The organism is Glaciimonas sp. CA11.2 (genome assembly GCF_034314045.1).
Classification (GTDB): Bacteria; Pseudomonadota; Gammaproteobacteria; order Burkholderiales; family Burkholderiaceae_D; genus Glaciimonas.
In genome coordinates, this window is record NZ_JAVIWL010000001.1 from 4,207,230 (window position 1) to 4,322,572 (window position 115,343).

General features: G+C 46.8%; 99 protein-coding genes, 1 tRNA gene and 10 pseudogenes (2 of these 110 cut by a window edge). 54 read left to right on the forward strand and 56 right to left on the reverse strand.

Features of this window, described 5'->3' with window-relative positions:
* On the reverse strand, positions 1-85 hold the start of the coding sequence (gene lexA / locus RGU75_RS18240; protein ID WP_322238387.1) for a transcriptional repressor LexA. It extends 590 nt beyond the left edge of the window; only the first 85 of its 675 coding nucleotides appear in the window; its start codon is at positions 83-85; its stop codon lies beyond the left edge, outside the window.
* 275 nt (positions 86-360) lie between these two features.
* Between lexA and rpsF the strand changes: the two genes are divergently transcribed.
* The 7 genes from rpsF (at position 361) to RGU75_RS18275 (ending at position 5,316) form a co-directional block, all read left to right on the forward strand.
* On the forward strand, positions 361-753 hold the full coding sequence (rpsF, locus tag RGU75_RS18245) for a 30S ribosomal protein S6 (protein ID WP_322238389.1): 393 nt from the start codon (positions 361-363) through the stop codon (positions 751-753).
* Positions 754-805: 52 nt separating this feature from the next.
* The gene (priB, locus tag RGU75_RS18250; RefSeq protein WP_322238391.1) at positions 806-1,120 is read left to right on the forward strand and encodes a primosomal replication protein N; all 315 of its coding nucleotides are present in this window, start codon (positions 806-808) and stop codon (positions 1,118-1,120) included.
* Between the two features lie 21 nt (positions 1,121-1,141).
* Positions 1,142-1,426 (forward strand): 30S ribosomal protein S18, encoded by a 285-nt coding sequence (rpsR, locus tag RGU75_RS18255; protein WP_108439014.1) that lies wholly within the window; start codon positions 1,142-1,144, stop codon positions 1,424-1,426.
* Positions 1,427-1,452: 26 nt separating this feature from the next.
* Positions 1,453-1,905: a 50S ribosomal protein L9 gene (gene rplI / locus RGU75_RS18260; protein ID WP_322238395.1), complete on the forward strand. Its 453-nt coding sequence runs from the start codon at positions 1,453-1,455 to the stop codon at positions 1,903-1,905.
* A gap of 125 nt (positions 1,906-2,030) precedes the next feature.
* The gene (locus RGU75_RS18265) at positions 2,031-3,416 is read left to right on the forward strand and encodes a replicative DNA helicase (protein WP_322238397.1); all 1,386 of its coding nucleotides are present in this window, start codon (positions 2,031-2,033) and stop codon (positions 3,414-3,416) included.
* A gap of 130 nt (positions 3,417-3,546) precedes the next feature.
* The gene (locus RGU75_RS18270) at positions 3,547-4,173 is read left to right on the forward strand and encodes a DUF47 domain-containing protein (protein ID WP_322238399.1); all 627 of its coding nucleotides are present in this window, start codon (positions 3,547-3,549) and stop codon (positions 4,171-4,173) included.
* Positions 4,174-4,305: 132 nt separating this feature from the next.
* Positions 4,306-5,316, forward strand: a complete 1,011-nt coding sequence (locus tag RGU75_RS18275; RefSeq protein ID WP_322238401.1) for an inorganic phosphate transporter — start codon at positions 4,306-4,308, stop codon at positions 5,314-5,316.
* 289 nt (positions 5,317-5,605) lie between these two features.
* Here the strand turns inward: RGU75_RS18275 and RGU75_RS18280 are convergent, their stop codons facing one another.
* Positions 5,606-6,061 (reverse strand): tautomerase family protein, encoded by a 456-nt coding sequence (locus tag RGU75_RS18280; RefSeq protein WP_322238403.1) that lies wholly within the window; start codon positions 6,059-6,061, stop codon positions 5,606-5,608.
* Positions 6,062-6,559: 498 nt separating this feature from the next.
* On the opposite strand from RGU75_RS18280, the gene RGU75_RS18285 reads away from it, so the two are divergent.
* Entirely contained in the window at positions 6,560-7,582 is a 1,023-nt protein-coding gene (locus RGU75_RS18285; RefSeq protein WP_322238405.1) for an aldo/keto reductase, read from the forward strand.
* 242 nt (positions 7,583-7,824) lie between these two features.
* Here RGU75_RS18285 and RGU75_RS18290 read toward each other — a convergent pair whose 3' ends face one another.
* The 4 genes from RGU75_RS18290 to RGU75_RS18305 form a co-directional block, all read right to left on the reverse strand.
* Entirely contained in the window at positions 7,825-9,393 is a 1,569-nt protein-coding gene (locus tag RGU75_RS18290; protein WP_322238407.1) for a DHA2 family efflux MFS transporter permease subunit, read from the reverse strand.
* A gap of 105 nt (positions 9,394-9,498) precedes the next feature.
* The gene (locus tag RGU75_RS18295) at positions 9,499-10,746 is read right to left on the reverse strand and encodes an HlyD family efflux transporter periplasmic adaptor subunit (protein ID WP_322238409.1); all 1,248 of its coding nucleotides are present in this window, start codon (positions 10,744-10,746) and stop codon (positions 9,499-9,501) included.
* Complete coding sequence (locus RGU75_RS18300; protein ID WP_322238411.1) at positions 10,743-12,296, reverse strand: efflux transporter outer membrane subunit; 1,554 nt, start codon at positions 12,294-12,296, stop codon at positions 10,743-10,745. Before RGU75_RS18300 ends, RGU75_RS18295 begins: the two co-directional genes overlap by 4 nt.
* Before the next feature lie 95 nt (positions 12,297-12,391).
* Entirely contained in the window at positions 12,392-12,880 is a 489-nt protein-coding gene (locus tag RGU75_RS18305) for a MarR family transcriptional regulator (protein WP_322238413.1), read from the reverse strand.
* Between the two features lie 562 nt (positions 12,881-13,442).
* On the opposite strand from RGU75_RS18305, the gene RGU75_RS18310 reads away from it, so the two are divergent.
* A complete protein-coding gene (locus RGU75_RS18310; protein WP_322238415.1) occupies positions 13,443-14,540 on the forward strand; it encodes a sigma-54 dependent transcriptional regulator in 1,098 nt (365 codons plus the stop codon).
* Between the two features lie 182 nt (positions 14,541-14,722).
* Here the strand turns inward: RGU75_RS18310 and RGU75_RS18315 are convergent, their stop codons facing one another.
* The 10 genes from RGU75_RS18315 to RGU75_RS18360 form a co-directional block, all read right to left on the reverse strand.
* The gene (locus RGU75_RS18315) at positions 14,723-16,450 is read right to left on the reverse strand and encodes a PhoH family protein (protein WP_322238417.1); all 1,728 of its coding nucleotides are present in this window, start codon (positions 16,448-16,450) and stop codon (positions 14,723-14,725) included.
* A gap of 234 nt (positions 16,451-16,684) precedes the next feature.
* On the reverse strand, positions 16,685-17,161 hold the full coding sequence (locus tag RGU75_RS18320; RefSeq protein WP_322238419.1) for a peroxiredoxin: 477 nt from the start codon (positions 17,159-17,161) through the stop codon (positions 16,685-16,687).
* A 69-nt stretch (positions 17,162-17,230) separates the two neighbouring features.
* On the reverse strand, positions 17,231-18,175 hold the full coding sequence (locus tag RGU75_RS18325) for a polysaccharide deacetylase family protein (protein WP_322238421.1): 945 nt from the start codon (positions 18,173-18,175) through the stop codon (positions 17,231-17,233).
* Positions 18,176-18,343: 168 nt separating this feature from the next.
* Positions 18,344-19,399: a bifunctional UDP-4-keto-pentose/UDP-xylose synthase gene (locus tag RGU75_RS18330; RefSeq protein ID WP_322238423.1), complete on the reverse strand. Its 1,056-nt coding sequence runs from the start codon at positions 19,397-19,399 to the stop codon at positions 18,344-18,346.
* A 159-nt stretch (positions 19,400-19,558) separates the two neighbouring features.
* Positions 19,559-20,452 (reverse strand): formyltransferase, encoded by an 894-nt coding sequence (locus tag RGU75_RS18335; protein WP_322238425.1) that lies wholly within the window; start codon positions 20,450-20,452, stop codon positions 19,559-19,561.
* On the reverse strand, positions 20,449-21,405 hold the full coding sequence (locus tag RGU75_RS18340) for a glycosyltransferase (RefSeq protein ID WP_322238427.1): 957 nt from the start codon (positions 21,403-21,405) through the stop codon (positions 20,449-20,451). Before RGU75_RS18340 ends, RGU75_RS18335 begins: the two co-directional genes overlap by 4 nt.
* Positions 21,406-21,420: 15 nt before the next feature.
* A complete protein-coding gene (locus tag RGU75_RS18345; RefSeq protein WP_322238429.1) occupies positions 21,421-22,557 on the reverse strand; it encodes a DegT/DnrJ/EryC1/StrS aminotransferase family protein in 1,137 nt (378 codons plus the stop codon).
* 160 nt (positions 22,558-22,717) lie between these two features.
* The gene (locus tag RGU75_RS18350; protein WP_322238431.1) at positions 22,718-23,089 is read right to left on the reverse strand and encodes an EamA family transporter; all 372 of its coding nucleotides are present in this window, start codon (positions 23,087-23,089) and stop codon (positions 22,718-22,720) included.
* Positions 23,090-23,094: 5 nt separating this feature from the next.
* Positions 23,095-24,888, reverse strand: a complete 1,794-nt coding sequence (locus RGU75_RS18355) for a glycosyltransferase family 39 protein (protein WP_322238433.1) — start codon at positions 24,886-24,888, stop codon at positions 23,095-23,097.
* Positions 24,881-25,297 carry an Mth938-like domain-containing protein gene (locus RGU75_RS18360; RefSeq protein WP_322238436.1) on the reverse strand — a complete coding sequence of 139 codons (417 nt, stop codon included), beginning with the start codon at positions 25,295-25,297 and terminating at the stop codon, positions 24,881-24,883. The genes RGU75_RS18355 and RGU75_RS18360 overlap by 8 nt, the downstream gene beginning before the upstream one ends.
* A 318-nt stretch (positions 25,298-25,615) precedes the next feature.
* On the opposite strand from RGU75_RS18360, the gene RGU75_RS18365 reads away from it, so the two are divergent.
* From RGU75_RS18365 to RGU75_RS18375, 3 genes are all read left to right on the forward strand, one after another.
* Positions 25,616-26,845: a pyridoxal phosphate-dependent aminotransferase gene (locus RGU75_RS18365; RefSeq protein WP_322238438.1), complete on the forward strand. Its 1,230-nt coding sequence runs from the start codon at positions 25,616-25,618 to the stop codon at positions 26,843-26,845.
* Positions 26,846-26,991: 146 nt separating this feature from the next.
* Positions 26,992-28,302 (forward strand): homoserine dehydrogenase, encoded by a 1,311-nt coding sequence (locus RGU75_RS18370; protein WP_322238440.1) that lies wholly within the window; start codon positions 26,992-26,994, stop codon positions 28,300-28,302.
* 315 nt (positions 28,303-28,617) lie between these two features.
* Entirely contained in the window at positions 28,618-29,013 is a 396-nt protein-coding gene (locus RGU75_RS18375) for a lysozyme inhibitor LprI family protein (protein ID WP_322238442.1), read from the forward strand.
* 124 nt (positions 29,014-29,137) lie between these two features.
* Here RGU75_RS18375 and RGU75_RS18380 read toward each other — a convergent pair whose 3' ends face one another.
* Positions 29,138-30,043, reverse strand: a complete 906-nt coding sequence (locus tag RGU75_RS18380; RefSeq protein ID WP_322240653.1) for a YicC/YloC family endoribonuclease — start codon at positions 30,041-30,043, stop codon at positions 29,138-29,140.
* Positions 30,044-30,170: 127 nt separating this feature from the next.
* Here RGU75_RS18380 and RGU75_RS18385 point away from each other — a divergent pair, with 127 nt between their 5' ends.
* The 6 genes from RGU75_RS18385 to RGU75_RS18410 all read left to right on the forward strand — a co-directional run bounded on the left by RGU75_RS18385 (position 30,171) and on the right by RGU75_RS18410 (position 35,950).
* Positions 30,171-31,187, forward strand: coding sequence for a serine/threonine-protein kinase (locus RGU75_RS18385; protein ID WP_322238443.1), 1,017 nt, complete (start codon positions 30,171-30,173; stop codon positions 31,185-31,187).
* A gap of 305 nt (positions 31,188-31,492) precedes the next feature.
* Positions 31,493-32,239 carry a ribonuclease PH gene (rph, locus tag RGU75_RS18390; RefSeq protein WP_322238445.1) on the forward strand — a complete coding sequence of 249 codons (747 nt, stop codon included), beginning with the start codon at positions 31,493-31,495 and terminating at the stop codon, positions 32,237-32,239.
* Positions 32,240-32,458: 219 nt separating this feature from the next.
* Entirely contained in the window at positions 32,459-33,043 is a 585-nt protein-coding gene (rdgB, locus tag RGU75_RS18395) for an RdgB/HAM1 family non-canonical purine NTP pyrophosphatase (protein WP_322238447.1), read from the forward strand.
* Complete coding sequence (hemW, locus tag RGU75_RS18400; RefSeq protein ID WP_322238449.1) at positions 33,040-34,311, forward strand: radical SAM family heme chaperone HemW; 1,272 nt, start codon at positions 33,040-33,042, stop codon at positions 34,309-34,311. Before rdgB ends, hemW begins: the two co-directional genes overlap by 4 nt.
* Before the next feature lie 111 nt (positions 34,312-34,422).
* Positions 34,423-34,512, forward strand: a tRNA-Ser gene (locus RGU75_RS18405).
* Positions 34,513-34,618: 106 nt separating this feature from the next.
* Positions 34,619-35,950 (forward strand): IS4 family transposase, encoded by a 1,332-nt coding sequence (locus RGU75_RS18410; RefSeq protein ID WP_322240655.1) that lies wholly within the window; start codon positions 34,619-34,621, stop codon positions 35,948-35,950.
* Positions 35,951-36,328: 378 nt separating this feature from the next.
* On the opposite strand, the pseudogene RGU75_RS18415 reads toward RGU75_RS18410, so the two are convergent.
* From RGU75_RS18415 to RGU75_RS18430, 4 genes and pseudogenes are all read right to left on the reverse strand, one after another.
* A pseudogene (locus RGU75_RS18415) lies at positions 36,329-36,451 on the reverse strand (IS6 family transposase); the annotation flags it as partial.
* 6 nt (positions 36,452-36,457) lie between these two features.
* Complete coding sequence (locus RGU75_RS18420) at positions 36,458-38,242, reverse strand: bifunctional diguanylate cyclase/phosphodiesterase (RefSeq protein WP_322238451.1); 1,785 nt, start codon at positions 38,240-38,242, stop codon at positions 36,458-36,460.
* Entirely contained in the window at positions 38,229-38,786 is a 558-nt protein-coding gene (locus tag RGU75_RS18425) for a heme NO-binding domain-containing protein (protein WP_322238453.1), read from the reverse strand. Before RGU75_RS18425 ends, RGU75_RS18420 begins: the two co-directional genes overlap by 14 nt.
* A gap of 228 nt (positions 38,787-39,014) precedes the next feature.
* Positions 39,015-39,233 (reverse strand): annotated as a pseudogene (locus tag RGU75_RS18430) (IS30 family transposase); the annotation flags it as partial.
* Between the two features lie 45 nt (positions 39,234-39,278).
* On the opposite strand from RGU75_RS18430, the pseudogene RGU75_RS18435 reads away from it, so the two are divergent.
* Together RGU75_RS18435 and RGU75_RS18440 are read left to right on the forward strand one after the other, a co-directional pair.
* Positions 39,279-39,926 (forward strand): annotated as a pseudogene (locus RGU75_RS18435) (IS6 family transposase); the annotation flags it as partial.
* Between the two features lie 206 nt (positions 39,927-40,132).
* On the forward strand, positions 40,133-41,098 hold the full coding sequence (locus RGU75_RS18440; RefSeq protein WP_322238455.1) for a phytanoyl-CoA dioxygenase family protein: 966 nt from the start codon (positions 40,133-40,135) through the stop codon (positions 41,096-41,098).
* Positions 41,099-41,211: 113 nt separating this feature from the next.
* Here the strand turns inward: RGU75_RS18440 and RGU75_RS18445 are convergent.
* The 3 genes and pseudogenes from RGU75_RS18445 to RGU75_RS18455 form a co-directional block, all read right to left on the reverse strand.
* Positions 41,212-41,859, reverse strand: a pseudogene (locus RGU75_RS18445) (IS6 family transposase); the annotation flags it as partial.
* 58 nt (positions 41,860-41,917) lie between these two features.
* A complete protein-coding gene (locus tag RGU75_RS18450; RefSeq protein ID WP_322238457.1) occupies positions 41,918-42,199 on the reverse strand; it encodes a hypothetical protein in 282 nt (93 codons plus the stop codon).
* Entirely contained in the window at positions 42,190-42,558 is a 369-nt protein-coding gene (locus RGU75_RS18455) for a hypothetical protein (protein ID WP_322238459.1), read from the reverse strand. The genes RGU75_RS18450 and RGU75_RS18455 overlap by 10 nt, the downstream gene beginning before the upstream one ends.
* Positions 42,559-42,986: 428 nt before the next feature.
* Here RGU75_RS18455 and RGU75_RS18460 point away from each other — a divergent pair.
* Positions 42,987-43,079: pseudogene (locus RGU75_RS18460) on the forward strand (DDE-type integrase/transposase/recombinase); the annotation flags it as partial.
* Between the two features lie 189 nt (positions 43,080-43,268).
* A pseudogene (locus RGU75_RS18465) lies at positions 43,269-43,535 on the forward strand (IS110 family transposase); the annotation flags it as partial.
* Positions 43,536-43,577: 42 nt separating this feature from the next.
* Here the strand turns inward: RGU75_RS18465 and RGU75_RS18470 are convergent.
* The 4 genes and pseudogenes from RGU75_RS18470 to RGU75_RS18485 all read right to left on the reverse strand — a co-directional run.
* A pseudogene (locus RGU75_RS18470) lies at positions 43,578-44,114 on the reverse strand (IS66 family transposase); the annotation flags it as partial.
* Positions 44,115-44,343: 229 nt separating this feature from the next.
* On the reverse strand, positions 44,344-45,960 hold the full coding sequence (locus tag RGU75_RS18475) for a sensor domain-containing diguanylate cyclase (protein ID WP_322238461.1): 1,617 nt from the start codon (positions 45,958-45,960) through the stop codon (positions 44,344-44,346).
* A gap of 279 nt (positions 45,961-46,239) precedes the next feature.
* Complete coding sequence (locus RGU75_RS18480; protein WP_322240657.1) at positions 46,240-46,962, reverse strand: IS6 family transposase; 723 nt, start codon at positions 46,960-46,962, stop codon at positions 46,240-46,242.
* Positions 46,963-47,347: 385 nt separating this feature from the next.
* Entirely contained in the window at positions 47,348-49,852 is a 2,505-nt protein-coding gene (locus RGU75_RS18485) for an EAL domain-containing protein (RefSeq protein WP_322238463.1), read from the reverse strand.
* A 428-nt stretch (positions 49,853-50,280) separates the two neighbouring features.
* Here RGU75_RS18485 and RGU75_RS18490 point away from each other — a divergent pair.
* Positions 50,281-50,774: pseudogene (locus tag RGU75_RS18490) on the forward strand (IS110 family transposase); the annotation flags it as partial.
* A gap of 397 nt (positions 50,775-51,171) precedes the next feature.
* Here the strand turns inward: RGU75_RS18490 and tnpC are convergent.
* From tnpC to RGU75_RS18525, 7 genes are all read right to left on the reverse strand, one after another.
* The gene (gene tnpC / locus RGU75_RS18495) at positions 51,172-52,737 is read right to left on the reverse strand and encodes an IS66 family transposase (RefSeq protein ID WP_322238465.1); all 1,566 of its coding nucleotides are present in this window, start codon (positions 52,735-52,737) and stop codon (positions 51,172-51,174) included.
* A gap of 29 nt (positions 52,738-52,766) precedes the next feature.
* Positions 52,767-53,114 (reverse strand): IS66 family insertion sequence element accessory protein TnpB, encoded by a 348-nt coding sequence (tnpB, locus tag RGU75_RS18500; RefSeq protein WP_322238467.1) that lies wholly within the window; start codon positions 53,112-53,114, stop codon positions 52,767-52,769.
* Positions 53,111-53,491 (reverse strand): IS66-like element accessory protein TnpA, encoded by a 381-nt coding sequence (gene tnpA, locus RGU75_RS18505; RefSeq protein ID WP_322238469.1) that lies wholly within the window; start codon positions 53,489-53,491, stop codon positions 53,111-53,113. The genes tnpB and tnpA overlap by 4 nt, the downstream gene beginning before the upstream one ends.
* Positions 53,492-53,720: 229 nt before the next feature.
* Complete coding sequence (locus RGU75_RS18510; RefSeq protein WP_322238471.1) at positions 53,721-54,110, reverse strand: hypothetical protein; 390 nt, start codon at positions 54,108-54,110, stop codon at positions 53,721-53,723.
* Between the two features lie 138 nt (positions 54,111-54,248).
* Positions 54,249-54,848, reverse strand: a complete 600-nt coding sequence (locus RGU75_RS18515; protein WP_322238473.1) for a LysE family translocator — start codon at positions 54,846-54,848, stop codon at positions 54,249-54,251.
* Between the two features lie 192 nt (positions 54,849-55,040).
* A complete protein-coding gene (locus RGU75_RS18520) occupies positions 55,041-55,853 on the reverse strand; it encodes a hypothetical protein (protein ID WP_322238475.1) in 813 nt (270 codons plus the stop codon).
* A gap of 848 nt (positions 55,854-56,701) precedes the next feature.
* Complete coding sequence (locus tag RGU75_RS18525; RefSeq protein WP_322238477.1) at positions 56,702-56,848, reverse strand: hypothetical protein; 147 nt, start codon at positions 56,846-56,848, stop codon at positions 56,702-56,704.
* On the opposite strand from RGU75_RS18525, the gene RGU75_RS18530 reads away from it, so the two are divergent.
* The 3 genes from RGU75_RS18530 to RGU75_RS18540 all read left to right on the forward strand — a co-directional run bounded on the left by RGU75_RS18530 (position 56,847) and on the right by RGU75_RS18540 (position 59,713).
* Positions 56,847-57,494, forward strand: a complete 648-nt coding sequence (locus tag RGU75_RS18530) for a DUF6084 family protein (RefSeq protein WP_322238479.1) — start codon at positions 56,847-56,849, stop codon at positions 57,492-57,494. The two genes, RGU75_RS18525 and RGU75_RS18530, sit on opposite strands and share 2 nt — an antisense overlap.
* Positions 57,491-58,348 carry a hypothetical protein gene (locus RGU75_RS18535; RefSeq protein WP_322238481.1) on the forward strand — a complete coding sequence of 286 codons (858 nt, stop codon included), beginning with the start codon at positions 57,491-57,493 and terminating at the stop codon, positions 58,346-58,348. Before RGU75_RS18530 ends, RGU75_RS18535 begins: the two co-directional genes overlap by 4 nt.
* 720 nt (positions 58,349-59,068) lie before the next feature.
* Positions 59,069-59,713, forward strand: coding sequence for an SAM-dependent methyltransferase (locus RGU75_RS18540; RefSeq protein WP_322238483.1), 645 nt, complete (start codon positions 59,069-59,071; stop codon positions 59,711-59,713).
* Between the two features lie 113 nt (positions 59,714-59,826).
* Here the strand turns inward: RGU75_RS18540 and RGU75_RS18545 are convergent, their stop codons facing one another.
* Complete coding sequence (locus RGU75_RS18545) at positions 59,827-60,117, reverse strand: putative quinol monooxygenase (RefSeq protein ID WP_322238485.1); 291 nt, start codon at positions 60,115-60,117, stop codon at positions 59,827-59,829.
* A gap of 105 nt (positions 60,118-60,222) precedes the next feature.
* Here RGU75_RS18545 and RGU75_RS18550 point away from each other — a divergent pair, with 105 nt between their 5' ends.
* Complete coding sequence (locus tag RGU75_RS18550) at positions 60,223-60,777, forward strand: hypothetical protein (RefSeq protein ID WP_322238487.1); 555 nt, start codon at positions 60,223-60,225, stop codon at positions 60,775-60,777.
* Between the two features lie 90 nt (positions 60,778-60,867).
* Here the strand turns inward: RGU75_RS18550 and RGU75_RS18555 are convergent, their stop codons facing one another.
* Both RGU75_RS18555 and RGU75_RS18560 read right to left on the reverse strand, forming a co-directional pair.
* A complete protein-coding gene (locus RGU75_RS18555; RefSeq protein WP_322238489.1) occupies positions 60,868-61,566 on the reverse strand; it encodes an HAD family hydrolase in 699 nt (232 codons plus the stop codon).
* A gap of 329 nt (positions 61,567-61,895) precedes the next feature.
* Positions 61,896-62,123 (reverse strand): H-NS histone family protein, encoded by a 228-nt coding sequence (locus RGU75_RS18560; RefSeq protein ID WP_322238491.1) that lies wholly within the window; start codon positions 62,121-62,123, stop codon positions 61,896-61,898.
* Positions 62,124-62,444: 321 nt separating this feature from the next.
* Between RGU75_RS18560 and RGU75_RS18565 the strand changes: the two genes are divergently transcribed.
* Together RGU75_RS18565 and RGU75_RS18570 are read left to right on the forward strand one after the other, a co-directional pair.
* Complete coding sequence (locus RGU75_RS18565; protein WP_322238493.1) at positions 62,445-63,665, forward strand: patatin-like phospholipase family protein; 1,221 nt, start codon at positions 62,445-62,447, stop codon at positions 63,663-63,665.
* 366 nt (positions 63,666-64,031) lie between these two features.
* A complete protein-coding gene (locus RGU75_RS18570; RefSeq protein ID WP_322238495.1) occupies positions 64,032-64,709 on the forward strand; it encodes a hypothetical protein in 678 nt (225 codons plus the stop codon).
* A gap of 127 nt (positions 64,710-64,836) precedes the next feature.
* Here RGU75_RS18570 and RGU75_RS18575 read toward each other — a convergent pair whose 3' ends face one another.
* From RGU75_RS18575 to RGU75_RS18620, 10 genes are all read right to left on the reverse strand, one after another.
* Positions 64,837-65,616: a peptidylprolyl isomerase gene (locus tag RGU75_RS18575; protein ID WP_322238497.1), complete on the reverse strand. Its 780-nt coding sequence runs from the start codon at positions 65,614-65,616 to the stop codon at positions 64,837-64,839.
* Positions 65,617-65,737: 121 nt separating this feature from the next.
* A complete protein-coding gene (locus RGU75_RS18580) occupies positions 65,738-66,016 on the reverse strand; it encodes a BolA family protein (RefSeq protein WP_322238499.1) in 279 nt (92 codons plus the stop codon).
* A complete protein-coding gene (locus RGU75_RS18585) occupies positions 66,013-66,633 on the reverse strand; it encodes a septation protein A (RefSeq protein WP_322238501.1) in 621 nt (206 codons plus the stop codon). The genes RGU75_RS18580 and RGU75_RS18585 overlap by 4 nt, the downstream gene beginning before the upstream one ends.
* A gap of 105 nt (positions 66,634-66,738) precedes the next feature.
* Positions 66,739-67,137 carry a peptide-methionine (R)-S-oxide reductase MsrB gene (msrB, locus tag RGU75_RS18590; RefSeq protein WP_322238503.1) on the reverse strand — a complete coding sequence of 133 codons (399 nt, stop codon included), beginning with the start codon at positions 67,135-67,137 and terminating at the stop codon, positions 66,739-66,741.
* A 110-nt stretch (positions 67,138-67,247) separates the two neighbouring features.
* Entirely contained in the window at positions 67,248-68,747 is a 1,500-nt protein-coding gene (locus tag RGU75_RS18595; RefSeq protein WP_322238504.1) for a protein adenylyltransferase SelO, read from the reverse strand.
* 272 nt (positions 68,748-69,019) lie between these two features.
* Complete coding sequence (locus RGU75_RS18600; protein WP_322238506.1) at positions 69,020-69,829, reverse strand: ferredoxin--NADP reductase; 810 nt, start codon at positions 69,827-69,829, stop codon at positions 69,020-69,022.
* Positions 69,830-70,160: 331 nt separating this feature from the next.
* Positions 70,161-71,489 carry a diguanylate cyclase gene (locus RGU75_RS18605; protein ID WP_322238508.1) on the reverse strand — a complete coding sequence of 443 codons (1,329 nt, stop codon included), beginning with the start codon at positions 71,487-71,489 and terminating at the stop codon, positions 70,161-70,163.
* On the reverse strand, positions 71,486-71,878 hold the full coding sequence (locus RGU75_RS18610; protein WP_322238510.1) for a phosphonate transporter: 393 nt from the start codon (positions 71,876-71,878) through the stop codon (positions 71,486-71,488). The genes RGU75_RS18605 and RGU75_RS18610 overlap by 4 nt, the downstream gene beginning before the upstream one ends.
* 619 nt (positions 71,879-72,497) lie before the next feature.
* Complete coding sequence (gene cls / locus RGU75_RS18615; RefSeq protein ID WP_322238512.1) at positions 72,498-73,937, reverse strand: cardiolipin synthase; 1,440 nt, start codon at positions 73,935-73,937, stop codon at positions 72,498-72,500.
* A 701-nt stretch (positions 73,938-74,638) separates the two neighbouring features.
* Positions 74,639-76,993, reverse strand: coding sequence for a site-specific recombinase (locus RGU75_RS18620; protein ID WP_322238514.1), 2,355 nt, complete (start codon positions 76,991-76,993; stop codon positions 74,639-74,641).
* A gap of 302 nt (positions 76,994-77,295) precedes the next feature.
* Here RGU75_RS18620 and aroQ point away from each other — a divergent pair, with 302 nt between their 5' ends.
* From aroQ to RGU75_RS18645, 5 genes are all read left to right on the forward strand, one after another.
* Positions 77,296-77,892 carry a gamma subclass chorismate mutase AroQ gene (gene aroQ, locus RGU75_RS18625; RefSeq protein ID WP_322238516.1) on the forward strand — a complete coding sequence of 199 codons (597 nt, stop codon included), beginning with the start codon at positions 77,296-77,298 and terminating at the stop codon, positions 77,890-77,892.
* A 195-nt stretch (positions 77,893-78,087) separates the two neighbouring features.
* Positions 78,088-78,879: a DeoR/GlpR family DNA-binding transcription regulator gene (locus RGU75_RS18630; RefSeq protein WP_322238518.1), complete on the forward strand. Its 792-nt coding sequence runs from the start codon at positions 78,088-78,090 to the stop codon at positions 78,877-78,879.
* Positions 78,880-79,095: 216 nt separating this feature from the next.
* Positions 79,096-80,085 (forward strand): glycosyltransferase family 8 protein, encoded by a 990-nt coding sequence (locus RGU75_RS18635; protein ID WP_322238520.1) that lies wholly within the window; start codon positions 79,096-79,098, stop codon positions 80,083-80,085.
* 107 nt (positions 80,086-80,192) lie between these two features.
* Complete coding sequence (locus RGU75_RS18640) at positions 80,193-81,470, forward strand: O-antigen ligase family protein (protein WP_322238522.1); 1,278 nt, start codon at positions 80,193-80,195, stop codon at positions 81,468-81,470.
* 634 nt (positions 81,471-82,104) lie between these two features.
* Positions 82,105-83,217 (forward strand): porin, encoded by a 1,113-nt coding sequence (locus RGU75_RS18645; RefSeq protein WP_322238524.1) that lies wholly within the window; start codon positions 82,105-82,107, stop codon positions 83,215-83,217.
* A 455-nt stretch (positions 83,218-83,672) separates the two neighbouring features.
* On the opposite strand, the gene RGU75_RS18650 is transcribed toward RGU75_RS18645, so the two are convergent.
* Entirely contained in the window at positions 83,673-84,734 is a 1,062-nt protein-coding gene (locus RGU75_RS18650) for a DNA-binding protein (protein WP_322238526.1), read from the reverse strand.
* Between the two features lie 328 nt (positions 84,735-85,062).
* Here RGU75_RS18650 and RGU75_RS18655 point away from each other — a divergent pair, with 328 nt between their 5' ends.
* The 8 genes from RGU75_RS18655 (at position 85,063) to RGU75_RS18690 (ending at position 95,995) form a co-directional block, all read left to right on the forward strand.
* A complete protein-coding gene (locus RGU75_RS18655) occupies positions 85,063-86,040 on the forward strand; it encodes a tyrosine-type recombinase/integrase (RefSeq protein ID WP_322238528.1) in 978 nt (325 codons plus the stop codon).
* A 468-nt stretch (positions 86,041-86,508) separates the two neighbouring features.
* Positions 86,509-86,931, forward strand: a complete 423-nt coding sequence (locus RGU75_RS18660; protein ID WP_322238531.1) for a PRC-barrel domain-containing protein — start codon at positions 86,509-86,511, stop codon at positions 86,929-86,931.
* A 113-nt stretch (positions 86,932-87,044) separates the two neighbouring features.
* Positions 87,045-87,959, forward strand: a complete 915-nt coding sequence (locus RGU75_RS18665) for a Ku protein (RefSeq protein ID WP_322238533.1) — start codon at positions 87,045-87,047, stop codon at positions 87,957-87,959.
* Positions 87,960-87,978: 19 nt separating this feature from the next.
* Entirely contained in the window at positions 87,979-90,657 is a 2,679-nt protein-coding gene (gene ligD, locus RGU75_RS18670) for a DNA ligase D (RefSeq protein WP_322238535.1), read from the forward strand.
* A gap of 259 nt (positions 90,658-90,916) precedes the next feature.
* Positions 90,917-91,141: a hypothetical protein gene (locus RGU75_RS18675; RefSeq protein WP_322238537.1), complete on the forward strand. Its 225-nt coding sequence runs from the start codon at positions 90,917-90,919 to the stop codon at positions 91,139-91,141.
* 144 nt (positions 91,142-91,285) lie between these two features.
* On the forward strand, positions 91,286-92,983 hold the full coding sequence (locus RGU75_RS18680; RefSeq protein ID WP_322238539.1) for a VRR-NUC domain-containing protein: 1,698 nt from the start codon (positions 91,286-91,288) through the stop codon (positions 92,981-92,983).
* A 4-nt stretch (positions 92,984-92,987) separates the two neighbouring features.
* Positions 92,988-95,261 carry an ATP-dependent DNA helicase gene (locus tag RGU75_RS18685; RefSeq protein ID WP_416186829.1) on the forward strand — a complete coding sequence of 758 codons (2,274 nt, stop codon included), beginning with the start codon at positions 92,988-92,990 and terminating at the stop codon, positions 95,259-95,261.
* Positions 95,262-95,533: 272 nt separating this feature from the next.
* Positions 95,534-95,995, forward strand: coding sequence for a divalent metal cation transporter (locus RGU75_RS18690; RefSeq protein WP_322238544.1), 462 nt, complete (start codon positions 95,534-95,536; stop codon positions 95,993-95,995).
* Positions 95,996-96,122: 127 nt separating this feature from the next.
* On the opposite strand, the gene RGU75_RS18695 is transcribed toward RGU75_RS18690, so the two are convergent.
* Positions 96,123-96,599 carry a hemerythrin domain-containing protein gene (locus RGU75_RS18695; protein ID WP_322238546.1) on the reverse strand — a complete coding sequence of 159 codons (477 nt, stop codon included), beginning with the start codon at positions 96,597-96,599 and terminating at the stop codon, positions 96,123-96,125.
* Positions 96,600-97,168: 569 nt separating this feature from the next.
* Here RGU75_RS18695 and RGU75_RS18700 point away from each other — a divergent pair.
* A complete protein-coding gene (locus RGU75_RS18700; protein WP_322238548.1) occupies positions 97,169-98,155 on the forward strand; it encodes a hypothetical protein in 987 nt (328 codons plus the stop codon).
* A 395-nt stretch (positions 98,156-98,550) separates the two neighbouring features.
* Positions 98,551-98,754 (forward strand): cold-shock protein, encoded by a 204-nt coding sequence (locus RGU75_RS18705; RefSeq protein WP_168057001.1) that lies wholly within the window; start codon positions 98,551-98,553, stop codon positions 98,752-98,754.
* A gap of 861 nt (positions 98,755-99,615) precedes the next feature.
* On the opposite strand, the gene RGU75_RS18710 is transcribed toward RGU75_RS18705, so the two are convergent.
* Positions 99,616-101,133, reverse strand: a complete 1,518-nt coding sequence (locus RGU75_RS18710; RefSeq protein WP_322238552.1) for a CHASE3 domain-containing protein — start codon at positions 101,131-101,133, stop codon at positions 99,616-99,618.
* Between the two features lie 323 nt (positions 101,134-101,456).
* Between RGU75_RS18710 and RGU75_RS18715 the strand changes: the two genes are divergently transcribed.
* Together RGU75_RS18715 and RGU75_RS18720 are read left to right on the forward strand one after the other, a co-directional pair.
* Positions 101,457-102,881 carry an MFS transporter gene (locus RGU75_RS18715; protein ID WP_322238555.1) on the forward strand — a complete coding sequence of 475 codons (1,425 nt, stop codon included), beginning with the start codon at positions 101,457-101,459 and terminating at the stop codon, positions 102,879-102,881.
* Positions 102,882-103,209: 328 nt separating this feature from the next.
* Positions 103,210-103,635 (forward strand): RcnB family protein, encoded by a 426-nt coding sequence (locus tag RGU75_RS18720; protein WP_322238557.1) that lies wholly within the window; start codon positions 103,210-103,212, stop codon positions 103,633-103,635.
* A 245-nt stretch (positions 103,636-103,880) separates the two neighbouring features.
* Here RGU75_RS18720 and RGU75_RS23985 read toward each other — a convergent pair.
* The 3 genes and pseudogenes from RGU75_RS23985 to RGU75_RS18730 form a co-directional block, all read right to left on the reverse strand.
* Positions 103,881-104,115: pseudogene (locus tag RGU75_RS23985) on the reverse strand (xanthine dehydrogenase family protein molybdopterin-binding subunit); the annotation flags it as partial.
* Between the two features lie 75 nt (positions 104,116-104,190).
* Positions 104,191-104,322 (reverse strand): annotated as a pseudogene (locus tag RGU75_RS23990) (molybdopterin cofactor-binding domain-containing protein); the annotation flags it as partial.
* 564 nt (positions 104,323-104,886) lie between these two features.
* The gene (locus RGU75_RS18730; RefSeq protein WP_322238561.1) at positions 104,887-105,363 is read right to left on the reverse strand and encodes a hypothetical protein; all 477 of its coding nucleotides are present in this window, start codon (positions 105,361-105,363) and stop codon (positions 104,887-104,889) included.
* A 120-nt stretch (positions 105,364-105,483) separates the two neighbouring features.
* On the opposite strand from RGU75_RS18730, the gene RGU75_RS18735 reads away from it, so the two are divergent.
* The gene (locus tag RGU75_RS18735; RefSeq protein ID WP_322238563.1) at positions 105,484-105,765 is read left to right on the forward strand and encodes a hypothetical protein; all 282 of its coding nucleotides are present in this window, start codon (positions 105,484-105,486) and stop codon (positions 105,763-105,765) included.
* A 558-nt stretch (positions 105,766-106,323) separates the two neighbouring features.
* On the opposite strand, the gene RGU75_RS18740 is transcribed toward RGU75_RS18735, so the two are convergent.
* A complete protein-coding gene (locus tag RGU75_RS18740) occupies positions 106,324-107,673 on the reverse strand; it encodes an MFS transporter (RefSeq protein ID WP_322238565.1) in 1,350 nt (449 codons plus the stop codon).
* A 143-nt stretch (positions 107,674-107,816) separates the two neighbouring features.
* Between RGU75_RS18740 and cyoA the strand changes: the two genes are divergently transcribed.
* The 7 genes from cyoA (at position 107,817) to RGU75_RS18775 (ending at position 114,702) form a co-directional block, all read left to right on the forward strand.
* Positions 107,817-108,746: a ubiquinol oxidase subunit II gene (gene cyoA, locus RGU75_RS18745; RefSeq protein WP_322238567.1), complete on the forward strand. Its 930-nt coding sequence runs from the start codon at positions 107,817-107,819 to the stop codon at positions 108,744-108,746.
* A 102-nt stretch (positions 108,747-108,848) separates the two neighbouring features.
* On the forward strand, positions 108,849-110,852 hold the full coding sequence (gene cyoB, locus RGU75_RS18750) for a cytochrome o ubiquinol oxidase subunit I (RefSeq protein WP_322238569.1): 2,004 nt from the start codon (positions 108,849-108,851) through the stop codon (positions 110,850-110,852).
* Positions 110,845-111,480, forward strand: coding sequence for a cytochrome o ubiquinol oxidase subunit III (gene cyoC, locus RGU75_RS18755; protein WP_322238571.1), 636 nt, complete (start codon positions 110,845-110,847; stop codon positions 111,478-111,480). Before cyoB ends, cyoC begins: the two co-directional genes overlap by 8 nt.
* The gene (gene cyoD, locus RGU75_RS18760; protein ID WP_322238573.1) at positions 111,477-111,947 is read left to right on the forward strand and encodes a cytochrome o ubiquinol oxidase subunit IV; all 471 of its coding nucleotides are present in this window, start codon (positions 111,477-111,479) and stop codon (positions 111,945-111,947) included. Before cyoC ends, cyoD begins: the two co-directional genes overlap by 4 nt.
* Positions 111,944-112,843 carry an SURF1 family protein gene (locus RGU75_RS18765; protein WP_322238575.1) on the forward strand — a complete coding sequence of 300 codons (900 nt, stop codon included), beginning with the start codon at positions 111,944-111,946 and terminating at the stop codon, positions 112,841-112,843. The genes cyoD and RGU75_RS18765 overlap by 4 nt, the downstream gene beginning before the upstream one ends.
* Positions 112,791-114,176 carry an ATP-binding protein gene (locus RGU75_RS18770; protein ID WP_322238577.1) on the forward strand — a complete coding sequence of 462 codons (1,386 nt, stop codon included), beginning with the start codon at positions 112,791-112,793 and terminating at the stop codon, positions 114,174-114,176. Before RGU75_RS18765 ends, RGU75_RS18770 begins: the two co-directional genes overlap by 53 nt.
* Positions 114,166-114,702, forward strand: coding sequence for a response regulator transcription factor (locus tag RGU75_RS18775; RefSeq protein ID WP_322238579.1), 537 nt, complete (start codon positions 114,166-114,168; stop codon positions 114,700-114,702). Before RGU75_RS18770 ends, RGU75_RS18775 begins: the two co-directional genes overlap by 11 nt.
* Before the next feature lie 15 nt (positions 114,703-114,717).
* Here the strand turns inward: RGU75_RS18775 and RGU75_RS18780 are convergent, their stop codons facing one another.
* Positions 114,718-115,343: the 3' portion of an SDR family NAD(P)-dependent oxidoreductase gene (locus RGU75_RS18780; RefSeq protein ID WP_322240659.1), read on the reverse strand. 70 nt of this gene lie beyond the right edge of the window; the window shows 626 of its 696 coding nt (coding positions 71-696); its start codon lies off the right edge, out of view — the gene reads right to left on this strand; the stop codon is at positions 114,718-114,720.

A 115,343-nucleotide genomic window follows, 5' to 3' on the forward strand; every position in this document is an offset into this window, starting at 1 on the left:
CGCGAGTCGGAGGGAAACCCGTGTTCTCAATAGCATCCCTGATGAGATCAAGTATTTGTTGTTGGCGTGCAGTTAATTTGATCATATTGATAGCGGTTGTCGAATAAGGGCTGGTGCGAGAATATGGCGTTCATGCTGCGATTTATGCCACCGGCGAACTGTGTATATAAACAGTCTGTATTTTTGTACAGTATTCAGTTGAATGCAAGTAAATTTGACAATCTATTTGTCTGTATGACGATCATGTGTATTGAGCATTGAGTTTTGAAGGATTTCACTGTATAGTTATCGACTTTCCTCTTCCCACACTCGTCTTGACGCCGGGGTGGGCTATTTTCAACAGTCCAAAAAGGAGCTTACATGCGTCATTATGAAATCGTGTTTATCGTCCATCCGGATCAAAGCGAGCAAGTGCCTGCAATGATCGAACGCTATAAGGGTATTGTCACTACACGTGGCGGTATCGTTCATCGCGTTGAAGATTGGGGTCGCCGTCAATTGGCTTACCTGATCCAAAAATTGGCAAAAGCACACTATGTTTGCTTGAACATCGAATGCGACAGCGAAACACTGACCGAAATCGAAACTGGCTTTAAGTTCAATGATGCTGTTTTGCGTCACCTGACGGTCAAGCTGAAAAAAGCTGAAACTGGCCCATCGCCAATGATGAAGGCTGTGCAAAAGGAAGATGCTGCTAAAAGCCATCGTACTGAAGCACCAGCTGCGCCAGCATCAGCCCCGGCAGCCGCCTAATTTTGCCGATTAACTTGCATTCATTGCGTCACCATTTTCCAAATAGACCGGAGTGAATCAACTCAACAACGCGCTTCAATTGGTTGCCGAAATCGCAGAGCGCGAAGTATTGCGTTATACGCCAGCGGGTATCCCGATCGTTTCAGCAATATTGCTGAGTCGTTCGTCACCACATGAAGCGGGTATCCAACGTCAGGTTGAGTTCGAAATTGCCGCTCTTGCCATAGGCGAGATATCGGGGCGATTCAATCAGACGGTATTGGGTGGTCAGTACTGGTTCACAGGATTTTTGGCACGCAAGAGTCGCAACGGTAAAAGTCTGGTATTTCACATCACTGAATTTGCTGCAGCTGAAACTGCGGCCTAATTATTTATACAGGAGCCTCAAATGGCATTCGGTAAAAAGTTCGATAAAAGCAAACTGAAAAACAAGCGTCAACAACAAAACCCGCTGTTCAAGCGTAAAAAGTTTTGTCGTTTCACAGCAGCACACGTTGCTAGCGTTGATTACAAAGACGTCGATACGTTGAAAGATTTTGTTCAGGAAAATGGCAAAATTATGCCAGCACGCCTGACAGGTACTAAGGCAATTTACCAACGTCAAGTTGACACCGCGATCAAACGCGCGCGTTTCCTTGCGTTGTTGCCTTACACCGATCTGCACAACGTTTAATTGACGACTTGAAATAGGAGAAAAACATGCAAATTATTCTGTTAGAAAAAGTCGTTAATGTCGGCAATCTTGGTGAAGTCGTTCGTGTAAAAGATGGTTATGCACGTAACTTTCTAATTCCACAACGTCTTGCTCGCCGTGCTACAACTTCAGCAATTGCTGAATTTGAAGTTAAACGCGCAGAGCTGGAAAAAACTGCAGCTGCTAAATTGGCAGCCGCCCAAGCGCAAGGCGAAAAATTGAACGGTTTGACGGTGAAGATTTCGCAAAAATCAGGTGTTGATGGCCGTTTGTTCGGTTCTGTTACCAATGCTGATATCGCTGAGGCGTTGACCAAGCAAGGTTTTGCTGTTGAAAAATCGCAAGTGCGTTTGCCAGTCGGTCCTTTGAAGATCGTTGGCGACCACGCCGTTGCTGTATCTTTGCACACTGACGTCCTGGTTGACGTGACTGTTGCTGTGATCGGCGAGCACGCTTAATTTGATTGAGTGCGCTACGAGTATTTGTTGAAATGTTAAAAAGCCGGGTTCTCCCGGCTTTTTTATTGTCCTTTTTTTGGTTTACTGCAACAGAGCTAAACTTGTAAGCAGGTATAATTCGCGCCATGCCACCTTCAGATCCACAGTTAGATTCACTACGCGTACCACCCCATTCAATCGAAGCGGAGCAATCCGTTTTGGGCGGGTTGCTTCTCGATAATGCCGCTTGGGATAGAATCGCCGATTTCGTTCGTGCAGACGACTTCTATCGGTACGACCATCGCATTATTTTTCAACATATCGTCAAGTTGATCAATAACTCCAGACCAGCGGATGTCATTACCGTATTTGAGTCGCTTGGTAGTACCGGCAAGGCAGAGGAGGTCGGCGGTTTGACTTATCTCAATGCGCTGGCTCAAAATACGCCCTCGGCCGCTAATATTCGCCGCTATGCCGAAATTGTGCGCGACCGTGGCATCTTGCGTAAGTTGATTACAGTGGCAGATGAAATATCGGGCCAGGCTTTCAGTCCGCAGGGCAAAGAAGTGAAGCAGATGCTGGATGAGGCTGAGTCGAAGATTTTTGCTATTGCCGAAGAGGGTTCGCGTGGCGCACAAGGTTTTCAAGAAATCCAACCTTTATTGACTCAGGTTGTCGAGCGCATTGACGAACTATATAGCCGCGACAATCAAAGCGAAATTACCGGGGTACCAACCGGCTTTGCTGATCTTGATAAAATGACATCTGGCTTGCAGCCTGGCGACCTTATTATTGTTGCTGGCCGCCCATCGATGGGAAAAACGGCGTTTTCTATCAATATTGGTGAGACTGTCGCTATAGAGAGTGGACTGCCAGTTGCCGTGTTCTCTATGGAAATGGGCGGCACGCAATTAGCGATGCGTATGCTGGGCTCTGTTGGTCGACTTGATCAGCATCGTCTGCGTACGGGACGACTGAATGATGAGGATTGGCCACGCTTGACGCATGCAATCCAAAAAATGAATGATGCACAGCTATATATTGATGAAACGCCAGCCTTAAGCTCAATGGAACTTCGGGCGCGTGCGCGCCGGTTATCTCGACAGTGCGGTAAGTTAGGATTGATCATCATCGATTACTTGCAGTTGATGTCAGGGAATACGGCAGGTGAAAATCGTGCTACTGAAATTTCTGAAATATCACGAAATTTAAAAGGCTTGGCGAAAGAATTACAGTGCCCGGTGATCGCGTTATCTCAGTTGAATCGCTCCTTGGAGCAACGTCCAAATAAACGTCCGATCATGTCAGACTTGCGTGAATCAGGTGCGATTGAACAGGATGCTGATGTTATTTTGTTTATTTATCGTGATGAAGTGTACAACCCTGACTCTCAGGAAAAAGGTACAGCGGAAATCATTGTTGGTAAACAACGTAATGGACCAATTGGTAGCTTGAGACTGACGTTTCTTGGACAATACACAAAATTTGAGAACTATGCCGGTGGCCTTGCCGCTCCGCAGGGTGGAGACTAATGCCTTGGCATAACGTTGTAATGTTTATTGATGCATCATTTTTGCTGCCAGGTAACAGGCATTAGATTGACGAGTTCCTTGTATTACAGCACAGATTTAATCCAGATTTAATGAAGAAGAGAGAGAAAATATGTTTGCACGATTGATGCCCACCGAGGGCAAATTCTTTGAGCTCTTTAACCAACATGCCGAGTTGTGCGTAAAGGGTGCGAAAGAAATGGTGGCATTGATGACCAATTTCGACGATCTGGAAATTCGGGTCCACGCCATTGAAAGCATCGAAAAACAAGCCGACAAGATTACTTATGCAGCGATTGATATGCTGCACAAGACGTTCATTACGCCAATTGATCGTGACGATATCCATAAACTGATCACGCGTATGGATGACATCCTTGATTTATTAGAGGATGCAGCACAGACGATCTCGCTTTACGATATTAAGGCAATTACGCCCGAGGCAAAGCGCCTGGCAGAATTATGTTTAGCTTGTGCAGAAAAAGTAAAGTCAGCGGTAGCTTTACTACACAACATGGACAACTCGACAAAAATTCTGGAAATTTGTGCAGAGATTGATCGTCTCGAGTCAGATGCGGATCATGTCATGCGTGCCGCGATGTCAAAGCTTTTCCGCGACGAACCGGATGTACGTACGTTGATTAAATTAAAAGCAATTTATGAAATTTTGGAAACAGTGACGGATCGTTGTGAAGACGTCGCCAACATCATTGAAGGCATCATCGTAGAAAACGCCTAAGGTTTTTCGCCACAGCACGGTTGAAATAACGTGCTGAGCCATGGTGGGGCAGCTAACTCAGCTGCCGTCTACGATAATAAGTGTCAATACTTATCGTGCCACCTCGATGTATTTAAAACGACTCAATTTTCCATGCAAACTCTTCATATCAGTATTTACGTTCTTGCTTTCCTTGTTGCGCTGGCGTTAGTGTTCGACTTTATGAACGGCTTTCATGACGCCGCGAATGCTATCGCCACGGTGGTCTCCACAGGTGTTTTGAAGCCGCAACAGGCTGTCGCAATGGCCGCAGTGTTTAACTTTGTAGCGATCGCGGTTTTCCAGCTACATGTCGCTGCCACGGTCGGAAAGGGCACCATTCACGCTGAAGTGGTCGACCATTACGTTGTGTTCGGCGCACTGATCGGCGCTATTTGTTGGAATATTTTAACTTGGTACTATGGAATTCCCTCGTCGTCGTCGCACGCGCTGATTGGTGGTTTGGTTGGTGCGGCAGTAGCTAAAGCGGGTACGGGCGCGTTGATTTCTTCTGGCCTCATTAAAACTATCGCTTTTATTGTTCTGTCACCGTTGCTTGGATTTGTTTTCGGCTCGATTATGATGGTGCTGGTGTCCTGGATTTTTGTACGCTCAACGCCACGCAAGGTCGATAAGTGGTTCCGTCGTTTGCAATTGGTGTCCGCTTCTATGTATAGCCTCGGTCACGGCGGTAATGACGCACAAAAAACTATCGGTGTCATTTGGATGCTATTGATCGCGGCTGGTGTTTCAAACGGCTCTGATTCATTGCCGCCTTGGTGGGTGATTTTATCTTGTTATAGCGCTATTAGTCTCGGAACACTTTTCGGTGGCTGGCGTATTGTTAAAACGATGGGACAAAAAATCACCAAGCTGAAGCCGGTTGGTGGGTTTTGTGCCGAAACAGGCGGTGCTATTACTCTGTTTATGGCGACCATTTTGGGTGTGCCGGTATCTACTACTCACACAATTACCGGTGCGATTGTCGGCGTTGGCGCGTCGCGCAAAATGTCGGCAGTCCGATGGGGTGTTGCGAGTAATATTGTTTGGGCCTGGATTTTTACGATTCCGGCCTCGGCATTTATTGCCGCAATTGCCTGGTGGATCGGTAAGCAATTTTTATAAAACCATGATCAGTGAGTGAAGTTACAGAGCTATATAACGGGCCATGCAGATAGATTCGCATGGCCCGCTTCCGTTCACAGAGACACGTTATTTTAGCTGTATTGATCCAGACAAAAGGTAAATTTAGACTCGAATGCCGTTGAACGCATGACGGATAAAATGTGGGCATAATCAAACCGAGGTTAAATTGCGTTGATGCTTTTCTGGTTGCAGTGCGGCCGAGGTGGTTATTTCAAAAATTATTTTTACGGTCAAATCGACGAGAACAACGCAACTTGGTGATCTTTGATCAAGGGTTATCCTGTCCAAGATAGTCTGTACTATGCATATATTCTCGGTCCTCGACCGTGAGCATATTGGCCCATGCGGCTTCTTCCCCCGGCTGCGGAAGCACATGACCAAACTCCACCATCATATCTGGTGGCAAATCTGATAAATAGACCCAGATGTATCGCTGATGTAATGACGCCGCATTGGCTATTTCGCTCACCAATTTTTCTATAAGTACTTTTTTGAGCTCGAGGCTGCGAGCTCGTATGACGCCATGAACGAACAGATGATTGGCTTGTAACGGATGGCCACCAAGATAGTAGTCCTCCGCAGCTTTTTCAGTGAACATCACTTGTGCAAAGAAATTGTCTGCTCCCGTCACTTCGCTGTGGGCACGGGTGATTGCTCGGGCGACGCTGGCTTTTACGGGAACGGTGAGGCAATGATGGGATGTATAGACCTGATAGGTTGGCATGATGCGTCTCCTTTGAGAAATATATGTTGCGGGATAATGAGATCGTATTTAGCGCTAATAGCCATGATTGATGACTCTGACAGTGTGGCAACAACGTAGTATAGGTCAGGCCTTATAAGTTGGTTGCTATAGGGAATGGCAGTCAAATGTGAGGCACAATAAGATCGTCAAAGCAATTAGAAGGTTCGGGTAACATTGTGTCGCCGGTTCCACACAAGGCTCGTTTTGGTGAGCAATTTTCCAAGATAAGTTCGCTGTTGCGAGAGCTGAACAACTATTACTTCGTAGGGCGAACGCCGCCTGTGCTGATTGCCCCGTGGCAGAACGATTCAGTTGCCGTCGAATTCATCATTTTTCCTAGGATGCTACAATTCAAAGATGTTACACAAGATATATTTTCCTAAGGCGAATACATCGCCGCATACCCGCAATCTTAGCGGTAAATGGTCTGTTTTGATCATAAAATAAATCCGTATATTTTGAACATTGGAAAACAACATGGAACATCGACGACTCGGTAAATCAGGCCTGCGTGTGCCTGCACTTAGCTTTGGCACCGCAACCTTTGGTGGCAGCAATGATTTTTTTAAAGCATGGGGAAGTACGGATACGAGCGGCGCGGCGCGCCTGATCGACGTTTGCCTGGAGCACGGGGTATCGATGTTTGATACCGCCGACGTATATTCAGATGGTATGTCCGAACAGATATTGGGCGAAGCGATTAAGGGTAAGCGTAGTCGTTTGCTCATTTCAACCAAGGCCACCTTTCCGGTGGGTGATGGAGCAAACGATTTCGGTTCGTCGCGTCAGCATCTGGTCGAAGCGGTCGAGAATTCATTGAAACGCCTCGGTACGGATCACATCGATCTTCTTCAGTTACACGGTCAAGATAACAATACGCCAGTAGAAGAGACCATGGCAACCTTGGATCAGCTAGTCCGATCGGGCAAGGTACGCTATATCGGTGGATCGAATTTTTCTGGCTGGCACCTGATGAAATCTCTCGCCGTGTCTGAGCGCTATGGCTATCCGCGGCACGTTGCGCATCAGGTTTATTACTCACTGCTCAATCGTGACTATGAGTGGGAGCTAATGCCGCTGGGCGTGGATCAAGGGGTCGGTGCGCTGATTTGGAGCCCATTGGGTTGGGGGAAGCTGACCGGCAAGATACGCCGCAATCAACCTGCCAAGCCTGGCACTCGTGCGCACGACATTGCCGGGACGGGGCCACATTTCGAAGAGGAGCGGCTTTTTCGTATCGTTGATGCGCTCGATACCATCGCCGAAGAGTCCGGCAAGACAATTCCACAGATAGCGCTGAACTGGCTACTACAAAGAGAGACCGTGTCCAGTGTCATCATCGGCGCGCGTGACGAGAAACAGCTGATTGAGAATATCGGCGCTACTGGCTGGCAGTTAAGTGTCGAACAAGTCGCCTTGCTGGATCTTGCCAGTGATGTGGCACCAGTATATCCAGTATGGCACCAACGTGAGTTCCCTATGCTGAACGAACGCGGTTGAGCAAAAATCTTATTTGATCGTCGTGTTGGGCGATCAGGATTTACTCATGCAAAACGTTATTGAAGTAGCGTGATGTCCTGGGGTTTTAGTTCGAAACTATTTCTGATGCAATTTGCTAGATACACTTGAGGTAACGTCATTATAAAAAATGGATGATGTGTATTTTTATACGCTTCATCCATTTTTTATATTTGTCGTAGTAAAGATTTCACTACTCAGAAACGCAGCTCTTCTATCGAGGTCTAATGAGCGCCGCCTGCATCAATAGGTCCAGTTGACCGTATAGGCTTGGTTAACCACACTAGCGCTACTAAAAATAAAAACAAGATCGCTGATATCCAAAAAATGTCTGTAGCACCTTTTGTGCTGGCTTCAACTGTCATCAATCTGTCGATAACAGCATATGCACCTTGCGGAGACATTCCTTGCGCGGTCAGGCCGTGGACAGCATCTACAAAGGCCGCATTTGTTGGTCCACTATGTTCCGATAATTGTGAATAGTGCAGCGCTGTACGGCGATCCCAAAAAGTACTAGTGACCGACGTTCCAATCCCACCAAACATGATTCGAACAAAGTTTGACAGACCCGCAGCCGCTGGAATTTTGTCAGGCGGTTGACCTGACAAGATAATCGACGTCAAAGGGATAAAGAACATTGCCATCGCAGCACCCTGAATCACCGTGGGAATCATTAGCCGCATGGTATCAACATTCTGTGTAAATCCTGCGCGCATAAAGAACACTAACGCGAAGATCAGGAACGCTGCAGACGCCACCCAACGTGCATCAATTTTAGGTAATAATTTACCAATCAACGGGGACAATATGATCGCAAAAATACCTACGGGTGCCATGACTTCACCCGCCAGTGTGGCGGTATATCCAAGCTGCGTTTGCAACCATAGCGGCAGAATCACCAAGCTACCAAAGAACAGGCCATAACCGACTGAGATTGCGATCACGCCGCCGCTGAAGTTGCGACTTTTGAATAGCGATAAGTCAACGACTGGATGCTTACTGCCTAGTTCCCAAATCACAAAATAGATGAAGGAGACTACCGCTACCGCAGTCAGAATCACAATTTGTCCGGAGTTGAACCAATCCAGCTCCTTGCCTTTATCCAGCATGATTTGTAGCGATCCCACCCAGACTACAAGAAGCCCTAGACCGACCGCATCAATAGGTAGCTTGCGGGTCGCAGATTCACGTGTTTTATAGATAGACCATGTTGCCCAAGCGGCAAATACACCGATTGGAATGTTGATATAAAAAATCCATGGCCAAGTGTAATTGTCGGAAATCCAGCCGCCTAACAGCGGCCCCATGATGGGCGCTACAAGCGTCGTCATCCCCCAGAACGCCAGGGCCATTCCGCTTTTTGAGGGCTTATAACTCCCTAGTAATAGCGATTGGGATAACGGAATCATTGGTCCAGCAACAGCGCCCTGCAAAACCCGTGCTGCAATCAACACTTCCATGCTTGGCGCGAGCCCGCACAGCGTTGATGACAGGATAAACAGGATAATTGAGGTGATAAATAATCGGACCTGACCAAAGCGCTGGGTCAACCAGCCGGTCAGCGGAACCGAAATTGCATTCGCAACCGCGAACGAAGTGATAACCCATGTTCCTTGTTGCGGGGAGACGCCCAAATCTCCCGAGATAGCAGGGATAGAGACGTTTGCAATCGACGAGTCGAGTACGTTCATGAACACGGCTAGCGACAAGGCTACCGTGCCAAGAACCAGTTTTCCACCCGTTAACGGTTGCAAGGGTTGCAACGGCTGATGTGGTCGGTTAGGGGAACTCATGCATGCATTCCGGTTCGGTTATTGTACAAAATACGCCATGAATTTTCTGAAAAGTGATGCGCTTAGAGATATTAGAAATTTGCATGGCGCCAGATGTCACAGGTTTCAATGTGCAGCAACGGCAGGATTCGGTGCGTTATTGGCGGCGATAATATCGCTAATAATCGCATCGGCTTCCTGGCCAGATTTGTCGAATACTTCGGTTTTGTAAGCAGGCACAGTCCTGGCTGCGGAGCCTGCAGTCAATGAAGTTCCTTCGGTTTTAGCGATATCGACCTTCACATCCATTGAGACGCCGATCCGTAGTGGATGGGATTCCAGATCTTTTGGATCGAGGGTGATGCGCACCGGAATACGCTGTACGATTTTGATCCAGTTGCCACTGGCATTTTGTGCTGGTAACAGTGCGAAGGCAGAACCTGTTCCGGCTGCAAGGCCTAAAACTGTTCCGTGATATTCGATCTTCGAGCCGTACAAATCGGACACTAATGTCACCGGTTGACCGATGCGCATATTCGCGATTTGCACTTCCTTAAAATTGGCATCTACCCATAATGCATTCAGCGGCACAATTGATAACAACGTCGTTCCGGCGGCTACACGCTGGCCGACTTGTACTGAACGTTTCGCAATGTAGCCGGTGATTGGCGCCGGCAATGTTGTCCGTGCGAAGTTCAGGTACATGGTGCGCACCTGAGCTGCAGCGTGCAGCACATTTGGATGTTGCGCCACTGTTGTCTTGTCAGTCAGTACGCGATTGGATGCGAGCTGTTCGCTGGTCGCTAATAGTGCCGCATCGGCAGCTTGAACGGCAACTTTTGCATGCTCCAACTCTTCCTTGGATACAGCACCTGTGGCGATTAATTGCTGACGGCGGGCCAAATCAGCGCGTGCTTTTTCAACGTCCGCACGACGTGCTGTGACGTTTGCGTTCAAGGCGCTGTTATTGACAAACAATGTACGTACTTCGCGCACAGTTTGTGCCAGTTGGGCTTCCGATTGGTCGAGTGCAACTTTGGCATCCGCTTGATCCAATTTGATGAGAGGTACGCCCGCAGTGACCAATTCGGTGTCGTCGGCATTGATCGCAATGACAGTACCGCTAACCTGAGGCGTGACCTGCACTACGTTTCCTGAGACATACGCGTCGTCGGTACTTTCGAAGTGACGAGCAAAGATCACCCACCAAATGCCATACGCAATCAATAAAATCAAAAGAAGGACGGTAAAAGCGATGAGAAGTCCACGGCGCTTGCCTTTGGTCTCAATTGGCTGTTCGACGTCAGGCACGCCAGCACTGGCGGGAGGTGCAGCATTGTTAGAGTCTTGCGGAGTTTGATTAGGTGTATTCATGACGCTGCATTCACAAGAGGTGGACGGTTTGACAATGGATTATTGCTGCTGGTTTTTTTTGCATCGGTAGTGCTGATCGCCGCTGGGGACAGCCCTTCAGTGTTGGCATCAAAACCACCACCTAATGACTTGATCAGACCTATCCTCAAATCAGCGCGACGGGCAAGCGTATCGAGCTCGAATTTGCGCTGTGAGAGATAGGTGATTTGCGTGGCTACAACTTGGAGCATGTTGGCAGTACCAACTTGCTGGCGTTGCTGCGCGAGCTTCATGCCACGCTCAGCAGCCTGAGTTGCTGCGGCCTGATTATTTTTTTCAATCTCAGCTGCCCGCAACGACTGTACCTGATCCGAGACTTCGTGCAGTGCATCGGTGAGGGCTTTGTTATAGGTTGCAACGGCACCGTCGTAAGCGGCAACACGGCCTTTCAACTGAGCACGCAACGCGCCGCCTTCAAATATTGGCAAGTGAATAGCGGGACCGATTCCATTGACCATACTACTTTTGCTTAAAAAGTTGGTCCAGCCCAAACTTGAAAGTCCGATCATCGCCGATAAATTGACGTTTGGATAGAACTCAGTTTTTGCCACTTTAATATCGCTTTGAGCGGCTTCGACTTGCCAGCGTGCAGCCACAATATCAGCGCGTCGCCCGAGTAATCCCATTGGCAACTGGTCGGGCAGAGTGATAGCTGTTTCTGCTGGCAGTGATGGTTGGGGAATCAGCAAACCACGGTCTGGTCCTTGCCCGAGCAGCGCCGCCAATTGGTTGCGGGTCAAGGCAATGGCTTCATTCCATTGAGCGTGTTCGGAGAGTAAATTGGCTACTTGTAAGCGACTTTGTTGATTGTCGCTTTGCGTATCAAGGCCGGCAGCAAAACGTTGTTGCGTCAAACGGTCTAACTGATCGCGTAAAGCTAATTGTTGATTGGTTAAATCCAGCTGCGCATATTGTCTTGCCAATTGAATCCATGCCTTGGCGACTGCGGTGGTCAGCATGAGACGCGAAGCATAATGTTCAGCCTCTGCTGCTTTACTTTGAGACAGCGCAGACCGCAATTCCGCGCCATGTTTATCCCAAAAGTCAAGATCATACGAAAAGTTCAGCGCCAATTCATTATCCGTTACGTACGCGCCACCAAATGGTGGTGGATAGATGCTGTTTTCAGTGAATCGTTGGCGCGTGGATGAAAAGCTGGCTCCAACCTGTGGCTTGGAACTTGCACCCGCTGCTTCAACCATTGCGTGTGCCGCTGCGACACGGGCTGCTGCGACTTGCAGATCTGGGTTACCGGCCAAAGCTTCATCAGTGAGTTGTTGTAGCGGAGCGCCGCCAATACTCGTTACCCACGAAGCGTCAGGCCATTGGCCACCTTGGTCTGGAAGCGATGTCGCAGTGGCATAGTCGGCCGCGGTATTGGAGTGAGCACTTGTTTGAATACCGCTCATATTGGCACAAGCCGACAAAAGGATAGCGGTCACAGAGATAGCGAGGCGCTGCAGGCGCATGGAGGATAATGCGGGTCGAAAAGAATTAGGAAGAGTGTTCATTGGAATGATTTGTTTAGCTGCATTCGTTGATGATGGCATTTTTAGAGAAGATGTCACGTAGGCAATAATTGCCGGATTAATTTTTTGTTGTCTGGTCAATGAATTTTCACGGCTGGATTTTGTGGGTTATTTGCCAGCACACGTCGCAATAGGGACTTTAAAAAACCGATCTCTTCTGGGGTAAATCCAACAAAATGTTGATTTAGTACATCACAAAAAACCGACGGTATCTTTTTTGCCAGTTCTGCACCGTCATCGGTAAGCCCCAACTTTACTAAACGCCGATCTTGCGGGCATGGCTCACGCAGGATCAGCCCACGCGACGCCAACCTATCAATCATCCGCTTCATCGAAGCCGCATCGGTGTACGTTTCTCTGGTTAAGTCTGCGGCTGTTAAATACTTCCCGGTGGAAAGCATTAATAAAATGGCTCCCTGCGCGTGTGTTATGCCAAATTTGCTTAATAAATCGTCTGAGCTTTTCATCAGCATAGTGCGCGAGCGCGCTAATAAGTAGCCGATGCTATCTTCGATTTGATACGTATCGATTGCGAAAAGGGGTGAAATTTCAGCCGGATTGGTCACTTAGTTTCTTTAATAATCATTGCCTAGGCAAGAATATACAGGAGTTTAAGGAAACACGCAGCCAGTTGCTATCGTCAAAAACCAGTTGTATAAGTGTGTTTGGTGTTAATAGTCCTGATTAAGATGGCATATTAAGATAGCCTAGGTCTTAAACGTTGTTTTTTATCCTCACAAAATAGAGGGCATCCTCCATATAAATCGACGGTAGATAACAACGAAGTGTTGTTTTTCATAAATTTTTTTGGGGCGGAGAAGCTTGGTTTTTTATTCCAAATGCCATCTCCACGCGCACCAAAATAGGGGGCTCACGTATGCATAGGATGCATGTGATACAAATAAGCCCAACAAATCCAGGGCATGAGTACGCACCATCTTGGGCAAATGTGGTCCATCTCGATACATCAACAAAAGAGTTTCAAATAGAAAACTATCAGAACAAAAAACCGATAGTTGTTGATGAAATGATCAAGCTAAAAATCATATAAATTATTTATAAATCAAACGTTCCTTCTAGGTAACATTACTGTTAATCTTAAAAATTGACGGTTCGGTGGAACATGTTTTGAATAAACTTCTGACTTTTCCTGAGCAATTAGCTGCACCTCCTTCAGCACGCGCTAAAGCCATGCTGTTCCACGATCCACGCTCCACGGCATTGTTAAAACAGGTTGAGCGGATCGCGTTAAGCGATGCGACTGTATTAGTTACCGGCGACACAGGCACCGGTAAAGAATTAATTGCCAGACACATCCATGTCCAAAGTGGCCGTACTGGCCCTTTTATTGCAGTAAATTGCGGCGCGTTCTGTGAAACGTTGGTGGACGCGGAATTGTTCGGTCATGAAGTTGGCGCATTTACGGGCGCTACTCATGCCCGTTCAGGATGGTTTGAAGCCGCCAACGGAGGGACTTTATTTCTTGATGAAATTGGAGAGTTACCGGCTTCTTTGCAGGTGAAGTTATTACGCGTGCTGCAGGAACGTCAGGTCGTCAGACTAGGTTCGCGACGCCCGATTCCGCTAGACGTGCGATTGGTTGCGGCCACCAACGTCGACTTGCAACAGGCAATATTCCACAACAGATTTCGTGCTGACTTATATTATCGTCTTAGCGTCGCGACGGTAAATATGTTGTCGCTTCGTGCCAGATCCGGTGACATCTTACCGCTGGCACGCCACTTCATTGAGACCTACAGTACAAGACTGCACTTGGAGGGGGTAACCTTAAGTGTTGTTGCACAAAAGATGCTTGAAGCTTATGACTGGCCGGGCAATATTCGTGAGTTAGAAAACGTAATCCATTACGCACTTATCGTCTGTGATGGAAATGTGATCATCAAGGATGATTTAAAGCTTGCCGGTAACATGCAGCGCTCTCCCAACTTCGAGTCACATGATACGGCCGAATTTACGCCTACTTCCTCACCACAGAGAGATCAATCGATTAATGGCTCCGCGACACAGATGCAACATCGACTAGAAGCCTTAATTGCAGAGTGCATCCAATTTGCGCAACCTAATCTCTTCGAAACCGTCGAGAAAGCGGTGGTTCATACCGCTTTTGCAGGTTGTAATCAAAATCAGGTACAAACCGCAAAGGTCTTAGGGGTTACTCGCAACATGCTTAGAACCCATTTGAAACGATTTGGTTTAATCGGTTAAGTACTAGTAAACTCGGTCAAATATCTGTAACGGTGAAACATTGCGCGATTGCATTGTTGCCATGGCTGTCTGATATAAATAAAAAATTAGTTAATAAAAAAGGGAGCAATTCAATTGAATTGCTCCCTTTTTATATACTACTGAACCCACCTTCTTGGCCCGGATAGCTTAACTTACAGGCATTACAATACTTCACTCGCGTGATCTGCCAAACGTGACCTTTCACCGCGTGCCAATGTAACGTGACCACTGTGCGACCAACCTTTGAAACGATCAACGACGTAAGTCAAGCCGCTGGAACCTTCGGTCAGATAAGGCGTATCGATTTGCGCAATATTGCCCAAACAAATAATTTTGGTTCCCGGACCTGCGCGAGTTACCAATGTTTTGATTTGTTTTGGTGTCAAGTTTTGTGCTTCGTCGATGATCAAAAACTTATTAACAAAGGTCCGACCACGCATAAAGTTAAGCGACTTGATTTTGATCTTTGAGCGAATCAGGTCTTGCGTTGCTGCACGGCCCCATTCACCCGCGTCGGAGTCCGATTTGTTGAGCACTTCGAGATTGTCGTCGAATGCACCCATCCACGGACCCATTTTCTCTTCTTCTGTACCTGGCAGAAAACCGATATCCTCACCGACCGGCACCGTGACACGCGTAACGATAATCTCGTTATAGGTTTTGGTTTCCAGCACCTGGGCCAGACCTGCGGCTAATGCTAATAGCGTTTTTCCAGTACCTGCTTGTCCTAACAATGTGACAAAATCACACTCCGGATTCATCAGCAAATTCAGGGCGAAATTCTGTTCGCGGTTACGTGCCGTGACGCCCCACACGCTATTTTTTGCATGCGCGTAGTCGCGTAGCGATTGCAGCACAGCGGTTTTGCCATTGATCTGCGTCACTTGCCCGTAGAACGCAGCTTCACCGTTTTTCGGCTCGATAAATACGAACTGATTAACCAGTAGAGAGGGGACCAAAGGACCTGTCAGACGATAAAAGGTATAGCCGGTTCCGAGCTTGTTTTCCTGCCACGACTCAATCCCTTTGCCGTGCTTGATCCAGAAATCATCCGGTAGTTGCTGAATACCGGAGTACAGCAGATCGGTGTCTTCCAATACATGATCATTGAAATAATCTTCTGCTGGAAGACCCATAGCGCGGGCCTTAATGCGCATGTTGATGTCTTTGGACACCAGCACCACCGGCCGACTTGGTGTCTCGGCTTCAAGTGCGCGCACCACGCCCAGGATCTGATTGTCGGCTTTGCCGACAGGCAAGCCTTCAGGGAGTGTTCCGTTTTGAAGTTTGGTCTGGAAAAACAGGCGACCCTTCGCGTCCTTATTACCTAGTTTTGATAACGGAATTCCATGATCAATCTGGTCATCGACTACGTCACCTACGAGTGCGTCAAGCGAGCGGGATACCTGACGCGCATTGCGCGCAACTTCCGACATGCCTTTTTTATGGTTGTCGAGTTCTTCCAACGTCACCATCGGCAAGTAAATATCGTGCTCTTCGAAACGGAATAATGAGCTCGGATCATGCATTAATACGTTGGTATCGAGCACAAACAGTTTTGTTACGCCTGACTTATCAGCCGCACGGCTGGTACTTGATTTGGGACGACCTTCTGTCGATTTAACGGTTTTATCTACTACTGAGCGCGGGTTATCGCTTGGTGCTTTATCGGTCTTACGGCTCTCAACGGGGCGAGTCTGAACTGGCTTATTACGCGCTTGTGGTGCTGGAGCGGTTATCAGTTTTGCTACTGGCGCAGTACGAACCGGGCGGTTAACTGGTTCCACGATTGCAATGCGCGGCTTGACGGTTTTGCCAACTTCCGCTTTGGGGTAATCCTGAACGGAGAGTAGGGCAGCGGGTTTGGTCGGTAGTTTTGGTAGGGGCATAAAAAACCTCGCTTTAGTGATGAAAAAATAGTTCGTTATGATAAAAACGAACCAGACCAACCAGTGAAACAACCTTAAAAAACAACAAAATACATGTAAAAAGAGGAACGGCTATGTCTAGATTGTAGAAAATCGTTAAATCGCAAAGTAAAAAAGCCGTTTGAGAAGGCCTAAGACCTTTTCCTCAAACGGCTTTCCATGGAATAATTTTTTAGAATTCAATGATTTAGAAACTCAAGTTATAGTTTTCACAAAATCAAGTATATCCGTGACGTGCCCAGGCACTTTCACTCCCCGCCATTCTTTCACCAATATGCCAGCGCCGTCAATCACAAACGTACTTCTGTCGATACCGCGCACTTTTTTGCCGTACATATTTTTGATTTTCATCACATTAAACATCGTGCATAAAATCTCGTCCGGATCTGAAATTAAGTCGAACGGCATGTCTAGTTTAGCTTTAAAACCCTCATGCGAACGGATACTGTCGCGGCTGATTCCAAATATAAATGTGTTGCTTTCTTGAAATTTAGAATAAAGATCACGGAACTGAATACTTTCCGTTGTGCAGCCCGGGGTATTATCTTTTGGATAAAAATACAGAACCAGGTTTTTTCCAAGAAAATTGGACAATATGAATGTTTGGTTGCCAGTCATCGGCGCGGAAAATTCGGGAACAGTCATGTTAATGATGGATGCTTGATCTGTCACTTTTTGTCCTCTTCTCTGAATGAAATATATAAAATAATTACCAGCTCAGAGAGATTGCAGTTAATTGCATCAAACGCTGGCTTGCATGATCATGTCGCCAGAACGGCCTGGCAATTCTGCCCAGTGCATCGGCAAAGTAGGCATGGACTGATCTTTTATCTTCAGATAATAGTCTTCCATGGAAACCAACTCATAACCTTGCGCCCGCCATCCTTGCAGCAACTGTTCAAATATTGGGGCGAGTTTTTGTCCTTCAAGTTCCGCGTGCAATGTAAATACATGATCTCGTGGCTCGGCCGTTAATTTCAGCAAGTGTGCCGCAATATTTACAACGTTCAACTCAACACCATTGATCGTGCGTCCCAGTAGTTCGTCTAACGTCGGCAGGGTGGTTGGAAGCTGCACGCAAGGTAACGTTACGCCGCTTACACTTAAGCGATGTGGCCCAGCCAATTGGTCAGTTAATGCGCCAGATTCGGTTAGCATAGCCCGGCCATCGGATGAGTAAGCTATGTTAAAAACTTCAAGCTGTTCGAAAGCATAGGGATTCATTTGCCAACCGGCAGCGCCATGTGTTTTGGGAGCAAAGCCAAAAATATTTTTGAAGCGATCAAATGACCGTTGCATCGTACTTTGAGTCCATGCCGCGCCCCTGTGGCGCACGTGATCTTGCCAGACACGATGATCCCAGGTATGGATGCCACACTCAAAACCTGCCGCGTGTACGGCCTGCATGTAACTCGCGCAGGTTTTCCCGATATCTGGTGCTGGCAATAAAACGCCGTACATCAGTGTTTTGAGGCCGTAATGCTCAACGACTGAGGTACGCGACACTTTTTTGAAAAAACCCGGTCTGAATACCTGTTTTAATGCCCAACCGGTATGGTCTGGACCAAGCGAAAACAAGAACGTTGCATTGGCTTGATATTTGGTGAGCAGACGCACCAGGTTAGGTATTCCCTCGCGCGTGCCGCGATAGGTGTCAGCGTCGATTTTTAGGGTAAGGAGAGCCAAGGTTGGTGTAATACCTGAAGGTGGTGTTGACCCGCGTAGCGCGGTTGAAGGAGAGCTGTTTTTTTGTGACTATGAGTTAGTCAGCAGCAGCAATAATGAAACGAATTTAATCTTTGGTGACTTGTTAATAGGCGCAAGGAAACAGATTACGCCTATTAACACGTTAGTTTAATCCATCAAGGCACGCGCCTCTGCGACCTGACCGCGATAAGCATCAAAAATATTGCGCAAAGTATCCGCCATATTGGTCGTCGGCTTCCAGTTCAACTCATCGCAAGTGTTTGTGATTTTTGGCACACGGTTTTGCACGTCCTGATAGCCTTTTCCGTAGTATTCAGCGGAAGTCGTTTCGATCAGTTTAACGTCCTTGGCAGAGTCTGCGTATTCAGGGTACTCGGCAGCCAATTTCAACATCATGTCCGCAAGATCACGGATGGAATAGTTGTTAATCGGGTTGCCAATATTGTAGATTTTGCCGCTAGCAATACCATCTTTATTAGCGATGATTTTAATCAATGCATCGATACCATCGTCGATATACGTGAACGCGCGTTTTTGCTCGCCACCGTCGACCAGAGAAATATTTTCGCCACGAACGATGTGACCAAAGAATTGCGTTACTACACGGGAGCTACCTTCTTTTGGCGTATGGATAGAATCCAGGCCAGCGCCAATCCAGTTGAATGGACGGAACAAGGTGAAGTTCAGGCCATCTTCCATGCCATAACCCCAGATCACGCGATCCATTAATTGCTTGGCGCAAGAATAAATCCACCGTGGTTTGTTGATCGGGCCGCAAATTAATTCAGATGCTTCTGGATCGAACTCTTCGTCATGGCACATGCCATAAACTTCAGAAGTCGAAGGAAATACCAAATGTTTACCGTATTTTGCTGCTGATCGCACGATCGGTAGATTTGCTTCAAAATCTAGTTCGAAGACACGCAATGGTTTTTTGACGTACGTTGACGGTGTCGCGATGGCGACCAAAGGTAGAATGACGTCACATTTTTTGACGTGATATTCGACCCACTCCTTGTTGATGGTGATGTCGCCTTCAAAGAAGTGCATGCGCGATTTGTATTCTTCGTTTTCCAGCAGATCAGTAATACGGTCGGTCATCATGTCCATACCGTATACGTGCCAGTCGGTGGTGTCCAAAATACGCTTGGATAGATGGTGGCCGATGAAGCCGTTAACGCCGAGAATAAGAACTTTTTTCATATTGATATCGTTTAATAGGTTGTTGTTCTAATTGGTACAGTGCGTCACCGCCAAAATCTTAAACGCTGCTATTTTTTATAAGCACGATAGTTTGAGACTTCGCTTCGATAAATAGTCGAAGGGCGGGCGACATTGCCAGATTGTTTTGTTGTAAATCTACTAAAGCATCGTTTGTAGCGCTTGCGCTGTCACGGCCTTCCCATTCGCTGACAAACTTTTGATTAACAGCGCGCGACCATCGCCGCACACCCCAAAAATGCAATTATCCACCACCGCCAGGCCGATAGGCAAATTTGTCATCGGGATTTTAGAAAGACGGGCATTTTCTATCACAAAAGTAACATCGTCCAAGACAGTCCATGCGCCGGGATAGGGCGGCGCTACTGCACGATACAGGTTGTACACTGATTGTGCTGTTTGTTGCCAGTCTATCTTGCCGTCAGCTGGCTTTCTACCGCCGAAATAGCTTCCCTGCGATAGATTGTTCGGGATTGCCGGTATTGCGCCCGCTAACATCGCTGGTAGGGCATTCCATAGCGTCTGCTCAGCCGCTACGACTACTTTGCCGAATACCTCGTGAGCGGTATCGTCAGGCAAAATAGGGACTGATGTTTGTGCAACGATAACACCGGCATCAGGTTTGAGCGCCATTTTATGCAACGTCGCGCCGGTTTCGGTTTCACCGTGTAACACTGCCCAATTGATCGGTACGCGTCCCCGATATTTTGGCAACAATGAACCGTGCATGTTGAAAGCGCCATGTGTGGCGAGCGCTAACAATTTAACGGACAACATGTGACGGTAATAAAAACTGAAAATAAAATCAGGTTTTAAAACGGAAATTTGTGCAAATAGCTCTGGGTCGCTCGGATCTGCGGGTGTAACGACCGGAATACCCTGTTCTTGACATAAGGCTGAAACCGAGTCGAACCAGATAGTTTCTTGCGGATTGTCCTCGTGGCTGACGACTAACGCTACATCAACGCCACGCGCCAAAAGCACCTTCAGACAACGTACGCCGACGTTATGGTAAGCAAAGACAACCGCTTTCATGATGCGCCCATATCCTCAGGACTGGTTCGCTCCAGCACCGCTTGAATGACATATCGCGGACGTGCACGCACTTGCTGATAAATCCTACCGACGTATTCACCTACTAAACCGATGCCAAACAAAATCATCCCCATCAGGAAAAAGTTGATTGCGAACAACGTGAAAAGTCCCTGAACCTCTGCGCCCAACACGAAGCGCCGTATTAGCAACAAAATGAACAACGCGGCAGATCCAAAAGCCAGCACTATACCAACGAGTGAAAATAACTGTAACGGAATCAGGGAGAAGCCCGTTATCAAATCGAAATTCAACCGAATGAGACTATACAGTGAATACTTAGATTCACCAGCCGAGCGCTCTTCATGTTCAACAGTGATTTCGGTCTGTTTGCGGGCAAATGTGTATGCCAGTGCAGGGACGAAAGTATTGACTTCTTTGCATTGATTTATCAAATCAACAACGTTGCGTCCGTATGCGCGCAGCATGTTGCCCTGATCTGTCATTTTGATATGTGTGATTTTTTCGCGTATTCGGTTCATTACCTTGGAGGCAATGGTGCGCCATATCGAGTCCTGGCGCTGTCGGCGTATCGATCCGACATAATCATATCCTTCACGCATCTTGGCAACCAGATGGCGAATCTCTTCTGGTGGATTTTGAAGATCAGCATCCAATGTGATGATAATCTCACCCCGACTACTTTCAAAGCCCGCGAGAATCGCCATATGTTGGCCAAAATTGCCATTAAACAACACTACCCGAGTAACATCCGGACGTAACCGGAACTGCTCGGCCAAAACCGCGGCTGACGTATCGCGGCTGCCGTCATTGACGAAAACAATTTCATAAGATGTGCCGAGTGCGTCGAGCGCCGGATAAAGGCGCGCGAATAACTGGGCGAGGCCGGATTCCTCGTTATAAACCGGGATGACAACGCTGATTTCTGGTTTCATGAATCTTTTGCAAATTTATTTAAGCACAGATTTTACCGCGTCCACAGCGCGTTCGACATCACTGCTTTTCATCGCATTGAACATTGGCAGCGTCACGATGAGCCGACCGACCCGTTCTGAGACTGGAAACATGCCTTCTTTGAAGCCACGCTCACGGTACATGGTAAACAAATGTATCGGGGCGTAGTGATAGCCAACGCCCACACCAAGTGCTTGCATTTGCTCCATGAAAGTCGCGCGCGCTGGCTTACCGTCTGACCGTTCTGGCAATATCAGCTGGAACAGATGCCAGTTACTGTTTTCGAAATCGGCAATCGGCAACTCAGCGCCGTATTTTTCGGTAAAGTCGTTTCCGAAACAATCAAAATAGTGTTTTGCTAACTGGCACCGATGCGCTGTAATGGCGTCAATATGCGCAAACTGTCCAAGGCCGATCGCGGCGGCGATATCAGTCATGTTAAATTTCCCGCCCAAGACGTCAACATCAATGCCATCAAAACCCTGGCGGGTTACACCTTGCAATCGATATTTTTCGGCTAGCGAGGCTTCTTCGGCGTTATTTAATACTAAACAACCGCCTTCGGAAGACGTGATATTTTTATTGGCTTGGAAGCTAAAAGAAACAAAATCGCCAAATGAGCCTATGCGCTGCCCCTTCCAGGATGAGCCGAGTGCTTGCGCGGCATCTTCTACTACGCGCAGATTATATTTTTTAGCAATCGCATACAGGCGATCCATGTCGATTGGCAAGCCAGCCAAATAAACAGGAATAATTGCCTTGGTGCGAGGTGTAATGACGGCTTCCAGCTTGTCCAGATCGATATTATGGGTAAGTGGATCGATATCAGCAAATACCGGTGTTGCACCAGTTTCAATAATGACATTGGCGGTGGCAACCCAAGAAATCGGTGTTGTAATGACCTCGTCTCCGGGGCCAATGCCAGCGATCCGTAATGCAATTTCCATCGTGCAGGTACCGGAGTTGAAGGTCCGCACCGGACGACCACCAAAATAGGTAGATAACTGACTTTCAAAAGCCTGTACTTTAGGCCCGCTTGTGATCCAGCCAGAACGCAACACATCGCTCACTGCGGCGATGGTGTCTTCGTCGATGGTTGGCTTGGAGAATGGGAGAAATGGTTGTTGGCTCATAGCGATGTGGATCACAATATTTTAAGTAAATAAATTCCAATTGATGGAAATAAATTCAAATGTTAAAAATAGCGGGTTAAGTATAACGCGACTATAGCTCGGACTTGGCTGGAGAAAGCTTCGGCGAGTTCTGCACTCCAAAGCCTGCTACCGCCTATATTTAACTGCGCGTGAGTAACACAACACCGACAATAATGACGCCAATCCCCATTATTCGTTGCGCCGAAATGACTTCACCCAAAAAGTACCACGCGCCAATCGCGCTGACGATGTAACCCAACGAAAGCATTGGGTAAGCGATGGTTACGTCGACGCGGGAAAGTCCGATGATCCAGACACCAACTGAAATAACATAGCAGGTCAAACCACCGAGGATCGGCAATTGCGTGATCAGTTTAATGCCGGTTGGAAACCAGTTTTCGCTCGTCAAGTGAATGGCGCCGACTGCATTGGTTCCTGCTTTAAGGAGTAATTGTGCCAATGCATTGAGCAATACACCAGTCAAAATAAAGCCGAAGGTCGTAATATTCATGGGCCCTATTCCTTTTGGGACGAAATTGATGTGGGTGATGTGGCATCGGCATCTGACATGGACGACGATGGTTCAGGCGAAGCCGGATTTCCTCCCATTTTAGGAACATTAGCTGGATTCGATTTTTCACTAGGTTTAAGCATTGCATTAGTTACTACTACACGCCTTGGATCTTGCGCAATGACACGCATTGGGATGCCACTTTTTTGCAACTCGACATAATTTTCGGGGCGCATGATCGCAACATCTTTCTTGCCAGCCGCGTGGTCTGCAGTCCACTTCACCGCAAACGCATCGACTGTCGGAATCCATAATTGCGGCTCTTGCGTGAGACCGAACTCGAGTTCATCCATATGCTGCACCATAATCATGGTGCGACGTAGATAAAATGGCAATGACTGCTCATATTTCCCTACAACATAAATGGGGGTTTCTGGCGTCAACTCGGCCTCAATCGCAGGAACCATGTCGATACCAGCTGAGTAACGACCTTGCGGATCATGTCCATACATTAGGAGCTGTCCACCCACAAAACCGCTGGCAGCCAAAGCCACAATTGCCCATTCTTTTTGACGACGTGAAAGGAGCAAGGCGGCGACAGCGCCAATGCAAGCAATGACCGATGCCGCAAATACCCATGGAACATGAGCCGCCATGAGTGGTGCGGAGAATGCATCTTTTGCCAGAGAAGGTATTTTCCAGGCGAGCGCTACACCGACCAAGCCAGGAATAAGTAAGACTAATGCCGAGGCATTGATTGCCTTGTTTGAGGCTCTATCCAGATGGCAAGCAATGAGTAAAGCTAACGACGGAAAAATCGGCAAGATGTAAGACGGCAGCTTCGAGTCAGAAATACTGAAAAAGACGAAAATGAACAGTGTCCAAATTAATAACATCTTTTTCGGCTGGAAGCCGGATGCTGCGTTGCGTTCGTGTGCACCGTTCCATAAACTCTGGAAAAGGACGCCTAACCATGGAATAATGCCCAACAGCAAAATTGGTACAAAGTAATAGGGTGGTCCATAACGATGATGAATCTTGCTGGTGAACCGCTGGAACTGCTCATGGATGAAGAAAAATTGCGGAAACTCGGGATTTTTGAGCGTAATTAGAACAAACCAAGGGGTGGCGATCACAAAAAACAGGATCAGTCCTTTTAACAGATGCAAGCGTTTCCAGATCGCCCAATCGCGTGAAAACACGGTGTAGAGCACAAGAACAGCACCAGGTATAAGTATGCCAATAAGTCCCTTCGACAGCACAGACAAGGCCATGCCCGCCCAACACACCAGCATCCAGTTGCGTTGTTGTGCAGCAGTGGCGTCAGTACGCTGTGCCAACAGTAAGCCAGACAGCGAAAGTGTCATCATCGCAGCGAGGCCCATATCAAGCGTATTGATATGACCCAACCCAGCCCACAGAAAGCTGGAGCCAAGCACCAAGGCGGCAAAAAATCCAATCCGTTCCGAAAATACTTTACGGCCGGTGTATGCCACCAGCACAACTCCTAGCAAACCACATAAACCAGTCCACAAACGTGCCTGCCATTCACCCAGGCCAAACACTTGAAAGGTCAATGCGTTCATCCAGGTTTGTAGAGGTGGCTTTTCAAAATACTTGATACCATTTAATCGCAATGTGATCCAGTCGCCCGTGGCCACCATCTCGCGCGCCATTTCAGCGTAGCGACCTTCATCGCTCGGGACTAACGTCCTTGCACCTAACATGTAGCACCAAATGATGCAAAACAGGAGAAACAACACCCATACGAAGGTTTTGGATTTATGCAGTTCACGCATCTTTGGCGAGTTCCTTGGTTGGTGGTGTCGGAACGACTAGTTCGAAAATTAATGCTAAGGCGACCTTGCGGCCCTCAGCCATCAAAATGTTGTATGTTCGGCATGCCGCCTGATTATCCATACACTCCACGCCGATACGACGTGCAGTCAGTACGGTGGTCAATTTGGGATGGATGAAGCGCTGCCGTTTGCCTGTACCTAGTATTACCACGTCGGGATTGGTACTGCCGATATGTGCGAAGTGTTCGGGGTCTAGTCGATCAAAGCTCCGAACAGGCCAGGCGACTGGCGGTAATTCAGGCAAAACGAGAAGGCTGTAATTAAAACGCACCATGTTGATGTCGACACCGTCGTCATCGTAAGCGGTTACGGTTTGATATTGTTGTGTAGTAGTGTGATGAAGCTTCATAGTCTGATTCTCCGCGTGATTGACTGCTATTAGACCGTCTACAGTCCGCCAATTCCCGTAAAAAGGAAAATAAAGTGCTGCATTGTAGCGTTTTCCATGGGGAACGACGTGGTATTACATGATAATTTGATTGATAAAGCGCTTCGCTTTCGGCAAAATGGGTAGTTCTGTCCTATTTTTTTACGTCAGTGAGATGCGCTAGTACCCTGGATAGTTAATGTAATTCCTAAATGTAGCCATTTAGTGCAACCATTAATGCAGCAACCCAGTGACACGCATTAGCGGATGTGATTGTCATCAACTAACAAGGAATGCGCTGTGCGGACGATTAAAAAATCAAAAAAACTGGACGACGTTTGCTACGATATCCGTGGGCCTGTGCTGGAAAAAGCACGGCAAATGGAAGAAGAAGGCCACAAAATTATTAAGTTAAACATTGGCAATCTGGCCGTGTTTGGCTTTGAACCGCCTGATGAAATCGTTCAGGATATGATCCGCAACATGGGTAATGCCGCCGGTTATACGGATTCTAAGGGTATGTTTGCGCCACGTAAATCGGTGATGCATTACACCCAACAAAAGAAAATCCAGGGCGTCACGATTGAGGATATCTATCTTGGCAACGGTGCTTCGGAACTGATTGTGATGAGTATGAATGCGCTACTCAATACCGGCGACGAAGTGTTGGTACCATCGCCCGACTATCCGTTATGGACTGCTGCAGTGAGTCTGTCGGGGGGGATTCCACGCCATTATATTTGCGATGAAAAAGCGGATTGGTTCCCTGATATTGCTGATATAAGAAGTAAAATCAACGCCAACACGCGTGCGATTGTTGTCATCAATCCGAATAATCCTACCGGTGCTTTGTATCCGGATACGTTGCTGCAAGAAATAGTTGATCTGGCGCGTGAGCATCAGCTGATCATCTTTGCAGATGAAATATACGACAAAGTGTTATACGACGGGCACACCCACACCTCGCTTGCGTCGCTTGCCGATGATGTGCTGTTTATTACCTTTAACGGCTTATCAAAAAATTACCGTTCATGCGGATATCGGGCTGGCTGGATGGTTGTGTCGGGCGAAAAAAGACATGCAAAAAGTTATATCGAAGGCTTGAACATGCTGGCGTCAATGCGTTTGTGCGCCAACGCACCAGGTCAATATGCGATTCAAACCGCGTTAGGTGGTTACCAGAGTATCAATGACCTGGTGAGTCCCACCGGTCGTCTGACCCGTCAGCGTGATATGGCGTATAAGTTGCTGACTGATATTCCTGGGGTGACATGCGTTAAGCCAAAAGCGGCGCTGTATATGTTTCCGCGCCTCGATCCACATATGTACCCGATTGCTGATGATCAGGATTTTGCTTATCAGTTGCTGGCCGAGGAACGGGTCTTAGTCGTGCAGGGAACTGGCTTTAATTGCCCGACGCAAGATCATTTTCGCGTGGTATTTTTGCCAAATACGGACGATTTGGCAGTGTCGGTTGGGCGAATTGCGCACTTTCTCGAAGGGTATCGCAAGCGGCACGGTACTGCGTAAAGTGCTCTCAATAAGAAGTACATCAAACATCGAATACAGCTAACACCTTAAATTTATTAATCGATGAACTTCATGTTGTTGTTCATCCCGTCGAATTGGCCTAAGTGCCATTTCGCTAGTAGCATTTTTTACAGATAGTAGAGACTATGAAATCCATCAAAGTAGGTTTGCTTGGCATCGGCACGGTCGGGTCCGGTACGTTCAATGTATTGAAACGCAATCAGCAGGAAATCGCAGCACGCGCTGGTCGCGGTATTGAAATTACGATGGTGGCCGATCTCAATACTGAGCGCGCAAAACAATTGACCAATGGCGAAGTGGAAGTGGTGAACGACGCCAACCTGGTCATCAATAACCCAGATATTGACATCGTCATTGAGCTGATCGGCGGCTACGGCATCGCGAAAGATCTGGTCCTGAAAGCGATTGCGAATGGCAAACATGTAGTAACAGCAAACAAAGCGTTAATTGCGATTCATGGAAACGAAATTTTCAAAGCAGCACAGGAAAAAGGCGTCATCGTGGCATTTGAGGCCGCTGTTGCTGGCGGCATTCCTATCATAAAAGCGTTACGCGAAGGTCTGACGGCTAATCGCATCGAATGGATCGCTGGGATCATCAACGGTACTACGAACTTCATTTTGTCCGAAATGCGGGATAAAGGGCTTGATTTCGAAGTTGTCCTGAAGGAAGCGCAACGCTTGGGCTACGCCGAAGCGGATCCGACTTTTGATATTGAAGGCGTAGACGCGGCGCATAAGCTAACGATCATGGCGGCAATTGCGTTTGGTATTCCTGTGCAATTTAATAAGGCCCATGTTGAAGGCATAACAAAGTTGCAGGCGACGGATATTCGCTACGCTGAACAACTTGGTTACCGTATTAAGTTACTCGGTATTACCAAACGGACGGCGGCAGGTATTGAGTTGCGCGTGCATCCAACTTTGGTACCGGCAAGTCGTTTGATTGCAAACGTCGAGGGTGCGATGAATGCGGTGCTGGTCCGTGGCGATGCGGTTGGTGAAACGCTCTATTACGGCAAGGGTGCCGGTTCCGAGCCTACCGCTTCAGCAGTCATTGCCGATTTGGTCGATATCACCCGATTAGCGACAGCTGACCCTGAGCATCGGGTACCACATCTGGCCTTCCAGCCAGACGCGATGACTGATATTGAGATTTTGCCGATGGCCGAAATCACCACTAGTTACTATTTGCGCATGCGTGTTACGGACCAACCGGGCGTCATTGCCGATGTGACGCGCATCCTTGCCGATTCGTTGATTTCTATCAGCGCGATGTTACAAAAAGAGCCAGCCGAAGGGGAAACCTGTACCGATATCATTATGCTGACACATCAAACGCAAGAGAAAAACGTAGAAGCGGCTATTGCCAAAATCGAAGCACTGGAGACAGTCGTTGGTACGGTCACCAAGATTCGCCTGGAAGAGTTGACTTAAGCAGAGTGTTATTTAAAGATGCCCTTCAATATAGCGCTTGATTAATTTTTTGCGCAGAAAATACGACATTACCAAGGTCAGCAAAGGTTGTATTGCTGTTTAGTGAATGCAAATAATAAACGCCACTCAGACGGATATTTTTTTGCTTAATTGAAAAGCATTGCATAGGGTGCTGGCCTTTTTCGTTATTTGAATTAACGAACACGCAATCAGTATTTTGCTCACTTGGTCGTAATGTCGGATGTTGAATAACGAGGCAAGTAGAACTTTTATAGCGCCTAACGTTGTGGCGCAGCATGATTGGGATCGTACCGTATGCATAAATTATTGACCGTTTTAGTATGTCTTTTGCCGCTGACTGCCTTTGCTGAAGCGCAAGACCCTTGTCTCACTCAGCGCAATACCATTGAGATAAATGCATGTGGACAGAAGCAGTTTGAGCAAAGCGATCGCTCCCTCAACCAAGTTTATCAATCGTTGTTAAAAAAATTCTCAGACAAAGATACGCCTGATAGTCAGAATTCAGTCATTAAGCAGTATCTGGTTAATGCGCAACGTGCCTGGGTAACATTCAGGGAAAATGATTGCAAGGCAATTTATACCTACAACGAAGGCGGAACAATCCGAACCATTGCTTACTTGGGTTGCATGACCCAACATGCGGCTCAGCGAACTAAAGATTTAAAGGAATTTAGCTCAAGCGACCAGTGATCTGGTCCGGTGCTTATGTGTCGGCGATGTAGTTGGTAGCCCTAAAAAATAACGCATATAAAAAGCGACCGGCGTGAGCGGGCCGCTGTTTGCATTTTTTGAGTCACACGACGTTAAGCATGTTTTATTCCAAATTCTGTACTTGTTCCCGCATTTGGTCGATTAATAGTTTAAGTTCCATTGACGCGTCGGCGAGTTCTTTGATCGCCGCTTTTGAACCAACCGTGTTAGCCTCGCGATTCAGTTCTTGCATCATAAAATCAAGCCGTTTCCCGACAGGACCGCCTTTTTTCAAAATGTGGCGGGTTTCAGTTAAATGCGCACCTAGTCGAGACAGTTCTTCTGCAATATCAATCCGAATCCCATATAGTGTTACTTCCTGTCTAATCCTATCCATTGCTTCATCACGCGACAGCCCAGACGCTGGGCCGGCTGCGGTAGAATCCGGCTGAGCCAAACCTAAGGCTTCTTGCATACGGGCAATGGCCTTTTGCTGAAATTGGGCGATCACTTGTGGCACCAATGGAGTGATTCTTTGGACAATGATTTCCATCGCATCAATACGTGCAATGATGGTCGCAGTCAGTGCAGAACCTTCGCGCACGCGTGACTCAGCAAAGGCGTCGAGCGTCGTCGCCATCGTAGTCTGAACGTCTGCTTGAAGCATATCCTGACTAATGACAGTCTCTTCGATCACGCCAGGCCAGCGCAATAATTCACCAACTGTTAGCGGGCTCGCCTCACCAAACTGTTTCTGCACGGTATTTTGTAATTCGGCTAACGCTGCCAAGAGCATCGTATTTAACGTTTGGCTGCTGTCATTACCTGCTTTGCGTCCAAAACTTAGTCGGCACTCGACTTTGCCACGACTGATGCGCGCCATAATTGCCTCACGCAACGCAGGTTCCAACGCCCTCAGATCGTCATTAATTCGGAATTGCAAATCTAAAAAACGTGAATTCACGCTTTTCAGCTCTATAGTAATGGTGCCGGCAGCGCTTTGATAGGTATTGACGGCATAGCCGGTCATGCTGGAAATAGTCAAAATAAAGTCCTCTTTGATTCTTGTTTACAAATTTATGAATTATCAAGACAATCTCAGTCACGCAGCAGATTATGGGATCAAAATCACCGACAACTGATAGGACTACGATCGTATGGCAGCACAAAACAATGCTCCACTGCCTGATGGGCTTAAGCTCGCTGGATATCGCATTGTAAAGAAGATTGCTTCGGGCGGGTTCAGTATTGTCTACCTGGCCTATGACGATGAAGGCAATGCCGTCGCTATAAAGGAATATTTGCCGAGTTCGCTGGCATTACGTCAATGGGGGGAGTTGTCACCGGCGATTCCTCCCGAAAATTTGCCTATTTTTCGCATCGGCCTTAAATGTTTTTTTGAAGAAGGGCGCTCGCTCGCCCATATTTCCCATCCGAACGTTGTTAGTGTACTGAATTTCTTTCGCGCTAATGACACAGTCTATATGGTCATGGCATATGAGTCAGGACGCTCGCTACAAGAGCATATTTTGCGACGTCGGGACAAGGGTGAAAAACCGCTGGTTTCTGAAAAATTTATACGTAAGATGTTTCATCAAGTCATGAATGGGTTGCGCGAAGTTCATACGCACAAGCTGTTACATCTGGATATCAAACCGGCGAATATTTATTTACGCGCTGACGGGACGCCGATTTTGCTGGATTTTGGTGCCGCCCGACAAACGTTGCGCACTGATTCTCCCAAACTATATCCTATGTACACGCCTGGTTTTGCACCTGCAGAGTTGTATGAAAAAAATGGTGAGTTAGGGCCGTGGACCGATATTTATAGTATTGGCGCCTCTATATTTGCGTGTATGACAGGTGCGCCACCGCAACCGGTCGATCAGCGCAAGCTTAATGACAAAATGCAGGAGCATTTTCGTAAGTTGGAAGGGTTCTATACCCCTGAATTAATTCAGGTAGTCCGTTGGAGCCTGATGATTGATCCTTTAGAGCGCCCCCAAAGTGTATTTGCATTGCAGCGAGCGTTAATGACACCTGTACATAAAGAAGAATTGCGAATTATGGATAAAGTGTCGCGCAAGGTACGGAGCTTGTTTTTTTCACACTTACAGTTTCGTCGCCGATTGCCAATTCCTGCGGAAACCATTCAGGAAAATACCCGATGTTAGTGCTCTTAAGTGATAATTTATCTCAAGCCCATCGCAACGCGATCCGTATTGTAGGCAAAAGCAGCGATGGTGTGGGAAAGCACGTGTAACATTGAAAACCAATCGACCTCAAGCGTTATTCACACCTTGCCAATGAAGGCCTTCACGGCGACAATTCAAGCCTCTCGACATACCGCCTGTTAAATAGGTGAAACGTTTAAAGATGAGGAAAGCGAAAAAGCGATAGAAGAAATTCGGTACGTTATAGAAAAATCAACGACCGCGACGACTCCTTTCATGGCATCACCGATTATTAAGGAATAACAATGCTGTCTGCTTCACATAAATTCACCCGTCCAAGTGGCCGTTCCGCCGACGCTTTGCGTCCTGTGCGCCTGACCCGCAATTACACCAAGCATGCCGAAGGCTCAGTATTGATTGAGTTTGGCGACACCAAAGTCATTTGTACCGCAAGCCTTTCGGACAAAGTCCCCGGTTTCCTAAAAGGCAAAGGGCAAGGCTGGCTGACAGCAGAGTACGGCATGCTGCCACGCTCCACCAACACGCGTATGGATCGTGAAGCCGCGCGTGGTAAGCAATCTGGCCGCACGCAAGAAATACAACGATTAATAGGGCGCTCCTTGCGCGCGGCCTTTGATCTGGAAGCCTTTGGCGAGCGAACGTTGCATCTTGATTGCGATGTCATCCAGGCCGATGGCGGTACCCGCACGGCGGCTATTACCGGCGCGATGGTTGCTGCTTACGACGCATTTTCTACGCTAGTCGATAGCAAGGCGATCGCCGCTATACCGCTGAAGCATTTTGTGGCTGCGATTTCAGTTGGTGTCGTTCAGGGTTCGCCTGTACTGGATTTGGATTATCTTGAAGATTCCGGCTGCGATACGGACATGAATGTGGTGATGACCGATGCCGGCCATTTTATTGAAGTGCAGGGCACTGCAGAAGGTGTGGCATTTGATCGTTCGACGCTAAATAGTTTGCTGGATCTGGCACAAACCGGTATCGGTCAATTGATAGCGATGCAGCGTGAAGTACTGGGCTTATCAGCATAGTCCGTTGATCGGCAGGCATCAAAGCAGTATCGAAGCGCGTGACACAAGGCCAGGTAAATAAAATCGGCCCCCTTTTTGCCTGCCGTTTAACGCGGTTTTGGTCGCTGCTTGTTACAAATGCTGCGCCCTGTCTATAGCCATGATTCTGCCTGTTTACCCTCCTTCTACCAGCGATGCTAGAGTATTGTCTTTATACGTTTTGTTTTGAGTTACCTATCTATGTTACGCACTCTGGTTTTAGCATCAAATAACGCTGGCAAATTAAAAGAATTTGGTCAATTGCTCTCCCGCGTTGGATTCGACGTGCATCCACAGGGCGAATTTAACGTTCCTGAAGCGGATGAACCATACCTGACATTTGTTGAAAATGCATTGACTAAAGCACGTCATGCCGCCCGACTGACGGGGCAGCCCGCTTTGGCTGACGATTCCGGCGTATGCGTTAATGCGCTGCAAGGTGCACCCGGCGTATTGTCAGCGCGCTATGCTGGCGAACCCAAATCCGATGCGGAAAACAATCGCAAACTAGTAACAGATCTTGTCCAGCATCAAGACAAATCGGCTTATTATTATTGTGTGCTGGTATTTGTGCGTCACGCTAACGATCCACAGCCAGTCATTGCAGATGGCAGCTGGCACGGAGAAATCATCGCGGAACCACGCGGCGATGGTGGATTTGGTTACGATGCGCATTTTCTGTTGCCTGATTTAGGAAAAACTGCCGCTGAGCTGACTTCGAGTGAAAAAAATGCTCTGTCACATCGCGGTCAGGCGTTACGCGCACTAGTTGAAAAATTGCGATGATTCCTATTAAGCTTATTGGCAGCACGCCAACCAAAACAAAAGTGGCCTCGGCAGAAAGTTCGGTTGAAACTTTGGACGGCGCAGCGCAAGCAGCGCTCGCTTATTTAAAGCCAGGACATTTACATCTGAGCGCATTACCGCCGCTATCACTATATGTACATTTTCCGTGGTGTGTCAAAAAGTGCCCGTATTGCGACTTCAATTCGCACGAGGCAAAGGGCGGTTTTCCAGAAGAAGAATATCTCACCGCGTTGCGGGCTGATCTCGAAAATGCGTTACCGCTTATTTGGGGTCGCAAGATATACTCAATTTTCATCGGTGGAGGAACGCCCAGTTTGATGTCTGCAGCGGGACTCGATCGCTTAATGTCGGATATTCGTGCACTACTACCGCTGGATGGCGCTGCCGAAATAACGATGGAGGCTAATCCGGGTACTTTCGAAGTCGAGAAGTTCAAGTCCTATCGCGCTAGTGGAATAAATCGGCTGTCGATTGGAATTCAAAGTTTCAATGGCCGCCACCTCCAAGCATTAGGGCGGATTCACGATGATGGCGAAGCGCGTCGCGCTGTCGAGATCGCGCAACAGACATTTGATAACTTTAATCTGGATCTGATGTATGCGTTGCCCGGCCAGACGCAGGAAGAAGCACACCATGACGTCACGACAGCTATCGGTTTCGCCCCCCCGCATCTATCGATGTACCACTTGACGCTGGAGCCGAATACTTATTTCGCCAAATATCCCCCGCTAGTGCCTGATGATGATGCCAGCGCCGAAATGCAAGATATGATCACCGCGTTAACGGCCGAAGCGGGTTATGGACATTATGAAGTATCGGCTTACGCTCAGCCCGGTCGACAAGCGCGACACAATTTGAATTATTGGCAGTTTGGGGACTATCTGGGTATTGGTGCCGGTGCGCACTCAAAAATATCCTTTCCCCATCGCGTGATTCGACAAGTCCGCTACAAGCAACCCAAAGCCTATTTGGAACAAACCAGACTTGGCAACGTAGTGCAAGAAGAGGTTGAGATTGAAAGAGGCGAGTTAGGATTTGAATTCATGCTAAACGCATTGCGGCTAAATGGCGGTTTCGAGGTCAATCTATTTGCCGAACGAACCGGCATGTCTCTGAGTACGATCGAAAAATCTCTAAATGACGCGGAAGCAAAAGGTTTACTTTATCGAGATCATAAATTGATTAAACCTACAGCGCTTGGGGAACGCTTTTTGAATGATTTACAGCAGATGTTTTTGGTAGATTAATTAGAATTAAGCCCGCTAATGACATTTAAAACAAAAAAATTCAAACATTGTCTAAAATTTAGCATCCAGCTATCGTCATTTCAGCGCGACTTATGTATAATTCGTCTCTCTGGAAGTGTGGCCGAGTGGTTGAAGGCACTAGTCTTGAAAACTAGCGACGGTTTATCCCGTTCGTGAGTTCGAATCTCACCGCTTCCGCCAGTTTTACCAAAAAGCCCCTATGACGGTAATGCCGTTCAGTTAAGACTGGACGGCATTTTTATTTATGGCTTGTATACGCTCGCTGCAGCTGTTATCCTGTGCGGCGATGCTCGATGACACTCTCCATTTCCTGGCAAACCACCTTGAAGCGCCTGACTGGCGTCGTTTGGGAGAGCATTTGCCTGTGGAATGGATTGAACAGGCCGTGCTGCGCACCGAGGCCACGAGCATCCGCCATCGGCGCTTGCCTGCCGAGCAAGTAGTGTGGCTGATGGTGGCCTTGGCACTCTATCGTCACAAATCCATCAGTGAAGTACTTGATGATCTCGGCTTGGCGGTGCCAGACTCACAGACCCCTTTTGTCAGCAAGAGCGCAGTGGCGCAGGCACGCCAGCGTCTTGGATCAGATCCTTTGAAATGGCTGTTTGATCATTCGGTACAACATTGGAGCAAGCAGGATCGTGGCACCTATTTATTCAAAGGGCTAGTGTTGTTTGCCATGGATGGCACCACATTGCGCACCCATGACATTGTTGAGGATCGGGAGCACTTCGGGGCACAAAATTATGCCAGTGGTGCCATCGCGAGCTATCCTCAGGTACGTGGGGTGACGCTGACCGCGTTGTCCACGCATATTGTTCACAGTGCTGCATTTGGCCCTTACGGTACCAATGAAATGCTGTATGCCAAACAGCTCATCGACGGTGTGCCCAACGATTCGCTCACTGTCTTTGATCGGGGGTTTCTGTCAGCCGAAATTCTGTGCGCGCTGACCCGTGGCGGCAGCGAACGTCACTTCATCATTCCCGCTAAATCGAATACCCGCTGGGAAATCATTGAGGGCGATGACGAGGAGGATGACTTCACAGTGCGTATGCGCGTATCTCCGCAAGCGCGTGCCAAGTGCGCTGAGTTGCCGCAGTTCTGGGAGGCGCGTGCCATTGCCATTGTCGATCACCAAGGGCGCAAACGTATTCTATTGACTTCGCTACGCGACCAACGCCGCTACAAACCTCTCGATATTGCGAACTGCTACGCGCGTCGCTGGGGTATCGAAACAAGTTACCGTGAACTCAATCAGACAATGTTGGGAACCACGCTCACCCTGCGCTCAAAAACCGTGGACGGGGTATATCAGGAAATCTGGGGCACCCTGATCGCCTACAACCTGATCCGCCTGGAGATTGCCAAGGCAGCTTTAGTTGTCAAATGCGAACCCACGGAAGTAAGCTTCATCCGCGCCTTCCATTTGATCCAGTTCGAGCTTCACTGGACTGCCGTCACCAGATCCTATGGCAAGTTGCCTGCTTCAATGAAACATCTGCGTGAAAGGCTGGTTAGCCTTCTCAAGGACGAACGGCCCGATCGAAAATTCGATCGGGCCGTTAAGGCAAAACCAAAGCGCTATGCCACTCGCGTTCTAAGAAAGCCTGCTTAAGTGAACGGCATTAGGGCCTCAACGGCTCTATTTATTAACCCGGATTGGTACACTTTTAACGCGCCATTTGGTACATCTTTACTCCGGCATTGACAGCCTTGATGGAAAGCTTGCATTTGCCAAAGCCGAAGCTACTGGATATTACCGTTCCGGCTAATCAGAATCTGGGCTTGCCGCACGATGCGTGAATGATCCATTTGCATGGAGCTAATATAAAGACTGGTGAAGTTCATCAAGCAACTCAAGTAAGCCAAATTTCTTGAGTCCTTTGCAAATATGGCGCGGCGTTTGCTTGAGTTTGGGCATGAGGTTAAATTGACGGTTCTGTCGCATTGTTGAGCGCGAGGCGGATTTTTCCGTGCCGGGTATGCCTCCCGATCACAGTCGACGGATTTGTCCCGCCAGCGCATAAAACTGGTCGGCGAACGACATGGCAGTGGCGCCATCGAGCGCGAACTGACCCTTGCGGATCATGTGCATGAGCTCGATGCCGGCAAGTACAGAACCCTAAATACAACCTCGCTGTTTGGTAATCAATATTTCTAACTGGTCCCAAGGCAAAGGCTCACATATAAAATATCCCTGCAATATATCACAACCATGTGCGCGTAGAAAATTGGCTTGTTCTTGTGTTTCGACGCCCTCTGCCACGACTTGTAATTTTAGATTATGCGCTAGCGAGATGATGGATCGAACAATGGCCGCATCGTCCGCATTAATGGAGATGTCCTGCACAAAGATTCGATCAATTTTGAGGACATCTATAGGAAATTGTTTTAAATATGAGAGGCTCGAATATCCAGTACCGAAATCATCAATCGACAACGTAATCCCGAGGTCTTTAAGTGCATGCATTTTTTTAATTCCAAGCTCGACATCGCTCATAATCAAGCGTTCTGTCAGCTCCAATTCTAAATATTGAGGAGCCAATCCAGTCTGCTTGAGTGTGCGGGCAATTGAGTCGACAAAGTCTATTTGAGAAAATTGTCGTGCAGAGACGTTTACAGCTATCCGTATCTGATGGAAACCTAGCTTGGACAATGCTCTCGTTTGTGTACAAGCAGTGCGTAATACCCAATCTCCAACCGTAATAATTAAGCCACTTTCCTCTGCAATTCCTATAAACCGGTCGGGTACTATATTGCCAAGCTTTGAATGATGCCATCGAATTAATGCTTCCATGCCGACGATTTGCTTTGTTTCAGCATTTACTTGAAGCTGGTAATGCAAAACGAATTCATCTTTTACCAAGGCTGTGCGTAAAGCTTTCTCGATAACTACCCGTTCAAGCGCTTTTACCTCCATTGCTTTTGTAAAAAATTGAAAATTTGCCTGATCCAATCTTTTCGCGTTATACATGGCGATATCGGCACTTTTTAAAAGTAGTTCAGCAGATCCCCCATCAAATGGATATATTGCTACGCCAGCACTGCACGTAATAGTTAAAGTCTTATCTTCGATTATCATGTGTCGCGCGATCGAGTCTATGATGCCTTGGATCACACGCGCTAACGGTGTACCATCTGCCCTCTCGTGTATTACCAGTATGAATTCGTCCCCGCTAGGACGACATACGATATCGGTAGACAAGACCTCTTTTAAAATTCGTTTTGCCACTTCGTTTAACAACAGGTCACCGACATGATGACCATAACTGTCGTTAACAGATTTAAATCGATCAAGATCTAAAAATATCACCCCAATTGATTGCTTGTTGCTAGCGGCATATGTGATGGCGTCATTTAAACCATGGCGCATAGTTTTCCGATTGACAAGGCCAGTCAATTCATCTCGCGTAGCTTGATGGTGTAACTGCTTTCGGAGCTCTTTTTGAACTGAAATATCTTGTAAATTTATCTGTACTGCGGGCTGGCCAAAATAAGTGTACCTAATGCAACTGACACTCACGTCAAGCAAACGACCGTCCAGTAGGCAGGCCTGGTCTTCATGGCCAGCAGCCGATTTATTGTACGTATCGTAACCAGATGCAAACAAAGAAACCAAAGAACGGCCCAAAAGATCGCCCGGACTTGATGCGCAAAAAAGCGTCTGTGCCGCCGGATTTACAAAAACGATTCGCTTTTTAACTTCAATTAAAATTGAAAATGGCGATAGCTCAACTAGCAATCTATAACGTTCTTCACTTTCTATTAAGGCCGCGACTATTACCTCTCGTTTGAGGGCCTCATTGTAAAGTTGAAGGCTTTTTTCTTCCAATAGCAATTCAGCTTGTTGCCGTGCACTATCCGCCCGGGCTAACCGCCGTTCGTTCAACTCGTTAGGCGTTGTCATCGAATGTTTTTGTGAGTGTGAATCGACTATGCACGCCTTGTTGAGAAGGGTAATCTATTCGGCATAACGAAATCGACTCATTGAAATGGCTGATAGCACCACGAATCAACCCCTCAGCCAAGTCCGCAAAAGGACGTTGGGAACGATATACTAAAATTAATACTAAAGGATCAGAATTACTGTATTCGAAGCTTGGTAATTCTGCATCGGGATACAATTTTTTAACATCAACATGTATTTTGTTATCTAATACTTTCAGAAGAGAAAAAGTGGAGTTCACATTTTCCAAATGATTAATGTTAGATCGCGTGAAACTGGTAAACAAGTCTTTTCCGAACGCGCAAAGCAGCGTGGGTACGGGCACTCCTGTCCTTTCACTTAAATGACCTACCATTTCGATTATTTCAGGATATTTATATGTTCCGACAGTTGTGTAAGCCCCGCCCGTTTCTAACGTCGCCGCAGACATGACTTCATCAGCCATTTCGATGGAAAATGTTTTTTCCATCATGTGAATAAATGTTTGAAAAATAATGCCCTTCATATTTATCCTTACAGTTCGTGCATAATTTCTATGTGCAAATATTGTATAATAGCATTATAATTATTTTGGACGCAACGATGGTATTGATTGCCAGCGTGGTAGAGGAAGGGCGGTTTCAAATAGGAAGCGTAACACTGGGTTAATGAACAGTATCTATTGGGTGTTGGAGTAAAGCGATTTGCTGCATGTAGACAACGAGTGGTGTTTTATAGTTGAGGCGTGCTCGTGTATTGTGAGCGATAAGGCTATAGCGTCAAGCTCGTCCTCTGAGTAGATCAACAGGTCTGAACCTTTGGGCATGTACTGGCGGAGCAAGCCATTGGTATTTTCATTGGATCCCCGCCGCCATGGGCTATATGGGTCAGCGAAATATATCAGTATGCCGGTGCGCTCGGTAAGGACTTTGTGAGTGTACATCGGTTCTTTCGCGTTAATCAACGTCATCGAGTCGATCAAGTAGATTACTGACTTTGATGATAAGAGCGAACCGATATGCTTAATACGAAAGGGATGCGATTTCCGATCGCCGTGATGTTGGTGTGCATTCGCTGGTACGCAGCTTATCCGTTGAGTTACCGCCACCTTGAGGAAATGATGGAAGAACGTGGCGTGGCTGTCGATCAATCGTTGGGCGATCCGTTTCCTGCCGTTGATTGAAAAGTTAGCGTGCAAATACAAGCGCAAGGTCGGCGCCGGCTGGCGAATGGACAAAACGTACATCAAAGCCAAGGGCATCTGGAAGTATCTCTACCGTGCAGTCGACAAAGAGGGAAAACTGTCGACTTTCTTCTGACGGCACAACGTGACCTGGCTGCGACCAGGCGGTTCTTCGAAAAACCCATCGGTGAGAACGGCGCGCCGAGCAAGGTCACGATGGACAAGAGCGGCGCTAACAAAGCTGCCATCGACGAGATCAACCGCAACCGGGACGTCCAGATCACCGTACGCCAGCTCAAGTACCTCAACAACATCGTCGAACAGGACCACCGCGCTATCAAGCGGGTGACCAAGCCGACGCTTAACTTCAAGTCCTTCCGGTCTGCCAGCAATGTACTTACCAGCATCGAGCTCATGCACATGATCCGTAAGGGTCAGTTCGCGGTCGATGGCGCCACTGCCATGTCGTTCGCCGACCAGTTTATGCGCTGGCGGGACAAATCCATCCACTGTAATCGGGGGCCATGCCCTGCACCGGAAAATCCGTCTCGCGCTCAACATTGCGACAGAACCCGCAAGCTCACCACTTCGTTGACCGCTGACTCTGCAATACTGCTACTGATGGTGTTGTTACATTTTCCACCGGATTCTTGCGTTAACGTCTACTATTCGCAACTATAGATTACCGAATGTCCGCTGAAATACTACTGGGTTGCATGTCTGGTTGCTTTGAGGGGAATAACAAAATGGAATACGCGCAATTGAAGCCTGGGCGGGCTTTTAAGCCGTTGCAAAGCCTACTTTACTATCTTCAGCGTATCGTCACGTCCCGCTGTTTGCGACACATGATAACCCAAGGTCTTACCGAATACATACGACGTCGTCACGGTGCGATGTCAACCGATACGGAAAGCTACGATCAGGTGCAGCTAGACTCACTTCGCCAACACGGCCATGCGGCGCTGGGCGAGCTACTCTCCGCAGAACAGCTGTCCCATATTCGCGATCATCTCAGCAGCAAATCTCTCTTGGCGCAAGGAGCGAAAGCGCAGGCTTTTACCATTGAGCAGGTACCGCCAGGCCTACGCCTTGCAGAATATGAGCTTCGCGATATTCTTGATTGCCCACATTTACTGGAATTGGCCAATCATCCTGCTATTCTGCGGCTGGCGGGCGATTACATCGGTTGCAAGCCGACTCTCTCCGCCCTTGGACTGCGCTGGTCGTTTCCTGACGCCGGAGCAGGTTCCGGTTCGCAGGCATTTCATCGCGATTGTGACGACTGGCGTTTTATGAAGGTAATGGTTTATCTGACGGACGTCGATGCCGAAACCGGCCCGCATATTTATGTGCAAGGTACGCATCTCGAACGTTGCAGCATGCGCTTGCAGGTCTATAGCGACAACAAAATACTTAATCGCTACGGTGAGAAAAATATCGTAAATATGATGGGGGTCGCGGGCACCGGCTTCGCGGTGAATACGCAAGGAATCCATAAAGGTATGTTGCCTAGCCAGAAGCCACGGCTGCTACTGCAAATTCAATACTCATTGCTACCGGTCTACATCTATCGCTACCGGCCCGCAACCGGCCTGCAAAAACCCCTCCTTGACCGTTATATCAATCGACTTTTTGTCAGCAATGCGCGAAAGTAGTGGAGTACGGTAGATGCATCGCGGGTTCTGTCGTAATGTTGAGCGCGAGACGGATTTTCCGGTGCAGGGCATGGCCCCCGATTACAGTGGATGGATTTGTCCCGCCAGCGCATAAACTGGTCGGCGAACGACATGGCAGTGGCGCCATCGACCGCGAACTGACCCTTACGGATCATGTGCATGAGCTCGATGCTGGTAAGTACATTGCTGGCAGACCGGAAGGACTTGAAGTTAAGCGTCGGCTTGGTCACCCGCTTGATAGCGCGGTGGTCCTGTTCGACGATGTTGTTGAGGTACTTGAGCTGGCGTACGGTGATCTGGACGTCCCGGTTGCGGTTGATCTCGTCGATGGCAGCTTTGTTAGCGCCGCTCTTGTCCATCGTGACCTTGCTCGGCGCGCCGTTCTCACCGATGGGTTTTTCGAAGAACCGCCTGGTCGCAGCCAGGTCACGTTGTGCCGTCAGAAGAAAGTCGACAGTTTTCCCTCTTTGTCGACTGCACGGTAGAGATACTTCCAGATGCCCTTGGCTTTGATGTACGTTTTGTCCATTCGCCAGCCGGCGCCGACCTTGCGCTTGTATTTGCACGCTAACTTTTCAATCAACGGCAGGAAACGGATCGCCCAACGATTGATCGACAGCCACGCCACGTTCTTCCATCATTTCCTCAAGGTGGCGGTAACTCAACGGGTAAGCTGCGTACCAGCGAATGCACACCAACATCACGGCGATCGGAAATCGCATCCCTTTCGTATTAAGCATATCGGTTCGTCCATTCGTCAGGGGAACAGCAGGCTACCTGATCGGGACGCAGGTTTGCCTAACGCGACAGAACCACATCGAGGACTAACGGAAAGTTGCGGATGTGCCGAAACGTGTACCATCGCTGCACGGCGTCGATCGCAGCCGTGCCGAAAAAGTCACCACTAGGAGACTGAGTAAAGCGCGTGTAATTGGCGGTACCAATAAGGCTCTGGCCAATCGCCTTCGCGTCATAGGGCAGGCGCATCAGCATTGTCCCGTCCGCGAGCATCAGGGCCATCGAACCGCTGGTACCGAGATTCATGCCGGCGAAAAGGTTGCGGAAATAGTTCAGGTGCATGGTCCCCACCACCACACCGGCATAGCTGCCGTCCGGGTGCGAAGGCGTCGACTCAAAGCGATGCTGGTGCCACCGGTGGCCATCCGTGGTTCAAAAGGACGACTAACATAGAGCCCGAAGTTCGGAGATTCGCGATGCACCTTGAAATAATCGCTCTCCGCCAGGTTCTCGCGGTGCGGCGACTCAGACTTCGAGTCGATCATTACATTGCCGGCCTCGTCGAGAACCAGCAACGAACCCATGGTCTGAGCTGTTGCCGAGTGGTCAAACAGCACTAACTGGCGGAGGTCGGGCGATAGGTCCATCACGCCGGGATGGCTGCGCCCCTGAATAACTGCCTGCAGAGACAGGTCATACACTTCAAGATTGCGCGCGGTGTCACGCTACACCAGGAGTGACACGTTGAATGCAGATTCCCGCTCCCGCGCAAGTGCATCGCGCCGCATCTCAATTAGCATCCATGCAGTGATAACAAGTATCAGGCAAGCAATAGCCACACTCACACCTATCACACTGTTGGGGCGCAGGATCATGTGTTGTTTACCATCGCTGCTGCGAAATGCTGAAAAACCATTGCCTAACTTTCGTTCAGACCTTCATTAAAATCCACCTGAACCATTTTTTATGGTCCTCGTTTTATACATTCAGAGCTTTGAATAAACATAAATAAATTTCACTATTACATAGTCGCTTATGGGACCCGTTTGACCTGAGAGAAATAAAGGAAAATTCATCGCGAAAATTAAAACACGATTCAATACCTTAATTTTCTTCTGCAGGTATCTTTTATGGGGCCGTGGACAAGGAAACCAACACGATCGATTTTCTGTTGACGGCCAGGCGGGACAAAGCGGCTGCAAAACGGTTTTTTCGACAAGTCCATGCAAGCCCATGGCGTTCCTGAAAAAGTTGCGATCGTCAACCGAAGTAAATGGAATGGACGCCTCTCCCCGCAAGCGCCAGTAATGGAATCGGCGGGGTGAATCGAAAAAACTAAAGGGTTCTTTCGACCGCCGGCATCAGATGTGCCAAAGTGGAGTTTCGAAGCTTACCCCTTGAGGAAGGAGGAATCACCAGGAATACCGTATTTAGAGTCCATCTTGCAAGGCGTATTTTTCAGGTGCATTCCGTTGATTCGGCGATCGGCGAAATTACCGGCATGTAGACCAAGCGGGATAAATTCCTGGAGTATTTTGCGAACAGCGCGCCCTCTCTGATCGGAATGGAGGCGTGCGGCGGCGCACAGCACTGGGCAAGGCGGTTGATCGAGATGGGTCACCAGGTCAAAGTGATGCAGTGTAAAGCGGTCAAGGCGTTTGTCAGCGGCAACAAGAACGTAAGCGATCAATCATCCACGTCTCTTGCGGCATAAATTGATTTATGCAGCGGCCGGGCCGGTTGGCTGTAAATTCCACGGCAGTAGCGCTTCATAGTCATCGGCGGTATTGGCATAAGGCAGTGTAGTGAACAGCTGGGTCAGATATTGGTAAGCGTCAATATTGCCCGCCTTGCAGGTCTCAATCAATGAGTACAGATTGGCGCTGGCTTTTGCGCCCCCGACGGTATCGGCGAATAACTAGTTCTTGCGACCGATCACAAAGGGCCGAATCGCGTTCTCGGCTAAATTATTATCGATCGGCCAGGTGCCGTTCTCCACATACCGCGTCAATTTCGGTCATTGCCCTGTCAGATACTGCAATGCCTTCCCCAGCAATCCGCTCGGCGCAGTCGTTGCCAGATGATGGTCGAGCAAATCTTTGATCGCTGCCAATATTGCCGTGCTGTATTTCATGCCCAAACGCTGTCGTTGCTGTGGTGTTGATGTGCTGGCAAGAGATTCTGCCGCGTATAGTTTGCCGATCAAGGTAATGAATTGGGTGGCCGGCTGCTGCGCACTGCGCGCTTCCTTGGGCAACTAAAAGTGTTATGGGTCATTTTTACCCTTATCTCGGCACACACCCCCACCGGCGAAATTCTGGAGTGCTCAGCTTCCGGGAAAAATCTGGCGCCACATTGGCACGAGATCGAAAGATCACGTATTCACTAGATCTTATTTTAGTGCCCTTACCGACAAACGACGCCAAAATACAATCTGGATCAGAAGTGAGAATAGGAGAAGGATGGCGACCGCCTATGGCATAGGGTTAGCCGCTTTTGCTTGTCCATTTTGCGGCTACGCATACCTGTCGCTTGCCCAGCCCCTTAGCGTTATACATTGCATGATCCGCATTTTTTAAAAGAGTGTCAGTATCCGTTGCAGAGGTAGGATATTCGGCGACTCCAATGCTTGCAGAAATCATCACCTTATTTGTGCCGAACAGATAAGGTTCCGAGATGATTTCGATCAACTTATGGGCGAATTTGGTGGCATTTTCTAAATTAGAATTAATCAACGCGATGGCAAACTCATCGCCACCGAGTCGCGCTGCAATATCTGATGCACGAATGGCGTTTTTGATTCTCATTGAAACGGTACGTAAAAGCTCATCTCCCCGTGCGTGACCATAACTATCGTTGACTTGTTTGAAGCCGTCCAAGTCAATATACAACACAGCCAGTGCAGTCTTGTCTCGTTGGCAAAGTGATAATTGTTGGTTGAGGACAGTATGGAAAAACTCTCGATTCGGTAAGCCCGTAAGCCCGTCATGATAGGCGTCGTATTGTGCTTGACGCAGGGTTACAGACGCATTCAGCAATGCCTGACGTAATTTGTTTGCCTCTGTAAAATATAGATGCGGAACGGTGAATGGCTTATTGGAACCTAGTGCCGTTGCTGGTGAAATAAGTGCTATTATAGAATCAGCAACACGTCCTCCGATAAACCAAGCTAGCGCTAGTCCCAAGATTAAAGCACAAAAGGTTGCGATAATCAGTAAGATCAGTGTGTGACGAAGCCCTTCGGTGATCTGAGCTAATGGCATAGCGAGGGCGACTGTCCACTTTGTCGCCGCTGATCGACTGTACACCGTGAACGCAGGAATATTATCCAAAGTTTGTGTCACGAAGCCGCCTTCATTCGAACTGTTTATTTGTTGCCACAAGGCCGGCGTCACTTTCTTGCCAACAAATTTCTGCATATTGGTTGTTCGGCCTACGATGCAGCCGTTGCTGTCGATAATGGCACCGATCCAACCGCTGGGCAGTTTTTGCTCCGTCATTAAATTCAAAAGTTGGGCGGGAGCAATCGTTGCATTTAATGAGTATATGGTCGACTCATTGCTCTTCACCGGTACGGAAATGGTGAAAATAGAATGATCTGTCAGCGCTGCTTTAAATAACCCAGAAACTCCCGGTTTTCCGGTTTCAAATGTGTGTTTAAGTAGTGGCGGATTAGTTAGTTTCGGAAGTATTGTGCCAAAGGGGCGATTTGTAGCCAGAAGCATCTGCCCGTCGGGTGCTAAGACTAGTATGTTTTCAACCGGCAAGTTCGGCAACTCCTCCCGAGCTCGGGTATGGAAGCCTTTTAAATCACCGTTGGCTAGCCGATGAGAGGTGCCGAGTGCTTGAAGTGCGGCCTGGGTACTGGTGAAATCCCTATCTATTGCCGCCATCGTCGCGCGCGCGCGACTGATCGCGGTAAGGGTTAATTGCTCTCGTTCGTGGGTGTAAAAATTAACGATCAAAAAAGTCGCTATAGCCGCGATTGGCAGCACGCACCCAAGTACAAGCACAACGAGACAGGCGCGAATGCTAGGCACATGCACGCCTTTCAAAAGGATACGGTCCATCATCCTGGTATCAGTAGTCGTGGCGACCTTCATAAATTCCTCTTTTTATTGTTGATTTTTATGTAACGCAGTATGCATCGAATATTGCTTAAATAGATCGTTACGCAAAAACCATAAAAATGTAACGAAATGTAATGACGTAAACCTAAAAATACGAACGGATGGGTAAAGTTCTAGTCATACAATATCAATTTATAAGCCGTTTTTTTAAAGGGAATCATGTCGTGGTCTAATAAAAAAAGACCACGACAATAAGGGTTCTGTTGCATTAACAGAAAATTCTGAAACAACAGCGTAAAAAAGGACATCTCCTTAATTTGGACGAACTTGTCCAACGAGTGCATAAAACTGTTGCGATACCGACAGATTCTCAGCACCACTCATGCAAAATTGCCCTTTGCTGATCATGTGCATGATTTCAATACCGGCCAGAATGACTCTGGCAGAGCAAAACGATTTGAATCCTAACATCGGTTTGGTGATGCGCTTGATAGCGCGATGATCTTGCTCAACGATGTTGTTGAGGTACTTTATTTGATGCACGATGATGGCATTTTCATGCTCGAAGTTGATCGTATCAATCGCTGATTTATTCGCTCCACTCTTGTCCATTGTGACTTTTTCTGGAACGCCGTTATCAAGCATGGCTTTACGGAAAAAGCGCATGGCGGCTGACTTGTCACGCTTTGCCGTCAATAGAAAGTCAATAGTTCGCCCCTCTTTGTCTACCGCACGATACAAATATTTCCAAGTGTCTTTAACCTTGATATAGGTTTCATCGATGCGCCAGCTAGTACCTACTGGACGTTTGAACTTGCGGAACTTTTTTTCAAATACCAGCCACAGTTTCATTGCCCACCGATGTACTGTCGAATGATCCACTGCGATACCACGCTCTGCCATCATCTGTTCCAGATGGCGCAGGCTCAATGGATACGCAATATACCAACGCACGCACATCAACATTATTTCCAACGGATAATGTAATCGCTTCAGCACCTTCGCTACCTCAGGATTGATCCCATTATTTGGCATTACGGATAGCTTCATTTCGACAGGTTTATCGTCAACTAAAACATAAATTCTAATTGATCGCTGTTAATGCGACAGAACCACTTATGGTTCCTTCAGCGAAAACGGCAATCCGACCTTGAAAACTACTCTTGCCGTGATGAGGGCACTTGGCCTGGATCTGACTGCTAAGGTTCACGCCTGAATAGACTCTTGCCCGGATGGCCGCCGTTTCGACCAGTGAGATAGCGCCTGTTACTCATTTACGAAGGAATCTTTACGGTACCCCAGATTGATTCCCGACAATTCTGCCTCAGCGCAACTCTTCTCCATGGTGGCTCACCTTGCTCTTGGTCACGAATTTCGTTAGACCAGAGAAGGGGAAAGTAATTGTGTGTAATGCGGTGCGTTAATAGTCATTATCTTCCGTTCCGGATTGAGAAATTTTCTTAAAATACCGTGAAAAACTGTTACTTGGCCCGTTCACGGTACCCTTATACAGGTCGGACCATTCATCAATTGCAACTGGCTTGCCGAATAGATAACCCTGAAAATTTGTGCATCCGTTTTCTAGCAGGAAATACAGTTGCTCCTCTGTTTCGACGCCTTCTGCAATCACCTGAATGCCAAGCGATTTATTCATGGCAATTATGGCGCACACAATAGCGGCATCGCTAGGGTCGCTGGTTATATCGCGGACGAACGATTGATCGATCTTCACTTCGTTCAGCGGTAATCGCTTCAGATATGACAGCGAGGAAAAGCCGGTGCCGAAGTCATCCAGAGAAAAGGTGACGCCAAGCGCTCTGATCTGGCGCATCCGGTTAATGACGTCGTTAATTTTTTCCAGCACAATGCTTTCTGTTAACTCCAGTCTCAGCAGTGTTGGGTTAGCGCCAGAACATTTCAGCGTATCAAAAACCTGTTCTACGAAATTCGGTTGGTGAAACTGGCGTGCACTGACGTTAATCGAAATATGTAAATTGCTCGTGCTCGGATTTTCCGACCAAGTTTTGAGTTGTGTACAGGCGGTCTGCATGACCCACAGTCCCAAGGGGAGGATAAGGCCCGTGTCTTCGGCTAGTTGAATAAAATGAACGGGTGAGACAATTTTTTTCTCTGGCGTGAACCAGCGCAACAGAGCTTCGGCTCCGATTAAACATCCTTGCTGATCAACTTGGGGTTGATAGAACAGCTGAAATTCGCCATTTTGCAATCCATTACTTAGCGCGTTCTCCATCTTTAAACGCGACTCAAGAGCAGCTTGCATGGCTGGATTGAAAAACGTAATGGTGTTCCGCCCTGCAACTTTAGCTTCATACAACGCGGTATCGGCGTGCTTGAGCAAGACATCAATGGTATCCGCATTGTCCCTGAAAAGTACGGCACCGATGCTGGTGGTCAGGTTGCGCGTGTACTCAACGTGATTTAACGTGTAAGGTTGGTTGAGCGCAATTTTAATTTTATCGGCTATCGTCTCAACAAGGCTGACGGCTAAAGTTTTATCCGTTTCCAGTCCCTCAATTATCACCATGTATTCATCGCCGCCAAAACGGGAGACGGTATCTTCCAATCGTAATGAGGAGACGATTCGACGCCCCACTTCAACCAGTAGTTGATCTCCAACATCGTGGCCACGCGTGTCGTTGACACTCTTGAAATCGTCGAGATCAAGCATCAGTAGCACACCATATTTCATAGAGCCGTTGCTGGTGATTAATGCCTGATCAAGGCGGTCCATCGCTAGTCGGCGATTAGGCAGTTTTGTGAGCACGTCAAAATAGGCCAAATTCCAGATTTTCTCCTCCGCGTCCTTCCGCTCAGTGATTTCCTGTTTCAAGTTATGGGCGGATTCAGCCAAGTTCGCTATATGCTCCAAATGTTTCCTGGCGCGCATCTTCAATGTTTGCACGTAGCTCGCGACAAAAATGGTAAATATGAGGCCACACGCCAGTGCCCACCACGCCTGTCTGACCTTATGAACAGTTTCGAAGGCGCTGGTCGATTCCACGTGGACGAGCCAGTTCTGGCCCGGCACACTCAACGACTGGACGTAGTGAAACCCCTCATGGAGAACTTGTTCAGCGTTGCCTCCTTCTGTCCTATGTGGGCGGCTATAGAGTATGCCTTCGGTCGACTTGACGGAGGAATCGCGTACCGTGATGGCCATTTCTGCAGTCGGAATATTGCGGAGGGCATAATCTATCATGTTGTCGATACGAAACACGCCCAAAACATAGCCCCGCAATGCCGTCCTTCTCGTTGCCGGGGACGTCGGAACTTCTCCGATGCCATAGACCGGATAAATCATCAGAAAACCACGCTGGAAACCATCTCCCTGTATTAAGACAACGGGCACCGTGGCCTTCATCTCGCCTGAGTCTCTGGAGGACTCGAGAGCAGCCAAACGACTGGGATTCGAGGCTAAATCATAGCCGAAGGCCGCTTCATTCCCTTGTAGAGGTTCGACAAAATACACTGGGAAATACTCCGCTCGGTTCGCAGCAGACACTATTCGCCCACTGGCCTGCTTTTCAGTGAAGCGAAAATTTGGAAATATCTGTGTGGCACTATGTTCATAGGCGTCGCGTTGGCTGCTGGAAACACGAGGAATCCACTCCAAAGCTTGGATGTCTCCATGGTTTGACAGTAATTCAGTGACGAAGTGGTGAAATTCGTTGCGGCTGATCGGATCGATGCTGGTATAAAGCGCCGCAAAGGATTCCAGAATCTGGACGTTGCGGTCGATCCCCTGTTGAAGAATGCTGGCCAGAGAGCTGGCTTGTTGTGTGAACTCGCTCTCAAGCAATTTCTGTTCGGTTTTCCTCACTTCATAAAATACATAAAGCGTAAAGACTATTCCTATGATGAGAATCAATAAGGGTAACTTCAGCCATTTAGTTGTTCGATTCAATTGAGGCCCTTGCTTTTCTTAAAGATTGGGGCTCGAGTCGCAATGGAACATTTATGGGAATCCTTCGATAAGCGTTCCATTGCACTCCAGACTCCAGTCTTTTGAGTTTAATCACCGACGTTGATGATCGGCTATATTAACTTTTCAGAGCCGTATCTTTTGCAGGATTGGCGGTTTCCTGCTTCTGTTTTAGTGCATTGAGTTTTTTGAGTTTTTCTTCCTGCGCTTTGATACGTTCTTGGATGGGGGTAATGTTTTTTTAATGACTTATCTTATTCTTATTTAGTTGTCATGTGTTAATAATGTAATTTCACAGACGAATACCCGTCAATCGAACGCAATAAGATGGACGCCCCCTCCTTAATAGTATCCAGATGTGTCAAAGTTGAGGTTCTAATTAACCACCTGAGCTGACAGGAGCGTCTGACATGAAGATCCAAACAGTAGGTATCGATCTGGCCAAAAACGTGTTCCAGATACATGGCGTTAACGAATTTGGTAAACCCGTTATTCGCAAGCAATTGCGTCGCGAACAGATAGCGGTATTTTTCGTCAATCTACCGCCCCATCTGATCGGCATGGAAGCGTGTGGCAGCGCGCATTACTGGGCACGCAAGCTAGGAGGTTATGGCCATACAGTCATACAGATGGCACGCCAGTTCGTCAAGCTCTATGTCAAATCCAACAAGAACGATGCAGCCGATGCTGAGGCGATCTGCGAAGCGGTGGCCCGGCCGAACATGCGGTTTGTGCCGATCAAAAATGTCGAACAGCATGCTGTTCTGGCGCTGCATCGGGTACGACAAGGATTTGTCAAAGCACGTATCGCCCAGGTTAATCAGATTCGGGACTTGCTGGGGGAGTTTTTGGGGTGATCATTCCTCAGGGTGTTACTTACATTGCCAACCATGTGCCTGAACTACAATCTGTTTAAAGAATCCAAGAATACATGATCGAATGAACGCGACGAAGTCGGCTGCATGTGTGACCCGTGAAAACGCGCTCCCTGAGTCTGCCCATGGGTGCTCACCGAAATAACGTTGCGTGTAAGCGATAGCTTGAAAATGCCGTGAGATTATTCTCATCTCATAGTCCCAGATGCGTCTATCTGATACCGAACCATGCACGAACACAACCGGCTGCCCGTCCCTTGTTCGCCGTAGATCAGCTGTACACCATTTACTTCGCTCTGTTGTAGCGCTTGCATCTTGTCAGGAACCGAATTTTTTGTGGAACTGCATTCCGCTAATACCATGCCAGTAAGCGTATTCCCACGGCCGTCTTGACGAATTCCGGTAAAGGAATCCAATCGGCAGGAATTAGCGGGTTATCGCCATAGTAGAAGTGAAGTTCCACGGCAGGAAGTCATGGACCTGATTGACCGGATGGTCAGCGATATGGGTGAGAACGTGGCGTAGCCATGCTTCAGGATCAATACCGTTTAATTTCGCTGTGCCGATCAGGGAATACACGGCGGCAGCGCGCTCCCCACCGCTGTCGGCACCCGCGAAGAGATAGTTACGACGTCCGATAGCGACGCCACGCAAGGAGCGCTCCGCTGCGGAATTATCGATTTCAATGCAGCCATCGTCACAATAACGTTTCAGCGCTGGCCATAGATTGAGGCGATACATGATGGCCGCGGTCGTGTCTGACTTGCGCGACAGCATCAGAAGCGTCGCCCGCAACCAGGTTTCGAAGTCGTCAATGAGCGCCAGCGATTGTGCTTGTCGGGCTGCTCGACGTTGGTCCGGTGGTTGGCCACGAATCTCAGCTTCAATCACATACAGTTCGCCGATCCGGCGTAACGCTTCGGTGGTGACGGCGGACGGTCGTGCCACATGCAAATCATAAAATTTACGGCGTGCATGCGCCCAGCAAGCGGCTTCTACTACCTGGCCGCCTTCATAGATCGCGTTAAATCCGGCATATGCATCCGCTTGCAAGACGCCGGTAAAGGAGGCGAGATGTGTTTGCGGATGGATGCCTTTACGGTCCGGGGTATAGGCAAACCAGACTGCCGCCGGTTCAGAAGAACCGGAAGAACGGTCGTCCCGCGCATAGGTCCACAGTCGCGCTGTCTTGGTCTTGCCGTTACCTGGTGCCAGAACCGGTATCGGGGTGTCGTTGGCATGCAGTTTCGTGGCTGCGAGAACATGACGTCGAATCGCGTCCACCAGTGGTCGCAGCAAACTGCTGGCAGCACCAACCCAGTCAGCCAATAATCCCCGATCCAGTTCAACGCCTTCGCGGGCATATATGACCGATTGCCGATAGAGCGGCAGGTGATCGGCATATTTACTGACCAATACATGGGCCAGTAAGCGGGGACCGGCCAGACCGCGTGCAATCGGACGACTAGGCGCGGCGGCTTGCAGGATGGTATCGCAGCATTTGCAGGCCAGCTTCGGACGAATGTGTCGGATGACTCTGAAGCTGGCGGGAATGAAATCGAGTTGTTCAGCAACGTCTTCGCCCAGTTGCCGCAGGCCACCACCGCAATCCGGACAGGCATTCTGTTCGGGTAAATGAATCTTCTCGTCACGGGGTAAATGGGCCGGTAGCGGTTTGCGCGGTGCACTCTGGCGTGGCTTTCTGGACGGAAGTTCTTCCATGGCAACCGTACTCTCATCGGCCTGCAAATCTTCCAGTCGCAGTTCGAGTTGTTCGATCTGATGATCGAGCTTCTCGGATTTACGACCGAACTGCATGCGCTTGAGTTTGGCGATGAGGAGTTTGAGATGTTCGATTTCAATGCCGCGCGTGGAAAGTTCTTCCCGCAACTGTGCCACCGGTTCCCCTTGCGTAGCAAGGGCGACATCACGCTCCAGGATCATGGCCTTCAAGGTCGCGATATCGTCAGGAAGATGGGCGTGCGTTGGCATGGCGCCAGTTTACGCATTTGTGGCGATGTTTACAAGCCCAATGCGGGCCGATTCGTGCGTTCAGGACGCCACCAATCGATCCCTTCCAGTAGCATCGACAACTGCGCTTGCGAGAGCGACACCGATCCTTCACTCGCCTGCGGCCAGATGAAGCGGCCGCGTTCGAGGCGCTTGGCCAGCAGGCACAGGCCATCGCCGGTCCACCACAGTATTTTAAGGATATCTCCACGCCGTCCGCGGAAGACGAACACATGACCGCTAAACGGATCTTCGGCCAATGCCGTCTGCACCTTGGCTGCCAGACCATTAAAGCCACAGCCCATATCGGCCACACCCGCTGCCATCCAGATACGTGTGCCTGCCGGCAGGCCAATCATGCGAGCAACCGGTCCAGAAGGAGGGCAAGCATGCCAGAATCAACGACGCCTTCGAGTCGGAGCCGGGCTTTGCCTACTTCCAGAATAATGACCCCGGGGGAAACAGCGGTACTGGTAAAAGCTGGTTGTGTATCTATCTGCAGCGGATCGCTGAGTACAACCGGCAATAATGTACTCTGAGTGTCAAAGGCTCCCACATGAAACAGCTTACGCCATGCAAAAACCTGATTGGCATTGAGGTCATGCGCCCGCGCTACCCGCGATACCGAAGCCCCTGGCACTAGAGATTTTTCGGCGACCCTGCGTTTAAATTCCGTTGAGTGCTGGCGATAAGTGCCACGCTTTGCCCGCGAAACCGTCCCAATATTTGTGTCCATAATTTAATTTGTGGGCACAATTAATTTGCGCCTCCCATTCAATCATCCGGATATTTGGTCTTTAGCGGTAGAGGGTGCTGGGAGGACGCTTACCTTGGATGTGTATTCGGCATCTTTTAAGGCAAACGTCCGCAACTGATACAAAGTATTCGCAACCCTCCTAATTTTTGATCGAAAATGCTGTGTTAAGGTCAAAAAACCAATCCATCTTACATCGATATAAAAATAGCTAATCTCCCATAGATTGCTTGAGCCGAGCTGTAAGAAGTGCGTATTTCTGCTTTGAAGTATCGGCAAACGCTGCATCGCGAGATGACGGTGTATCGTCATATGGCACAGGTTCGGCGAATTGGTGGACAGTTAGATCCCACTTTTTTCCATCAATTAGATTATAAAAGTGCGTTCCGCCAGGCGTCTTAGTGGTAAGAATCCCACCGCCGAAATGATCTTGTACGACAAGAGACGTAATGCTGCAATGATTCTGCGCCGGATTTGATTGTGACCATGCACCAGTTGGGCTTGAAGTGTCTGCGGACCATACCCGCGAAATCGATCTATATAGATCAAGTGGCGTCTCAAATGTCGTCGATGTAGAAGTATTCTGTTTGTCTTGTTTCATTAAAAAATTCCTATTCAACGAAAATTCTCTATAGGAGAAAATGTATTAGACATGGATATTTCGCCATAGGCGGGTAGGATAAGGAGTTTTTTGCCGTCACACTATTGGTATGGCGTCTAGCGATGCCAATGGATAACTTCAATGAAAAGTAGCCCAGGCGATAGATGCCGAGAATGCACAAAGCACCAATGAAGTTGCGCGCTGCAACTTGATGCGATCTGCAAACTTCAAGCGCCCGTTGGCTAACGCTGCGCCGAACATCGTCCAAGCGATGCCGATAGGTATCAACAGGCAAACAAACAACGCCGTCGCTGAAAAATAGATTTGCATATTGCTGGGCGATAGAACGGGGAAAATCGCAGACGAAAAAAGTAGTGCTTTGGGATTGAGAAGGGTTGCCACGAATAAGGAATGAGGGCCAACCGATCGTTGTCCCGAGGTCTGCAGCACGGAGGCTGCCCTCCATACCATCACCGCAATGTAGATGAGGTAGAGGCTGCTGGCGGCGCGTGCCAAGATCGCTACCCAAGGGTAACTACTTTGTAAGGGCGCGAGCACTGCGCCCCAAACCGAGATCGCAATGAGATAGCCGAGAAGTTCGCATGCAATGAGTGGCAACGCGCCTTTCGCACCTCGCTCCAGGCCGGCGGCGGCCAGTAAGGTATTGGTCGGTCCGGGCGTCAGCAGTATGACCGCAGTGCTCAGCGCAAATATAGGTAAGTTGAAGTCAGATGTCATCAAAGTCTTAGAGGGGTAAGCAACTTGGACAGAGCCGGTTTGCAATTATCAATATCGCCGTTTAGTGCCAGTTTGTTGGCTAAAAGGAAAAGCGTAACAGTTTTTGGTGATGGTCAGTTTTCGACTTGCCCGCCCAACTTCGCCATATTGTACGCTACGCGTTTTGCTCCTAACAGATGCTTAACCCTATTTCTAAGCTCGCTCGCTGCGCGCCTCCGTAAGTGCTATGGTCAAGTGTTGCACCTTCTTTTTTAATTGATTGCGCTCTTCAGTAAGTTCAGCGACCAGTAACGTCAAACGGTAGATTTCTACTTGATCCGGGGAAGCGTCGCTCGACGGAGTCTCTCGTTCTGGCTTTGGCGGTAGTCGTGCCTCACGTACTTGTCTTGCTGCTTCGCGTAATTCTTTCTTGCCGCCAGCGACAGCAGCTATCTGTTGTTCGCTAGGCAAGGACGCTACGGCGACCGCAGCATTAATAGATATTTCACCGGACTTTACGGCTCTGACCAGTTCCGGCGCAGCCGTTTTTTGGATTTTTTCGATTTGTGCCAAGGTTGCGCTGCTTACCCTCGCAGAACGCGCAATGGCTTCCCGCGTTAACGGTTGCTCGCCCTCTGGCTGGCTTAATACATCTGCCCCAGCTATCTTATCGGGCGGGCGCTGGGCTTGCGTCTGTGCCACGCGCGTCGATACGATCTCTTTCTTGCGCAGGGCAAGCACACCGCGTTGAAAGTCCGATACGCTGCGCCGCCCAAGGTGGTTATCAATCATCCACATGTGGACATCTTCGATAGATTTAAACGTGTGGTTCTGAATAATATTAAAAGGAATTTCGTGCTTTTGGCAGATACCGTAGCGGTTGTGCCCATCTATTAAAAGATCACCCCACAGTACTAGCGCGTCGCGGCAGCCTTCGGACAGCAGGCTACGTTCTAGTGCGGCGAATTCGTCATCGGTTAAAGGATCGATATAAGCACGGAGATCTTCGCTGATATTAATGGTCATGGTTAAGACGAAATTAAATGATAGCGCGGTAGTGTACGCAACGCCGCTATTTTAAGCCACATAGCAACCTATTATTTCAAAAAAATCTGAGCTGCCCCGGTGTCTTGACGGACAGTGATGTATGAAGCGCCACGAATATGTTTGGCCGAGCTAGCCGGAATAGGGGAGAAATTGAAACAAAACGAATGCGCAAAAATACTTAACCGAAAGCCGCTCCAGCGAAGAGTTGAAATTCAGCGTAAATACGTAATGCGACTTTTATACGTATTGTTATGGATACTTCTTGTGCATCAATATAGGGAAGTGACGATCCTTTTTAAATTCGTTGCAATTTGATTTATTGGTCCGAGTTTTGATGGGTATTTTTCACGGTGGTCTGTGAAGAATGGGGTTTGAAAGATATACAAGCGTTAAATTATTACTAGTAATTATGATCTCAAGCCGTGCTAAAAGCCTCTAGAAAAAAGGTTGATAAATATATTAATAGATAGATTCCAGAGAGTAACTATACAGTGAAGAAAACCTCCAAACTAAGGCGACTCTTGTGTTGTGAAGCCTAAGTATTTCTTGAATGAGTGAAAAAAATTTTATATATTTAACCAATATAGAATTCTTGATAATTATTTCGGCATCAACTTTGTTCAAAGGTTGAAATATAGGGCATCAAAATTGAATTGACGGGCTTGGTCGAGGGGGTAGCAAGGCTCCGATTTTCGGGAAGATGGTATTGGAAGAGTATTTCCTCGGCAGAGGTCGGAAGCAAGATTGATAAAGCAATTTTTGTGCTGGAACCGGATGTGGTGGCGCTGTTATTCAATCGTGCGCAGGGCGCACACTAATATTATCGGTTACCGATTGACCAATGCCAAGCTTTGACAGGCATCATCCCATGGCGTTGGCAGGGCTTGATCGGAGGCACTGAGGCTTAGGTTGCTATCGGTGAATTCTTTTCTGACCTTCAGGCGGGTGTCCGCGTATCGAAAAGGAGTTTCCATGCCTGAACTATCGTTCCAGGTGGAAGGCGCGGAGACGGTCCGTTCTGCGGCCACTCCGCTGCTTAATTTCAGACTGTGCATCAACACGGCTATTTCGAGCGTGAGAGTCGCGAATGTCATCCTACAGTGCCACATTCAGATCGAATCGCCACGGCGGCGCTACCGGCCGGGGGAGCAAGAACGGTTGCGAGAATTATTTGGCGATCCCCTGCGTTTCAAACAGGGGCCACATCCACTCCTGTGGACGCATAACACTTTGCTCATACCTGGTTTCGAAGGGAGTTGTATTGCGGACTTGCCGGTTCCATGTAGCTATGATTTCAATGTGGCCGCAGTGAAATTCTTTTATGCGCTTGAAGATGGTGAGGTGCCACTTTTGTTCCAGTTTAGCGGTACGGGTTTTTATCGCGATGAAAATGATCGGCTCCAGATCAGCCGGATTGCCTGGACCAAGGAGGCAACATTTTTGCTGCCCGATTCGGTGTGGCAGGAGATGATGGATCGCTATTATCCCAACGGCACATGGTTGTGTCTGGATCGCGATCAGTTTGATCGGCTTTATCGATATAAGAGGCAGCATGGACTATCGACATGGGAGCAGGCGCTGGATAGTCTATTGGATATCGTTGAAGAGAATGTGCCATGAATGCCTCGTTTATTCATAGCGTTGTAAGCGCCGTGCTTTATGAAGGTTATATGCTTTATCCCTACCGCGCCTCCTCGGTGAAAAACCGGCAGCGCTGGGCCTTCGGGGGCGTTTATCCACACAATTACTGTATGGCTCATGATGGTGCCGATCCATGGATGATTCAGACTCAGTGCCTTGTGCAGGGTGGTCCCGACACGGTACTGACGGTCACGTCAGGGTTCTTGCATTTAACCGCGCGCGAGACGGGAGAATTGAAGCCGCCATTGGTGGAGTGGCCACAGGACGAGCCGCCATATTGTGCGGTTGATGTTCTGACGATCGACGGGCAGCATTTTTATAGCTGGCAGGAAGCGGTTGAGCGCCAGATTAATACCGAACCACTCTGCCTGGATGAGGTGGGTGAATCTGAATATAAGGAGTGGAAAACCCCCTTTGAATTAGCAGGGCATCGCGAATTGGAACCGTTAGGTAATGCGCAAGGTAAAGTGGCAGGTTTATTGGCACGTAACCGCCGATGCATAAACGGCGAAGTAGGAATACGTGCCGAGCGAGTGATCGATAACGTTTTCCGAATCACCGCCAGAATCGCCAATTGGACACCGTTGCCGGATGTGCGTGGTATTAGCCGCGATGCAGCAACGCTGCGAGCGTTAGTCTCGTGTCACCTGATTCTTCGGGTATCGGATGGTCGGTTCGTATCTTCTATTGATCCTCCTGCGGATCTCGCGGTGAATGTAGCAGAGTGTGAAAATATTGGTGTCTGGCCAGTACTAGTTGGTGAGGAAGGGACATTTGATACCATACTGGCCTCGCCGATTATCCTCTACGATTATCCGCAAATCGCACCGTAAAGCTGGGTGACCTTTTCGCTGATCCTAGGCACGATTTGGGATTGGCGCGTATGCCTGGCTATTGATTCCTCTTTGCGGCGGACGAAATTGAACTTATTACCTCGCAGGAAGCAAGGAGATACGCTGCATCCTTATCGCCGGTGGTTGAAAAACGTGTAAAATCATGCTCTCAACTTTAAGGCAAGCGTCTCGCTAGGATTGTCCTTCGTCAGGTGAATTGGCGCAAATGCGGAAATGAAATTAATCTAATTAATTGCTATTGACTTAAAAAAGCAGAGTTGAAAACTAGTAATGTGACCCATTTGATAGTTTGAAGTGGACTGCTTTTGTCACTATCGAACATGAACCCTGATTATTCAGGGCTTTTTTGTTTTTGGAGAGGCCGTTTCCTACAGTGGATTTTAGGATAGTTATTTTCCCGCTATGCTTGATTTCTTTAATAAGGCGCTAAAACAAGTTTCTTTATTTTCTGTTCGTGAAATGAAGGTCAGGTGTAAGGCCTTTGAACGTCGCCTTTGTCATTAATGGAGACTATTTAATTAACATTCCCCGGAAAATGGGAACGTTAATTTTGGCCTTAGAATGCATGTTGAAGTCATTTTTATTCGCTTAATGCTGTCATGCGGTTTATGGACTTGACCCGATAGCCGGACCGAAACTTCGGCAAGCAACCGTTAATGTTCAATTTCATCTTATATATTACATCTGGGAATGGGTATTATGCTCGTCATTACCATAAAGCAAGGCAAGGAAAAAAGCCTGCTAGTTCGTCAGCCTTGGATTTATGCCTCTGCCATTGAGCGCATCGATGGAAAGCCTGGCGAAAATATGCAATTTGGCGCTACAGCGCTGGTACACTCGTCTTCAGGCAAGTTTTTGGCGCGCGCAGCACATAGCCCGAAATCGGAAATTCGCGCGCGAGTCTGGACTTTCGATCAGAACGAATCCGTCGATCATGCATTTATGAAGCGTCGTATCAAAGCAGCTGTTGCGACGCGCAGTCTCGCCAGGGGTGCAAAAAATAGCGCTGCAACCGATGTGGTGCGACTGATATTGGCAGAAAAAGATGGATTACCGGGACTATTGGTGGATTGGTATGGCGGTCGAAACGGCTACCTCATATGCGAATTTCAGGCCGCTGGCGTGGAAGCCTGGAAGGTGCCGATTGTTAAGGCTTTGATGGCCGAAACCGATTGTCCGAATGTCTATGAACGCTCAGATGAGCTTATCCGAAAAGGTGAAGGCTTGCTCAACGTATCCGGTGTCTTGGCGGGGGATGAGCCGCCAGATGAAACTCAATTCACGGAGAATGGTGTGCGTTTTGCTATTGATATAAAGACAGGGAAGAAAAGTAAATACCGGTAAACAGGTGTCGGCTGTGTACTTTGACGCGCATACACCGGTGCAAGTCACACCCTCCTGTGGCGGATGGTGCGAAGAGAGTGAGAAATATTCCTATGCTGAGTGCGTTTTCGTAATTAACCTAGATTCTCCATAATCCGCAGTGTGCTGCTCTCTACCAACTCACCGGCTTGCGCAATCCATGCAATAACGTGTGGAGCCTTAAAATGTTGGTGAAGCAGTTCACGGCTTTCCCACCTTTCAAAGAACACGAAAGTGCGCGGGTCGTCTAAGTCGCGATGGAGGTCATATTGAATAAAACCTGGATCGCGTTGACTTGGTGCTATTAATGCACGCATTGCCGCTTCCATTTTTTTTTCTTGCCCAGGTTTGGCGGTATTGATCGATACGACGGCGATTTGAGACATTTTTTTCCTTTTTTTAAGGTGAGAATCGAACGATACAGCAGGATAGTTTTACGCGCACGAGTGTTGGTAAAAATAGCAAATTCTTCAAGATAGAGAAAGTCTGATATGAGTGATAATGTAACCGCTGTAAGCGCGGAAGACATCCTCCCGGTTGGCATGCTTGCCAATGGACGTGGGCCAGCTAAAGCGATGGAGAGCGTAGCAAAACGTAAAATGAACGTTCCAGGTTGGGAACCGTTCCACTATGAGCAGATTTCTGCAACAGAATTTGAAGTAACCGGCGGTCTTCCCGAGGTTGTTGGTGGTGCAAAAAGGTGGCCGGAACCACATACTACAGTGATTGTTTTAGAAGGCGAATTGACTAAAGAATTACAGTTGAGTACTTCAGTCGAAGCATCGTTTGATGATAAAAAGACTGCCATTACCATCCATCCGAAAGTGACACTTTCGTCCAATGTTGCAGCATCATCTCCTCATACCCAACATACTAAAAGTCAGTCCAGATATATGACTGTTATCTTGCGCATGCCTGATGATGCGGCGGGACATCAACGGATAGTCGAGATGTTAGCGCTGAATAAAAATTTCTTTGGCGCTGACGTCGTAGCGACTGCCTTTCAGGACGATGTTATGGTCAGCAAATCTTTGCAGATAAGCTGATGCCACAGTAATCAACTAAAAAAGTTTGCTTTGATGCTTGCCTTGGCACTCAAAAATAGCGGACGTTCGGTTTTGGTATGGCCAGGACTATCAACATTGCAAAACGTTATTCAAGCCCAGTCCGTGTAGGACCCTTTCGCTTAACTCTGCTGATGTCTGTGAGATGATTTCTTCAGGCACTTTAAATTTTTTGGTAAGCCGCTTATAGCTTTCGAATCCGTACGAAACCATAAACGGATGCATCCCGGAATCGATCGCGGCCAAGAAATCCTTCTCTTCATCACCGCAAATATAGCTACGCGCCGGATTAATATTAAAACGCTCTCTGGCAGCACGAAATTCGACCCTCTTTTCCTCGCGAACCGGAATATGAATAAAAAAATCAAGCGCGTCGAGATCAACGTCGTGGCGGCGGAAAAGTTGTCGCAGCGTTTCTTCTGGCTCGTTGGTGATGTTACGGGTAACTAGTCCGACTATTACGTCGGGCGCAGCGATCAGTGTTCGAATCAGCTCTGCAATATGGGGATAAAGTTGCGCCTCCTCCCGATATACTTCTGTCAACGTTTGAATTATTTGTTTCCGACTTTGTTTGCCGATCTGTTTTTTTATATTCGATGGAAAATCTTTCAACCCGCCCAGATATTTAAAAATATGGCGTCGCTTCTGAAAACTCTCTTCATCACCAATTGCCATATTGTGGTGTGCAAAGGTCTTATCGATTGCGCTAAACGCATCGATCGTGGTGCCATCCGCGTCTAGAATAATGAGTCGCTTGTCATTGTTGTACATACGTTACCCATAAAATGAAAAGGTGGCGATACGGCTTTTATAACTACTATGATTCCGTCCGAACCCTACCTAAACAATATGACGGGAGCGTGACGTGAATAACGCGTGGGGAGGAAGTTGGTATTGTCAGATTGATAGAAGCACGGGAAGAGGGCAAATGCGTAGATATAAAATGCAGTTTTTTATACAGTCAAAAAAACCACGTGCGATGACGTGGTTTTGGGAATGGGCAATGTCTTCAGGTCGTTCAGCTGCCAAACGTATGTATTCTTACTACGAAAGCGAATATCACAATTAACAGCTTGGGGAACCTTTCAACCTTAGCCTATTTACATTTCAGCATTTTCGGATGCCGGTACTTCTGGTTCCATCGATGCCGGTGACGGTTTCATTACACGTTTTTTGCCCATCAGGCCCAAATCAGACCCGGTAATGCCATATTCCTGCATTTTGGTTTTGATTTCCATAATGACATCTGCGAGTTCGACCTGACGGACTTCTTCTGCTTGCAGGCGCAACTGTTCGATTTGTTCTTGAAGTTCTCTGTATGTAGACATTTCTATGGCTTTCTTTCTGCTGTTCAGTGGCGAAGTATACATTAACCACGCGGTTGAGCGAGAGGCTAGATCAAATAACCGAGTAAAATTTCTGTCGTGAAATATCGAATATGTCTGCTTCAAGTAATTAAATTCAATCTTTAGATGGAGGCTTGTCTTTTTTGTTAGATAGAACGGCGTGGCAGTGGCATCAAAAAGGCGAGTGAAATAATCTTAAAATTAAACCTTAAATTCCTTTCGCCCCTCTCCGGCGACTCCCTCTAAAAATACACGATCGCTTTATTTATCTGTCGTTACGATGCTATTAACAAGGTTTTCTATATGATACGATTTTTACTTAGTTTATTGGCTGCTGTAGGACTGCCGTTTGCTCCTGATGTCAGACCCGCCTTGGCTTTTTTACAACGTAAAGAGCAAGATGATGTCGCGCGTGCTCAATACGAGGCCAAAATAGACGCAATCGTTGATGGCTTAGTGCATCGCAGTGTTGCTCGAGGAGACAATACATTAGACTTATTGTTGCTTTCAGGTGGCGGTCAGCACGGTGCCTACGGCATCGGTTTTCTACGTGGATGGCAAAGTCGTAGCAATGGCTCTATGCCTGACTTCGATTTGGTGACAGGAATTAGCACTGGTGGGTTACAGGCACCGTTTGCGTTGTTGGGTACGGCAGAAGCACTATCCCAGGCTGCCGCCTTGTACCGCAACGCCACTACCGATTTCGCTCCGACGTTTGACTGGCTATTTTGGCTAAGACGAACCGGGGGATTAGTCAAGACCGAGCTATATCGACAGATGATTGAGCGCGAGATGAGCGGACGTATGAGTGCGCGATTGCAGGCTCGCTTTTCTGAAGGTAGGCAATTGATCATCGGTACGACAGATTTTGATCTGGGAATTGGCCATCTTTGGGACATCGGCCGAGAATTGGCGGCACCAATAGAGGGGCAACGTCGGGTGCAACAGATACTACTGGCTACGACCGCTATTCCTGGTATTTTCCCTCCGTTAATCTTGGATGATCACCTGCATGCAGATGGCGGTATTGTATCTAACGTACTGCAGGTTTTGGATTTTGATGGTTACCGAAAACTAGCTGCGAGTCTAGTTACTTCTGGCGTAATGCAACCGGTTACTGTGCGTATTTGGATAGTTATAAATATGTGGACATATCCGCGCCCGGTATCAATAGATCCATCCAGTCGTCGGTCCATCGTCCGTCGTAGCAACCTGTTGATGTTTTGGACCCATCAACTCCAATACCTTGCCGGAATGAAAGATATGGTGCGTGCTGTGAACGCCGAATTACCCGGCTTACGACTTGAGATGCGGTACACGTCGATCCCGTCAGAACTTGCAAACGAACCTGGTGCGGCTGATTTATTTAATCAGGAATGGATGACGCGTATCGAAAAATTTGGATTCGAACGCGCCCAAAGTAGCCATCCGTGGGATGAGATAACCACGCCTTATGCCCGTCCAGTGCCCTCAATGTCACAGGAGGAACAGCTTCTCTTTTCAATCTTAGTTCAAAAGAAGTAAGGCAACACACTGGGGTGGGTGTTTTTTTAGTTCATTAAGTTATATTTTTGACTAGTATTTTTCACAATTATTTACTATTGTAAGGGAATAGGTCAGATCTATAGTGGGATCGAAATGCTGATTGAACGTTTTCGTCAAAATGTAGAAGTCGACCTGCGCGATCCCCATAGTACAAATAAAAGGTTGCTCTGGTTACGTGATGGATGTTTTTGGGCCTATACCGCAGAAAGATCGTTAAGTGCGTTGCCGTGGCAATTGCAGGTAAGCCGTAGCTAATTAAAAGGGAGTCTTGGTGCAACCAAGACCACGGTTAACATGTTAACCAAAGGGGAGTGTCGAAAAATGAACCGACTGTCCATATCGTGGATGAACATCGCTGCATTTAATTTAATACTATTATTTTTATCGGGATGCGCTCCCGTGACGCTTAAAACGGTTGATTTACAACCGCTTATTGCCACGACTGGTACAACGGTAAATAGTGGCTCGTTCGGCTTTTGCAGCGGAGAAGGGAAGACTCCCTCGACAACTTTTTCCGCCCCCGCAGAAACAGTCATGGTCGGTTACGATGATTTTTTTAGGGCAGGAAAACCACCTTTTGCTTGCGACGACGTGCGTGTTTCGGTGTTCAGAGGAGGCGTAAAATTTGACGTTAGTCAGTTTGATGCTATTGCTAGCGCTGAATTTTGGCTCGACACCACCAAATCGATCTCACGCAGTGATGGAAAATTAATGGAAACTTCTACCCCAATATCCTATGCGAACAGGCTTTGTATGGGAACCGAAATTTTCTCTTCCAAAATGCTGTGTGATTATTCTATGCTTTTACCGGTAGGCGAAACCATCAGCGTAGTGGTGTCTGATCAGGTACGTGATTGGATAAGTATGCGTCGAAATAATTTTGGATTTGTTCTTACCGGGCCGCGATCCGAGTTCTCTGCGCAAACTCCACCAAGAGATAACGATGCAAAAATAAGCTGGTACAGTAACTTTCGTTTACGCATTACTTATGAACCTGCGCTTAATTTTCGGATGGCGCAGTGATTTACGCAAGGTTTTTAAGGCACGAGATTCGTCCCTATACTTGACCGTAGTTTCAACGCCTAAAGTTGCTCGCCAATAAAAAAACGCCCCAAGGAGCGTTTTTTTAGGCAGAGCAATATAGCAAGACTTATTGAATTTTCGCTTTTGCGCGAAGTTCCTGTTGATATGCTTGCAATTTTTTCTGTTGCAGCGCTTCAGTAATTTGCGGCTTCACTTCTGCCAATGTTGGGATCTTGGCCGGACGTGACTCTTCCAGTTGGATTACGTGATATCCGAATTGGGTTTTGACCGGTGTATCAGTAACTTGACCTGGTTTCAAAGCAACTAGCGCATCCGAGAAAGGTTTGACGAAAGAAACGGGTGTTGCCCAACCTAAATCGCCGCCATTAGCTGCTGAGCCTGGATCTTTTGATTGCTTAGCCAGGTCTTCAAACTTTCCGCCAGCTTTTAACTTAGCGATGATGGCTTTTGCATCTGCTTCATTATCGACCAAAATGTGGCGAGCATGATATTCCTTGTCGCCAGCAGTTGCTTTAAATTTGTCGTATTCGGCTTTGATGTCAGCATCGCTAACTGGGTTTTTCTTGATGTAATCCGATACCAATGCGCGGATCAGGATTGACTGACGGGCGATATCGGCTTGCGCTTTTACATCTGGATTGTTGCCAAGGCCTTGTTTTTCAGCTTGCTGAATCAATACTTCGCGATTGATCAACTCGTCTTTAACCATTGCGCGCAACTGCGGAGAATCAGGTTGACCACCTTGTGCCGCCATTTGCGTAACCATTAAGTCAGCACGTGAAGATGGAATTGCCTTGCCGTTTACTACGGCAACGTTTTGGGCCAAAGCAGGTAATGCAGCTGCAGCAAAAAGAACCACCAACAAGCGAGCAGGTTTAAAAGTCATATTCGAATCCTAAATAGAATGGGGGAGTTGTAGAAGAGTAAAACAGAATATAGCTAGAAATAATGAAGTGTTCAATAAATGTGTAACTAAATTTTATCGTGCAATGATTATTTTCGCGTTTTTAAGCGTCTTTAATCTCCGATGGCGCCAACGCTGTGATCGCCAAAGCATGAATCTTATGTTGCATCATGTCATCCAAACAATCATACACCAGACGATGGCGATTTAACCGATTTTTCCCTTCAAAAACTTCGGAAATAAGCCGAAGGCGGTAATGACTACCACCAGAGGCTGCACCAGCATGGCCGGCATGCATCGCTGATTCATCCTGCAATAGACATTCTGTCGGAGAGAAAGTTGCAATTAATTTTGTACGAATATCATCTAATTGGGTAGTCATTTAGGTTCCTTGATATATTTTGAGAGATAAAGGCTTTGTCCAATGACAAATGCAAACATTAATCCCATACCGCCAAATAACTTGAAGTTAACCCATGTATTGATCGGAAAATTAAAGGCTACGTATAAATTCAGCAAGCCCATAAATATAAAGAACGCGCTCCAGGCGAAACCTACTTTGGCCCAGATTGGTTCAGGTAACGCCATCTGTTTTTCCATCATGGTTCTTATTAAATTTTTACCCATAATCAATTGACTACCTAGCAATGCTGCTGCAAAGCACCAGTATAAAACGGTAGGTTTCCATTTGATAAATGCTTCGTTATGAAAGTAAATGGTGGCGCCACCAAACACGCTAATAATCACTAGCGAAACCCACAGCATCGCATCGACCTTTTTACGGCGCGCGAGTAGATAGCCAATCTGAGCCAAAGTAGCAATGATAGCCACCGCCGTTGCCAATATGATTGGCGCTTGCGTCGCAGTGACAATACCGCCAGACACAAAGCCCGATAGATATTGCGACACCAAAGCCTGGGCGGCATCGGTATGGCCTTCGCCCCACTTAAAAATGCCGAAAAAAAGTATTACAGGGAAAAGGTCAAACAGAAACTTCATGGACTGGGCTTTCTTTCGTTAGTGCGATTGTGCAATTGTGCGAGGCTTTATTTTACTAATTCATATCCAATGCGTAAACACGGGTATATAAATAAGATTAACGGATTATGCCGGATCAAAACGTAATGATGCGGAGTTAATGCAGTATCTTAAGCCAGTTGGCGCTGGTCCATCAGGGAAAACATGTCCTAAATGTGCATCACAGACATTACATAAAATTTCGGTGCGGGTCATGCCGTGAGCGCGGTCAATCCGTTCGCTGACATTTTCTGGATTAATCGCTTTGAAATAACTTGGCCAGCCGCAACCCGAATCGAATTTCGCGTCTGATTCAAACAAAGGTGTGTTGCAGCATACACAGGTATAAATGCCATGTTCGTGGTGATCCCAGAATTTTCCCGTGAAAGCACGTTCAGTGGCGGCTTTTCTTGTAACTTCATATTCCATTGGTTCTAGTGTCGCGCGCCATTCTGCTTCGGTTTTAGTAACTTTTGAGTTGCTCATGATGGACTCCTATTTTAATGGACAGTTTTTGAGTTTTTTTTGATGGCTTTTTTAATTTCCGTACTCATCTGCCGACTCACTGATGAGTCAATTATGTTTAACTTACTCATTTAAGAAGAACAGCTAACTTCTAATCCGTTGGCCCAGTCGGGTGGCAACGCGGCGTAGTCAGCATATTCAGGCTGTTCATCAAATGGCTGCTGTAAAATTTTAAGTAGTTTACGAACCTCGGAATAGTCTTTTTTCTGTGCTTTTTCAATCGCAACTTGCGCTAAATAATTCCGCAGCACGTACTTGGGGTTCGTTTTATGCATTGCAAGACGTCGCACTGCGTCAAGGCTATTTTCTGACTGCAATCTCGCCCTGTATTGAAGCACCCATGCATCAAAACCTGCTCTATCGATAAACAGATCACGCAATAGCATGTCGTTTTCTGGATGCGCGATTTGCAAGTCACCTAAACGGCGGAAAAATAATGTGAAGTCCGTATGGCTACTTTGCATTAATGCAAACATTGCATCAAATAACTTATCGTCTTCTGGCTGAACAGTTAGCAGGCCTAGCTTGGCGTGCAATAAGTCACCATACTTAGCAGTATATTGGTTTTGATAGCCTTTCAACGCATCTTCGGTGTCTTCAACACTTCCAATCAATGGGAGTAATGTCTGGCCGAGTGCATAGCAGTTCCAATGACCGATTTGTGGTTGCATATTGTAAGCATAGCGGCCTTGTTGATCCGTATGGTTGCAGATATGGCGTTGGTCGTAAGCTTCCATGAACCCAAATGGTCCGTAATCAAGTGTTAGTCCTAATATCGACATATTGTCGGTATTCATAACGCCGTGCATAAAACCGACTGCCTGCCACTCGGCCATTAAATGGGCGGTACGCTTGGTCACTTCCGCTAAAAAAGCTTGATATCTATTTTCTTTTGCTGCTAGTTCTGGATAAAATTGTACGATAACGTAATCGGCCAAGATTTTCAGCGATGTATGTTGTTTGTTGTAAAACCAGTGTTCAAACGATCCAAAGCGAACAAAGCTTGGTGCCATGCGCGTTACTACTGCCGTGGTTTCCGGTGTTTCTCGCATCACCAACTGGTCTGATCCGATGACACTTAGTGCGCGCGAGGTTGGAATGCCCAGCGCCGCCATCGCTTCTGAGCAAAGATATTCGCGAATGGATGAGCGCAGTACCGCACGACCGTCTCCCATACGCGAATAAGGCGTCGCTCCAGCCCCTTTGAGTTGCAACTCAATACGGCTAGTAGCGTTATATGATGGGACGTCGCCTAATAATATCGCGCGCCCATCACCCAATTGGCCCGCCCATTGTCCAAACTGGTGCCCTGAATATACGGCGGAAAGTGGCTGTGATGCATCCAATAACTGGTTACCTGAAAAGGTATCAATAAATTGTTTAGAGGGAAATATAGCCGGATCAATACCAATTAACGCTGCGGCGACATCATTGGCATCGACCAGATAAGGTGCCACGATTGGCGTTGGCATTAGGCGCGTATAAAACTCTGGAGGTAAAGCGGCAAATCCATTGCTTAATGAAAGTTTCGGGAATGTTGGCTCGATATTCGGTGCGGCTACGTCATGCATGCGGGTTCCTTGGAAAGCGGAATGTGGTGGCAACCCGTAGTTTGACAGAGATAGCCGATATCGTTGCTAAACACTGTCAATCTAAAAAAGGAGTAATAAGCGACTGACGTTCTTACATCGTCGAAACGCATACTATTTCCGGGCTTTTATTAGCAGTCAATTGACAGGGTTAAGCCATCATCAGCGCAAGAACAGGATGTTAAAGCGTCTTTTAGCTTGTTAAATATTCATGGTCAAAATGAGGCGTAAATAATCGAAATAGGAGTAATTTGTTACCAATAATCTTCGGTGACAAATTGTCCGGGTATTGCTCTGCGGCAGGGGCGCATACCGCGCTGAACCAACATTTCCCGGGTAGCTGTAATCATTTCTGGATTTCCACAAATCATCACGCGCGATGCCTCTACCGTTATTGAGTGACCAGTTACATGCTCGAGCGTGCCATTTTCAAGTAGTGTCGTGATGCGACCATGAAGATGGCGCGGACTCGCCGTTTGCGCGTCACGGGTTGTCGCTCGCACCAACGTCAGACTCGCGCCGCCATCTGCAAGTTCTGTACGTTGTGGCAGGCCTTCCAGCAACGCTTGATAGGCCAGTTCCTCCGTATTTCGTACGCAGTGCACGAGCACTAAATGTCTAAACTTTTTCCATACGACGGGATCTTGCAAAATCGAGATGAACGGCCCCAGACCCGTGCCAGTTGCCAGCATCCAGAGATCTTCTCCATCGACAAAACGATCTGCGGTCATAAACCCATAACTGGATTTTTCGACGAGTATTTTATCTCCCGGCAGTAGCTTTGACAGAAGTGCCGAAAACGGACCATTTGGTACTAGCACCAAATAGAATTCGAGGGTATTTTCTGTCATCGCTGAGGTCAATGAATAGGCGCGGGACACCGTTTCGCCACTCTCCGTCCTGAGGCCTAAGCGCGCAAACTGGCCGGGTGTGAATTGATATGCGGATGGCCGCGTGCATCGAAAGGATAGTAAAGTATCAGTCCAGTGATGCACGCTCGTAATGGTTTCGAGAGTATCTTTTTCGCCGCTAGTAATAGCGCTGTCGGGGATAACGTTTGTCATAATCAGGCACTCGTTTTATCAGTATATCTCCCACAATACACGTTTCATTAGTGATGTGATGACGTTCCACGGATAACGAGATAGTTTTTAACATCGGAGCACATCCAGATAAACGGTTGGTTGCTAATTAAATGTAAAAAATAGGAACAGGCATCGTTTTTTTACCACGCACAAATTGTCAACTGATTCGTTGTCTACCGCAGCGAATCAGTTGCACATCGCCAAATTTTTAAAATAAAAATATCTTTTCAATAGGTGGAAAAAGCGTTCACTAAACTAGATTGAGCTTTTGTAATTGAGTAAAGCAACTAATGTTGGTTCTAATTGAGCGTTATGTCTGCCTCCAAATTTTTACGTTGTTACGTCCCGAATGTTTGGCATCATAGAGTGCTGTATCGGCACGCTGAAGCAATTCGTCAAAGCCGGTGACTGTGTGGTCCATAGCGCTGATCCCGATGCTAATAGTGTATTTAATTTCTGCACCATCGATGATGACCCGTGCAGCTTCGATCTTGTTGCGTAAGCGTTCTGCCAGTTGCAATGCCCCGCCAAGATCTGTTGATGGGAGAAGCGCTGCGAATTCTTCGCCACCGATCCGTGCTACCGTATCGATGTCTCGCATCGTTTCCTTCATCGTGCTTGCCAGATTACACAATATAAGATCACCAGCTGCATGTCCGTACGTATCATTGACTTTCTTGAAATAGTCAGCATCGATGATGATAAGAGTGAGGGGCCGAGGATTTCGATGCCAACGTTTGAACTCTAGCTCTGCTGCCTCGAAAAGCGTACGTCGATTTGCTATGCCAGTTAAATAGTCGCTCGACAGGGCACTTAAGTGTCCAGCCGCATCGTTATTCCGGTCAGTTATATCGCGCAAAATTAAAGCATAACTGAGTTCATCAGGATCCGCTAAAACCATATTTCCTGCACCATCTACTGCAGTATCTTCAATCGGCACAATCATACTGCTGCTCCAGAAGCTTGTCCCGTCAGCCTTGACACGCCAGCCTTCGTTCAGACTCCAGCCGTCTTCATCGGCTTCTTTTAAGTAGTCTGTAATCCGTTCGGGCGAGATGCTACCTTCCTTGTAGAACATAGAGAAGGATTTTCCCACCACGTCTTCGGCAGTAAATTTAGTGACGCGTCCAATACTTGGATTCCATTCGTGGATTTTCCCTTCCTGATCAAGGCTCATTAATGCATAGTCTGTGACGCCCACCGTTATCGCGTTAATCCAAGCCGTGTTGTACTTGAGTTGGCGCTCTTGGGCTATGATCTGCGTCATATCGGTTAGGACTGTCATCAGATGGCTTTCATCCAATTTGATCATGCTTATCCCGAGCATCTTGGGATCTTGTTTTCCGCGAACGCCTGCAGTCAATTGGGCTCTGAAACCCTCACAAATAGATCCTTGTGGTGCTGTAAAATCTGCTGCCATGCGCCGCAATTCTGGGGCAACCGACTCTAAAGCGTTAAATAAATTTGACAGCCCGCCATCTTTCGATAAGGGCATTAATAGCTGGGCTGAGAGTGGATTCATCAGCTCAACCTCGCCCAAGCGGTTAGTTTGCACAAGGCCAACCGGTGCGAGGTAAAGAAACTGCAGTAATGCCTCGTACTCGCTGGCAATGTCTTGCGTACTCCCGTCTTCGCTCATGTTGCGCGTAAAACTAAAATGAATCGGATCAGCACGTCAGGACGCGATAAAAGTCTTAGTTTTACCTTAATAGGGCGCATGCGTAATGTGAGTACGTAATCAATGATGGTATCTAAAGAGGTGGAGGATTCGCGTGCATCTTCGAAGCGCTGGGCAACCATGAAGTTATTCATGCACGGAGCAACATTCGTAAATAAATGTGACCCGATCACGTTTTGAGCCCGCAATCCAGCCAATTTCGATTCAAATAGGTTGTAGCGTTGCACCAGGCCTGCGTCGTCAAATCCAATCACCCCAAAATCCATCTCATCGAGCTCTGTTGTCGACGCGTTAGCAATTATTGACATCAATCCTTCTTGATCGAAGAGCTCTTTGTTTATTTCAAGCATGTTATCTCCCGAGTTTTAAGCAAATATGACATCGACGGCCACGCATATTTGGTTCAAATTACAATTGAAAAATGGTTTTCAGAGCAAGCGTGTTGAAAAAAATAGTAGGTATTCATCGCGGGGCGGGTAACTACAGAGGACAGCACGCGTTTGTTCACGAGACTTTTTGATGTACTAATGAGACAACTAGACGATCAGCGAAACGCTGCTATCGCGGTAGAAATAATAAATACTGAAAGTTTGAAGTATTAGAAACTGATGGCACCGCTGGTATTGAAAGACTTAATTGATATTTGCTGCCGCGGGATAGCGGATTTGTCTTCGCTTTTAGTGCGCTTTATTTTCACCTAATCTTTTTAGAGACAAGGAGGTACGTTGCGCTGCTGCTAATGGGTATAAAAGCAATGTTTTTATAGACTTTATAGTACCGCAAAATTTCACAAACACCAGCATGACTTTCTTCTTATTTTATGGCGTGGTTTTTCTAAAATTACACGTTATTGATATAACTACATATCGTGCAATATTCACGCTATGTAATGTCTATTATTAAGCGAGGACTCTTTTTACGGTTTTTATAGTGGTTTCACTTGCAATACCCAAATAGAATTTTGTTTCATCAAAGCCAATATCCCAATGACCTTGCGGCCCACTCTTTGATTCGGTCAGTCAGTGACCTTTGGTCCCAAGCCTCTGCGGTAATTTCATCCGAGGTACTTAGATCATCATCAAACGCATTTTCCATTTCGCTACCAAATTCGTCGCCCATGATGATGACGTTTGCTTCGTAATTATGCAGAAAACTACGGATGTCAAGGTTGGCCGATCCGACCGTAGACCAGTTGCCATCGATTACTGCAGTTTTGGCGTGAAGGATGGCGACCTGTAATCGATAGATTTTTATGCCCGCTGCAAGGAGTTGATGGTAATACGACTGTCCTGCTTGAGATGCAAGGCCGCTATCGGAGACGCTGGGAAAAATCATTGAGACTTCAACGCCGCGCCGCGCGGCGTCAATTAGCACCTGTACCATTTGCTGATCAGGGGCAAAGTAGGGCGTTGTGATATGAATGGTTTTCTTTGCATTTTGAAATGCCTGGATATAGGCTTTATAAAGAATAAACTCTCCCCGCGGCCTGCTAATCACTACCCGCACCACTTTATCGCCAGCAATGCCTAATGTCGGGAAATACTGTAAGTCGGGCAGGTCTTCAGTACCTTGCTTTGCCCACGAACGCATGAACGAAAGCTGCAAAAAAGCGACCGCTGGGCCTTCAATCTGGATGTGTGTGTCGCGCCAGCCGACTGAGCCGCTGGTCTTTTTCTTTGACCTGAACAATGAGCTATTGGCATAGGCCGCACTGATATTCACGCCACCTGTGAAGGCAATTTTTCCATCGACGACAAGAATTTTGCGATGGTCGCGGTTATTGAGGCGCCATGCGCCGATCCGTTTTAACGGATTGACGGGGTTGAATTCGACCAATTTGATACCGGCGCTGCGCATACGGTCAAAAAATTCAGTTGGTGTGCCAATGGTACCAACGCTGTCATAAATGATATTGACCTGAATTCCGGCACGCTGTTTCTCGATAAGCAGATTGGCGAATTGCATGCCAAGAGCGTCTTGATCAAAAATATAGGTCTCAAAGTTTATATTATTCTTGGCATTGGCAATCGCCTTGATCATGGCATTCAGTGTCTGCGGGCCATCGAACAAAAGCGTTATTTTATTGCCTGCAATTGGCGGTGCCGTCACTGCTGCATCTTCCAGCGCCGCCAATTTATGCAAGTCAACCCGCGAGTGACTTAATCTCGATACCAAAATTGATGATGGGCGGGCATTTTCTGGTCGATTTTTAATGGCAAGCGAACCATCGGCTGGTTGCTCATTGAACGTCCTTATATCGGGCAACGATGCGCAAGAAGATAGCGTTAGCCCTAACACGGCGATCAACAGGATCCGTTGCAGGCGAGAAAGCATCGCACGATTTGAACTCGTGACGCGCGTGTTGATTCTCTTGATGATGCCCGTGGTGGTGCCCTTGTTGAATCTCATGGCGAGTCTCATAAAGAATGTGGTGGCAAATCTGTTTAGGAAATTGTTATCACCAGACCCGCTAGTGGCGCTGGCACACTTGCTATCTCATTGTCAGTATATAGCCAAATTGTTATTTCCCTAGAAGCGCCAATAAGGACGTTAAGCAAGTTGTGGAGCAATCGTTTGAGGCGGCGACTATAAGAGGCTAGCAACATCAAACACGGATTACAGGTTCAAGATACTTTTGTGTAATTTTGTTGATATTTTTATATTAATGGTGTTCATTCTCATTTTTAGCTAGCCCATTATTTGTTACTCGTCAGTTTGCGGAGTCTGCAGAATGCCAGCCAATTATGGCGCGCTATGACATCACGAAGCAGCTCTCGGCTCAACTTAATATCAACAACGTTTTAGACACAAACTACTTTGGCGTGTTCGGGGCCTATGGCGCGATCACCTATGGCGCACCACGCGACGCTACGGTGACACTTAAGTATCGTTTTTAACAACGTGAATGTACCGGAACTTATTCGTTTCGCTCTTAACTTATTTCTCTCTTATTTTACGGTTACATCAAAAAATATTAAATTTGGTGTTGGTATTGACGTCAATTTTGTATGCCTTCTGCACTTTCATTCGGCTTCATGCCAACCGGTTCATCACCTGCTTATTGGCGTCGGTGGCGTAACCAGGGTAATCATCTTGTGGTATTTCACCGTTCACGCTACTGGTTTACTCTCACTATCTGGTGATTGATCTTTAGGTGGAATAAAAAAATCTATCGGACGCCGTAAAAAGCGTGAGAGGACCGCTTTGGTCAACGGCAAACCTTCGCGAAAATGTACCTGACGCGAACGTAAAGCGACAAATAAAGCGAGGGAAAAACTGACCCAAAGATTGATGGTCCCGATGGCCAAAATCCCCACTATTGAACGTACTGCTATTTGCCACCCCATCTGATTATCGAGACCGACCAACGCAATGGCGAAGTTTGCCGCGGAAAAGGTGATATGACGAATATCGATTGGTAGGCCAATCATGAAACCAACAGTACCAATCGTGCCGAGTAAGATACCAAAATAAAAATTACCCATTAGGCCACCCAGATTGCTTTCGAGGTAATGCGCAACTTTGCTGAGCCGCGTCTTTCCTAATATTTTACGTAGCCAACGCGCTCGTTCTAAGCGCTTTGCCATATGCGTATAAAGCGCACGATTATCGTAATAGCCAGAAATTAAACCAGCCATGAAAAGACAGACTCCGGCGATGGCAGCGTGAAAAAGCGCCAGACTATGCAATGGATCTAAGTCATGAAGCAAATGTTGCGCCTTATCCGGCGTAACAAGATGGTGACCAAATAAGTGCACCCAGCCCACACTAATAAGATAAGCAACGGGAAAAACCATCAATAAATTGCCCGTAACGGCAATAAACTGAGTGCGAAAAACTTTGACAATCAGATCGACCAGACTATCAATATCGATATGACGACTATCCGTGCTGTGCAAGCCAGCCGCTATACGGGACGCGGTCATGGCTGGTTGCTTGGTGGCGACGGTAAAGTGTAGTACATGAATCAGCATAAACCCGGCCGAGTAATTCATGCTGAACAAAAAAGCTTCTACAAGAGGTGCTGCACGGAGATATGAATAGAGAATTTTCATCATCGCCATAAATCCGATGATCAGTCCGGCGCCTGCAGCTGAGCGGAACATCGCACTAAACTCACTTCGATCTTCTGCGATGTAATGTTCGCCAGTCCTACTCGCGTTTTCGGTAATATTTCGCGCCAACAAATTAATATTGCTCGCAAACAGTTCACGCACCGCGTATTTACGGTTATGCGCCTCGACCAACTCCCTTGCCAAATCTACCGCTGCAATCCGCTTCACCGTTTGAGCTGGCGTTACTAATAATTCGGTTGGGATATGTGCCATTAATGCGCCATCATGATGGGCAGGGGATACGATTTTTCTCAATATTTCTCGTTGAGGGAGCGACAAAAAATCTCCCATGTCTATGTCGACGACCTCAACCAAGATTAATAATTTTCGCAAACGGGCGATACTTTGATCGAGACGCACCAACAAATAAGTAAGAGCTACGCTAGTGCCTTTTTTTAGGGCGTTCTTGCGAATCTTGACCACCACGTCGTCGCATTGATCTAGCATGACCTGGAGGTGCTTAGCATCCTCAATCAGCCTTGGTATGGTTATTGTTTCGCTTAGAGTGTTTTCGTTTGGGTTGCTCTGAATGGCGCTTAGGTAAGGATTGTGAGCTTGATCAAGGCAATTAATGATTGCGACTTCGCCATTCAGGAGACTGCGGTAACCGGCCAAGTAGCGGTGTAATTCGACGTTTTGCATCAAAAATGGCGATTCGAAATCTTCCATTTCAGGATACAGACGAATTAAAGACGGCTCCAATCCCATCGCGCTGATTCGGTAAGACAGGGTTTGCGTTGCATCAAGCAACTCAGCGATAGTATTGATACCACCGAGAGTGTCGCTGGTATGCACTTTGTTGATGATCGCTGTGGCAGGACTGAGGATTGTTTTGTTATCGATAGTGTTATCAATATTATTGCTATCGATAACTTGTGCCGTCGCAATTGTGTTGCTATTAACCGCGGCTTCATTGTTTGATGGGTGCAACACCGCTATCAGGCTTAACCATGTATCAGTTGAAATAGCGTTTAGCCATACGTAATCGGTTTCAAAAGGCAGTACCCGATCCAGGCAGTCGCGTAAGTAAGTTTCATCCAGTGCCGGAGGCAATACCCGATACGCCATACGCTGAAATAACTCAGTAAAAAAACCGGCGTTAGGGAGGATGCCTATGTCGGTATATAAACTAGTTTGGCGACGAGTAGCGTAGACGCGCAGTAAATAATGGCGTAAAGCGTGCGAATAGCGTGGATTTTGTTGAAGAGTATCAATTAGCGTCTGAACGTTAGTTACAGCATCGCTACCGTTTTCCGGCAAGTGCGGTCGCAAGGTTTTGACTAGCGCGATCAAACATTCAACGTTGTCGGAATGCGGGTCTGCTTCAATCAGGTTAAGTATCGACAGCATGAAAAATGTTTGTAATATACAAAGGTCATAGTGTAAGGTTTATTGCTTCTAAATGCGTTGTCAACTTCGCTAAAACGAAGCGCGCGGAAAAGAATAATGACAGAGTATTGACGGAATGAATAAGTAGGAACGAAAGAGATTTCTTTCACTATTTTTTTGTATTTTATATTTTTATGTTTTGTGCGTTGGCATAAAGCTATATTTTGTTTAACGTCCTTCTGCAACCGTTAAAATGTCAACGCAATCAATCTACATCTACAAAGAAAGGTTTCATGTTAACTCCCTGTTTGACGAGGTCATGTTTGCGCCGTTTATCTTGTTTGGCTTTTGTACTGATGTTGGCAGCCTGCCAAAGTCTGTTATCAACCACGCCGGATGCAGTAGAGCAGCAACAAACTATTATGTCATCCGCGGATGCACAAAAAATTGATTATTTGCTCGGGCTAATTGACCAGCGACTGAGTATTGCGTCAAAAGTGGCGAAGTCCAAATGGAATTCAGGCGCCGCAGTAGACGATGCAAAGCGAGAGAGACAGATTTTAGAGGTCGTAACTGCGCAAGCCGATGCAATAGGTGGATTGGATCTAGCGCTTGTCCAGGCGTTTTTTCAAAATCAGTTTGATGCTGGAAAACTCATTCAACAGGACTTGTTGTCGGGGTGGCACAACACGCTCCCAGGTGGCTATAAATTTGACGACGCGCCTAATCTGGCGCGTGACGTGCGTCCGGTATTAGATAAACTCACACCGGAATTGATTGGCGCCCTGCGCAACGTTGTGCCATTACTACTAGATTCAGACGCGCATGCGTATCTCTCGCATTCTGCGCTGAGTTTGATACGAGGGGATGTTGGCGGGGATGTTCGTCGTCAGGCGTTAGAGTCATTGCAGGCAAAATAATCATAGTCAACATGGCCAATCGATACGCTGCTTGAAGCGCATATCCTTATGGCTGGTTGACAACAAAGACTTTGTTGTGGGGCATAATGGCTGTTGCGGAGGCGTTGGTATAGGTAAGTCTGTCCTGCAATAATTATAAATAAGAGGCAGTACCTAATTAGTTTTGATTGAAAACATTAAGATCGAATTCGTCATATGGCACAAACACCCATCGTCACATTGAATGCGCGTCAGCAAGAAATCGTCAATTACGTCCAACGAGAAAGCTTCGTTACCGTTGAAAATTTAGCGAATCGTTTTGGAATGACTCAGCAAACCATTCGACGCGACGTTAATATGTTGTCGGAACAAAATTTATTGCAACGCTATCATGGAGGCGTCGGACTTCCTTCCAGCGCAGAAAATATCGCTTATGGTGCTCGGCAAGGGTTGCAGTCTGAAGAAAAACGTCGGATTGCGGCTTTGGTCGCTGAACACATTCCGGATCAGGCAACACTATTCATTAATATCGGAACAACTACGGAAGAGGTCGCCAAAGCACTCAGCCTTCGTCGTAATTTGCGCGTCATCACCAATAATTTGAACGTCGCAGCAATCATGAGCGGCTACCCAGGCTGCGAAGTGATTATCGCAGGTGGCGTAGTGCGGGCTCGAGATTTGGGCGTGACGGGTGAAGAAACGATTGATTTCATCCAACGTTTTAAGGTGGACTTCGGCATCATTGGGGTTTCAAGTATAGATCCGGACGGCGCGCTGCGAGATTTTGATTACCGTGAAGTACGCGTGGCAGAAGCAATCATTGCGCATTCTCGCACTGTATTTTTGGTTGCAGACCATTCGAAATTTATGCGTCCAGCATTAGTAAAGCTCAGTGAACTGTCTAAGATCGACGCTTTGTTTACGGATCAGCCGATACCGGAGACGTTAGTTAATGTGTTTAAAGAGGCGCATACGAAAGTGTTTGTGGCTGAAAAAGTCGACGATTAACCAAATTTTTTATAGGTTTTTTAGCATTTTTTTTGCGTATAATATAATTTAAAGATTATAGTTATTGTCATCTCTGATCGATTTTATCCTGATAATGTACTCCCAACGTACCTGTGGCTAAGTTTTTTAACAGATTTAACGGTAATCTTTAGTCATACTAAGTCGAAAAATAAAACCTTTAAATTTAAGGTAATTAAAACATATTAAGGACTGTCATTGGGCGCTACCTCTACCGCTGTTTCTTTTCCTAACGTTGATCGCGCCACCATACATATCGCTTTCGGTGTAGATGCTAATTATTTTAGAGGCATGGGCGTTAATATAGTCTCAATAATAAAGAATAATCCAAATTTAATATTTGTTTTTCATGTATTTGCATTTTCTATAACTAAAGACATTGAATGCCGTCTCAAGAAATTGGAAAATAATTATAACGTTCTAATAAACGTTAATATACTGAATAAGCAAATTCTCTCAAATTTTTCTAAATTTCCTTGTTTTTCTCAGCACTCACTTGGTACATTTATTCGAATATTAATTCCTAATTTATTACATGGAATAGTCGATAAGGTACTCTATCTTGATGCGGACATATTATGCATGGGTAACATCGAAGAATTAATATCTATTGACTTAAAAAATACTATCGCCGCCGTTGTTACAGATGAGATTAAAACCACAGTAACTACACAAATTTCAATTTTAAAGTTACCCCATTCAGAGTATTTTAATGCCGGCGTGATGTATATTAATATTGATAACTGGGTAAAGCACGACTCACAGAATAAGTCGCTTAACGTACTTACAACGCGAAGTCTACGCTTTGCTGATCAAGATGCTTTAAACGTTGTATTAAACGGACATACTACGTATATCGACAAAAAATGGAATTTTCGCTACCATTTAATAGATTTTCTTAGTAGTGGTGAAAAAATATTTAATATGCAAGAAAAAGTGTTATTCATGCATTTTACTGGACCTGTAAAACCGTGGCATAGCTGGTGTTTACATGAGGCTAAATTAAATTTTCTTGAATATCAAAAACTTTCCTCGTGGTCTGATATGCCACTCGACAAGCCTCATACCGCACGAGAATTAAAATTATTTTCAAGGTTTTTAATTAAACAGGGAAGAGTAATCGAGGGAATATATTGGCATATTGTATATTGGTGGACAAAATTTATAAATTTAAAAAAACAAAATTAAGCGATCATTTATAAATAACATTTAAATGTTATTTAAATATAAGTTTTATAATAATTTCTAAGAAATCGATTTTTTCGAATTTTAGATTGTTAAGATCGGAGAAATATTTGCGTTATTTTAAATGGCTGGTATCAGCACTACTTTGTGCCTTTTTTATAATGACACTTACAGTAGATCGGTCGGCCGGAGTGATCTTCGTATTTTTACTATTGTTTAGTTTGAGTTCAATTGTTTTTATTCGATATTCAGAGCAAACGACCTTCTTAAATTTTGTAAAAAAATACTGGCCATTACATCTGGCCATGTGTGGTCCATTAATTGCGGTCTTTGCAAACCAACTTGGATCTGGACACTTTACCCTTAGGAATTATGATTCTCCATTCAGATTAGCTATGTTTGTGTTGATCTTTTGGGTTGTCTCATTTTTATCAATTAGAAATATAAAATATCTTCAATGGGCATTTGTGGTGGGAGCAATTCTATCTGCAATAAAAATATACATTCTGACAAAAGGCGGGGCGCAGCGTTATGTAACAGATTTCATACCCATAATAATATTTGGTCAAATGGCCTTGTTACTCGGTATATTCTCTATTTTGTCAATTTCATGGAATAAGACTTCTAATCGATACATCATTTTTTTGAAAATTACTGCGTTATGTTCAGGGTTATATGTGGCTTACCTGTCGCAATCTCGTGGTGTATGGCTGACTATACCTATTTTTATTTTATTGGGTATTGTGGTAACAAAAAATGTTAGCTCTCGTTATAAATTTGGAGTCATTTCTGTTTTTTTCGCTTTATTAGTAGGTGTATCTTACTTTGGTAATATAGTAAAAGATCGTGTAGCTGTAGCGGAAACGGATATAAGCCAATACTCAGTTGGATCCGATGTTGATACTTCTTTAGGCATTCGCCTCCAGCTTTGGCGTGCGTCGTGGATGCTATTCACCGAGCACCCACTCATTGGGGTAGGTGTAGAAGGCTTTTCAAAAGAACTACATAATTTGGCAAAAAGAAAAGTCATTACACCCTTATCGGCGACATTTGCACACTCTCATAACGAAATATTATTTACGATGTCAAGATTTGGCGTATTCGGTTTGTTAGCAATACTCGGTTTATATTTTATACCTGCATATTATTTTATTAGAGAGATACGCGATGATGATCCCGAAGTGCGATATACCGCCGCAATGGGCGCAGCACTAACTATTGGATTTTTTACATTGGGATTAGTTGATGTTGTATTTTTATGGTGGGAAGTCTATCCATTTTATTCAATCAGCATAGCATTGTTACTCACCTATATTATCAAACGGAAAGATACTATATTTAAGCAACGATCCGATCTATCGTCGCATCATCTTTCTAGTGCGTCTTAATTAAGCAAATTTGTTAAAAGTTGCTTTTTCCGGAAGGGGCTCATATCCAGATGTCAACATGAACATCTTATTAATGCGCACAAAATAATCATCCTCCTCAAGTCTAGGTGTCGGTGATGACCGGCACACTGACGTCAGAAATAACCGTTCACGCAATCAGTGACCTCCGCTGATCTGTCCGATGAAAATGATCGTCCACCTTGTTGCTATTCCAATGCTAACGCCACTACTTTCGATCTAATAATTTGATCAGGTGATGGTCGATTAATACCGTAAAAATTCTAGTTTGCCAGCGCTAGGTGATGGATCACTTCCGCCAAAAAGATATGGAATCGCCGGTATTTAATCAGCGCAGGGAGGCAGATCCAGTCACAAGATAGCTTTAAACAGGTTAAGTACATGTCAAATTTCCATTAATTCCATGTATACACCTTTGATTGATAAGGAAATCATCTAATTCGAGCAGGGTTATGGGGCAATAAATGCGATTAATTTCTCGAGAGCACTATAATTCCGCTTGGTTGGTAACAATGTAACTTTTTGTTACGCCGTTATTTGTCAGGTTGCTTGCCAAATTCGCCGTTATCGATATAGGCGAGCACAAGAAATTATGATTCATTAATAAGGAAAGAAATTGAAAAAAACATTATTTGCTCTAGCTGCACTCAGTCTAATTAGTGCAAGCGCGCAAGCCCAAAGCAATGTCACTATTTATGGTGTCGTGGATGCGGGTGTGACTTATACGAGCAAAGTTGGCCCAAACAATAACAGCCGTCTAAGTGTAGATTCTGGCGATCTATCGACCTCTCGGATCGGTTTCAAAGGAGTTGAAGATCTTGGTGGTGGCTTAAAGGCAGTTTTTCAATTGGAAAGCGGTTTCAATGTTGACGACGGCTCATTGTCGGTGGCAAATACGCTGTTTGATCGCAAAGCTGTCGTTGGTCTGACCGGTGCATTCGGTATCGTGACTATTGGTCGCCAAACTGATTTCCTGGAGGACATCGGAAGTAAATACACGTCAGCTCAAACATTCGGCGGTAACGGTATCAAGGGTGGTCATTTTAATAATTTGGATCGCGTCGCCGGCAAACGCACTAACAATTCGATCCGCTATGACAGCATTATTCACGGTGGATTTACTGGTAGCTTGTACTATGGCTTTGGTGAAGTCGCTGGACAAACCTCTGCCGGGCAGTCTTTTGGTATTGGTGGTAATTATGCCAATGGGCCGTTCGGCATTGGCTTGGCATATTTTCAGACTAAGCTTGCTTCGGGTGCATCAACAGCTAAAGCTGGGGACAGCAATTTAAAAACATTTACCCTTGGTTCGAGCTATCAACTAGGTCAAGCGAAGCTGTATGGCGCTTGGTCCCAAGTCAAGCAACCATTGGCGACTTCTGTAGCAACTGTAGGTTTGGTTAATATTACCTCTGCAACCAAAGCGAATATCTTTGATGTCGGCGTGGATTATGCGTTTTCTCCAAAAGTCCATTTGTTGGGAAGCGTCATTTATGACCGCGCTGATATAAGCCGCCAAACGGTCGGCTCGACCAAAGTCAGTACTACTCAGCTGAATCTCGGTGTTGACTATTTCCTCTCTAAACGCACTGACGTATACGGGTTTTACAGCAAGCAGCGAGCAAATGGCGTCTATAATCCGGGTGTGATTAATGCCGCTTATAGTAACGCGCCGGCAGATGACAGTAATCAAAGCGTCTTGCGTGTCGGCATTCGTCATAAGTTTTAATTAGTAAACAGTTAGACTGCAACCAGCTGTGCCAACCGCCGCCATTAAAATCCGTGGTTGTTAGTTTGCATATAAGTTAATCGGCGTGTTTCATAACGAGACGCGCCGAATTTCAATTTAAGCATAGATTTTAGCTGCACAATCGCTTTTAAATCTTATGTCCCGCTATGAAAAGTTAATAATTCGTACATGTCATCCGGTGCTGGTTGTTCAAGCCAATCCTTCGCGAAGGCTTTAGCTTGTTTTTTGTATGCAGCCAAAGTGTTGGCACCCATAGAGTTTTCAAATTTAGCTAAAGTGGCGATCCCAGGCTTTCTACGTTAATATTTTCACTGTATTCACCGACTTGTTGGTAGATGCAGATATTTAAATAATGGTGATCCAAAATAGCAGACCGACGTCCCCCATCGCCATCAAACCGCTATTCAAAAGCCAGTGTAATGACGTCGAACTAATTATTTAGGACCTGCATGCGTGTGCATTGCGGTCGTCAAAGCCTGTGCTTGCAAAGTAGCCCGTTCTTGCAACAGGCCACTTTTTTCTTCCCTCAGTTGCTCCATTTTTACTTCTGATTCAGCGATCCGCTTGTCGAGTAGCCACTTCTCTTTTTCTTCGATCGCGCATTGCAAACGTACGTCGCTTAGAGATTGAAGTGCTATTTCCAACGTTTGTTTGAGTTCGGCGCGATCTGTTGTGAGTTGCTGAATTTGATAGGTGAGTTGACTATGCTCGTCTTTGACTATTGCTGCTTGTTGACGTTCTGCGCGAGCGGTTTCCTGCAACCGTTGCACTTCATCGAGTAGTGTAGGAATCTGTGCGAGTTGGGCTTCTTGCTGAGCGAGCCGTAATTGTTGATCGCTGGATTGTTGCCGAATATTTACTAGTTCTTGCTCGCCACGCATTAATTTTTGCTCAAATACGCTCCGTTCTTCGGCGCGTTGGATTGTAGTTGCCTCCTGATAATGCTCGAACTGAGTGCGAGCGTAACCGAGTTGTTGATTCATTGTCACAATCTCGGCCGCACGATCCGCTAGGCGATTTTGTAAGCCTGTATTTTCGGCCTGTGCAGTCGCTAAAGTTAAATTGAGTGCACGTTGTTCGGCGCGCAACTGTTCAAATACCTGCTGCGCACGCGCAGCATCGTCTTTTAGTTGCCTATTGGTTTCGGCCGCTATGGCATTTTCTTCGAGCTGACGTTGCAATGTTTCGCCCATCGCTTCCAACTCTTTTTGATGCGCTTCTTGCGCCTGGGTAATTCTTTGCTCTACGTCTGACTGAAGATTGTCATACACACTTTTCATCGCATCAATCAGGTTTGACGGCATACCGACCTCTGCGCTTGCCCTATTTTCCTGGTGCTCTGCCTTCCATCGTTTTAAGAGCGGGGCGATGGTACTTTTGCTACCCGTACTTCCTAGCTCTTCACGAACGCCATCTACCGTCGGATTTTTTCCTTCGGCAATTAATTTATCGGCTGCTTGAATGACATCAGCGTACAAAATTCCAATTCGTCCCATTTTTACCTTTAAATAACGTAATACATAATACGTAATATTACAATAATACGAGTCTAAAGTCTAGGTGGTAATTGGGGTATATAACATGCGATAATGTATGTTATCGCATGTTATATATCAGCTTGTAATGCTATCGTTTGTAATGGACATTACAGGGTTCATTTAAGCGATTTCGAACGGAAATGCATTCTTCAGTTAAAAAATGCCTTAGTACGAATACCTAAAAATCAGCCGTAAAAAATGTGTATTGGTTGCGAAGGCGAAGGCACAGTCAATGGCTGCGAGCAATCTCCACAATGGATCGCCACAATGAGATGGGGGAAGGTGCATGAAGATTCGTATCGAGGATGGTAAGGTTGCAGTCATTGAGAGCGTTGGCGACTCTGTCGCTCAGCGGCAACAACAGCATCGAGAATTTCTTGCCGCGGCGACTTCGGATAACACGCGCCGGACTTACCGCTCGGCGATTCGCCACTATCTGGAGTGGGGCGGGGTGCTGCCTGCGGACGAATCAATGATGCTTCGCTACCTTCTGAGCTATTCGCAATTACTTAATCCAAGGACTTTAGCGTTACGTTTAACAGCGCTATCTCAATGGCATATTCAGCAAAATTTTCCAGATCCGGCAGCGACCCTCAATGTGCGTAAAACGCTGTTGGGGATACAGCGCAAAAATGGTCAGCCAGCCCGAAAGGCAAAAGCGTTGCCAGTAGAAGATTTGGCGCTAATCGTCACTGCCTTAACACACCAGGGAACATTAAAAGCGCTTCGTGATAGCGCTTTGCTGCAGATTGCCTACTTTGGTGCGTATCGGCGGAGCGAGGTCGTACGTCTTCAAGTCGAGCACGTCTCCTGGGAGCCCGAGGGAGTGCTCATAACATTGCCGCGTTCAAAGACCGACCAGAAAGGCGAGGGAATTACCAAGGCAATTCCCTTCGGCGAGCAAGTTTGTTGTCCACCCAATGCTTTGCGTACTTGGTGTCGGGCAGCGAACATTTCTTCAGGGGCAATATTCAGAAGTATCAACAAATGGGAGCAAATTGGTGTTGATGCATTGCACGAGGCTAGCCTCAACAGTATTTTGACTGCGGCTGCGGTGCTAGCTGATTTGCCCTATGTTCCACAGTTAAGTAGCCATAGCTTAAGACGCGGATTAGCAACTAGCGCCTATCGTGCTGGAGCGCGATTTCAAGATATTAAAAGACAGGGCGGTTGGCAACACGATGGGACGGTACAAGGTTACATCGAAGAAGCAGGGCGTTTCGAGGAAAATGCTGCAGGTCATTTATTGCGCAAATCAAAGTAAGGCAAGCGTAAACCTATCGTTTTATTTCTACAAAACGATTAGAAGGGTGAGCGGCGATTACGGTTTTTTCTTTATCTAAATCACCAAACTGATTTATACGCATTTTACGTCACATTTATTTTGATGCGTGATGTTAACCCTTAAGGGTTAAGCATTAAGTATTAATGGCGTTTTTCGACCATCATAAACGAGGAGTTTTAGCGACTTCCTTTGTCAATATTCCCTTTAAATTTACGCCGCTTTGTATGCGTGGTGTATATCGACCATGCAGTTTTAACGCGCTGTTATAGATTGTCGCAAAACAACATTGAGACCTGTTACTTTGAGAAAAATTACCACCCATTAAGCTTCTGGAATTTCTATTAAGGCTGTGGGAACTTTTGATAATTGGGTGAAGTCTAGCGCTTACGTTCGCTGTGTTTTCCATGAACGTAAACCACCTTGATAATCTACGAAAGGAGCAAAAAAATGAGCTACCTGGATCGTGATACTTACGGCATATATAGAAATAATCCAAATGGAGGCCCAGGGCCAGATGTGCTTGGAGCGGATACGTTAATAGGGAACGACGTTTGCAATCAGTCTGGCGAGGACTTGGGTGATATCAAAGAATTGATGATCGACACACGTACCGGTAAGGTTAGCTATGCGGTTCTATCTTTTGGCGGCTTTCTTGGAATGGGAGAAAAGTTATTTGCTGTTCCATGGGGTGTTTTGAAGCTTGACTCAGTCAATCAACGCTTCATTCTTGACGTCGACAAAGATCATCTGAAGAGCGCCCCAGGTTTCGATAAAGATCATTGGCCCGACATGGCAGATCAAAGTTGGGCAAGTGAAATTGACACTTACTATGGATCAAACAGGTACGGCGATTCCACGCCAAGACTGTAATCGCTAAATGAATAGCGGCACAGTAGTAGCGGGCAGATAGTTATCTGCCTGTTTTTTGATTATATGCACAAATCAGGATAATCGATCGCTTGTAAAATTAAGGAGAAGTTGCTATGGCGACTGCGAGCAAACGTGTCCTTTGGAAAGGAGCGATATCGTTCGGGCTGGTACACATCCCCATTGCATTGCATTCTGCAACAGCGGAGCAAGGTCTCAATTTCGATTGGCTTGATAAACGTAGCATGGACCCCGTCGGTTATAAGCGAATCAATAAGAAAACGGGCAAGGATGTCGATAAAGAAAATATCGTCAAAGGATTCGAATATGAGGATGGCCAATATGTTATTTTATCGCAGGAAGAAATAGCGGCGGCCTATCCAAAATCTACTCAAACAATTGAAATCGAAAGCTTTGTTGACGCTGGTGATATACCTTTTTTATATCTTGAGCGACCCTATTACGTGTCGCCGATCAATAAAGGCGCCAAGGTCTATGCGTTGCTCCGCGAAGTGTTAATCAAAACAGGAAAAGTAGGCATTGCCAAAGTAGTGATTCAGACCAAGCAGCATTTGGCAGTATTAATGCCTTGTGGCCCAGCGCTGGTCTTGGATTTGTTGCGCTGGGGAACAGAGGTTCGAAATTGGGATGAGCTTGATTTACCGGAAGAAGGAATCAAAGCGAGCGGTATCAGCGAAAAAGAAATGACGATGGGTGAACAGTTGGTCCGGGATATGAGCGCAAAGTGGAACCCGGAGGACTTTACCGACTCATTCAAAGAGCAAATCCTTCAATTGGTAGAAGATAAGGTCAAAGCTGGCCAGACCGAAACCGTTTCTCACATTGACAAAGAGCCAGGCGAATCCTCGGCCAGTGCTCGCATCTACGATCTCACGGAGATGTTACAGCGGAGCCTGAGCAATATGGGCAAATCGGCTAAACCGATCGCGAAGCCAAAGGCCGCAACAACAAAGCCTAAAGCCGCCGCAACCAGAACAAAAAAATCAGTGACCAAACGTAAGGCCAGTTAAAGACTATCGGGAGATCGTCATGACGCGCGCTGATCCACTCAAGGTTTATAAAAGTAAACGCGACTTCACCAAAACGTCAGAGCCCGAAGAGGGTGGGACAGATGACAGTATTGGACACGCTTTTGTTGTGCAGAAACACTGGGCGTCGCGCTTGCATTATGACGTACGTCTCGAATATAACGGCACCATGCGGAGCTGGGCCGTGCCAAAAGGTCCGAGTTATGATCCGAAAGATAAGCGGATGGCAGTTCAGGTTGAAGATCATCCGGTTGCCTACAATGAATTTGAAGGAGAAATTCCCGCCAGGCAATACGGTGCAGGGAAGGTGATCATTTGGGATAAGGGCATTTGGCAGCCACTTAACGATCCAGAAGTCGGATTACGAGAAGGTAATTTAAAATTCTCACTGAAAGGCCATAAATTACATGGCAATTGGGCTTTGATTCGTTTAAAAAATACAAGCGATAACGTGATAACGAATAAAAAGCCATCATGGTTGCTAATCAAGGAAAAAGACGAATTCGCGCAACCGGCTATTGCATATAGCGTCGTCGACGAAATGCCAGATAGCGTCGCCACGTTACAGCTACCGCCAGAAACCGGCAAAACAAAAGCAACGAGAAAAAGGACCGCTAAGTCACAGTCGCAGTCAAGGTCAAAGTCAAAAATAAAAACTAAAATTAGAACGACCAATAAAGTTGAAGATATTTTAGACCCGATAACGGCAGTCAAAGCTTCACCTAAACTCTTAACTAAGAAAGCAGTTGATCCAAAACAAGATGGCGTTCCGGCGGGTGCCATAAAGGCAGCGCTCCCGACAAAATTGATTCCTCAATTAGCGACCTTGGTCGATAGCGCGCCGATCGACTCGACAGAATGGCTTTATGAGATTAAATACGATGGCTATCGTTTATTGTCTCGAGTCGCTGGTAACAAAATCACATTGATGACGCGCAATGGACACGATTGGACGGAGAAATTACCTGCTTTAAGAGATGCGTTGAAGGACGCCAGACTTCCCAATGGCTGGTATGACGGTGAGATAGTAGTGCAAGGAGAAAAAGGAATCCCTGATTTTCAAGCATTACAGGGCGCGTTCGATACACACGAAACCCAGCGTATCGTCTATTTTTTATTCGACCTTCCTTTTTATGACGGTTTCGACCTGAGGCAATCAGCGCTAATAGCAAGGCGAGCGTTGCTGAGGACTTTGGTCGGAAAAATTGAGTCCCCGATACTCCGATTCAGCGAAACCTTTGAAGCGAATGGCGCAGACATTGTGGCATCTGCTTGTCGACTTGGAATGGAGGGCATCATTGGGAAAAAGCGGGACGCGCACTATGTGAGCAGACGCTCCAATGATTGGATTAAATTGAAGTGCAGTCATCGACAAGAGTTTGTCATTGGCGGCTATACCGACCCTCGGGGAAGCCGCACAGCGATGGGATCATTGTTACTTGGGGTCCATGACGCAGATGGGAAATTGCGTTACGCAGGCAAAGTGGGCACAGGCTTCAATGAAAAAACATTACGCTCGCTACTCGTCAAATTAAATGCCATAAAAAGTGAGCAAAATCCCTTCACTGCAACTAGCGACCTCCGACCAGATGGGCATTGGGTGAAACCGCAATTGCTCGCTGAAGTTTCCTTTGCAGAGTGGACTAAAAGCGGGCGAATACGGCATCCTGTTTATCAAGGCTTGCGCAATGATAAACCCGCGCGGGCGATTGTTCGAGAAGTGGCCCGGCAGCCGGATAATCGTGTAGATGGGCACGCGGATTCATTGACTACGCTACCGCCGTCGTTAAAGATTACTAATCCGGAACGTGAGATTGATCCGGATAGTGGGATTACTAAAATTGAATTATTGCGGTTTTATGCGTTGGTGGCACCTTTGATGATGCCGCACCTTAAAGGTCGGCCAGTCTCTTTATTGCGCGCCCCGGATGGCGTTGGAAAACAGGTATTTTTCCAAAAACACCTTGCAATGGCGCATATGACAGGCGTGTCGGAACTGGCCGCTAAGCTTGATCCTGAACACGAACGTTTACTGGAAGTGGTCCGTCCTGAAGGATTATTGTCAGCCGCGCAAATGAACGTTATTGAGTTTCATACCTGGAACGCGGTCAAGACTGCCATTGATAAACCGGATCGCATGACTTTTGATCTCGATCCGGGCGAGGGCGTTAACTGGACAACGGTACAGGAATCAACCTTGCTGATAAAAGCGATGCTGGATCAATTAGGGCTTACCTCATTTGTAAAGACCAGCGGTGGAAAAGGATTTCACATCGTCGTCCCTTTGGCCAAGCACTATGGATGGGAAGTGGTGAAGGCATTCTCGCGGGCAATCGTCGCGCATTTAGTCTCGGCACTTCCAACCCATTTTGTCGTAAAAAGCGGGCCACGCAATCGTGTCGGCAAGATCTTCGTCGATTATTTACGCAATGGCTTTGGGGCGACCACCGTGTGCGCTTGGTCCGCAAGGGCAAGACTCGGACTTGGCGTATCGGTGCCAATACGTTGGGACGAGGTAAATCACGTCACCAGTGGAGCGCATTGGACGGTCCAAACAATTCATACACGGTTAGATCAAGGTAACCGTCCCTGGGACGCATACGCAAAGTCTGCGCAGGGATTGGCGGTTGCCATGAAAAAATTAGGCTTTAAACTGGATGGAAACGATTATGGGGAATAAGGTGGTGAGGCCATTGGACGTGGCGTCGACCATTCTAAAATTTTCCATCCAAATATTAAAGAAAGGCCTTAATGCGTCGCTTACAGAGAAATCGTGCGTGTAGACAATGAATTTTAATCAGATGAAATAGCAGTGTTGCTGAAAAAGAGCATTAAGGATGGATAGCCAAAAAGAGACAGATTCAATTTATACTGTATATGCATACAGTTGTTATGATAAGCTTTGATCTCGGTGTTAAGAATTTTAGGGATAACTTATTATGACAGCCTCTCATTCCATTATTGCAAAACCCGCTTTCTCTGAAGGCGCTAAGACTGGCTTACGCCTAGGTATCGGCGGTCGTGAAATATCGATCTGCCGTGATAATCGTAAGCGTTATTACACGCCCAATCCAATTGTCGAATGGAGGACGGGATTAACGTCGGGATATGTGGAGTTATTGTTTCTTCGCATATGGTTGATTCGTCTGTGCGCAGCGCAGTAAAGGGAAGATGGATGCTTCAGCGTGCTGGATAATTCCACGATCCTTACGGACTGATGCTTTTTACCGATGGGCACCATTCTGAACTTCACCAACATAATTCGCGTAATGGGCTAGCAACAGATTTGTACTATCTGAATTCCAAAAATGGTGAATGTGCTAGAAAATCGCTTTTATTATCTCGATAACTTCCATATCGTTTTGGATTGGGTTTCAGGTCGTTATAGCGATCTCCTGACTTGCGAAGAGGGTGAATTCATTCGCAACTTCCGTTTGTTGCCGCAGGCATCAAGAGCGCTACTAGTCCGATTGGTTATGCGCAAGGGAGACTTATTTCGGTCGAGTAAACTGGCATACAGTGAAATAGGAGCAATAGAAATAGCAATTGCTCCTTTGATAGAACTTGGCTGGATTGATCGCAATCCACTTCTGAAACTGGAAGCAATGTTTGGTTTATTAAAAAAAACCGAAATTGCGCATATTTTCGGTTCCGCGCTTTTGAAAAACGCTGTTATTAAAGCGAAAAAAACGGAGCAATTATTAGCACTCACTACGCTCACTAACGACATACTCGTCACACAGAATTTTTCCAGTTGGTATCCAGAGTCGGAGGAGTGTGTCTATCAAGTTTGTATAAGGGTTATTTGCGACCATATAAAATTGTTATTTTTTGGAAATCTGCATCAAGACTGGACGGAATTCGTTCTGGCTGACCTGGGCGTTTTCAGATATGAGAAAGTTACCTTAACGTCGTTATCCCGAGGGTTTCAGAGCAGAAAAGACGTTGATGACTACCATTTTCTTTTTCAATGTCGTGAGCGATTCCGTCAAGGCGAAGCGCCGGAAGTCGTGCTCAAAGATATACCTACTGATAGTTATGAAAGTATTTTGTCGGAGGGGCGCCGTTCCAAGTTATTGTTCCAAATTGGGCAACATTACGAAAAAAACAAAGAATTTACCGCTGCGTTAGACGTGTACGAACGAGGGAATTATCCAGGATCGCGAATGCGGATAATTCGGATGATGGAACTAACAGGTCAATTTGAATTGGCGCTTGTTCTGGCTGAAGCCGCTCAACGTCAGCCAGAAAGCGAAGCTGAGAAACAACAACTGCAACGTATTTTTCCTCGACTAAATCGCCACCTTGATCGTCCAAAAATGCCGGCGATTGCGAAGGTGTCAGTCCCTCGTATTGACCTATCGCTGCCTAATCTCTTCGACCAAACAACCGTAGAGGAACGGGTCCGGGATCATTTGGAAAAAAATGGCCAAAATGGATCAGCGCCAATTTTGGATGACGCACATCTCACGCATGTATATTATGTAGAAAACGGTCTGATTAATTCGTTGTTTGGCTTGTTATGTTGGAGTGCGGTCTTTGCGCCGATTCCAAATGCTTTTTTTCATCCTTTTCACACCGGCCCGGCTGATTTGTACGGCCCTGAGTTCTACCAACGCCGCGCGGTGCAATTCGGCGAATGTCTGCGGCAGCTTGATAGCGACCAATACATTGTCACCATACGTCAATACTTTAAAGACAAATGGGGAATACAGTCCCCGTTTGTATTTTGGCCTTTAATGACGGAAACCTTGCTGGATCTCGCTCTTTCATGCATACCAGCCCACCATTTGAAGCACTGCTTCGAACGCATTTTGTCGGATATCAAATCTAATCGTGCGGGGTTCCCGGATCTGATCCAATTTTGGCCTGATCAGAAAACATACCGCATGATTGAGGTAAAGGGACCTGGCGATCGCCTGCAAGATAATCAGTTACGTTGGATTAACTATTGCGCCAGCCACGCCATTCCCATTGCTGTGTGTTACGTCCAGTGGGCGGAGTAAAAAAATGCAATACGTCGTTGCCGTCCGAAACTTATGCGAATTCACCGCTAAGCGCGGGGATCTTGATTTACGTTTTACGCCATCCCCGTCCGCGCAAGAAGGTATCGCGGGGCACGCGATTGTCCAGGCTCGCCGGGAAAAGTCATATCAATCTGAGATTAAGCTTCTGGGAGAAGTGAAGAATTTACGTGTCGTTGGACGTGCAGATGGGTACGATCCAATCCACAATCAGCTTGAAGAAATAAAGACCTACCGCGGCGACATACGCCAGATACCCGATAATCACCGTTCTCTGCATTGGGCCCAGATAAAAGTATATGGGTGGTTATTTTGCCAGGAGCGTGGTCTCTCCGAAGTACGACTGGCGGTGGTTTACTTTGATATTGGCAGCCAGCAGGAAACCGTCATATCAGAACTCCATACGGCGCAGACGCTAAAGCATTTTTTTAATGATCAATGTGAACTATTTTTGGAGTGGTCAGAAAAGGAATTGACGCATCGTGCGGAACGCGATCAAGCGTTAGATGCTTTACAGTTTCCTCATGATGCTTTTCGGCCCGGACAACGGGAATTAGCCAAAGATGTTTATCGCGCCACGACGAGTGGGCGATGCCTCATGGTGCAAGCGCCAACTGGTATCGGAAAAACGATCGGCACCATATTTCCGACATTGAAGGCTTGCTCTAAACAGAAGTTGGATAAGATATTTTTCTTGACGGCCAAGACCTCTGGTCGCGCTCTTGCTTTGGATGCTCTGGAGTTGATAAAAAATAGGGCATCTACTTTACCGTTACGCGTACTTGAACTGGTTGCTCGGGATAAAGCTTGTGAACATCCAGACAAAGCCTGTCACGGAGATTCTTGTCCACTCGCGAAAGGTTTCTACGATCGCTTACCGATGGCGCGAAAGGACGCAGTGAATATCCATACGATGGATAAAGCATCTATTCGCAAGTTGGCATTGGCGCACCAGATATGTCCTTATTATCTTAGTCAGGATATGGTGCGTTGGAGCGACGTCGTGGTGGGTGACTATAACTACTATTTTGATCTTAATGCCATGCTGTACGGTTTAACTGTCGCCAATCAGTGGCGAGTAACCGTGCTGGTGGACGAAGCACATAATATGGTTGAACGTACGCGTAAAATGTTCACCGCAGAATTAAATCAGAGCGATTGTAAGCGCGCGCTTCGGGAGGCTCCACTGGGCCTCAAAAAGACCTTGGAAAGGTTTCATCGTCAGTGGAATGCATTACACAAAAATCAAACTGCGCCATATCAGGTTTATCCGACTATTTCGCAAAAATTCGTCACGGCTATGCAACAGACCATCAGCATGGTCTCCGAATATCTAAATGAAACTCCTGTCGGCCCTGACTCGGGGTTATTGCGTTTTTATTTTGATTTGCTGCATTTTTCGCACCTGATTACAATGTTTGATTCTCATTCGCTGTTCGATATCTCAAAAGACATTGATATATCGCAGCATAAAGCGAGTCAAAGTGGTGTCACTCTTTGTCTTCGTAATATTATTCCAGCACCTTTTCTCGAGCAACGCTTTGCGGTAGCAAGATCAGTTATTTTATTCTCTGCAACATTAACGCCCTCGTATTTCTATAGCGATACGCTCGGACTGCCAGTTGACACTGCAAGGATTGAGGTTAGGTCGCCGTTTGGCCCAGATCAATTGTCTGTCTATATCTGCGATATCTCCACGCGATACAAAGACAGAGACTCATCATTAGAGCCCATCGTGGTATTGATGGGTGGTGCTTACATAAAGTTGCAGGGGAATTATTTAGCTTTTTTTAGTAGTTTTAATTACCTTCAAAAAGCGGCTGATCTTTTTTCAATCCGACATCCCGACATTCCAATATGGATACAGTCGCGGCGCATGGTGGAATCCGATCGCGAGGATTTTTTGGCGCGCTTCTCTTCTGGAGGTAAGGGAATCGGATTTGCGGTACTTGGAGGAGCCTTCTCGGAAGGTATCGACTTGCCAGGTAACTGTCTTATTGGCGCATTTATCGCTACATTAGGATTACCACCACTCAATCCTGTCAATAATCAAATTATGCAATCTATGAACGCAACTTTCGGGTCTAACGTCGGTTATGACTACACTTATTTATTTCCTGGGATACGCAAAGTCGTTCAGGCCGCTGGCCGTGTGATTCGGACAGAATCTGACCGTGGGACTATTTATTTGATTGACGATCGATTTACACAGCGGAAAGTGGCTAGCCTTTTACCAGATTGGTGGGTGATTAAAAATTAATCATAACTTATGCGCGAAAGAATACTGGTCACCCATGTAGACACATTTTGCGGCTTAATTCGCAAGCCATTAAGCTGCATGGCTTCCTTATGGGATTGTAGGACTTCTGCTAATTACTAACACAATCAATATTGCGGCGGATATTGCCGCGATGGGTGAAGCGCTGAAATTGTTAGTCGGTTTGTCGGCGCACGTTCTTGCTCTTTGCTTCGGATTTCTGTCGTTGCTGCTACAAATATTTGTACCGTTAAGCGGTACGTTCGATTGCTAAAATGGTTCACTCTGACATTGCTGGCTTATGTAGCGACCGCATTCATTGTACATATTCCCCGGACGCATATTGTGGAAATTTATTTCCACAACTCTCTTGGAGGCCAGAATTTATTACGACTGTTGTTGCCATATTCGGTACCACAATCAGTCCCTATCTGTTCTTCTGGCTGAGCTCCAAAGAGGTAGAAAACCAATTGGCTGATTCAAATGCCAAACCACTTAACGACACGCCAGAGCAGCCACGTTCGAATTTTCGTCGCATTAAAATTGACCCGCTTATAGGAATGCGCTTCTCTAATATAGTCGCGTATTTCATTATTCTCACAACAGCGGTAACACTGAATTTACATGGTGTCTCTGACATCCAAACCTCGGCGCAAACAGTGGCGGCGTTGCGACCTATTGCCAGTAAGTTTGCTTTTTGGCTTTTTAGTGCCGGCATTATCGGTATTGAGCTATAGAGAAAAAGCGGTGTAGTGACAATCACAGGCATACAGTCCAACCGTAATACGTTTTATCAATCGCCGCTCCGTCCCCATAAATCTATTCTGAATATATCACTGACAAAGGAGATATTGAACTCTGATTTTAGACACCTTCCCCTGAGAGCTGATCTTTTCGGTCAAGCATTTGATCCCTTAATGAAAGCAGATCAATATGTGACTTTCTGGCTTGTGGAAACATATCTTTCTCCTCTTCTTTAACGTGATGCTCAATCTGTTCGGACAGCACTTTGACTTTGGCATTAAATAGCGCATCTTCAGCAGACATCGACTGAATTTGCGCAATGAGTTCTTTTGCGCTGGCGTGCTCTACCACAGCTTCGTTGACAAGCACTGGCCCTTCTTTTGAAATATGGCGGACGGCAGGGTAAAAAATTTCTTCTTCAATGATGCAATGTTTACTCAGAGCAGAACATATCTCGTTAGCCAAGTTTTTCTTGCCGACGTAGGCGTGCTCTCCTAAGGCTTCGAATTTCTTAAACATTGCTTTAACCGTTTCGTGCTCATGCTCTAGCATCGTGACGGCATCCTTGAAGTGTGGTTTAGTCTCGTTGATATCCATGGCGATCCCTTTGAATAGGAGGTGGAAGGAGAATTGAGGAACAGAATGTACCAATGATGAAATTAAATGTAGAAGGACATATCAAAAAAGTAAAGTACGGTTTCTTTTGCTATCTCAGTAATGACGACTAGCTTGCCATTCGGAAAATGCCGTTTTTACTAATCGTGGTTCCGCAGATACAAACCAGATTCTGGTGTTTTAAAAATAAACAAGACGTATTTTTATTACTTTTCATTGCTGCAAGAATCCGACACCTAGTTAAGAAATAAATAGGATGGATCGATATGCAGTCAATTATGGCCTAAAAAAGGTTGGGTAATAGTCGATCCTTTTCACCGTTTCCTACAGAAAAATCAGTGTTTCGCCGATATCTCAGGGTTCGTCCCACTATTACTCTTTGAACATGTAATCCGAATTGGATATTTGGAGTTGAGGTGCGATTATGCGGAAAGTTTCCCTATTCCTGTTTGCCTGCGGGCCGCGTTATCTGCACCTCTTCTTTTTAACCAGAATAATTTGAACACTATGACCGCATGGACTTCAATTTGTGATAATTTAAGGAGAGTCAGATGGATGCTCAGCCCAGAATTCCCGGTTTAAATCCGCTTGAAATTGAAAAAAATTACGCTGCGTTTGATGGAAATACTTCTGGTGTATCGTGGGGCGCGATTTTTGCCGGCGCCGCCACCGCCGCAGCTTTATCCCTTATCTTAATTATTCTTGGCGGTGGTTTAGGGCTTTCAGCAGTTTCGCCATGGTCGACCAATAATGTTCCGATGGGTAAGGCGACCATTATTTGGCTCGCCTTTACCCAACTCGCCGCTGCTGGGATTGGCGGTTATATGGCTGGTCGCCTTCGTGTAAAGTGGGTAAGCGTGCACACGACTGAAGTGTATTTTCGCGACACTGCGCACGGGCTACTATCGTGGGCAGTGGCAACTTTGCTCACCGCATTCTTTCTGACTGGTGCGGTACGAGCGGTGTCGAGCGGTGCGATTGAGTTAGGTGGGGCGGCCGCTACAGCTATGGGTGCCACAGGGGGAGCAGGCTCCAATTCGATTAGCTATTTTTCGGACATGCTTTTGCGTTCAAGCCAAGCGACTTCCCCTGCTGACAATGGTAACGTAAATGCCGGTTCTAATTCGAATACCAACGCATTAAACGATACCAGTAACAGCGGAACGGTTGCTGTTCCGGGTACTAATGCAGTACGCCAAAATGACAATCCTGCTTTACGCGCTGAAGTTTTAAGAATCTTTGCCAATGACCTGCGCAGTGGCCCTTTGTCATCTGACGATAAACAATACCTATCGCAGCAGGTTGCTCAAGTTACTGGTCTATCAAGGGCAGAAGCAGATAGGCGTGTTGATGATGTATATGCGCGCTTATCAAAAGTCAAATCAGATACCGAAGTTGCGGCAAAAGATACTGCTGACAAGGCACGTAAAATAGCTGCGCAATCAGCATTGTGGATATTTGTCGCATTATTAGTTGGTGCATTTTTCGCAAGTATAACCGCGACGCTTGGAGGAAAACAGCGTGACCGAGTGTTGTAACGCGTTGTAAATTAATCTAACTTTCTTCTATCAACTTGTCTGGCCGCGCAATTAGTTGATCACTACAGGAGAGCATTATGGGCTCAATATTATTATGGCTTATTGGCATTCCAATTCCGATTATCATTTTGATTGCCTTGTTACATTAGTTTTTTGGGTGCTTTGAGCGTCAATACTAAGTGGCAGCATCTATGTGACTTTCCGATTCCGGTTGAAATTGAACTGGCAGGAATTCCACACTGCTAGTGAAGCATGTATATGGCATCAAAGTATCGATCAAACAAAAAAATTAATAGGTGACCATTGCGTCCTTATTAGTAGAGGAGAGTTAAAGGGATGGTCAGTATCTGAGGTCCTCGCAACTCGTTCGGCGTTTAATCTTGGAAGGACGTATTATGGCAACGGGTACCGTCAAGTGGTTTAATGACTCAAAAGGCTTTGGCTTTATCACCCCCGATGATGGAGGAGAAGATTTATTTGCACATTTCTCTGCCATCCAAATGGGCGGATTCAAAACTCTTAAAGAAGGACAAAAAGTAACGTTTGACGTTACGCAAGGCCCCAAGGGAAAACAAGCCTCTAATATTCAAAATCCTTAACGCGTGATGTGCGTGGGGCTTTACGCCCACATGATTAAAAGGCTCACGTTCGGGACGGAGCGTGAGCCTTTTCTGCAACTAAAGAAAGTGTTGTTGAGCGGCGTTATTTGTACTTAATTAATCGTGTTAAAGCGCTTATACCGTGAAACTTTACGTGCATCTTTCTTGTCTTACAGTTGAGAATTTCTTATTTTTACTTGATCGTTTTTTAGTTAATCATCTATGTAAACGTTCATGTTTGACAGAAAAGTAATCCTTCAATCAGCCTGCTTTGAATTTCCGCACAGATATAAAACATTTTAAAAAATCTGGCGGTTGTTAAATCTAATAGATATCACATTCATTCTGACCATTTCAGAATGCAAAAAAATAAAAATCAAGAAGCATCCTAAATTAACATCCGATCAACAAATTTGATAGGGAGTGAGTTATGCCTCGTAGCCCATTGTTTCGAGAAGAAGATAAATCCTTACAATCTCATCCTCCAGTTGAGGGTCCAACATCTCATCAAGTTACTGCTAAGCAAGTAGCTAAAAAGGGAGGCAAACATGATGCTATATGGAATCGTATGAATGCAGCGATGCGTTTATCATGTCAGCCTTCAAAGCCGCCAATAAAGTAATCAATTATGTGCCGCCGGTTGATAGCCTAAAGAAAAATTTCTTTTAACTGACCAATGAGTTTCGCTCAAAGAATACGCATGGATGAGTGTATTTTATTACTGTTGTTGTTTCATAGAATGAATGAAGCAACAAACTCATAGTTTTCACAAGGTATCGTCTTCTATAAAGTAGATGCCACTTAAATTAGTCAATAACCATTTGAAAAATATGGATGCCATCGTCCGATGCGTAGAATCGCTTATGGCTGAGACGGAATAAAGGCTTCGATCAACGTACCCTGGACATTTTTTCGTCGCGCGATAGTAAAGGTTCCTCCTAATAAGAGAATCCGTTCACGCATTCCCAACAGCCCATGTGATTTTGGCTTTGTTAACGCGTCTTCTGAAATACCGATGCCGTTATCGAGTATTTGTAGCCATAAACCGGTTTGATCCCGCTTGAGCGTGATCTTGACATGGGATGCATTGGCGTATTTTATGACGTTGTTGAGTGACTCTTGCACTATTCGGAATAACGCAATAGCCCAATCCGGATCAATATTTTCGAACTCTTCCGATATGTCCGTTTCATAAGAAAGACCGGCCATGTGAGTAATACTTTCGCAGTGACTTTCTATTGAAGCCGCTAAGCCTAAATTATCCAGCATGCTCGGGCGCAAGTTTTCAATAATTCGACGCTTTACGCTAACGGTTTCTTGCAATGCGTGTTTTGCCCTCAATAGTTTTTTTGCTATGACAGGAGCAGTTTTTTCAAGTTCTGACGTTACGTTCGATAACGTCATGCCGATAACAGTCAGGGTTGACCCCATCTCATCGTGCAGTTCGCGCGCCAGTTGCGCTTTTTCCTCCTCGGATACTTTTAACAGATGCCTGGACAATTTAGATAATTGCTCCGTGCGCGAAAATACAATCGCTTCTAAATTTTCATTGATTAGTTTAAGTTGATTTTCTACGATCCGCTGTCGTGAAAAATTCATTTGGATCATGCGATAGAAAATAACTAAAATGAGTAAACCCAAACAGTTGATCACTGCGCCAATCAATAGTGTACGGTTGAACTCAAGGTAAAAACGATTGCGCCTTGTCGTTAACAGCTCTAATTCATCCTTTTCCATTACAACGTCTAAGGCACGAACTTGATCCATTATCTGTTTTCCCTCACCTTTTCGGACGATGGTTATTACGTCAGTTAATCCTCCCGCTTTAAATAGCGCAGCACCTTCTTCAAATTTCTTAAGCTTGCGATTATACAAATCGCGCAAGCGTGCTAAGTACTGTTGCTGTATTGGATTCCCGTTAATCAACACGCTCAAAGTAGAGAACTCAGGATCTAATTTTTCTTTTGCGAGCTCCCATGGCCCGAGGAAGCCTTGATCCCCAGAAATGAAATAGCCACGTAAGCTACTTTCAGCGTCCAAAATCAATAGATTAATATTTTTTAGATGATCTTGTACCGCCCAACTGCGCTCCATCTGTTGGTTGTTTTGTTTGAGGTTTTGTAAGTTCTGATAATTGGTGATGGCTATCCCTGTAAACATCAAGAGACAAATGACAAACAAAACTAATACATAGCCCGGTAAGGATGAGGAGGTAATTTTCTTCACTTGGCTTGCCTCAGAAAATTTAGTTAATAAAACAACCACAGAATAGCATGGTGGGTGGTTGACGGGGAAGTTAAGTCGGCCGGGTTGACGTGGAGCAAATGTGCTTAAGATATTTTTATTCCAACTGGATTTCTTGGCTTTAAAAATCTCCAAAGATTCTTCATACGCGCCTTGTGGCCCTCTTTGCCATTCAAAAAAGAGTCATCATCAACTGTGTTTGGACATTCAATTGCTGTAAAAACTTGGTTAAACCATGGGAACCATCCGGGTTCGCGGTAATTAATTTTGCTGTTTATTATTGATTGTTATATTTAGAAGTCTTTACAAAAGGGGAGTCATACTGTTGCCAATTTGAGCATGCTTATCTCATTGCGCATGAATAAATATAAAAACAAAAAGCAGTTTATGATCGTGGCTGTTTATTTTTTTAGAAAATGTCCAGAGGCTGAACGAGCCGAGGCTGGACTGAGGATGGCATGAATAACGAATCAAGCATGAAACTGGTACAAGCACCTCCGCTGGGAATCTTATTGGCCACCAGCTTTGCTTTTATCATTGTCCAGTTAGATGTGACTATTGTGAACGTCGCTTTGCCCCAGATTGGTCGAGAATTGGGCGCGAGCGTAACGGATCTTCAATGGGTAGTTGATGCTTACACTTTGGGCTTTGCTGTATTTCTATTGTCAGCAGGCGTAATGGGCGATAAGTTTGGGTCCAAGAGGGTGTTTCTCATTGGATTTGTATTATTTATGATTTCGTCGTTATCTTGTGCACTTGCGCCATCTGCAACTGCGCTAAATATTGCACGCGCAGTACAAGGAATCGGTGCTGCATTGCTGGTGCCAAGTTCGTTAGCTATACTTAATTTTGCCTATGCGCATGATAAAAAACTGCTCGCTAAAGCCATTGGCTGGTGGACTGCGGCGGGAGGTGTTTCGATTGCTGCCGGGCCAGTGATTGGTGGCTTGCTCGTCTCCGGTACAGGTTGGCGGGGTATTTTTTGGGTCAATATTCCAATATGTATTGCTGGATTTATATTGACGCGCAAAATCGTCCCACACATGCCTAGAAAGGATCCCGGACGTTCATTTGATGTTCCGGGCCAATTATTGGCAATCATCGCGCTTACGGCGTTCATTGGTGCGGTCATAGAGGTTCAACCACTTGGCTTATCGCATCATTTTGTGCAGGGTGGGTTAGCTCTGGCCTTTGTTGCCAGCGCTGCATTTTTGATTGTCGAGCGACGTTCGAGCGCACCAATGTTACCGTTGAGATTATTTAGTCAAGTAAGCTTTTCCGGCGCAGTGCTGTTCGGCGTATTGGTGAATTTTTCTTATTATGGCGTGATCTTTATAGTGAGCTTTTATTTGCAGAAGGTGCGTGGCTTTTCCGTCATGGAGGCGGGTTTGACCTTTCTGCCACTTACCGGAACGTTTATTATTTCTAATATCGCTAGCGGCTGGATGTCGGCGCGTACAGGGTTGCGTATGCCAATGATTTTAGGTGGACTAATTGGTGCCACCGGATATGCGATGCTGGGTGCAATAGGTATATCGACCAGTGCCACTTTCTTTGAAATGTTGCCGGGTTTGGCATTAATTCCAGCCGGTATGGGGTTAGCTGTTCCTGCAATGACTACCTCGATTTTGTCGAGCGTTGAGCGTCATCAGGCTGGTACTGCATCTGCGGTACTGAATACAGCGCGGCAAGTCGGTGGCGCGCTCGGTGTCGCTATTTTTGGTGCCCTGATTGCAGTAGGATCCTCGGCTGATATCATTAATAATATACGTGGCGCCATGTTGACTTCGATGATCTTACTGCTGATGGCTGCAGCGTTGGCGTATTGGTGCAAAATTGGCGTGACGCATCACGTGATCGCTCATCAATCCTCCCAACGCTGATGAAGGCATAGAGATGTAGTTTCGAGAAAACGCGGCGTTTATATTGAATATCACTGTTAGTTGATTGTTTCGCTCTTCAAACATCTATTTTTTCACGCAATAACGTGAAAGAAATTGGCGGGCCTCTATTACCGTGAGTAGAATTGATCTGATGAAAATTACTTTTCAGTAATGAACTGTAATGAGATTTTTCTGTCTACAGTGATAAGCCATGTTTTTATCTTTAGTAAGTATCACTCCCACTTAAGATTGGCCTAATCGGAGTCGGTGTTTGGTACGAATCCAATTGCTGCATGCGCATAAGCTTCACAACACAATGGAGTTCAGCATGAAAAGTAAAATAATTTTATCGACCATAATAGCAATATCGTTATCTTCAGGAAGCGTTGCGTTCGCTCAGGATTATGGGAATCGCAATGATAGGAATCACGACGACCGCGGACGAAACGACCAAATGCAACGCGGTGACGATCAAATGCAACGCCGTGACGATCAAAGGCACCGTGGTGATGATCATCGTAATAATAACTTTGATGCACGCAGAGATGAACGTGGAGCTGGTCCTGACCACCAATTCCGCCGCGGAGGTCGCCTTCCGCCTGAATACCGTAATAATCAATATGTAGTGAGCGATTGGCGTGGACATCATTTAAGTGCGCCGCCACGTGGTTACCATTGGGTTCAAACAGGTGGCGACTATGTTCTGGCCGCTATCGGCACGGGTATTATCTTGCAGCTTCTGCTGAACAATTGATACCCATATATTTATACATTAATGCGGCAAATTATGGGCTTTATCCGTATAGATATAAGTGCCAAAATAATGTTTAAAAAGTATTTCTCTGTCCTTCTCTAGGCGCTATAAAGCGATGGACAGAGTAGTCGCCCCCGATAATCAATCCAGCATCGGCGCTAGTCACTTATGACTCAGTCATAGTTTAGAAGGTGACATGAAGCATTGTTTTCCATAATCCTGTCATTAATTAGGTCACGTCAGGGCTACTCGATAATCTTATCTAAAGTAATCGGTAAATTTCGAACGCGTTTCCCCGTCGCGTGATAAGCGGCATTAGCAATGGCTGCGCACACCAGTGATGCCGATTTCGCCAATGCCTCATGCTCCTAAAGAATTAATATGCGGATCGTTTTCATCTACCGCAATGATATTAATACTGCGAACATCCGCGTTGACGGGAACATTATATTCGGCAAGATTCAGATTCGTTGCACGATCAAAACGCGCACCAATATTGGCAGCGAGCATGAAACGTTGCTCAGTATTGGGGCGATGAAGGACTGGACCAAACATTTGAGGGCGCTTAAGTGCCAATTTGACGGGTTGGCCTAGTTGACGCGCGACCATTGCCGCTGGCACCACGTGAAACCAGGTTGATCCTATACCGCCAAATCTACCACCAACATAAGGGCATATGACGCGCACCTTTTCTGGCTATATTTCCAAGCCTTTGGAAACCGTTGTACGTAGACCGGAAACATATTATGTCGCGTCATAGAGCGTTAAATGATCCCCAGTTTCCGATAGTGGTGTGCGGTTCTATCCGGTTAAGATGCGCCATTGACGTAGTGCAAATCGCGTCTACTAATGCGGTGGCACTGCGCTGACCGGCTTCAATATTGCGATACGTATCAATATCTTCGTCCTTGGCTTTTTATGGTGAATATAAAACATTTTTAGCACGAGAAAAATCGACTAAAACGGTTTCTTTTTGGTACGTGAATCGCAGTTACTGTGCCGCCGCGTTAGCGTGCTCTAGGGGCTTGGACTACTATTGGTCCCTTGTTGGTTCACCGCAATCCGTTGCGTCATAGCGGACGTGGCAGCGGTGGCCGTTCAGAGTTGCACTAAAAAAACGAACAAAATAACCGAACAAATAACCGAACAAATAACCCAACATACTGCCGCTGGAGCGTATTTTAGACCTTGTCGGCATCAATCATTTCTATGCTATTAAGAAGATTACCTCTTCTTGAAAAGATTCTGATATCAGCTTGCTGGCCATTCGAAGACCTTCGAGGACGGATGGCCTTTAGCGGGAATCTGAATCGTTTCCGTCACCGTGCTATCTCCTACTTCGGCTTGAATTTGATAAGTGCCGGGGTGCGGAAATTTGACCAACATCATCGGCCCAGGACATGTAATTTTTAATGCCGCTTGGCCTCTTTTGTCTTTAATCGCGATATTAATATCGGCCAGATAGCTGCCATCCCGGCGGGCAAAAGTCGACATTAAGTCGTAGTTCTTCGCGATCTGCTTGAGGTATGCAGACTCGTCTGAGCCTACGCCCCCGCAAACATAAGTGAAGCCGTTCTTGTTTCGTTCTTGAACGCTTACATTGGCTAAGGGTGGCTGCATCTCAGGTTGCATACCATTCTGAATGTCAGACGAAGCGGGCACTTGCGCCAATGCCACCGGAAGCGACGCCAGGTTTGCAATGATGAACATGCGGCCTGATAACTTCATTGATGCACCTAACCAAAAAGTAGACGATGTTTAACTGCGTCTTATCCCAAGCAGCGCGCACGGTATTTTTGTTTTCATACGCGTTGCTTGGTCACGGGATACTACTAAGGCGAAGAGTTTGTGCTGGTAGCATCGCTTGCAGCAGAAGGTGTCGAAGTTGTATCTGGTGCCATCGTAGAAGGAGTGGAAGAGGGCGCAGGTGGAGGCATTGCGGGAGCGGTCGCCGCTGGAGCCTGCATCGGGGTGGTCGGTGATGAGTCTGCAGCTGTTGAGTTATCCGCTTTCTTGCAACCACCTAACATTGTGGCAACAATAATCGCCGAAATTAATAAAGGTTTGGTCAACATATACGCTCCATGGAAAGATGGTTTAAGGAATAATGTAGGCTTAGTAATTAATTAAAATCGACATAAAAATGAGATGTAATTCTTATATGCGCCAAGTCATCAGCGTTCCTACAAGCTAGACTTTAATTGTTTTAACGGAATCTTTGTAGAACATTGCTGGTTTTCAATGTGCGTTCAAATCATCATCAGCTGGGTGTGCAATAGGAGTAATAAAAGCGCCTATAACAAGGTAGGTAGCAGTCAGCTTGATTTTCACGATCTCTCCTTATGTTTATAAGTGGATTCCAGAATATTTTCTCAAGGCCGAGCTTTAAAATTAACTGTGACAACGAGATTTCTAGACTTATTTGACGGGAAAATGTGATGTTTCTTTTTTCTGCAGAGTATTATTAATAATAATTGCACTTAAATAAGATTATTATTTGATAAGTTTAGATGAAACAATCGAATTTGCAAGGTGTAGTTTTTGAGCGGGAAACGCAAATGCGGAGAAGAAATATCTCGGTATTTGCGTTTAATTCCTAATCAAAAATACTTAAATACCTCAAGACACTTATTGTTACAAAGGCGACCAGGTCGAAAAATTGCAGCAATTTGGGTCATGCCTTATTACTTAATCGCGAATCTCTAAAGCGCGATTAAGACTGAGGGCTGCCAGTGAACATGCAGCACCCGATAACAAGTAGAAGCTTACATAGGCAAGACCGAAATGCGCAGAAAGACCAAGCGCCACCAATGGAGCGAAGCCCGCGCCGACCAGCCAGGAAAGATCCGAGGTCAAGGCAGCACCCGTATAGCGATACTTTGGAAGGAAGTTGGAGGTTACTGCACCTGCAGCCTGGCCATACGACAATCCGAGCAAGCTAAAGCCAACCCAAATGAAAATATTTTGGCCGATTTCTCCGCCGTTCATTAGCGTTGGTATAAATCCACTGAGTACCGCAATCAATATCGCGCAACCGCCCAGAGTCGTACGTCGCCCTAAACGGTCAGCAATCAAACCTGATGCAATCACGCCTACCGCCATCAGTGCCGCACCGATCACCTGAATGACTAGGAAGTCACTAGGCGAACGCAGCGAATATAAACTGATCCATGATAATGGAAACACGGTAACGAGGTGAAACAATGCATAACTGGCAAGTGCCGCGAGCGCACCGATGATCAGATTGCGGCCTTGCGATCGGGTCATCTCAATGGCGTTGGTTGGCTCCAGTTCACGCTCATCCAGCAAACGCGCGTATTCATTGGTGGATACCAATCGCAAGCGTGCAAACAATGCCACCACGTTAATAGCAAATGCCACATAGAACGGATAGCGCCAGCCCCAATCAAGAAAGTCATCAGTTGTCAGGTTGGATAACATGTAGGCGAACAGGCTGCCCGCAATCATAAATCCGACCGGAGCGCCTAATTGTCCAAGCATCGCATACCAACCACGTCGATTTTGTGGAGCGTTAAGTGCCAGCAACGAGGGTAGGCCGTCCCACGAACCGCCGACAGCAATCCCTTGACCAATTCGCAAAAATGACAGCAAAACGATCGAGGCAAAACCTAAGTGCTCATACGCAGGTAAAAACGCAATACCGGCAGTTGAGATACCCAGCATGAAAAGCGCAGCCGTGAGTTTGACCTCGCGCCCAAACTTGCGCTGGATCGCCATAAAAGCAATTGTCCCGAACGGTCGCGCAAGAAAAGCAAAAGAGAAAATAACAAAGGCGTATAGTGTCCCCTCCAGTCTAGACTCGAATGGAAAGAATACCGACGGAAACACTAACACAGACGCCATCGCGTAGACAAAAAAATCGAAATATTCGGAGGCGCGGCCGATAACTACGCCGATCGCAATTTCACCTGGCGCGATTTGGGCGTGATCAGATTTGTTGTTTCGAACATTAGAGCGGTTCGAATCTGAATTAAAATCAGCGGGAAGTTCGCTACTATGGATGTGAATGCTGGTCATGATTCGTTCTCAATTTGGGTTTAGGTGTTGAACGGTCCCACCCCTCATATTGCTCGCTAGGGTAGGACAAAACGTCCAATTGCCAAGGCATACCGCCAGATGTACATTATCATATTTTATTGCTTCGACTGGAATATTCCTGCATGGTCTCCCTAATTGTTCGTCGCGGATGGATGCTCTTTCCCGCCTTTTTGTTGGCTGGCTGCAATACGGTGCTGATGAATCCATCTGGTGACATCGCCGTTCAGCAGGGCCACCTCATTGTCGTGTCCACATTATTGATGTTGCTAATCATAGTTCCTGTGATCGCGCTGACAATATTGTTTGCATGGCGCTATCGAAAAAATAATACTAAGGCGACCTACGAACCGGATTGGGATCACTCGACGCAGCTGGAGTTGGTCATCTGGGGCGCGCCGTTGCTCATTATCATCGCCCTTGGTCTATTAACCTGGATCAGTACGCATACGCTAGACCCTTATAGAAAACTTACGCGTCTTGACGCCGCGCGTCCAATTCCCGCCGAGACCAAGATATTGACGGTTGAAGTTGTGGCGCTTGACTGGAAATGGTTATTTATTTATCCCGAACAAGGTATCGCCACCGTGAATGAATTGGCGGCTCCGGTTGATGTGCCTATTCACTTTAAAATTACGGCGTCTTCAGTGATGAACTCTTTCTTCATTCCAGCACTCGCCGGTCAAATTTACGCGATGCCAGGCATGCAAACTTCACTTAATGCAGTGATCAACAAGCCCGGTGAGTTCGAAGGCTTTTCGGCCAATTATAGTGGTGCCGGATTTTCAGATATGCGCTTCAAATTTCATGGCATGACGCCGGAAAATTTTGATAAATGGGTACAGGAAGCCAAGGCCGGCGGCGGGGCACTAAAGCGTGTCGACTATATGCAGCTTGAAAAACCTAGCCAACGCGAGCCTGTGCGCAAGTACGGCACAGTGGACAACGATCTGTACCATGCCATCGTTAATCGATGTGTTGAGCCTAACCAGATGTGCATGGACAAGATGATGGCGAATGGTATGCACGGAAAGATGGACCAATCCCATGAATAAAAACCTACAAGAAGGCTGTCCGGCGGGCTGTGTAGCGCGTCGCTTTACAGGCAATGGCGTGGCAGTGTGCGCTGCGCCCCTCTTTTTCCTCGGAAAGTAACGATGCTAGACCACATTAATCTGACGAAGCTGATCTTCGGCCGCCTCACATGGGATGCGATTCCGTATCACGAACCTATTCTGCTAGCTACCTTTATCATGGTGGGTATTGGCGGACTAGCGGTTTTTTCTGCAATAACATATTTCCGCCTTTGGGGCACTTTGTGGCGCGACTGGTTTACAAGTATCGATCATAAGCGGATCGGTATCATGTACATCGTACTTGGTTTAATTATGCTGCTCCGTGGCTTTACAGATGCTTTGATGATGCGTGCCCAGCAGGCATTTGCCTTCGGCGGTGGAGATGGATTTTTACCCCCGCATCATTACGATCAAATATTTACGGCACATGGCGTGATTATGATTTTCTTCGTTGCCATGCCTTTGGTGACAGGATTAATGAATTATGTTGTGCCGCTCCAGATCGGCGCACGTGATGTCGCCTTTCCATTCCTGAACAATTTTAGTTTCTGGATGACGGCCTTTGGTGGTGGCTTATGCATGGCATCTCTATTCATCGGTGAGTTTGCACGCACTGGTTGGTTAGCCTACCCGCCGCTGTCCGGGATACTGGCTAGTCCGGATGTGGGGGTCGACTACTATATCTGGTCCTTGCAGATTGCCGGGGTCGGGACCTTGCTGTCCGGTATCAATCTACTCGCAACCATTGTGAAGATGCGTGCGCCGGGCATGAACATGATGAGAATGCCGATTTTTACGTGGACGGCTTTGTGCACTAACGTATTGATCGTAGCCGCTTTTCCTGTACTGACGGCCGTACTCGGCATGCTGGCGCTTGACCGTACAGTTGGCACTAATTTCTTCACCAATGACATGGGCGGCAACGCCATGATGTATGTCAACCTGATCTGGATTTGGGGTCATCCTGAAGTCTACATTTTGATTTTGCCAGCCTTTGGTGTTTTCTCCGAAGTCGTTGCTACATTCAGTAGCAAGCGTCTGTTTGGATATACTTCAATGGTGTACGCGACCGTGGTGATCACGATCCTGTCTTATCTGGTTTGGTTGCATCATTTCTTTACCATGGGTTCCGGAGCCAGTGTTAACTCGTTCTTTGGCATCACGACGATGATTATTTCGATCCCGACCGGCGCGAAGATTTTTAACTGGTTATTTACCATGTATCGCGGGCGGATTCGCTTTGAAGTGCCGATGCTGTGGACGATGGGTTTCATGATTACCTTCGTTATTGGTGGTATGACTGGCGTCTTGCTGGCGGTTCCGCCTGCCGACTTTGTTTTGCATAACAGTCTGTTCCTGATCGCCCATTTCCATAATGTGATTATCGGTGGCGTACTGTTCGGGATGTTTGCTGGTATTAATTACTGGTTTCCGAAGGCTTTTGGTTACAAACTTGACGACTTCTGGGGCAAGTGCTGCTTCTGGTTCTGGACAATCGGTTTCTACTTTGCTTTCATGCCGCTTTACGTATTGGGCCTGATGGGCGTGACACGGCGTCTTAGCCGTTTTGAAGATCCATCACTGCAAATCTGGTTTCAGATTGCCGCCTTCGGCGCAGTATTGATAGCGCTTGGTATTGGTTCGTTCATTGTGCAATTGATTGTGAGTTATCGTCGTCGGGAATCGCTACGCGATACTACTGGCGATCCTTGGGGCGGTCGTACGCTGGAATGGTCAACATCTTCACCACCGCCAGACTATAACTTTGCGTTCACACCACGTATTCACGATAACGACGCGTGGACTGACATGAAGAGTCATAATTTTGAGCGACCAAAAGAAGGGTTCGTTGCCATCCATATGCCGAAAAATACGAGCGCTGGATTTATCATTGCCGCTCTCAGTGCAGTTGTGGGTTTCGCTGTTATCTGGCACATGTGGTTGTTGGCTGGTGTCGGCTTCGTAGCGATGTTGGCAGCAATCATCGCCCATACTTTTAATTACAATCGCGACTATTTCATTCCTGCGGACGAAGTCGTCCGGGTGGAAGATGAGCGCACACGCCTGCTGGGTAGCCATGTCTGAACTCACTACTTCCTCCGCTAGCGCCATAGGCGCATTACCGAGCTCGCACTTTTACGTGACCGAGCATCATCCAGAGAATGGCACCTTGCTCGGATTTTGGCTTTACCTGATGAGCGACTGCCTGGTGTTCGCCGCTTTGTTTGCGACCTATGCTGTACTGGGTCGTAACTATGCCGGTGGTCCCACGGGTGCGGAGTTGTTTGACCTGCCGTTAGTGGCGATCAATACGTCATTATTGTTGCTGTCGTCGATTACCTATGGTTTTGCGATGCTGGAAATGCAGCGCAAACGGGTGCGCGCCACCATGATCTGGCTGGCGATTACTGGCTTGCTTGGTGCTTGCTTCATAGGCTTTGAACTCTATGAATTTATCCATTTAATTCATGAAGGTGCCGGACCACAACGCAGCGGGTTTCTGACATCGTTCTTCGCATTAGTGGCAACGCACGGTCTGCATGTGAGCTTCGGCATCATATGGCTGGTGACATTGATGTTTCAAGTTCGTCGCCACGGACTGACGCCGGAGAATAGTCGTCGGCTTATGTGTCTGTCGATGTTTTGGCATTTCCTTGACGTTGTCTGGATTGGCGTCTTCACCTTTGTCTATCTGATGGGAGTGCTTCCATGAGCGCGCATCAAGAACATCCTGCGCACGGCCCTCAACACGGTCATGATGACCATGCGCATGTCGATCATGGCAGCCTAAAAACATATGTCACCGGTTTTGTGCTGGCGGTGATTTTGACGGCGATTCCATTTTGGTTAGTGATGGGAAAAGTGTTTGAGAAGTCTAGTACCACCGGCCTCATCCTGCTTGGCTTCGCTGCTGTACAAATTGTCGTACATATGGTGTATTTTTTGCATATGAACACCAAGTCCGAGCATGGTTGGTCGATGTTGGCGTTAATCTTTACCGTGATGTTGGTCTTTATTATGCTAAGCGGTTCTGTATGGGTGATGTATCACTTGAATCACAACATGATGCCGGGCGTGATGACAGAGTCTGCACAGGAGACCGTTCCTGAGTCGATTCTGCAATCAGCTCCGCCGTCGCGTGACATGACAAAAATGCACAACATGCACACTATGCCATGAACCCCGCGCCGCGTGGCACGGTAACGCCCGGCAAAGTGCCGGGACAAACTGCAACAGCAGTTGCGCAGGATACCTCTTCTCGTTCCCGGCCCGCGGCGTTCCGCATTTTCATAGCGATTTGCGGATGTCTTCTTGTGTTTGCCTTTATGGCTCTCGGCACATGGCAACTCAAACGCCTGCAATGGAAGCTAGACCTTATCGAGCGCGTTGATCAAAGGGTGCATGCTCCCGCAGTCGCCGCTCCCGCTCAAGACCAATGGCAGCGCGTCAATGCTGATGCCGACGAATATCGCCATGTGCGTGTGACTGGCACGTTCCTATACCCACTGACAGTGCGCGTCCAGGCTTCGACGGATCTAGGCGGCGGCTTCTGGCTGTTGACACCACTACGTGGCGCAGACGGCAGCATCGTGCTAATCAACCGCGGTTTCATCCCTTCGAATGCGCAAGATCCTCACGAACGCACAGCGGTATCGAACGCCGGTATTTCAATCGTGACCGGGCTATTGCGCATGAGTGAACCCGGTGGTGGCTTTCTTCGACACAATGATCCCTCAAGTAATCGCTGGTATTCACGCGATGTGAAAGCGATTGCAGCGGCGCGTGGTCTGACTTCTATCGCTCCCTATTTTATAGATGCAGAAGCAACAAAAATATCTACGAATGAAAAGGTCGACGGCTCCGCGTCCAAGCGACCGGTTGCTGGTCTGACGGTCATCGCTTTTCACAACAATCATTTAGTGTACGCGTTGACTTGGTATGCTCTTGCCTTGATGCTGGCAGGTGCAGGTTTGTGGGTCGCGCGCGAGGATCTCCGTTTGTTGCGCTTAGGAAACTCAATGGATGCCCGTCGTAGTGATGGTGTTAATCGCGAAAGTGAAGATGGTAAGAAATAAAGAAGCCCTCGCTCCGACTGATTTGAAAGAGCATTCAGTGGAAGCGACCGGCTTTGAAAATGCCGCTGGCCACAACAATATGCTGCAATTGATCCAACTGCGATGGATTGCCGTGATCGGGCAGATCACAACCATTGCTATTGTGATTATCGGTTTCGATATTAGCCTTCCCCTGCCTCAGATGTTAGAGGTATTGGCATGCCTCATTGCCTTCAACATTGCTAGTCACCTGCGCTGGCACGAACAGCGTGTAGTCAAGAATAGAGAACTGTTTTTGGCGCTATTGGTAGATGTCGTCACATTGACAATTCAATTGCATCTCAGCGGCGGGACAACAAATCCTTTCGCTTTTCTCTTTTTATTACAGGTTATTTTAAGTGCAGTATTGCTCGAAGCCTGGTCAACCTGGACAATCGTCGCTATCACCATTGCCTGTTTAGCAGGTCTATCCCTATTTTCTAATCCGCTGACGTTACCGCTTGTTCAAGGGAACGGTTTATCCGATCTCTACGTCGAAGGTATGCTTATTTGTTTCGCGCTGATTGCAGCTCTCCTTGTGATATTCATTACCCGGATCAGTCGCAATCTTCGCACCGGATATGCGCAACTGGCCGACTTGCGCCAGCGTGCTGCCGAAGAGGATCATATCGTGCGAATGGGTTTGCTGGCTTCGGGGGCAGCGCATGAACTCGGCACGCCATTAGCCACACTGTCCGTTATTCTGGGCGATTGGAAGCGCATGCCCGAATTTAGTCGGAATAGTGAATTACTGGAAGAGATCAGTGAAATGCAGACGCAACTCACGCGCTGCAAATCCATCGTTAGCGGGATTTTGCTCTCTGCGGGAGAGGCTCGCGGAGAATCGTCGGTGAAGACCACGATCAACACTTTTTTGAGTGACCTGGTTGAGGATTTCCGTGCCACCCGAGCCATCATTACCTTTGTATATGAAAACCGCATCGAGCACGATATGCCTGTGGTGTTCGATTCGGCGCTAAAACAAATGATTTGCAACGTACTAGATAATGCGCTCGAAGCCTCCCCGCGGTGGTTATACCTCGAAGCCACGCGTGAAGGCGATGCATTGACCTTGCTGGTGACAGATCGTGGTACTGGATTTGTACCCGCCATGCTGACGCAAATTGGTAAACCGTATCAGTCGAGCAAAGGACGACCGGGTGGCGGTCTGGGATTATTCTTTGTTGTTAATGTCGCACGCAAATTGGGTGGCACCGTTGAAGCGTGGAATCGCGATGCGGGTGGGGCGGCGGTAAAGCTTACGCTACCGCTTGCCGCGATCAGTCTTGAAGAGCACGAAGACCATGCCAGTTGACCGCCTGTTACTCATCATTGAAGACGACGCCGCATTTGCCAGAACACTCGGACGCTCGTTCGAGCGACGTGGGTATACGGTGTTGTTGGCTGCAAACCTGACCGAGGCTACCGCATTGTTGCATCAGCATTCCCCGGGCTACGCAGTGGTGGACCTTAAACTGAACAGTAGTACGTCGGGGTTAGTGTGCGTGCAAATGTTGCACAAGCATGATCCTTCAATGTTGATTGTGGTTCTGACCGGATTTGCCAGCCTTGCTACAGCGGTTGAGGCGATTAAACTTGGGGCTTGCCAATACTTAGCCAAACCATCAAATACCGACGATATCGAAGCAGCCTTTGGTCATATTGCGGGCGTCACCGAAGTCGCACTTCCTAATCGGGCGACCTCAATCAAGACGCTCGAATGGGAGCGTATTCACGAAGTTCTGGTGGAAACTGATTTTAATATCTCTGAGACAGCACGTCGCCTGGGAATGCATCGACGTACACTAGCGCGCAAACTCGAAAAGCAACGCATTAAATAATTCGGATCAGGCTGGCTACCAAGGCAGTCTATCCCCATTGTAGGAGTAAAACTGCCCTGTATCGGCTGCAGTTAACGTGTCTAATACGCCGAGCATATCATTGGCGGCAGCGTCAGGCGTGCGGCCAATCTGGGCTCCACGAAATGGTTCGGATAATTTGGAGTTGACGGTGCCAGGATGCAACGCGATCAACACTGCGCGTGGTTTCGTTCGATTGATCTCAATCGCGGCCGTTTTAACGAACATATTCAAGGCCGCTTTTGAGGCGCGATAACTGTACCATCCGCCCAAACGATTATCTTCAATGCTACCTACCTTTGCAGAAAGAATTGCCATCACACCTCTTTCGCTATCCAATAGCTTTGAAAAATGGCGAATAATCATTGCCGGACCAAAAGTATTTGCTCGAAATGTTTCCATCATTTGCTGATATTGCAAGTCGGCCAATTTTTTTTCAGGCATAAATTCGGGCGTGTGGAGGATGCCAGCAGCATTGATGATGACATTAAACGGGCCTTTAGAAAGGAGTGCCTGAGCAGCGTCGGCGATACTTTCCTCCCGGTCAAAGTCGATTGCCGGTTGCGAATGGCGATGGAGCGCTTCGACAAGTGCGCAGTCTGGATTGGCTTTCAATACATCTA

Bases quoted from the DNA above. Each gene is read 5' to 3' on its own strand.
- rpsF (WP_322238389.1), top strand. From the start codon at position 361: ATGCGTCATTATGAAATCGTGTTTATCGTCCATCCGGATCAAAGCGAG.
- rpsR (WP_108439014.1), top strand. From the start codon at position 1,142: ATGGCATTCGGTAAAAAGTTCGATAAAAGCAAACTGAAAAACAAGCGT.
- rplI (WP_322238395.1), top strand. From the start codon at position 1,453: ATGCAAATTATTCTGTTAGAAAAAGTCGTTAATGTCGGCAATCTTGGT.
- RGU75_RS18265 (WP_322238397.1), top strand. From the start codon at position 2,031: ATGCCACCTTCAGATCCACAGTTAGATTCACTACGCGTACCACCCCAT.
- RGU75_RS18270 (WP_322238399.1), top strand. From the start codon at position 3,547: ATGTTTGCACGATTGATGCCCACCGAGGGCAAATTCTTTGAGCTCTTT.
- RGU75_RS18275 (WP_322238401.1), top strand. From the start codon at position 4,306: ATGCAAACTCTTCATATCAGTATTTACGTTCTTGCTTTCCTTGTTGCG.
- RGU75_RS18280 (WP_322238403.1), bottom strand. From the start codon at position 6,061: ATGCCAACCTATCAGGTCTATACATCCCATCATTGCCTCACCGTTCCC.
- RGU75_RS18285 (WP_322238405.1), top strand. From the start codon at position 6,560: ATGGAACATCGACGACTCGGTAAATCAGGCCTGCGTGTGCCTGCACTT.
- RGU75_RS18290 (WP_322238407.1), bottom strand. From the start codon at position 9,393: ATGAGTTCCCCTAACCGACCACATCAGCCGTTGCAACCCTTGCAACCG.
- RGU75_RS18295 (WP_322238409.1), bottom strand. From the start codon at position 10,746: ATGAATACACCTAATCAAACTCCGCAAGACTCTAACAATGCTGCACCT.
- RGU75_RS18300 (WP_322238411.1), bottom strand. From the start codon at position 12,296: ATGAACACTCTTCCTAATTCTTTTCGACCCGCATTATCCTCCATGCGC.
- RGU75_RS18315 (WP_322238417.1), bottom strand. From the start codon at position 16,450: ATGCCCCTACCAAAACTACCGACCAAACCCGCTGCCCTACTCTCCGTT.
- RGU75_RS18330 (WP_322238423.1), bottom strand. From the start codon at position 19,399: ATGAAAAAAGTTCTTATTCTCGGCGTTAACGGCTTCATCGGCCACCAT.
- RGU75_RS18335 (WP_322238425.1), bottom strand. From the start codon at position 20,452: ATGAAAGCGGTTGTCTTTGCTTACCATAACGTCGGCGTACGTTGTCTG.
- RGU75_RS18340 (WP_322238427.1), bottom strand. From the start codon at position 21,405: ATGAAACCAGAAATCAGCGTTGTCATCCCGGTTTATAACGAGGAATCC.
- RGU75_RS18345 (WP_322238429.1), bottom strand. From the start codon at position 22,557: ATGAGCCAACAACCATTTCTCCCATTCTCCAAGCCAACCATCGACGAA.
- RGU75_RS18350 (WP_322238431.1), bottom strand. From the start codon at position 23,089: ATGAATATTACGACCTTCGGCTTTATTTTGACTGGTGTATTGCTCAAT.
- RGU75_RS18355 (WP_322238433.1), bottom strand. From the start codon at position 24,888: ATGCGTGAACTGCATAAATCCAAAACCTTCGTATGGGTGTTGTTTCTC.
- RGU75_RS18360 (WP_322238436.1), bottom strand. From the start codon at position 25,297: ATGAAGCTTCATCACACTACTACACAACAATATCAAACCGTAACCGCT.
- RGU75_RS18370 (WP_322238440.1), top strand. From the start codon at position 26,992: ATGAAATCCATCAAAGTAGGTTTGCTTGGCATCGGCACGGTCGGGTCC.
- RGU75_RS18375 (WP_322238442.1), top strand. From the start codon at position 28,618: ATGCATAAATTATTGACCGTTTTAGTATGTCTTTTGCCGCTGACTGCC.
- RGU75_RS18380 (WP_322240653.1), bottom strand. From the start codon at position 30,043: ATGACCGGCTATGCCGTCAATACCTATCAAAGCGCTGCCGGCACCATT.
- RGU75_RS18385 (WP_322238443.1), top strand. From the start codon at position 30,171: ATGGCAGCACAAAACAATGCTCCACTGCCTGATGGGCTTAAGCTCGCT.
- rph (WP_322238445.1), top strand. From the start codon at position 31,493: ATGCTGTCTGCTTCACATAAATTCACCCGTCCAAGTGGCCGTTCCGCC.
- rdgB (WP_322238447.1), top strand. From the start codon at position 32,459: ATGTTACGCACTCTGGTTTTAGCATCAAATAACGCTGGCAAATTAAAA.
- hemW (WP_322238449.1), top strand. From the start codon at position 33,040: ATGATTCCTATTAAGCTTATTGGCAGCACGCCAACCAAAACAAAAGTG.
- RGU75_RS18410 (WP_322240655.1), top strand. From the start codon at position 34,619: ATGCTCGATGACACTCTCCATTTCCTGGCAAACCACCTTGAAGCGCCT.
- RGU75_RS18420 (WP_322238451.1), bottom strand. From the start codon at position 38,242: ATGACAACGCCTAACGAGTTGAACGAACGGCGGTTAGCCCGGGCGGAT.
- RGU75_RS18425 (WP_322238453.1), bottom strand. From the start codon at position 38,786: ATGAAGGGCATTATTTTTCAAACATTTATTCACATGATGGAAAAAACA.
- RGU75_RS18440 (WP_322238455.1), top strand. From the start codon at position 40,133: ATGTCCGCTGAAATACTACTGGGTTGCATGTCTGGTTGCTTTGAGGGG.
- RGU75_RS18450 (WP_322238457.1), bottom strand. From the start codon at position 42,199: ATGCACCTGAACTATTTCCGCAACCTTTTCGCCGGCATGAATCTCGGT.
- RGU75_RS18475 (WP_322238461.1), bottom strand. From the start codon at position 45,960: ATGAAGGTCGCCACGACTACTGATACCAGGATGATGGACCGTATCCTT.
- RGU75_RS18480 (WP_322240657.1), bottom strand. From the start codon at position 46,962: ATGCCAAATAATGGGATCAATCCTGAGGTAGCGAAGGTGCTGAAGCGA.
- tnpC (WP_322238465.1), bottom strand. From the start codon at position 52,737: ATGCCAACGCACGCCCATCTTCCTGACGATATCGCGACCTTGAAGGCC.
- tnpB (WP_322238467.1), bottom strand. From the start codon at position 53,114: ATGATTGGCCTGCCGGCAGGCACACGTATCTGGATGGCAGCGGGTGTG.
- tnpA (WP_322238469.1), bottom strand. From the start codon at position 53,491: ATGGACACAAATATTGGGACGGTTTCGCGGGCAAAGCGTGGCACTTAT.
- RGU75_RS18510 (WP_322238471.1), bottom strand. From the start codon at position 54,110: ATGAAACAAGACAAACAGAATACTTCTACATCGACGACATTTGAGACG.
- RGU75_RS18515 (WP_322238473.1), bottom strand. From the start codon at position 54,848: ATGACATCTGACTTCAACTTACCTATATTTGCGCTGAGCACTGCGGTC.
- RGU75_RS18520 (WP_322238475.1), bottom strand. From the start codon at position 55,853: ATGACCATTAATATCAGCGAAGATCTCCGTGCTTATATCGATCCTTTA.
- RGU75_RS18530 (WP_322238479.1), top strand. From the start codon at position 56,847: ATGCCTGAACTATCGTTCCAGGTGGAAGGCGCGGAGACGGTCCGTTCT.
- RGU75_RS18525 (WP_322238477.1), bottom strand. From the start codon at position 56,848: ATGGAAACTCCTTTTCGATACGCGGACACCCGCCTGAAGGTCAGAAAA.
- RGU75_RS18535 (WP_322238481.1), top strand. From the start codon at position 57,491: ATGAATGCCTCGTTTATTCATAGCGTTGTAAGCGCCGTGCTTTATGAA.
- RGU75_RS18540 (WP_322238483.1), top strand. From the start codon at position 59,069: ATGCTCGTCATTACCATAAAGCAAGGCAAGGAAAAAAGCCTGCTAGTT.
- RGU75_RS18545 (WP_322238485.1), bottom strand. From the start codon at position 60,117: ATGTCTCAAATCGCCGTCGTATCGATCAATACCGCCAAACCTGGGCAA.
- RGU75_RS18550 (WP_322238487.1), top strand. From the start codon at position 60,223: ATGAGTGATAATGTAACCGCTGTAAGCGCGGAAGACATCCTCCCGGTT.
- RGU75_RS18555 (WP_322238489.1), bottom strand. From the start codon at position 61,566: ATGTACAACAATGACAAGCGACTCATTATTCTAGACGCGGATGGCACC.
- RGU75_RS18560 (WP_322238491.1), bottom strand. From the start codon at position 62,123: ATGTCTACATACAGAGAACTTCAAGAACAAATCGAACAGTTGCGCCTG.
- RGU75_RS18565 (WP_322238493.1), top strand. From the start codon at position 62,445: ATGATACGATTTTTACTTAGTTTATTGGCTGCTGTAGGACTGCCGTTT.
- RGU75_RS18570 (WP_322238495.1), top strand. From the start codon at position 64,032: ATGAACATCGCTGCATTTAATTTAATACTATTATTTTTATCGGGATGC.
- RGU75_RS18575 (WP_322238497.1), bottom strand. From the start codon at position 65,616: ATGACTTTTAAACCTGCTCGCTTGTTGGTGGTTCTTTTTGCTGCAGCT.
- RGU75_RS18580 (WP_322238499.1), bottom strand. From the start codon at position 66,016: ATGACTACCCAATTAGATGATATTCGTACAAAATTAATTGCAACTTTC.
- RGU75_RS18585 (WP_322238501.1), bottom strand. From the start codon at position 66,633: ATGAAGTTTCTGTTTGACCTTTTCCCTGTAATACTTTTTTTCGGCATT.
- msrB (WP_322238503.1), bottom strand. From the start codon at position 67,137: ATGAGCAACTCAAAAGTTACTAAAACCGAAGCAGAATGGCGCGCGACA.
- RGU75_RS18595 (WP_322238504.1), bottom strand. From the start codon at position 68,747: ATGCATGACGTAGCCGCACCGAATATCGAGCCAACATTCCCGAAACTT.
- RGU75_RS18600 (WP_322238506.1), bottom strand. From the start codon at position 69,829: ATGACAAACGTTATCCCCGACAGCGCTATTACTAGCGGCGAAAAAGAT.
- RGU75_RS18605 (WP_322238508.1), bottom strand. From the start codon at position 71,489: ATGAGCGAAGACGGGAGTACGCAAGACATTGCCAGCGAGTACGAGGCA.
- RGU75_RS18610 (WP_322238510.1), bottom strand. From the start codon at position 71,878: ATGCTTGAAATAAACAAAGAGCTCTTCGATCAAGAAGGATTGATGTCA.
- cls (WP_322238512.1), bottom strand. From the start codon at position 73,937: ATGAGATTCAACAAGGGCACCACCACGGGCATCATCAAGAGAATCAAC.
- RGU75_RS18620 (WP_322238514.1), bottom strand. From the start codon at position 76,993: ATGCTGTCGATACTTAACCTGATTGAAGCAGACCCGCATTCCGACAAC.
- RGU75_RS18630 (WP_322238518.1), top strand. From the start codon at position 78,088: ATGGCACAAACACCCATCGTCACATTGAATGCGCGTCAGCAAGAAATC.
- RGU75_RS18650 (WP_322238526.1), bottom strand. From the start codon at position 84,734: ATGGGACGAATTGGAATTTTGTACGCTGATGTCATTCAAGCAGCCGAT.
- RGU75_RS18655 (WP_322238528.1), top strand. From the start codon at position 85,063: ATGAAGATTCGTATCGAGGATGGTAAGGTTGCAGTCATTGAGAGCGTT.
- RGU75_RS18660 (WP_322238531.1), top strand. From the start codon at position 86,509: ATGAGCTACCTGGATCGTGATACTTACGGCATATATAGAAATAATCCA.
- RGU75_RS18665 (WP_322238533.1), top strand. From the start codon at position 87,045: ATGGCGACTGCGAGCAAACGTGTCCTTTGGAAAGGAGCGATATCGTTC.
- ligD (WP_322238535.1), top strand. From the start codon at position 87,979: ATGACGCGCGCTGATCCACTCAAGGTTTATAAAAGTAAACGCGACTTC.
- RGU75_RS18675 (WP_322238537.1), top strand. From the start codon at position 90,917: ATGACAGCCTCTCATTCCATTATTGCAAAACCCGCTTTCTCTGAAGGC.
- RGU75_RS18680 (WP_322238539.1), top strand. From the start codon at position 91,286: ATGGTGAATGTGCTAGAAAATCGCTTTTATTATCTCGATAACTTCCAT.
- RGU75_RS18685 (WP_416186829.1), top strand. From the start codon at position 92,988: ATGCAATACGTCGTTGCCGTCCGAAACTTATGCGAATTCACCGCTAAG.
- RGU75_RS18690 (WP_322238544.1), top strand. From the start codon at position 95,534: ATGGTTCACTCTGACATTGCTGGCTTATGTAGCGACCGCATTCATTGT.
- RGU75_RS18695 (WP_322238546.1), bottom strand. From the start codon at position 96,599: ATGGATATCAACGAGACTAAACCACACTTCAAGGATGCCGTCACGATG.
- RGU75_RS18700 (WP_322238548.1), top strand. From the start codon at position 97,169: ATGGATGCTCAGCCCAGAATTCCCGGTTTAAATCCGCTTGAAATTGAA.
- RGU75_RS18705 (WP_168057001.1), top strand. From the start codon at position 98,551: ATGGCAACGGGTACCGTCAAGTGGTTTAATGACTCAAAAGGCTTTGGC.
- RGU75_RS18715 (WP_322238555.1), top strand. From the start codon at position 101,457: ATGAATAACGAATCAAGCATGAAACTGGTACAAGCACCTCCGCTGGGA.
- RGU75_RS18720 (WP_322238557.1), top strand. From the start codon at position 103,210: ATGAAAAGTAAAATAATTTTATCGACCATAATAGCAATATCGTTATCT.
- RGU75_RS18730 (WP_322238561.1), bottom strand. From the start codon at position 105,363: ATGAAGTTATCAGGCCGCATGTTCATCATTGCAAACCTGGCGTCGCTT.
- RGU75_RS18740 (WP_322238565.1), bottom strand. From the start codon at position 107,673: ATGACCAGCATTCACATCCATAGTAGCGAACTTCCCGCTGATTTTAAT.
- cyoA (WP_322238567.1), top strand. From the start codon at position 107,817: ATGGTCTCCCTAATTGTTCGTCGCGGATGGATGCTCTTTCCCGCCTTT.
- cyoB (WP_322238569.1), top strand. From the start codon at position 108,849: ATGCTAGACCACATTAATCTGACGAAGCTGATCTTCGGCCGCCTCACA.
- cyoC (WP_322238571.1), top strand. From the start codon at position 110,845: ATGTCTGAACTCACTACTTCCTCCGCTAGCGCCATAGGCGCATTACCG.
- cyoD (WP_322238573.1), top strand. From the start codon at position 111,477: ATGAGCGCGCATCAAGAACATCCTGCGCACGGCCCTCAACACGGTCAT.
- RGU75_RS18765 (WP_322238575.1), top strand. From the start codon at position 111,944: ATGAACCCCGCGCCGCGTGGCACGGTAACGCCCGGCAAAGTGCCGGGA.
- RGU75_RS18770 (WP_322238577.1), top strand. From the start codon at position 112,791: ATGCCCGTCGTAGTGATGGTGTTAATCGCGAAAGTGAAGATGGTAAGA.
- RGU75_RS18775 (WP_322238579.1), top strand. From the start codon at position 114,166: ATGCCAGTTGACCGCCTGTTACTCATCATTGAAGACGACGCCGCATTT.